Annotated in this window: 108 protein-coding genes, 1 tRNA gene, 1 pseudogene and 1 riboswitch (2 of these 111 only partly in view); of the genes and pseudogenes, 52 read left to right on the top strand and 58 right to left on the bottom strand. The window is 64.7% G+C overall.

What is annotated here, in order from left to right; all coding sequences use genetic code 11:
• The 5 genes in view from IQ24_RS06725 to IQ24_RS06705 are tightly spaced (at most 46 nt apart) and all read right to left on the bottom strand, a layout consistent with a single transcriptional unit that may run on beyond the window.
• Positions 1-493 carry the 5' portion of a thiamine pyrophosphate-dependent dehydrogenase E1 component subunit alpha gene (locus IQ24_RS06725; RefSeq protein ID WP_145397033.1) on the bottom strand. The gene continues 482 nt to the left of window position 1, outside the view, so the window shows 493 of its 975 coding nt (coding positions 1-493); it begins with the start codon at positions 491-493; its stop codon lies beyond the left edge, outside the window.
• 26 nt (positions 494-519) lie between these two features.
• A complete protein-coding gene (locus IQ24_RS06720) occupies positions 520-762 on the bottom strand; it encodes a biotin/lipoyl-containing protein (RefSeq protein WP_145397032.1) in 243 nt (80 codons plus the stop codon).
• Between the two features lie 46 nt (positions 763-808).
• The gene (locus IQ24_RS06715; protein ID WP_145397031.1) at positions 809-1,636 is read right to left on the bottom strand and encodes an ABC transporter ATP-binding protein; all 828 of its coding nucleotides are present in this window, start codon (positions 1,634-1,636) and stop codon (positions 809-811) included.
• Positions 1,617-2,573: an ABC transporter permease gene (locus tag IQ24_RS06710; protein WP_158637485.1), complete on the bottom strand. Its 957-nt coding sequence runs from the start codon at positions 2,571-2,573 to the stop codon at positions 1,617-1,619. The genes IQ24_RS06715 and IQ24_RS06710 overlap by 20 nt, the downstream gene beginning before the upstream one ends.
• Position 2,574: 1 nt before the next feature.
• Positions 2,575-3,537 (bottom strand): ABC transporter substrate-binding protein, encoded by a 963-nt coding sequence (locus IQ24_RS06705; RefSeq protein ID WP_145397029.1) that lies wholly within the window; start codon positions 3,535-3,537, stop codon positions 2,575-2,577.
• 321 nt (positions 3,538-3,858) lie between these two features.
• On the opposite strand from IQ24_RS06705, the gene IQ24_RS06700 reads away from it, so the two are divergent.
• On the top strand, positions 3,859-4,734 hold the full coding sequence (locus tag IQ24_RS06700) for an IclR family transcriptional regulator (RefSeq protein ID WP_145397028.1): 876 nt from the start codon (positions 3,859-3,861) through the stop codon (positions 4,732-4,734).
• Positions 4,735-4,944: 210 nt separating this feature from the next.
• Here IQ24_RS06700 and IQ24_RS06695 read toward each other — a convergent pair whose 3' ends face one another.
• On the bottom strand, positions 4,945-6,999 hold the full coding sequence (locus IQ24_RS06695) for a catalase (protein WP_145397027.1): 2,055 nt from the start codon (positions 6,997-6,999) through the stop codon (positions 4,945-4,947).
• 181 nt (positions 7,000-7,180) lie between these two features.
• On the opposite strand from IQ24_RS06695, the gene IQ24_RS06690 reads away from it, so the two are divergent.
• Genes IQ24_RS06690 through IQ24_RS06680 form a run of 3 tightly spaced genes read left to right on the top strand, consistent with a single transcriptional unit; the run spans position 7,181 to position 10,366 of the window.
• Positions 7,181-8,404 carry a putative DNA modification/repair radical SAM protein gene (locus IQ24_RS06690; RefSeq protein WP_145397116.1) on the top strand — a complete coding sequence of 408 codons (1,224 nt, stop codon included), beginning with the start codon at positions 7,181-7,183 and terminating at the stop codon, positions 8,402-8,404.
• Positions 8,404-9,822 carry a UdgX family uracil-DNA binding protein gene (locus IQ24_RS06685; protein ID WP_199756502.1) on the top strand — a complete coding sequence of 473 codons (1,419 nt, stop codon included), beginning with the start codon at positions 8,404-8,406 and terminating at the stop codon, positions 9,820-9,822. The genes IQ24_RS06690 and IQ24_RS06685 overlap by 1 nt, the downstream gene beginning before the upstream one ends.
• A gap of 40 nt (positions 9,823-9,862) precedes the next feature.
• Complete coding sequence (locus IQ24_RS06680) at positions 9,863-10,366, top strand: ATP-binding cassette domain-containing protein (RefSeq protein WP_338419458.1); 504 nt, start codon at positions 9,863-9,865, stop codon at positions 10,364-10,366.
• Positions 10,367-10,537: 171 nt separating this feature from the next.
• On the opposite strand, the pseudogene IQ24_RS20590 reads toward IQ24_RS06680, so the two are convergent.
• A pseudogene (locus IQ24_RS20590) lies at positions 10,538-10,813 on the bottom strand (aldehyde reductase); the annotation flags it as partial.
• Between the two features lie 3 nt (positions 10,814-10,816).
• On the opposite strand from IQ24_RS20590, the gene IQ24_RS20215 reads away from it, so the two are divergent.
• Positions 10,817-11,209 carry a hypothetical protein gene (locus IQ24_RS20215; RefSeq protein WP_199756515.1) on the top strand — a complete coding sequence of 131 codons (393 nt, stop codon included), beginning with the start codon at positions 10,817-10,819 and terminating at the stop codon, positions 11,207-11,209.
• Positions 11,210-11,326: 117 nt separating this feature from the next.
• Here the strand turns inward: IQ24_RS20215 and acmB are convergent, their stop codons facing one another.
• From acmB to IQ24_RS06645, 6 genes are all read right to left on the bottom strand, one after another.
• Positions 11,327-12,502, bottom strand: coding sequence for a methyl acetate hydrolase AcmB (gene acmB, locus IQ24_RS06670; protein ID WP_145397025.1), 1,176 nt, complete (start codon positions 12,500-12,502; stop codon positions 11,327-11,329).
• 59 nt (positions 12,503-12,561) lie between these two features.
• A complete protein-coding gene (locus IQ24_RS06665) occupies positions 12,562-14,235 on the bottom strand; it encodes a flavin-containing monooxygenase (RefSeq protein ID WP_242007961.1) in 1,674 nt (557 codons plus the stop codon).
• 165 nt (positions 14,236-14,400) lie between these two features.
• Entirely contained in the window at positions 14,401-15,288 is an 888-nt protein-coding gene (locus IQ24_RS06660; RefSeq protein ID WP_145397024.1) for a helix-turn-helix domain-containing protein, read from the bottom strand.
• 303 nt (positions 15,289-15,591) lie between these two features.
• Positions 15,592-17,223 carry an IS21 family transposase gene (gene istA / locus IQ24_RS06655; RefSeq protein ID WP_145397023.1) on the bottom strand — a complete coding sequence of 544 codons (1,632 nt, stop codon included), beginning with the start codon at positions 17,221-17,223 and terminating at the stop codon, positions 15,592-15,594.
• Between the two features lie 427 nt (positions 17,224-17,650).
• Complete coding sequence (locus tag IQ24_RS20585) at positions 17,651-18,007, bottom strand: ProQ/FINO family protein (protein ID WP_158637483.1); 357 nt, start codon at positions 18,005-18,007, stop codon at positions 17,651-17,653.
• Between the two features lie 20 nt (positions 18,008-18,027).
• Positions 18,028-18,798, bottom strand: coding sequence for an HNH endonuclease signature motif containing protein (locus IQ24_RS06645; RefSeq protein ID WP_158637482.1), 771 nt, complete (start codon positions 18,796-18,798; stop codon positions 18,028-18,030).
• Between the two features lie 59 nt (positions 18,799-18,857).
• On the opposite strand from IQ24_RS06645, the gene IQ24_RS20580 reads away from it, so the two are divergent.
• Together IQ24_RS20580 and IQ24_RS06635 are read left to right on the top strand one after the other, a co-directional pair.
• Positions 18,858-19,142, top strand: a complete 285-nt coding sequence (locus IQ24_RS20580) for a helix-turn-helix domain-containing protein (protein WP_145397020.1) — start codon at positions 18,858-18,860, stop codon at positions 19,140-19,142.
• The gene (locus IQ24_RS06635; RefSeq protein ID WP_242007959.1) at positions 19,055-20,053 is read left to right on the top strand and encodes a tyrosine-type recombinase/integrase; all 999 of its coding nucleotides are present in this window, start codon (positions 19,055-19,057) and stop codon (positions 20,051-20,053) included. The genes IQ24_RS20580 and IQ24_RS06635 overlap by 88 nt, the downstream gene beginning before the upstream one ends.
• A gap of 5 nt (positions 20,054-20,058) precedes the next feature.
• On the opposite strand, the gene IQ24_RS06630 is transcribed toward IQ24_RS06635, so the two are convergent.
• Positions 20,059-20,135, bottom strand: a tRNA-Arg gene (locus IQ24_RS06630).
• Positions 20,136-20,232: 97 nt separating this feature from the next.
• Between IQ24_RS06630 and IQ24_RS06625 the strand changes: the two genes are divergently transcribed.
• Together IQ24_RS06625 and IQ24_RS06620 are read left to right on the top strand one after the other, a co-directional pair.
• Positions 20,233-21,252 carry a LacI family DNA-binding transcriptional regulator gene (locus IQ24_RS06625; protein WP_145397018.1) on the top strand — a complete coding sequence of 340 codons (1,020 nt, stop codon included), beginning with the start codon at positions 20,233-20,235 and terminating at the stop codon, positions 21,250-21,252.
• 59 nt (positions 21,253-21,311) lie between these two features.
• Positions 21,312-21,659 (top strand): lysozyme inhibitor LprI family protein, encoded by a 348-nt coding sequence (locus IQ24_RS06620; RefSeq protein WP_145397017.1) that lies wholly within the window; start codon positions 21,312-21,314, stop codon positions 21,657-21,659.
• 20 nt (positions 21,660-21,679) lie between these two features.
• Here the strand turns inward: IQ24_RS06620 and map are convergent, their stop codons facing one another.
• The gene (map, locus tag IQ24_RS06615; RefSeq protein WP_145397016.1) at positions 21,680-22,486 is read right to left on the bottom strand and encodes a type I methionyl aminopeptidase; all 807 of its coding nucleotides are present in this window, start codon (positions 22,484-22,486) and stop codon (positions 21,680-21,682) included.
• A 118-nt stretch (positions 22,487-22,604) separates the two neighbouring features.
• Between map and IQ24_RS06610 the strand changes: the two genes are divergently transcribed.
• A complete protein-coding gene (locus IQ24_RS06610) occupies positions 22,605-23,345 on the top strand; it encodes a competence/damage-inducible protein A (protein WP_145397015.1) in 741 nt (246 codons plus the stop codon).
• Positions 23,342-24,067 (top strand): GNAT family N-acetyltransferase, encoded by a 726-nt coding sequence (locus IQ24_RS06605; protein WP_145397014.1) that lies wholly within the window; start codon positions 23,342-23,344, stop codon positions 24,065-24,067. Before IQ24_RS06610 ends, IQ24_RS06605 begins: the two co-directional genes overlap by 4 nt.
• 9 nt (positions 24,068-24,076) lie before the next feature.
• Here the strand turns inward: IQ24_RS06605 and IQ24_RS06600 are convergent, their stop codons facing one another.
• The 4 genes from IQ24_RS06600 to cls all read right to left on the bottom strand — a co-directional run bounded on the left by IQ24_RS06600 (position 24,077) and on the right by cls (position 27,303).
• Complete coding sequence (locus IQ24_RS06600; RefSeq protein ID WP_145397013.1) at positions 24,077-24,460, bottom strand: hypothetical protein; 384 nt, start codon at positions 24,458-24,460, stop codon at positions 24,077-24,079.
• Between the two features lie 15 nt (positions 24,461-24,475).
• A complete protein-coding gene (locus IQ24_RS06595; RefSeq protein ID WP_145397012.1) occupies positions 24,476-25,261 on the bottom strand; it encodes a DUF6478 family protein in 786 nt (261 codons plus the stop codon).
• A 277-nt stretch (positions 25,262-25,538) separates the two neighbouring features.
• Positions 25,539-25,865: a 4a-hydroxytetrahydrobiopterin dehydratase gene (locus IQ24_RS06590; RefSeq protein ID WP_145397011.1), complete on the bottom strand. Its 327-nt coding sequence runs from the start codon at positions 25,863-25,865 to the stop codon at positions 25,539-25,541.
• A gap of 10 nt (positions 25,866-25,875) precedes the next feature.
• The gene (gene cls / locus IQ24_RS06585) at positions 25,876-27,303 is read right to left on the bottom strand and encodes a cardiolipin synthase (protein WP_145397010.1); all 1,428 of its coding nucleotides are present in this window, start codon (positions 27,301-27,303) and stop codon (positions 25,876-25,878) included.
• 88 nt (positions 27,304-27,391) lie between these two features.
• On the opposite strand from cls, the gene accD reads away from it, so the two are divergent.
• From accD to IQ24_RS06570, 3 genes are all read left to right on the top strand, one after another.
• Positions 27,392-28,351, top strand: coding sequence for an acetyl-CoA carboxylase, carboxyltransferase subunit beta (accD, locus tag IQ24_RS06580; protein WP_242007957.1), 960 nt, complete (start codon positions 27,392-27,394; stop codon positions 28,349-28,351).
• A 15-nt stretch (positions 28,352-28,366) separates the two neighbouring features.
• Complete coding sequence (locus tag IQ24_RS06575; protein ID WP_145397009.1) at positions 28,367-29,635, top strand: bifunctional folylpolyglutamate synthase/dihydrofolate synthase; 1,269 nt, start codon at positions 28,367-28,369, stop codon at positions 29,633-29,635.
• Between the two features lie 145 nt (positions 29,636-29,780).
• On the top strand, positions 29,781-30,689 hold the full coding sequence (locus IQ24_RS06570) for a Hint domain-containing protein (RefSeq protein WP_145397008.1): 909 nt from the start codon (positions 29,781-29,783) through the stop codon (positions 30,687-30,689).
• A gap of 27 nt (positions 30,690-30,716) precedes the next feature.
• Here the strand turns inward: IQ24_RS06570 and zapE are convergent, their stop codons facing one another.
• On the bottom strand, positions 30,717-31,829 hold the full coding sequence (gene zapE, locus IQ24_RS06565; protein WP_145397007.1) for a cell division protein ZapE: 1,113 nt from the start codon (positions 31,827-31,829) through the stop codon (positions 30,717-30,719).
• 64 nt (positions 31,830-31,893) lie between these two features.
• Entirely contained in the window at positions 31,894-32,502 is a 609-nt protein-coding gene (locus tag IQ24_RS06560; protein ID WP_145397006.1) for a DUF6778 family protein, read from the bottom strand.
• Between the two features lie 189 nt (positions 32,503-32,691).
• Between IQ24_RS06560 and IQ24_RS06555 the strand changes: the two genes are divergently transcribed.
• Positions 32,692-34,107: a coniferyl aldehyde dehydrogenase gene (locus tag IQ24_RS06555; protein ID WP_242007955.1), complete on the top strand. Its 1,416-nt coding sequence runs from the start codon at positions 32,692-32,694 to the stop codon at positions 34,105-34,107.
• Here the strand turns inward: IQ24_RS06555 and IQ24_RS06550 are convergent.
• The gene (locus IQ24_RS06550; protein WP_145397005.1) at positions 34,104-35,417 is read right to left on the bottom strand and encodes an MFS transporter; all 1,314 of its coding nucleotides are present in this window, start codon (positions 35,415-35,417) and stop codon (positions 34,104-34,106) included. The two genes, IQ24_RS06555 and IQ24_RS06550, sit on opposite strands and share 4 nt — an antisense overlap.
• 172 nt (positions 35,418-35,589) lie before the next feature.
• On the bottom strand, positions 35,590-36,510 hold the full coding sequence (gene panE / locus IQ24_RS06545) for a 2-dehydropantoate 2-reductase (protein WP_145397004.1): 921 nt from the start codon (positions 36,508-36,510) through the stop codon (positions 35,590-35,592).
• A 195-nt stretch (positions 36,511-36,705) separates the two neighbouring features.
• Between panE and IQ24_RS06540 the strand changes: the two genes are divergently transcribed.
• On the top strand, positions 36,706-38,019 hold the full coding sequence (locus IQ24_RS06540; RefSeq protein ID WP_145397003.1) for an NAD(P)/FAD-dependent oxidoreductase: 1,314 nt from the start codon (positions 36,706-36,708) through the stop codon (positions 38,017-38,019).
• An 87-nt stretch (positions 38,020-38,106) separates the two neighbouring features.
• A complete protein-coding gene (locus IQ24_RS06535; protein ID WP_145397002.1) occupies positions 38,107-38,655 on the top strand; it encodes a cysteine hydrolase family protein in 549 nt (182 codons plus the stop codon).
• 42 nt (positions 38,656-38,697) lie between these two features.
• Here the strand turns inward: IQ24_RS06535 and IQ24_RS06530 are convergent, their stop codons facing one another.
• From IQ24_RS06530 to hutI, 7 genes are all read right to left on the bottom strand, one after another.
• Positions 38,698-40,311 carry an acyl-CoA dehydrogenase family protein gene (locus IQ24_RS06530; RefSeq protein WP_145397001.1) on the bottom strand — a complete coding sequence of 538 codons (1,614 nt, stop codon included), beginning with the start codon at positions 40,309-40,311 and terminating at the stop codon, positions 38,698-38,700.
• A gap of 108 nt (positions 40,312-40,419) precedes the next feature.
• A complete protein-coding gene (gene hutU / locus IQ24_RS06525) occupies positions 40,420-42,087 on the bottom strand; it encodes a urocanate hydratase (protein WP_145397000.1) in 1,668 nt (555 codons plus the stop codon).
• 12 nt (positions 42,088-42,099) lie between these two features.
• Complete coding sequence (locus IQ24_RS06520) at positions 42,100-43,263, bottom strand: acyl-CoA dehydrogenase family protein (RefSeq protein WP_145396999.1); 1,164 nt, start codon at positions 43,261-43,263, stop codon at positions 42,100-42,102.
• Positions 43,260-44,411 (bottom strand): CaiB/BaiF CoA transferase family protein, encoded by a 1,152-nt coding sequence (locus IQ24_RS06515; protein WP_145396998.1) that lies wholly within the window; start codon positions 44,409-44,411, stop codon positions 43,260-43,262. Before IQ24_RS06515 ends, IQ24_RS06520 begins: the two co-directional genes overlap by 4 nt.
• Positions 44,408-45,205 carry an N-formylglutamate deformylase gene (gene hutG, locus IQ24_RS06510; RefSeq protein ID WP_145396997.1) on the bottom strand — a complete coding sequence of 266 codons (798 nt, stop codon included), beginning with the start codon at positions 45,203-45,205 and terminating at the stop codon, positions 44,408-44,410. The genes IQ24_RS06515 and hutG overlap by 4 nt, the downstream gene beginning before the upstream one ends.
• The gene (gene hutH / locus IQ24_RS06505) at positions 45,202-46,743 is read right to left on the bottom strand and encodes a histidine ammonia-lyase (protein ID WP_145396996.1); all 1,542 of its coding nucleotides are present in this window, start codon (positions 46,741-46,743) and stop codon (positions 45,202-45,204) included. Before hutH ends, hutG begins: the two co-directional genes overlap by 4 nt.
• Positions 46,736-47,938, bottom strand: a complete 1,203-nt coding sequence (gene hutI, locus IQ24_RS06500; RefSeq protein ID WP_145396995.1) for an imidazolonepropionase — start codon at positions 47,936-47,938, stop codon at positions 46,736-46,738. Before hutI ends, hutH begins: the two co-directional genes overlap by 8 nt.
• Before the next feature lie 74 nt (positions 47,939-48,012).
• On the opposite strand from hutI, the gene IQ24_RS06495 reads away from it, so the two are divergent.
• Positions 48,013-49,377 (top strand): formimidoylglutamate deiminase, encoded by a 1,365-nt coding sequence (locus IQ24_RS06495; protein ID WP_145396994.1) that lies wholly within the window; start codon positions 48,013-48,015, stop codon positions 49,375-49,377.
• Positions 49,374-50,087 carry a GntR family transcriptional regulator gene (locus IQ24_RS06490; protein WP_242007953.1) on the top strand — a complete coding sequence of 238 codons (714 nt, stop codon included), beginning with the start codon at positions 49,374-49,376 and terminating at the stop codon, positions 50,085-50,087. The genes IQ24_RS06495 and IQ24_RS06490 overlap by 4 nt, the downstream gene beginning before the upstream one ends.
• Positions 50,088-50,150: 63 nt before the next feature.
• On the opposite strand, the gene cysN is transcribed toward IQ24_RS06490, so the two are convergent.
• On the bottom strand, positions 50,151-52,058 hold the full coding sequence (gene cysN / locus IQ24_RS06485) for a sulfate adenylyltransferase subunit CysN (protein ID WP_145396993.1): 1,908 nt from the start codon (positions 52,056-52,058) through the stop codon (positions 50,151-50,153).
• Positions 52,059-52,106: 48 nt separating this feature from the next.
• On the bottom strand, positions 52,107-53,012 hold the full coding sequence (gene cysD, locus IQ24_RS06480) for a sulfate adenylyltransferase subunit CysD (protein WP_145397112.1): 906 nt from the start codon (positions 53,010-53,012) through the stop codon (positions 52,107-52,109).
• A 301-nt stretch (positions 53,013-53,313) separates the two neighbouring features.
• On the opposite strand from cysD, the gene IQ24_RS06475 reads away from it, so the two are divergent.
• The 13 genes from IQ24_RS06475 (at position 53,314) to IQ24_RS06415 (ending at position 67,458) form a co-directional block, all read left to right on the top strand.
• Complete coding sequence (locus IQ24_RS06475) at positions 53,314-54,132, top strand: helix-turn-helix transcriptional regulator (protein ID WP_145396992.1); 819 nt, start codon at positions 53,314-53,316, stop codon at positions 54,130-54,132.
• 91 nt (positions 54,133-54,223) lie between these two features.
• A complete protein-coding gene (locus IQ24_RS06470; RefSeq protein WP_145396991.1) occupies positions 54,224-54,577 on the top strand; it encodes a copper resistance CopC family protein in 354 nt (117 codons plus the stop codon).
• A 9-nt stretch (positions 54,578-54,586) separates the two neighbouring features.
• Positions 54,587-56,269 carry a c-type cytochrome gene (locus tag IQ24_RS06465; RefSeq protein ID WP_145396990.1) on the top strand — a complete coding sequence of 561 codons (1,683 nt, stop codon included), beginning with the start codon at positions 54,587-54,589 and terminating at the stop codon, positions 56,267-56,269.
• A gap of 51 nt (positions 56,270-56,320) precedes the next feature.
• Positions 56,321-56,517, top strand: a riboswitch (cobalamin riboswitch).
• A 138-nt stretch (positions 56,518-56,655) separates the two neighbouring features.
• Positions 56,656-57,663, top strand: coding sequence for an ABC transporter substrate-binding protein (locus tag IQ24_RS06460; RefSeq protein WP_145396989.1), 1,008 nt, complete (start codon positions 56,656-56,658; stop codon positions 57,661-57,663).
• Positions 57,660-58,700, top strand: a complete 1,041-nt coding sequence (locus tag IQ24_RS06455) for a FecCD family ABC transporter permease (protein WP_145396988.1) — start codon at positions 57,660-57,662, stop codon at positions 58,698-58,700. Before IQ24_RS06460 ends, IQ24_RS06455 begins: the two co-directional genes overlap by 4 nt.
• Entirely contained in the window at positions 58,697-59,470 is a 774-nt protein-coding gene (locus tag IQ24_RS06450) for an ABC transporter ATP-binding protein (RefSeq protein ID WP_145396987.1), read from the top strand. The genes IQ24_RS06455 and IQ24_RS06450 overlap by 4 nt, the downstream gene beginning before the upstream one ends.
• Positions 59,467-59,883, top strand: a complete 417-nt coding sequence (locus IQ24_RS06445) for a pseudoazurin (RefSeq protein ID WP_145396986.1) — start codon at positions 59,467-59,469, stop codon at positions 59,881-59,883. Before IQ24_RS06450 ends, IQ24_RS06445 begins: the two co-directional genes overlap by 4 nt.
• 120 nt (positions 59,884-60,003) lie before the next feature.
• Positions 60,004-61,860: a sensor histidine kinase gene (locus IQ24_RS06440; RefSeq protein WP_145396985.1), complete on the top strand. Its 1,857-nt coding sequence runs from the start codon at positions 60,004-60,006 to the stop codon at positions 61,858-61,860.
• A 5-nt stretch (positions 61,861-61,865) separates the two neighbouring features.
• Positions 61,866-63,212, top strand: coding sequence for a sigma-54-dependent transcriptional regulator (locus IQ24_RS06435; RefSeq protein WP_145397111.1), 1,347 nt, complete (start codon positions 61,866-61,868; stop codon positions 63,210-63,212).
• A 195-nt stretch (positions 63,213-63,407) separates the two neighbouring features.
• Positions 63,408-64,382, top strand: coding sequence for a tripartite tricarboxylate transporter substrate binding protein BugD (locus IQ24_RS06430; RefSeq protein ID WP_145396984.1), 975 nt, complete (start codon positions 63,408-63,410; stop codon positions 64,380-64,382).
• Between the two features lie 63 nt (positions 64,383-64,445).
• Entirely contained in the window at positions 64,446-64,907 is a 462-nt protein-coding gene (locus IQ24_RS06425) for a tripartite tricarboxylate transporter TctB family protein (protein WP_145396983.1), read from the top strand.
• 9 nt (positions 64,908-64,916) lie between these two features.
• Positions 64,917-66,428 (top strand): tripartite tricarboxylate transporter permease, encoded by a 1,512-nt coding sequence (locus tag IQ24_RS06420; protein ID WP_145396982.1) that lies wholly within the window; start codon positions 64,917-64,919, stop codon positions 66,426-66,428.
• Between the two features lie 64 nt (positions 66,429-66,492).
• Entirely contained in the window at positions 66,493-67,458 is a 966-nt protein-coding gene (locus tag IQ24_RS06415; RefSeq protein ID WP_145396981.1) for a Bug family tripartite tricarboxylate transporter substrate binding protein, read from the top strand.
• A gap of 49 nt (positions 67,459-67,507) precedes the next feature.
• On the opposite strand, the gene IQ24_RS06410 is transcribed toward IQ24_RS06415, so the two are convergent.
• From IQ24_RS06410 to IQ24_RS06390, 5 genes are all read right to left on the bottom strand, one after another.
• The gene (locus IQ24_RS06410) at positions 67,508-67,927 is read right to left on the bottom strand and encodes a DUF1178 family protein (protein ID WP_145396980.1); all 420 of its coding nucleotides are present in this window, start codon (positions 67,925-67,927) and stop codon (positions 67,508-67,510) included.
• Between the two features lie 19 nt (positions 67,928-67,946).
• Complete coding sequence (locus tag IQ24_RS06405; RefSeq protein ID WP_145396979.1) at positions 67,947-69,170, bottom strand: 3-deoxy-D-manno-octulosonic acid transferase; 1,224 nt, start codon at positions 69,168-69,170, stop codon at positions 67,947-67,949.
• A gap of 95 nt (positions 69,171-69,265) precedes the next feature.
• Positions 69,266-69,952 carry a ribulose-phosphate 3-epimerase gene (gene rpe / locus IQ24_RS06400; protein ID WP_145396978.1) on the bottom strand — a complete coding sequence of 229 codons (687 nt, stop codon included), beginning with the start codon at positions 69,950-69,952 and terminating at the stop codon, positions 69,266-69,268.
• A 130-nt stretch (positions 69,953-70,082) separates the two neighbouring features.
• Positions 70,083-70,955, bottom strand: coding sequence for a phosphoribulokinase (locus IQ24_RS06395; protein WP_145396977.1), 873 nt, complete (start codon positions 70,953-70,955; stop codon positions 70,083-70,085).
• Between the two features lie 10 nt (positions 70,956-70,965).
• Positions 70,966-71,928, bottom strand: coding sequence for a class 1 fructose-bisphosphatase (locus IQ24_RS06390; RefSeq protein WP_145396976.1), 963 nt, complete (start codon positions 71,926-71,928; stop codon positions 70,966-70,968).
• A 94-nt stretch (positions 71,929-72,022) separates the two neighbouring features.
• Here IQ24_RS06390 and cbbR point away from each other — a divergent pair, with 94 nt between their 5' ends.
• From cbbR to IQ24_RS06355, 7 genes are all read left to right on the top strand, one after another.
• Positions 72,023-72,952: a LysR family regulator CbbR gene (cbbR, locus tag IQ24_RS06385; RefSeq protein ID WP_145396975.1), complete on the top strand. Its 930-nt coding sequence runs from the start codon at positions 72,023-72,025 to the stop codon at positions 72,950-72,952.
• Positions 72,953-73,048: 96 nt separating this feature from the next.
• Entirely contained in the window at positions 73,049-74,077 is a 1,029-nt protein-coding gene (gene hslO / locus IQ24_RS06380) for an Hsp33 family molecular chaperone HslO (protein WP_145396974.1), read from the top strand.
• 1 nt (position 74,078) lies between these two features.
• The gene (locus tag IQ24_RS06375) at positions 74,079-74,681 is read left to right on the top strand and encodes an NUDIX hydrolase (protein ID WP_145396973.1); all 603 of its coding nucleotides are present in this window, start codon (positions 74,079-74,081) and stop codon (positions 74,679-74,681) included.
• The gene (locus tag IQ24_RS06370) at positions 74,678-75,877 is read left to right on the top strand and encodes a CCA tRNA nucleotidyltransferase (protein ID WP_145396972.1); all 1,200 of its coding nucleotides are present in this window, start codon (positions 74,678-74,680) and stop codon (positions 75,875-75,877) included. The genes IQ24_RS06375 and IQ24_RS06370 overlap by 4 nt, the downstream gene beginning before the upstream one ends.
• 2 nt (positions 75,878-75,879) lie before the next feature.
• Positions 75,880-77,742, top strand: a complete 1,863-nt coding sequence (locus IQ24_RS06365; protein ID WP_145396971.1) for an ABC transporter ATP-binding protein — start codon at positions 75,880-75,882, stop codon at positions 77,740-77,742.
• Positions 77,739-78,962: a class I SAM-dependent RNA methyltransferase gene (locus IQ24_RS06360; protein WP_145396970.1), complete on the top strand. Its 1,224-nt coding sequence runs from the start codon at positions 77,739-77,741 to the stop codon at positions 78,960-78,962. Before IQ24_RS06365 ends, IQ24_RS06360 begins: the two co-directional genes overlap by 4 nt.
• A 68-nt stretch (positions 78,963-79,030) precedes the next feature.
• Positions 79,031-79,561, top strand: coding sequence for a L,D-transpeptidase family protein (locus tag IQ24_RS06355; protein ID WP_145396969.1), 531 nt, complete (start codon positions 79,031-79,033; stop codon positions 79,559-79,561).
• A 221-nt stretch (positions 79,562-79,782) separates the two neighbouring features.
• Here the strand turns inward: IQ24_RS06355 and dalA are convergent, their stop codons facing one another.
• Positions 79,783-80,304 (bottom strand): divisome-associated lipoprotein DalA, encoded by a 522-nt coding sequence (gene dalA / locus IQ24_RS06350; RefSeq protein WP_145396968.1) that lies wholly within the window; start codon positions 80,302-80,304, stop codon positions 79,783-79,785.
• Between the two features lie 231 nt (positions 80,305-80,535).
• On the opposite strand from dalA, the gene IQ24_RS06345 reads away from it, so the two are divergent.
• Complete coding sequence (locus IQ24_RS06345; RefSeq protein ID WP_145396967.1) at positions 80,536-81,195, top strand: L,D-transpeptidase; 660 nt, start codon at positions 80,536-80,538, stop codon at positions 81,193-81,195.
• A 45-nt stretch (positions 81,196-81,240) separates the two neighbouring features.
• On the opposite strand, the gene hemH is transcribed toward IQ24_RS06345, so the two are convergent.
• A complete protein-coding gene (hemH, locus tag IQ24_RS06340; protein ID WP_145396966.1) occupies positions 81,241-82,272 on the bottom strand; it encodes a ferrochelatase in 1,032 nt (343 codons plus the stop codon).
• Complete coding sequence (locus IQ24_RS06335; protein ID WP_242007942.1) at positions 82,269-83,126, bottom strand: methyltransferase domain-containing protein; 858 nt, start codon at positions 83,124-83,126, stop codon at positions 82,269-82,271. Before IQ24_RS06335 ends, hemH begins: the two co-directional genes overlap by 4 nt.
• An 18-nt stretch (positions 83,127-83,144) precedes the next feature.
• Here IQ24_RS06335 and IQ24_RS06330 point away from each other — a divergent pair, with 18 nt between their 5' ends.
• From IQ24_RS06330 to IQ24_RS06315, 4 genes are read left to right on the top strand one after another with little or no spacing between them, the layout of a single operon-like run.
• A complete protein-coding gene (locus IQ24_RS06330; RefSeq protein WP_145396965.1) occupies positions 83,145-83,861 on the top strand; it encodes a ComF family protein in 717 nt (238 codons plus the stop codon).
• A gap of 40 nt (positions 83,862-83,901) precedes the next feature.
• Entirely contained in the window at positions 83,902-84,165 is a 264-nt protein-coding gene (grxC, locus tag IQ24_RS06325; RefSeq protein ID WP_145396964.1) for a glutaredoxin 3, read from the top strand.
• Positions 84,162-85,019, top strand: a complete 858-nt coding sequence (locus IQ24_RS06320) for a carbon-nitrogen hydrolase family protein (protein WP_145396963.1) — start codon at positions 84,162-84,164, stop codon at positions 85,017-85,019. Before grxC ends, IQ24_RS06320 begins: the two co-directional genes overlap by 4 nt.
• On the top strand, positions 85,016-85,510 hold the full coding sequence (locus IQ24_RS06315) for a MarR family winged helix-turn-helix transcriptional regulator (RefSeq protein WP_145396962.1): 495 nt from the start codon (positions 85,016-85,018) through the stop codon (positions 85,508-85,510). The genes IQ24_RS06320 and IQ24_RS06315 overlap by 4 nt, the downstream gene beginning before the upstream one ends.
• Before the next feature lie 60 nt (positions 85,511-85,570).
• On the opposite strand, the gene ubiG is transcribed toward IQ24_RS06315, so the two are convergent.
• Positions 85,571-86,323, bottom strand: coding sequence for a bifunctional 2-polyprenyl-6-hydroxyphenol methylase/3-demethylubiquinol 3-O-methyltransferase UbiG (gene ubiG / locus IQ24_RS06310; RefSeq protein WP_145396961.1), 753 nt, complete (start codon positions 86,321-86,323; stop codon positions 85,571-85,573).
• A 50-nt stretch (positions 86,324-86,373) separates the two neighbouring features.
• Here ubiG and pip point away from each other — a divergent pair, with 50 nt between their 5' ends.
• The 5 genes from pip to infB all read left to right on the top strand — a co-directional run bounded on the left by pip (position 86,374) and on the right by infB (position 93,079).
• Complete coding sequence (gene pip / locus IQ24_RS06305; protein ID WP_145396960.1) at positions 86,374-87,366, top strand: prolyl aminopeptidase; 993 nt, start codon at positions 86,374-86,376, stop codon at positions 87,364-87,366.
• A gap of 176 nt (positions 87,367-87,542) precedes the next feature.
• Positions 87,543-88,136 (top strand): ribosome maturation factor RimP, encoded by a 594-nt coding sequence (gene rimP, locus IQ24_RS06300; RefSeq protein ID WP_145396959.1) that lies wholly within the window; start codon positions 87,543-87,545, stop codon positions 88,134-88,136.
• 3 nt (positions 88,137-88,139) lie between these two features.
• Positions 88,140-89,837 (top strand): transcription termination factor NusA, encoded by a 1,698-nt coding sequence (gene nusA, locus IQ24_RS06295; protein WP_145396958.1) that lies wholly within the window; start codon positions 88,140-88,142, stop codon positions 89,835-89,837.
• Positions 89,838-89,852: 15 nt separating this feature from the next.
• Complete coding sequence (locus IQ24_RS06290; RefSeq protein ID WP_145396957.1) at positions 89,853-90,470, top strand: RNA-binding protein; 618 nt, start codon at positions 89,853-89,855, stop codon at positions 90,468-90,470.
• Positions 90,471-90,478: 8 nt separating this feature from the next.
• Entirely contained in the window at positions 90,479-93,079 is a 2,601-nt protein-coding gene (gene infB, locus IQ24_RS06285; RefSeq protein WP_145396956.1) for a translation initiation factor IF-2, read from the top strand.
• A 96-nt stretch (positions 93,080-93,175) separates the two neighbouring features.
• On the opposite strand, the gene IQ24_RS20485 is transcribed toward infB, so the two are convergent.
• From IQ24_RS20485 to IQ24_RS06270, 4 genes are all read right to left on the bottom strand, one after another.
• Positions 93,176-93,307 carry a hypothetical protein gene (locus tag IQ24_RS20485; RefSeq protein ID WP_277872860.1) on the bottom strand — a complete coding sequence of 44 codons (132 nt, stop codon included), beginning with the start codon at positions 93,305-93,307 and terminating at the stop codon, positions 93,176-93,178.
• A 114-nt stretch (positions 93,308-93,421) separates the two neighbouring features.
• Positions 93,422-93,820 carry a (deoxy)nucleoside triphosphate pyrophosphohydrolase gene (locus tag IQ24_RS06280; protein ID WP_145396955.1) on the bottom strand — a complete coding sequence of 133 codons (399 nt, stop codon included), beginning with the start codon at positions 93,818-93,820 and terminating at the stop codon, positions 93,422-93,424.
• A gap of 4 nt (positions 93,821-93,824) precedes the next feature.
• A complete protein-coding gene (gene argJ / locus IQ24_RS06275) occupies positions 93,825-95,258 on the bottom strand; it encodes a bifunctional glutamate N-acetyltransferase/amino-acid acetyltransferase ArgJ (RefSeq protein ID WP_145396954.1) in 1,434 nt (477 codons plus the stop codon).
• A 2-nt stretch (positions 95,259-95,260) separates the two neighbouring features.
• Entirely contained in the window at positions 95,261-96,103 is an 843-nt protein-coding gene (locus IQ24_RS06270; protein ID WP_145396953.1) for a peptidylprolyl isomerase, read from the bottom strand.
• A gap of 206 nt (positions 96,104-96,309) precedes the next feature.
• On the opposite strand from IQ24_RS06270, the gene secA reads away from it, so the two are divergent.
• Positions 96,310-99,015: a preprotein translocase subunit SecA gene (gene secA, locus IQ24_RS06265; protein ID WP_145396952.1), complete on the top strand. Its 2,706-nt coding sequence runs from the start codon at positions 96,310-96,312 to the stop codon at positions 99,013-99,015.
• A 129-nt stretch (positions 99,016-99,144) separates the two neighbouring features.
• On the opposite strand, the gene IQ24_RS06260 is transcribed toward secA, so the two are convergent.
• Both IQ24_RS06260 and IQ24_RS06255 read right to left on the bottom strand, forming a co-directional pair.
• Positions 99,145-99,861 carry a response regulator gene (locus IQ24_RS06260; protein WP_145396951.1) on the bottom strand — a complete coding sequence of 239 codons (717 nt, stop codon included), beginning with the start codon at positions 99,859-99,861 and terminating at the stop codon, positions 99,145-99,147.
• The gene (locus tag IQ24_RS06255; protein ID WP_145396950.1) at positions 99,858-100,376 is read right to left on the bottom strand and encodes a MarR family winged helix-turn-helix transcriptional regulator; all 519 of its coding nucleotides are present in this window, start codon (positions 100,374-100,376) and stop codon (positions 99,858-99,860) included. Before IQ24_RS06255 ends, IQ24_RS06260 begins: the two co-directional genes overlap by 4 nt.
• A 166-nt stretch (positions 100,377-100,542) precedes the next feature.
• Between IQ24_RS06255 and IQ24_RS06250 the strand changes: the two genes are divergently transcribed.
• A complete protein-coding gene (locus IQ24_RS06250) occupies positions 100,543-101,415 on the top strand; it encodes a branched-chain amino acid aminotransferase (protein WP_145396949.1) in 873 nt (290 codons plus the stop codon).
• An 80-nt stretch (positions 101,416-101,495) separates the two neighbouring features.
• Here the strand turns inward: IQ24_RS06250 and IQ24_RS06245 are convergent, their stop codons facing one another.
• The 8 genes from IQ24_RS06245 to IQ24_RS06210 all read right to left on the bottom strand — a co-directional run bounded on the left by IQ24_RS06245 (position 101,496) and on the right by IQ24_RS06210 (position 106,440).
• Positions 101,496-101,690, bottom strand: coding sequence for a hypothetical protein (locus tag IQ24_RS06245; protein ID WP_145396948.1), 195 nt, complete (start codon positions 101,688-101,690; stop codon positions 101,496-101,498).
• 10 nt (positions 101,691-101,700) lie between these two features.
• The gene (locus IQ24_RS06240; RefSeq protein ID WP_145396947.1) at positions 101,701-102,165 is read right to left on the bottom strand and encodes a PTS sugar transporter subunit IIA; all 465 of its coding nucleotides are present in this window, start codon (positions 102,163-102,165) and stop codon (positions 101,701-101,703) included.
• A 76-nt stretch (positions 102,166-102,241) separates the two neighbouring features.
• Positions 102,242-102,817, bottom strand: coding sequence for a ribosome hibernation-promoting factor, HPF/YfiA family (gene hpf / locus IQ24_RS06235; RefSeq protein WP_145396946.1), 576 nt, complete (start codon positions 102,815-102,817; stop codon positions 102,242-102,244).
• 146 nt (positions 102,818-102,963) lie between these two features.
• A complete protein-coding gene (lptB, locus tag IQ24_RS06230; protein ID WP_145396945.1) occupies positions 102,964-103,734 on the bottom strand; it encodes an LPS export ABC transporter ATP-binding protein in 771 nt (256 codons plus the stop codon).
• On the bottom strand, positions 103,734-104,225 hold the full coding sequence (gene lptA / locus IQ24_RS06225) for a lipopolysaccharide transport periplasmic protein LptA (RefSeq protein ID WP_145396944.1): 492 nt from the start codon (positions 104,223-104,225) through the stop codon (positions 103,734-103,736). The genes lptB and lptA overlap by 1 nt, the downstream gene beginning before the upstream one ends.
• A gap of 64 nt (positions 104,226-104,289) precedes the next feature.
• Entirely contained in the window at positions 104,290-104,865 is a 576-nt protein-coding gene (lptC, locus tag IQ24_RS06220; RefSeq protein WP_145396943.1) for an LPS export ABC transporter periplasmic protein LptC, read from the bottom strand.
• Between the two features lie 3 nt (positions 104,866-104,868).
• A complete protein-coding gene (locus tag IQ24_RS06215; RefSeq protein WP_145396942.1) occupies positions 104,869-105,816 on the bottom strand; it encodes a KpsF/GutQ family sugar-phosphate isomerase in 948 nt (315 codons plus the stop codon).
• 9 nt (positions 105,817-105,825) lie between these two features.
• A complete protein-coding gene (locus tag IQ24_RS06210) occupies positions 105,826-106,440 on the bottom strand; it encodes a ribonuclease D (RefSeq protein ID WP_145396941.1) in 615 nt (204 codons plus the stop codon).
• A gap of 281 nt (positions 106,441-106,721) precedes the next feature.
• Between IQ24_RS06210 and IQ24_RS06205 the strand changes: the two genes are divergently transcribed.
• Positions 106,722-109,748, top strand: coding sequence for a S8 family serine peptidase (locus IQ24_RS06205; protein WP_145396940.1), 3,027 nt, complete (start codon positions 106,722-106,724; stop codon positions 109,746-109,748).
• A gap of 42 nt (positions 109,749-109,790) precedes the next feature.
• Here the strand turns inward: IQ24_RS06205 and IQ24_RS06200 are convergent, their stop codons facing one another.
• The 3 genes in view from IQ24_RS06200 to IQ24_RS06190 are tightly spaced (at most 3 nt apart) and all read right to left on the bottom strand, a layout consistent with a single transcriptional unit that may run on beyond the window.
• Positions 109,791-111,734 (bottom strand): 3-hydroxyacyl-CoA dehydrogenase NAD-binding domain-containing protein, encoded by a 1,944-nt coding sequence (locus tag IQ24_RS06200; RefSeq protein ID WP_145396939.1) that lies wholly within the window; start codon positions 111,732-111,734, stop codon positions 109,791-109,793.
• A 3-nt stretch (positions 111,735-111,737) separates the two neighbouring features.
• Positions 111,738-112,439 carry an ABC transporter ATP-binding protein gene (locus IQ24_RS06195; RefSeq protein ID WP_145396938.1) on the bottom strand — a complete coding sequence of 234 codons (702 nt, stop codon included), beginning with the start codon at positions 112,437-112,439 and terminating at the stop codon, positions 111,738-111,740.
• A protein-coding gene (locus IQ24_RS06190) for an ABC transporter ATP-binding protein (protein ID WP_145396937.1) crosses the window boundary here: on the bottom strand, positions 112,426-112,536 show its final stretch. Its footprint extends 669 nt past the window's final position; only the last 111 of its 780 coding nucleotides appear in the window; the start codon falls outside the window, past its right edge — the gene reads right to left on this strand; its stop codon occupies positions 112,426-112,428. Before IQ24_RS06190 ends, IQ24_RS06195 begins: the two co-directional genes overlap by 14 nt.

Below are 112,536 nucleotides of genomic sequence, written 5' to 3'. Positions count from 1 at the left end.
CATAGACGATCGGCAGCGACAGACAGGCGGCGAGGTTCAGCGCCTCGTGAAAGCCGCCGATATTGCTCGTGCCCTCGCCGAAACTGGTGACGACCGCCGTGCCGTCGCCACGCTGTTTCGAGGCCAGAGCCATGCCGGTCGCAATATTCATCGGATTGCCGAGCACGCCCGAGAACATACCAAGCGTGCGGAACTGGAAGGGCAGGCAGATGTCGCCGCGCACCCGACCACGGGTATAGGAGGTGGCCTTGCCCATCACGCTGGCAATCAGCCGGTGCAGATCGGCGCCGCGCATATGCGCCGCCGTCAATGCGCCGCGATAATGCGGGGCGCAATATTCACCATCCTTGAGGCCGAAGAAGGCGCCGACGACGACGGCCTCTTCGCCCACGCCGGCATGGAAACCGGCCAGTTTGGTCATCTGCTCTTCCAGCTCGCGGGCTTTCACGAGGTTCTGGTAGAGCGCGACCTTCAGGTTCTCATCTGGCTTCACGAGCGGGACTCCTGACAGCTGGGGGTTCAGTCGGCGATCTCGATCCGGGCGACGATGACGCCGGGCGAGACATCGGCATCGATATCGGCAAGGATCTCGACCAGTTTGCCGTCATAGGGGCTGACGACCTCGACATTGATCTTTTCGGTCATCACTTCCAGCATCAGCTCATCCTTGCTGATCTGGTCGCCGGGGGCCTTCATCCAGCCGGTCACGGTTGCCGAGGAAACCTGCTCACCCAGTTCGGGCAGGGGGAAATCTACGATCATCTTCTAAGTCCTTGTTGGGTCGTCGCGCGGTGGCGCGGGAAGGGCCTCAGGCCAGAACGGCGCTGTCAGGCAGGGATTCTCCGGTCAGTTCCTCGAACCGGCGCAGCAGGGTCGGAACCGTCAGCCCCGCCTTTTCCTCGGCGCCAAGGTCCATGGTGATCTGGCCGCGATGCATCAGGATCAGCCGATCCGAATGTTTGATCGCATGGCTCATGTCATGGGTGACCATCAGCGTGGCGACGCGGCGGGCGCGCACGATCTCTTCGGTCTTTTCCATCACCACCCGCGCGCGGGTCGGATCGAGCGCCGAGACATGTTCGTCCAGAAGCAAGAGCCCCGGATCGCGGCAGGTCGCCATCGCGACCGAGACCGCCTGACGCTGACCGCCCGAGAGGTTGCCCGCCAGATTGTCGATCCGGTCCTCAAGCCCCATCGAGAATTGCGCCAGTGCCGCGCGCGCCATATCCTTGATCCGCGGCGTGACCGCGCCTTTGAGGTTGAAGCGTTTCGACTTGCCCGCATCGGCCAGCGCGAAATTCTCGGCGATGGTCAAAGCGGAAAAGACGTTATGTTCGGGGTTCTGGCGCACCAGAGCGACAAGGCCGGTGCGCTGCCAGGACGGCATATCGGTGACGGCAACGCCCGCGACCCGGATCTCGCCCTGATCGGGACGCTGGCTGCCCGCGATCATCGACAAAAGCGTCGATTTCCCCGATCCGTTCGAGCCGACCATGGCCACGATCTGGCCCGGCGCGATCGTGAGATTCACGCGGTTGACGGCGGTGAAAAGCTCGCTGCGTCCGGCCTGTTTGAACTGTTTGAGGACATTGACAACCTCGAGCGCGGGACGGGTCTCAGGTGATGTTGACGACACGATCGTTCTCCAGATAGTCGAGATGTTCGCGGGCGGCCTTGCGGGCCCGCTCGGTGCCGGGGATCGCGATGAAGCCAAAACCGTGGCTGCGGATCGCGACGATGGCAAAGACCACGACGGCGGTCGCAAGCTTGATGAAATAGGGCGGCAGACCCAGTTTCAGCGCCAATGTGACGACGACGCGGTAGATGAAGATGCCAAGGATGACGCCGATGATCGAGGGCACAATGCGCGGGGTCTTGAAGATGCTCATGCCGATCATCAGCGCGGCAAGGCCGATCACGATGACGCCGGTCTGGATCGACACATCCATGAAGCCCTGACTTTGCACCACAAGCCCGCCGGTCATCGCGGCTAGGCCATTGGCGATGACAAGGCCGACGATCTGGCGCGTCTCGGTGCGGATGCCAAGGCCGCGCGCGGTCTGGATATTGAGCCCCGCCGCACGCAGCGACATGCCGTAATTGGTCTGCAACAGCCAGATCAGCCCCAGCGCCACGACCAGCGAAAAGCCCGAGCCGACGAGGATCTGCGACCATTGCGCATTGAGGCCAAAGCCCTTGCCGACCCAGTCAAACAGCGTCGCCTGCGAGAGCAGCGAGATATTCCCCGCCCCCATGATCGCCAGGCTGATCGACCATGCCGCCGTCGTCATCAGAATGCCGGCGAGAAGCACGTTCATATGCAGATAGACATGGAGACAGGCGGTCAGGAAGCCCATGACCATGCCGCTGGCCATCCCGCCTGCAAGCGCGGTGGCCGGGTCACACCCTTTCAGCAGCAGGACCGCCGTGGTCGCGCCCCCGACCCCGAAAGAGCCTTCAAGCGTCAGGTCCGGCAGGCTCATGACGTTCAGCGCGAAATAGATGCCAAGGGCAAGCGGGCCATAGATCAGCCCGACCTGCGCCCCGATCAGAAGAATGCTGGTGATATCCATGTCAGTAAGTCCGGCTTGCGCGTTTCTGGACATGCTCGGGGATGTCGAGGCCAAGCGCCTTGGCTTTGGTCAGGTTCAGCTCAAACCCGGTCGCTTTCGGGATGACGACGGGGATCGTGGCCGGGTCCTCCCCGGCAAGGACGCGCCTGACCAGATCAGCGGCCTCATAGCCCACGACCTCATAGCTATAGGACGCCGAGAGCAGCCCGCCCTGCGAGACCGCCTCTTGCAGCCCGCCAAAGACCGGAAGTTTCGCATCATCGGCGACCTTCAGGATCGCGGCCATGGCGCTGATCGTGGTGGAATCGCCCGGCACTTCGATCACATCGACGCGGCCGACCAGAGATTGCGCCGATTGCATCGCCTCGCCCGCATTGGCGATGGTCGCCTCGATCGGGGTCAGCCCCTGCGCGGTCAGATAGGCGGCGGCGCGTTTGGCGAGGAAGTCACCCGCCGGATCGCCCGCCTTATAGATCAGCCCGACGGTTTTCATGCCGGGCAGAACCTCGCGCATCGACTCGATATCGGCCTCGATCGGCGCGGGATCGGCGACGCCGGTGAAATTGCCGCCCGGTGCTTCGAAGGATTGAACCAGCCCCGCCTCGACCGGCGTCGATGAGCCGATGAAGACGACCGGGATCGAATCGGTGGCGCGTTTGAAAGCCTGCGCGCCCGGCGTGCTGATCGCCACGATCACATCGCAGCCATCGCTGACAAAGCTTTGCGCCAGCGTCTGCTGGGTCGCGGCATCGGCCTCGGGGTTCTGGACGACCATATTCTCCTGCGAGATACCCGCATCCGTCAGCCCTGCGGCAAGGCCCTTCATGATCTCATCGATGACGGTGGCCGAAACATAGCGGTTCACGCAGATCTTCGGCGCATCTGCGGCCTGAACCGGCCCCGCAGCAAGCACAAGACATGCAAGTCCGGTTGAGCCCAGAAGGCCCAGCAACCTGTTTCCCATCTTTTCCTCCCTGCGCCAGCCACGGGCGGTGGCGCCGTTTATGACGATCCCGCCGTTTTGGCTCTGGCCCTCACTCTCGCCATGAGTCTCACTGACTGGAATATATTCCCATTAAACGGAAACGACACAAATATGTCAATTCATAAATGCGCGCGATGGGAAGGTTCGCAGTGCTGCTGCCAGATCAAGGCAGTATATCATGCACACTCAATGTTGTAGTGGGGTCTGATCGGTTCCCCACCGGAATGGCTGCGAAGCCCGAAAGCAGAGGATCGCAGAAAACCGTTTCATTCGTTTCACTCATTGGTTATCTATCCCAGTATGAGTAAAGATAGCGCCTCCACCGAATCCGACCGTTTGCAAAGTATGCAGAGCCTTGACCGGGCGATGCTCGTCTTGCGTGTCGTCGCCTCAAAGCGCAGCGAAGGCGCCAAACTGGCCGAGGTTGCCGATGAAACCGGGCTCAGCCGCTCGACCGCGCATCGGTTTCTGGGGGCGCTGGTGCAGGCGGGTCTGCTGGAACAGGTGCCGGCCGGTGGCAGCTATTTCCTGGGCCTTGAGCTTTGCGAGATCGGCGCGATTGCCGCGAACCGTTTCGGGCTGCGCGATGCCGCCCATGCTTCGATGACGCGGCTGACCGAGACCACGCAAGACACCGTCTATATGTCGATCCGCCACAATTACGAATCGATCTGCATCGAGCGTTATGAGGGCGACTATCCGATTAAGACCCTGACGCTAGACATTGGCGACCGCCGCCCGCTGGGCGTCGGCGCGGGCAGCCTCGCGCTGCTGGCCTTCCAGCCCGATGATTTCGTGTCGCGCGCCATTGCCCTCAATGCGGCCGAGGCCGAGCGGAAATGGAACCTGACCGCAACGCAGCTTTTCGATTTCGTCGCCGAGACCCGCGACAAGGGCTACGCGCTGAACCCCGGCCGGGTCGCGCCGGGCATGACCGCAATTGGCGTGCCGATTTTCGGCGCCTCGGGCGAGGCCGTCGCCGCCATCGGTGTGGGCGCAATCACCTCGCGGATGGAGGAAGCCGGGCGCTGCGACGGGATCATTGCCGCGATGCAAAGCGAGGCGCGCGTGATTGAGGAGCTGCTTCAGCGACGCCTTGGCCCGCTGAACGCACAGGTCGTCAGCCGCGCCTATCGCAGCAGCCTGCGCCGCTCGACCCGTGGGGCCGAGCACTAGCCGCGGGGCGCATTCTGTTCGGTCCCAGTCAGTCCGCAACAGGGATAGCTTGCCGCCTCGCCCCCTTCCAGCTGCGGCATGATCGACAGGCGCAGACGCGGCTCGTCGAAGAGGAGGACCGAGGTCCGCCCCCCCTCCTCCCTGATCGCCTATTCCACTTGGCACCGCTAAGGGCGCTGGCATCCTTCGCCCAGAACGCCGCACAATTTGTCAGGCCAGATCGCGGATCTTCTCTTCCCGGTCCCAATAACGCGCCGTCGCGGCCTTCGGCAGACCGGCCAGATCCGTGACGCCCTTGTCAGGGGCGACCCCTGCGCGATCAAGCAAAGCCTGCGCGCCTTTGTTCGCCCCGATGGCCTTTAGATGCGCATAGGCATCGGAGACAAACCCGACAGCAGCCGCATCTCGCGACAGGCGCGTCGCGGCCTCTTCAGTCAGCACCAAGGCCACGGCGTCGAACAGAACCGAGGGCGAACCGGCAAGCTGGCCATCGGCCTTCATCACACCCTTCTTCATGGCAATGCCGCCCACCTTGGGGGCGATGGTGAAGACCGTGCCGCCCTTGGTGGTGACGGCCTTTTGCAGCGCCTCTATCTCGGATGGATCCGAGCCTTCGTCAAACAACACTGCAACCTGCCGTCCTTGCAACGTCGCATGCCAGTTCTTCTGGATCGACAAGGCATCCGAGACCGGCAGATCAAGCGGCTTCCTGAAGGGCTTCGCGGCTGCGGGCAGGTCCATCCCCAGACCCGCCGCCACCCGCTTGGCCAGATCTTCGTGCAACACGCGCAGCTGCGACAGCATCCTGACGCGGATATGCTCAAGCGAGACCTTCGACAACTCAAACACCATGGCCGAGGCGATATGCGCCTGCTCACTCTCGGTCATCGAGTTCCAGTAAAGCCGGGGCTGGCTGTAGAAATCGCCGAAGCTTTCGCTGCGCACGCGCAGCTTGCGGCCCTCAACCTCTTGCGGCGCGGTGGCAAAGCCCGTGCTGACGGGGCGCGGGCCGGGGTCTTCGCCCGCCTCATCCAGGCTGTTCGGCTCGTAGTTCGCGCGGCCCTTGAAGATATGGGTCTGCATCATGCCGTCGCGCTGCATATTGGCGTAGGGGCATTTCGGCGCATTCACCGGGATCTGATGGAAATTCGTCGTCCCCAGCCGCGACTTCTGCGTGTCGAGATAGGAAAACAGCCTCCCCTGCAACAGCGGGTCATCGGTGAAGTCGATCCCCGGCACGATGTTCGAGGGCAAGAACGCGGACTGCTCGGTCTCGGCAAAGAAGTTGTCGGGATTGCGGTCCAGCACCATGCGCCCGATCACGCGCAGGGGCACGATCTCCTCGGGGATGATCTTGGTCGCATCCAAAATGTCATAGGGCAGCGAGTCAGCCTGCTTCTGATCAAAGATCTGCAGGCCGAATTCCCACTCAGGGAAATCGCTGCGCGCGATCGCCTCCCAGAGGTCGCGGCGGTGATAGTCGTTATCCGCCCCCTGCAGCTTGGCGGATTCGTCCCAGATCAGCGATTGCACCCCAAGCTTCGGGCGCCAGTGGAACTTGACGAAGCTTTCCTTCCCGTCGCCGTTCACCAGCTTGAACGTATGCACCCCGAACCCGTCCATCATCCGCAGGCTGCGCGGAATGCCCCGGTCAGACATCGCCCAGATCAGGGTGTGGAAGGTCTCGGGCATCAGCGAGACGAAATCCCAGAAGGTATCATGGGCGCTGGCGGCTTGCGGGAATGCGCGGTCGGCCTCCATCTTCACCGAATGGATCAGGTCGGGAAACTTGATCGCGTCCTGAATGAAGAACACCGGGATATTGTTGCCGACCAGATCCCAGTTGCCTTCGTCGGTATAGAATTTCACCGCAAATCCGCGCACATCGCGCGGCGTGTCGACCGAGCCTGCGCCGCCCGCGACCGTCGAGAAACGGGCAAAGACGGGCGTCTTCTTTCCCTTCTTGGAAAACAGGCTGGCGCGGCTGATCTCGGGGATCGGATCCGTGCATACGAAATAGCCATGCGCGGCCGAGCCACGGGCATGGACGATCCGCTCGGGGATGCGCTCATGATCGAAGTGGAAGATCTTCTCGCGCAGGATGAAGTCTTCCAGCAGGGTCGGGCCACGCTCGCCCGCCTTGAGGCTGTTTTCGTTATCCGACAGCGGCAGGCCAAAATTCGTCGTCAGCGCCGTGCCGTCCTTGTCGGCCAGTTGCTGTGTCTCTCCGCCTTTGCCGATGTCCGTGCGATAGCCTTTGCCCATCTCGATTCCTCCTTGCGGTGGGTCGAATGCGGCGCGACGCGCGTGCCGCTATGCAGTGCTAACGAGTTCGCGATGCGAGAGTTCCGGAAGTCCCCGCGATTGAACGCCATGAACGCATAAACGGGATTTTGACGGATATTGACGCGAACAAATAGGGAACTTAAGGTGCAGCATGGCCCAGATGACCCTTCAGCGCAAACTCGCGATCCTGTCCGATGCGGCGAAATATGACGCCTCCTGCGCCTCAAGCGGGACCACGCGTCGCGACTCGTCGCAGGGCGGCATCGGCTCGGCCGGGGGCACCGGCATCTGTCACGCCTATGCCCCCGACGGGCGCTGCATCAGCCTGCTGAAGATCCTGATGACCAACTTCTGCATCTATGACTGCGCCTATTGCGTGAACCGCGTCAGCAGCAATGTCGAGCGGGCGCGTTTTTCCCCGGAGGAAGTGGTCACGCTGACGCTGGAATTCTATCGCCGGAACATGATCGAGGGGCTTTTCCTGTCCTCGGGGATCATTCGCGGTCCCGATCAGACGATGCAGGATATGGTCCGCATCGCCCGGATGCTGCGCATCGATCATGGCTTCAAAGGCTATATCCACCTGAAAACCATCCCCGACGCCGCGCCCGAACTGGTGGCCGAGGCCGGGCTTCTGGCCGACCGGCTTTCGGTGAATGTCGAGCTGCCGCAGGATCGCAGCCTGCGTACACTCGCCCCCGAAAAGCGCCCCGAGACCATTCGCGCCACCATGGCAGGCGTCCGGCTGGAGCGTGAGGCCGCGACGGATCGCAGCTTCACCGGCAAGCGCCCACCGCGTTTCGTCCCGGCCGGGCAATCGACGCAGATGATCGTGGGCGCCGACGACACCAGCGACCGCGAGATCCTGCGCACCTCTGCAAACCTCTATTCCGGCTATGATCTAAGGCGGGTCTATTATTCGGCCTTCAGCCCCATCCCCGACGCCTCGCGTGCCCTGCCGCTGGTCAAGCCGCCTCTGGTGCGCGAGCACAGGCTCTATCAGGCGGACTGGCTCATGCGGTTTTACGGCTTCGAGGCGGAAGAGATCGGCGGCGCGAGTCCCGACGGCAACCTCGATCTGGAGATCGACCCGAAGCTTGCTTGGGCTTTGGCCAATCGCGCCGCCTTCCCGCTTGTGGTGGCGCGCGCCAGCAAAGAGCAGCTTCTGCGCGTGCCGGGCTTTGGCACAAAGACGGTCAGCCGAATTCTGGCGGCGCGCCGTCATGCGACCCTGCGCTATGCTGACCTTCTGCGCATGGGCGCGGTGATGTCGAAGGCGCGGGCCTTCGTCGTGCTGCCCGACTGGCGCCCGGGGCAGCTGACCGACAGCGCGGGACTTCGCGCCCGGTTCACCCCACCCGCGGAACAGCTGTCACTTTTCTGATGATCCGGGTCGAGCTGCCGCATTTCGACCGCTTCGACGCTTGGCGCGCCAGCGCCCGGCAACTCGCCACCGCCGCTGTTCCGCCCGACCATATCCAGTGGGTGACGAAGGGCGATGCCGCAGACCTGTTCGGGGGTGAGCCCATGCCGCCCCCCGGCAACCAGCCCCTGCGTGTCAGCAAGGATTTTTTGACGCTCGCAAGGACCGTCAGTTTTCACTCGGACCCTGAAAGATGGGCGCTGCTCTATTTGGCGCTCGTCGGGATGCAGGCAGAGCGCGATTTGTGCCAGAATCCCGCCGATCCGCTGATGATCCGCCTTGGCGCTTTGGCGAAATCCGTTCGCCGCGACATCCACAAGATGCACGCTTTCTTGCGCTTTCACGAAATGCCCTCGCAGGGCCCGCGCCGCTCTTTCGCCGCCTGGTTCGAGCCCGAGCATCCGATCCTGGAAGCCGCGGTCCCGTTCTTCGCCAAGCGCTTTGCCGATATGGACTGGCTGATCGCCACCCCCGAGGGCACGGCGCATTTCGACGGCTCTGTCAGCCTCTCGCCACCGGGACCCCGCCCCGATCTGCCTCCCGACGCAGGCCATGAACTGTGGCAGACTTATTTCGCCAATATTTTTAATCCGGCGCGCGTGAAGATCAATGCCATGCGCTCTGAGATGCCGTTGAAATACTGGAAGAACCTGCCCGAAACGCGGCTTATCCCCGAGATGCTGGCGGACGCTCCCCGTCGCGTCCGCGCGATGGCCGAGGCAGGCGCGACCGAGGGGCCGGGGTTCGCGGCAAAGGTGACGGCGCGGGTCAGGATACCGCAACGAACCACCCAGCCAACGACCCTTGCCGAGGCGGGCCAGCAGGCCGCCATCTGCACACGATGCGACCTCTGCCATGCCGCAACACAGACCGTCTGGGGCGAAGGAAACCCCGGCGCTTCCCTGATGATCGTGGGGGAAGCGCCAGGCGATCAGGAAGATTTGCTGGGACGCCCTTTCGTCGGGCCCGCCGGACAGCTTCTGCGCGAAATCATGGCCGAGGTCGGGCTTGATCCGGAACAGGCCTGGCTGACCAATGCCGTCAAGCATTTCAAATACACCCCGCGCGGCAGGCAACGTCTTCATCAAAACCCCAACCGGGGTGAGATCCAGCATTGTCGCTGGTGGCTTGATCTCGAACGGCGCTTTGTCCGCCCGAGGCTAACCGTGGCTCTGGGCGCGAGCGCAGCGTTTTCGCTGACCGGCAACCCCGCGCCTCTGACCGCCCGTCGCGGCAAAATCGAGGCGGCGCGATACGGCGGGCCCACGCTGATCTCCTGGCACCCCAGCCTGATCTTGCGCCTGCCCGTGGCGGAGGCACGATCCGCGAGGCAGGAACTGGTAGGCGATCTGGCCAAAGCCGCAGCCCTGATCGGCTGAACCGATCATTCTGACAGTACAGAGTCGGTGGGTTTTCGTCGTGATCTGGCAGCGCTTCGCCCGCCACGAAGTGACCGACGACGAGTTGATCGCCGCCGCCTGCTCGGCGCAGATCCATGACCTGATCGCATCGCTGCCCGAGGGCTATCAGACCACGGTGGGCGAGCGCGGCTATCGCTTCTCGGGCGTGGAAAAGCAGCAGCTGTCACTGGCCCGCACCATCCTGCGCAATCCTCCCGTGCTGCTGCTCGATGAGGCGACAAGCGCGCTAGACAACACCACCGAACGCGCGATGTCTCAGGCGTTGGCGCAAATGGCGACCAGCCGCACTGTCATTTCGATCGCCCACCGCCTGTCGACGGTGCGCCACGCCGACCGGATCTTCGTCCTTGACGCGCCGGAAAGCTGGTCGAACAGGGCACACATGAGGAATTATCCCAAGCGGGCGGTGTCTATGTCCGTCTGCTCCGCACCGGGGAACCCACACGACACCGCACACCATTCCCGCCGCCATCACAGTCTTCGAAGACGGCGACCCGAATGAAAACCCTTGGGTGAAGGGCAAGCCCGCGCCCGAACAGATCGAGGTCTGCGCGCCTATGATCCGCACTGGCCGCAGATTTTCGCCGCAGCCAGTGCCGCAATTCAGCACGCCCTTGGCCCCGAAGGCAGACGTCAGCACAACCCGCTGCACTCCTGAGTCGCGTGCAGCGCGTAAGACTCGCAAATTGCCGTTGACGGCCGGCTCTATCCAATCTTCCTCGCTGATTTGATCGCCAGACGGTGTGGGTGATGCACCGTGCAAGACAAATGTGCAGCCCGCCGCTGCTTCATTCCAACCGGCGTCGCTTCCGAGTTCCGCCAAAACAAAGGATAGGCGTTCGCCAGCATTAACACCTCCCACCTGAAGATGTTCGCGAACTTCCGCCTCACGTGCCAGCGAACGCACCGTTGTCCGAACCCGGTAGCCAGCGTTGAGGAGCGCGATCATGCAATGCTGCGCGATGAAGCCCGTTCCACCTGTCACGAGCACAAGGTCTTTGTTCATATCGATTCCCTTCGAGCCGGGCCGATTTATTGTCTAACCTTGGCAGCGAAGAAAAGTTCACATTCGCCGGCCTTTGAACAACGAACAGTCGCCGCCACCATTCATGCGGCGGGGCGAGGGGCTCGTGTTGATCTGAAGGCGACATGGCGCTGTTTTGAGGCCGATGCCGCTGCGTCAGGTCGGGCGGCTACCGGCCCTTACCTGTCGGTCTACCTTCAGGTGCCGCTATGCCGCATTCCCGAAAGCGGCCGCTCAGGTTTGACGCCCTCCGAATGCGGCGCGAAGGTCTGCTATGTAGGAAACCTGCCGTTTGCAGGTGCAGGAGGGAAGCCTGCCTGAACCATCCCGTGATCGTCCAGTTGAGCGTATGCGGCCTATAGAGCAGGCCGCGTCACGAAAGCCAGCGCTGCCGAGGGCAGGAATGAGTCGGCATTTACGCCGACCCACAAGCGCTTTCTATTCGAGTAAAGACGAATATGCCTTTTCTTCAAAACTAAGATAGCCTCCAAACGATGCTGGATCACCGAAGGGCAGGATCTGCGTCGCCCAAAAGCCGCCGAGGCCGTTCTTCCGGTCGATCCAGTAAAAGAGGTTCGCCAGCCCCGCCCAGCCAAGCGCGCCTGCTGGTCGCCCGGTCGGGGCCTCCTCGTCATTCACCATGAAGCCATAGGACCAGGATTTCGACTGGCCGGGGAAGAACTCGGCATCGTTCGAGAGCGTCGGAATGACGCCGGGCAGCATGGTCACCTTCAGATCGCCAAGGTGGTTCTGCTCGGCCATGGCCATCGTTTCAGGGCGCAGCACCTGACCATGCTCGCCGCGGCCATCGTTCAGCCACATGCGGATAAAGCGCATGTAATCGCCAACCGTGCCATAAAGGCCGTGCCCGCCCATATGGACTTCGGGATCGCCGGGTAGCTCGAAATCAATCGCCTCAAGCACGCCGTCCTCCCCGCGCTGATGCATCCCTGCCAGACGCGCGCGCATGGCATCAGTCAGTTCAAACCCCGTCTCGGTCATGCCCAAAGGCGCGAAGATGCGCTTCTGAAAGACCTCGCCAAGGCGTTCGCCGGAGATCCCCTCAATCACCTGACCCAGCCAGTCGATATTCGAGCCATATTCCCATTTCTCACCCGGATCGAACAGAAGCGGGGACATCAGCGCGGCTTTTGAGGCAGTGATGATGCTGGGCTGGTCTTTCTCTTGGGCGAGGCGCTTGTAGGTCTCGTTGAAGAAATCATAGCCGAAACCGGCGCGATGAAGCAGCAGATCCTTGGCCGTGATCTGGCGCTTCGGGGCGCGCAGGCGCGGTTCGCCATTCGGCTCGAACCCGTCGATCACCTGCAACTGGCCGATCTCGGGCGCATATTGGGCGGCGGGTGCGTCGAGGTCCAGTTTGCCCTCTTCGACAAGCTGAAGGGCCGCTGTGCTCGTGATGGCCTTGGTGGTCGAGAACAGCGCGAAGACGCTGTCCGTGGTCATTGGCTCCGGGCGATCAAGGCGACGCAGACCCGCCGCTCCCTCATAGAGATTGCCGTTTCGGTCGGTCAACATCGCGACAACCCCCGGCACACCCGGCGCGGCAGAAACGCTCTGGCTCAGGACATCGTCGGTATTGAAAATCTTGTTCATCTTGGGCTCCTGAAGTCGGGATGATCGCTCCGCCGTATGAGCTGGCGGAGCGATGATTGTCAGCTGGTTTGCTCGGCATTGCTGCGGCCAAGGGCGAAGCCAGCATAGCCGTTCGCGGCGGCCTCGCTGCATTTCGCGCGATAGGTGCCGACGCCGCCGGTATAGGACAGGACCCGGCGCGGCTTTCCGGGGACGTTGGACCCAGTATACCATGAGTTCGTGCGCGAAATCAGGTTGGCATTGGCGATTTCGTCATGATGCTCGACCCAGGCATTCTCGCCCTCGAGCGTCGGCTCGATCACGCCTTGATCGCTGCTTTCCAGATGCCGGATGCAGTCGCTGATCCATTCGGTCTGCTGCTGCAGACAGGTCGTCATATTGCAAAGCGCCGCCGATGGGGCCAGTGGTGCGCCGGTCATGAAGAGGTTCGGAAAGCCGTATTTCATCATCCCGAAAGTGGTGCGGATGTCCTTCCCCCATTCCTCGCGCAGAGAGATGCCGTCGCGACCGCGAATGTCGATCCGGCTGAGCGCGCCCGAGCCTGCATCGAAACCCACCGCCATGATGATGACGTCGAGCGGATAGATCGTGCCGTCCTCGAGCCTGATCCCCTCGGGGACGATCTCGGCAATGCCATTTTCGCGCAGGCTGACGGCGGTGACATTCTCGCGGTGATAGACCTCGAGATAGTTGGTTTCCAGCGGAACGCGATGGGTGCCGAACCCGTAATCGCCGGGCTTCGGGACCAGAATGTCGATCAGTTCCGGGTCTTTCAGCCGGTCCCGCATCTTCTGGCGCACGAACTCCGAGATTTCCTCGCTGACATCCTCTTCAAAGAACATCTCGGCGAAGGAGGAAAGCCACAGTTTCAGCGAACCATCGGCATGGATTTCCTCCAGCACCGCAAGCCGCTCTGCAGGCGTCAGATCATGCCATTTATGTTCGAAATCATATTCGAAACCGGTGAAGGTGTGGGGCAGGTTCTGGCGCAGCTCGTCCAGTCGCGCCTTATACCATGCCGCCTCATCCGGCCCGTATTTCGGGTTCTTCATCGGCAGGACATATTGCGGCGTGCGGACGAAAACATGGAGCGAGCCGACCTCGGGGGCGATGGTCTGAATCACCTGAATCCCGGTCGCGCCGGTGCCGATCACGCCCACGCGCTTCCCCGCAAGGTCGAGCCCGCCGCGCGGATAGCGCGCCGTATGCAGGATCTTGCCCTTGAAGCTCGCCTGCCCAGGAAAACGATCCTCAAGCGGTGCGGACAGCATGCCGGTGCAGCCGATCAGGAAGCGCGTCTCGATCAACTCACCCTGATTGGTGGTGACGCGCCAGATCTGGCGGGTTTCATCGAATTTCGCGGCGGTGACAGTGGTCGAAAAGCTGATATCGCGGCGCAGGTCCAGCTTGTCGGCGATGTAATGCATCCAGCGCTCGATCTCGGGTTGGGCCGGGAAACGCTCGCTCCAAGTCCAGCCTTTGTAGAGATCCTCGTCAAAGAGATATTGATAGATATAGGATTCGCTGTCGAATTTGGCGCCCGGATAGCGGTTCCAATACCAGGTGCCGCCCACATCGCTGGCCGTGTCGCAGGCATGAGCCTTCAGCCCCTGAGCGCGCAATTGGTAAAGCTGATAGAGCCCGGCGACACCGGCGCCGATCACCAGCGCGTCCAGCGTTTCGGGAATGGGGTTTCGGTCCGCCACCGGGGCGGGTTGACGTGAGTCCAGCATGAGATCCTCCTAGATGACCGCTCCTTGCGGTCGAAGTCGGGCATTTGCGCGGGACCTCCCAATCCCGATGCGCATTGCCCATGACCACCAGCCTAGCGAACTGCCCGGTTCGGTCTTGAATATCTGAGAGCGATTTTTTGAATGATCCGCAGGACCGATCTGCGGTCAGGAGGCGGATTTGCGCAGCTGCGCGGGCGTCGTGCCAAGCGCCTTGCGCAGCACCCGCGTCATATGGGCCTGATCCGAAAAGCCGCAGGCCGCCGCGATCGCCTTGATCGGCATCTCGCTTTTGCAGAGCAGATCTGAGGCCTGCGCCACCCGCTTTTCCTGCACATAGGCATAGGGCGATTTCCCGATCGTCCGTCGCAGCCGCAGGTTCAGCGCCCAGACCCCAAGGCCAAGGCTTTCGGCAAGCCGTTCCAGCGTCAGCCCGGCGGCTAGCTCGGCGTCGATGAATTCATCAAGCCGCTTCATTTCGCTTTGCGAAAAGCCGTGTCTACGTTCGCAAGGTTTCTGGGTGATCGAGGCATAGTGGCGCAGCAGATGAACCGCCATCTGGATGCTCAGCGCCTCGGCATAAAGCGCGCCCGCCGCGCCGCTTTGCGCGGCTTCCAGCGTCAACTGATCCGCGATATGGCCGATCACCGGATCATTGCCCTGAAGCACATCGTGGAGGCAAATCACCCCGATCTCACCGTCGCAGATGTCACGGGCAACCCGCGCCATCAGGTCATTGCTGAGGTAGATATGCGCGACATGCAAACCCTCGGTCCAGCTCCAATGGGATTGCATCGCGCGCGACAGCAGCGAGAAATCCCCCGGCCCACATTGCGTCCGGGTCCAGCGCCCGTCGAATTCGCGGTCCATCGGCGTCAGCCCCTGCCGATATTGAACGATCATGAAATCATCCATCGGCGGGATCAGCACGTCCTGACCTTTATACAGGAAGCTGCGCTGCGAGACGCCCGACCAACCCAATCCACGGCTTTCCACAAGCGTTTCGCCCGGTACCCAGACCGGCAGCTCATCAGCATGGATCAGATGGTCAGACACAGATTCCCTCCGGCTCAAGAAGACTTAAAACCAAGGTCAACGCTGGCGTTCGTCGTTCAACGAAGGATGCCATGGGAGCACGAATGACCAAACGATTCTAGTGCCAGACAAAATAACATCAATCGGACTTTCGTGCTGATCGTTTGAGTTTCAGACCCTTTGAACTGCTGTTGCGCGTAGAATATGGGGCCGTTTGTTTCTGCCCGGTCGCTTATCAGATTTGGCAAGCCCGTCTGCGCAGCGCTGTATTTTTTGCTGCGAGAGCGAGGAGGCCTGCTTCGCTGCGGTTTGCCCAGATGTCTCTTAAGGGCTCGGAATGACCAAACGGCCATGGATGATCAGGTCGTTTCGATGCGTTGGCCAAACGTCCGGTTCGGCATTTCGCCGGGGTTTCCAAGCCGACTTGCCAACGACCGCTCTCCGCCTTTCCGACGCTTTCATCAGGATTCTCTGTCGACCTCTTGAACCACAACCTTTAGTTCCGTGAGTGCCCGGAGAAATCATCCCGAATTGCTGCAATTCCGAATCCAGAACATTCAGGAAGCCTTGAATCTCAGAGAAATTACCGGACAGGCTCTCAATGGTGCTGTCGACGGCAGAAACGGCCTCAATGAATTGGAGCCGAGATATCCTATCCAGAAGCGCCTGGCTTTGCGCCATCGCCGACCCGAAACGCTGCATTCGGTCTGCCGCACTCGCGCTGGCATCCTCCTGCGCCGAATTATATGCGCGGACGGCTTTCTCGAGCGCTTCGACATTGTCCTTTAGGTCTTTGGCCGCGTCGCCCACATCTAAGAAACGTCCAGCCAGCGGGATCGCGATGGCCGAAACCAAGCCCAAAGCCGCGCCGAAGGCCCCGAAGCCGCCGAGCAACTGCGGCATCTGTTGACCAAGCGCCTGAAACGCGCTGGTGCCACCGGAGATCTGCACCACAACGTCTTGGAACTGATAGCTGACGTTCTGAAGCTGGCCGCGAACTTGATTCGACAGGCGGCGAAGTTTGGATTTTTCTTCTGCCTCAAAGATCTGCCGCCGTGAGCGTCCGCCCATCCCTCTCATGGGGCGATTATTCAGACGCTCGAGAAGGGGGCGAATGGCCGCGTTGAGTTCTCCCAGTGAGGTATAAACTTGGCTGCGTAGAGGCAGGACGATCCAGCGCTTAGCCAGCTTTACACCAGCCTCGACGCTGCCCTTGTCCGTCGGTTTTCTTGGCCGCGCAGGCAGAATCAGAAAATGGTAATGGTCGCTCAGGCTGGCGTAAGAAGAGTTCGGCTTGAAGCCCTTCCTGTTGCCACGCGGAAGGGTTACCCCAGCCTTGAGGTTGTCAGGGACTATATACTTGGGCACACCGCCCCAGTACCTGAACATGTCAACGTGGGCACGGAGCCAGCTTGAGGTCGTTTGGTCTTTTACGGCACATACGAAGGTCAAGCGACTGTGTCCTAGCGTTGCGACGAACAACTCGACTTTGACTTTCTTACCTGTGTCTGGATCGACGATGAAGGGTGGTTTCCCCGCGAAATCAACGAACCCCTCCTCCCCTGGAACACGAGGAATGCGCATAATCGGGCCGCGTTGCTTCAGTTCGGCGCTGATACGCCGTCGGAAGGTAGCGTATGAAAGCGGAGAGCTTTCTGTTGCGGAATATTCGTTATAAAGATCAGTAGCGTATATCTCGGGCTCGGACAGGCGAGCGGCGAGTGACGTCCAGTCCGGTTCCACCTTTCGACGCGTCGAGACAAATTCTGACCGGACCATGACATCGTAAAGTTTTTTCTTGGATAGTTGATCGAGCTTCTCGGCGTCGAGCCCTGATGATGTTAACCGTACACGATACTTAGCGGCTGTGGCGCGATGCAGATTCGCCGCTCGGGCGGCTTCTTGGATGCTGAGGCCGCTGTCGAGCATGATGCGCGCAATGTGAAACAGGTCCATTTCTATCCTCCAAGACAGCGCGCCGCTCTCCCCGAAAGAAACTCAGGGTGTAAGCCTTGACGCGGCCCCTTCCTTGATGGAAATTTGCCCCACGGGGATACAATCCGTAGGAATGACAAAGAGGCGCGCGTGTCAGCCACACGGCGCCTTTTTACTTTCAATCCGTCATTTTGGACCCTCCCGTGTCTCCATCGGTGAAAGATGCTTAAGCAAAGCACAAGCGACACGGGCGGATGTGCGCTCGCCTTTGGCTACATGAACGACGATCGTGTGTGATACGCCCAATTCTCGGGAGATGGCCCGCAGAGAAGAACCGGAGGCCTTTAGTTTGCGCTTGATCTCGTCGTAGTCTGGCATATCGATACCGCTCCTCGAGCAATGTCGGCACGTCGGAGGCGGCGAGTCAACTTATTGTTTAAAAACGATATTACAAGATCGTTCGCGATCTTGTAAGATTGTCGAATTTCACAAACTTCGATCCCGGATCGTCGAAACCTTTGAGCTTTGTCGCCAGCTGCGATTTCTTCATTCTACTCAAATGCTTCATGGCCCAACGTCGGTCACAGGCTGTCACCAGCCCCACCGGCTGTAGATTAAGGTCAAATCGTGTCACACCCTGAATGATCGACTGCTGATACTGGAACGAACGAAAATACCTGCTCAAAGCGATCCGCAACTTTTTCCGGAAGATGTGTCTCCCAAGGCCCTCATAGCGTTCCATCAGCTCGCCGCGCAGGCCGATTCTTGCGGGAACCAAAGCCTCTTGCAGGAAGTAAGTCGGCAAACGCAGGGTGAGCGGTCAGATCATGCCGCTGACCGATTCTGAAGGTTTTGGAGGTCCGCTGTACTTGAAAGGACCATTCCCTCGTACCGCGTGTAGTCCGGATCGGTCACGCGCGCATCAAGCGTAACTTTTCCATCTAGACCGAGGTGAAGCAGATCGGCGTCGAACAGGTTATGCAGGTCTTTGCGAAGGATGATCCCGTTGCTTGGGTCGCTGGAGCCGTTGTCGGCATGGCCGTGCAGGTGGGCGGCATCCAGGACCTCAGGGATACCGCAGCCCGAGATGGCGCATTTGAGACCATCGCGATCTATGATGCCTTGCCGAAACTTCCGTTGATCGGGGCGGGCTGCGCGCTGCACCCATTTCCGCTCGCGCTCTTCCCGCTCGTCGGAAGTTGAAGCACCCAAGATACGGGTGCCATCCGGCTTCTCGATATGAAGCAGAAAATCATGCGTTCCGAGCTGCTCAAACAGAACAACGTCACCGATCTCGGCGACTGAAAGGAGATCATTGTTCAATTCCCCTCGGTGCCGCAGAAAACCTCGAAGTCTTTCCCGATTGCCCTTCTCGGTCGGAATATCGGTCTGAACTTCGAAGCCCTTCCACCGCAGCGTGAGGAGCTTGTCGCCAAGTTCGTCATCGGTCGAGCCGCCGATAGCATCTTTCGGCAGTTCGCGGATGAATGGCGTGACAGTGATCCGTTTCGCTCGGAAGTTCGCTGGCGTCAGGGGGAGCGATGGAGAAAATGACCGCTCCGCCATGTGTGACGGCAAGCCGATCATCAAGGACATGCGCAAGGCTGGCCCCGGTGGCTGAGAGGTCATCGGGGCGCTTTTCAGGAGAGGGATGAATGACGAAGCCATGGACACCGGATAGTCTGGCAGCTCATTGGGAATGCAGCGCAGAAACCGTCCGCGCCATGATCCGGGACGGTAAATTGCCAGCCTTCCGCGTCGGCGGGAATGGCTGGAGGATCAGGGCAGAAACCGTGGAGGCTTACGAATGCGGGACTATCGGGTCGGAACTCTCAAAGGACGATTCGTCGTCATGTGGAACGACGACGACGGCAAGCGCCGCCGTTATCGCCTTGCGGCACACACGGCCAAAGAGGCAGAGCGTGAAGCCCGCGACGTAATCCTCAAGATCGAAGCCCCGGAGGCTGGCATGTCCGTCGCTCAGGTCTGGTCAGCGTATCAGGCCGAGGTTGCGGGGCGTCGGCAGGAGGCGAAGCTTAAGCAGACAGGCCGCAATGTGCTGCCGGTGTTTGGCCATCTTGCGGCTGAGCATGTTGCGGTCGCGGATTGCCGGAGGTACATCGCCCGCCGTCGAGAGCAGGGCCGCAAGGACGCCACGATCCGTACGGAAATGGGCTGCCTGCGTACGGCGCTGTCGTGGGCGTACAAGTCCCGTCTGATCGCCAGCCTGCCACGGATTGAACTTCCTCCGACACCCGCACCGCGCGAGAGATATCTTTCCGGATCAGAGGTTTCCGCCCTTCTGAAAGCCGCCGTCAATCACCATATCAAGCTGGCGATGTTGCTCATGCTGACCACCGCTGGGCGTTCCGGCGCGCTGTTTGAGCTGACCTGGGATCGCGTCGATATGGAGAACCGCATCATCAAGCTGTCCAAGAGCGATATCGGCCCGAGAAAGGGTCGCGCCACCGTACCGATCAACGACACGTTGATGGCCGCCTTGCAGACAGCCAGATCCGTCGCCCTGTCCCGCTATGTCATCGAATGGGGCGGCGACCGGGTCACATCGATCAAGACCGGATTCAATGCTGCAGTGAAGCGCGCGGGAATCGGTCACTGCACACCGCACGATCTGCGCCGCACTGCAGGGCGGTTCATGGCCGAGGCGGGCGTGCCCATGGAAGAAGTCGCACAGTATCTCGGGCACTCGAATCCCAACGTGACCCGATCCACCTACGCCCGATTCTCGCCCGGCCACCTCCGAAAAGCTGCTGACGCGCTGGAGTTCGGACGGCTCGAATCGGTTCAGCGGCCCAAAGTGAAAACCCCTAATGGAGGCTTAAGTGACTGATATTATGGTGACCCCGGCAGGATTCGAACCTGCAACCTGCCCCTTAGGAGGGGGCTGCTCTATCCAGTTGAGCCACGGGACCGCCAGACTTCTTTTGCCTCGCGCACTGGACGATGGCAAGGTTGCTCAGCCGAATGTCATGCGGTAACGGTAGTGAAAGCACCTCCCCGGAAAAAGCCATGACCCCAAATCGCCCCCGCCGCCCGTTGACATTACGCGATGTCTCCGAGGCCTCGGGCGTCTCTGAAATGACCGTCAGCAGGGTTCTGCGCAATCGCGGCGATGTCTCGGCCGCGACGCGCGAGAAGGTGCTGACCGCCGCGCGCGCGCTGGGCTATGTCCCGAACAAGATCGCGGGGGGGCTCGCCAGCCAGCAAGTCAATCTGGTCTCGGTCGTGATCCCGTCGCTCTCGAACATGGTCTTTCCCGATGTGCTGGGCGGCATCTCGGCCGAGCTTGACGACACCGGGTTGCAGCCGGTGATCGGGGTGACGAATTACTCGCCCTCGCGCGAGGATCAGGTGCTGTACGACATGCTGTCCTGGCGTCCCTCGGGCGTGATTCTGGCGGGGCTTGAGCATAGCAAGGCTGCCCGTGCCATGCTGGACAATGCGGGCATTCCGGTGGTCGAGATCATGGATGTCGACGGCGAGGCGATTGATACGGCAGTCGGCATCTCGCACCGCCGCGCGGGCGCTGAAATGGCCGAGCATATCCTTGCGGCGGGCTATCGCCGCATCGGCTTCATCGGCACGCACATGCCCGAGGACCATCGTGCCCGCAAACGCCTGACCGGCTTTGAGGAGCGGCTGGCCGAGGCGGGGATCACGCTGCAGGCACGCGAATATTATCAGGGCGGCTCCTCCCTGCCCAAGGGGCGCGAGCTGACCGAGCGTATCCTGACGCGCGAGCCCGATCTGGATTTCCTCTATTTCTCGAATGACATGATCGGCGCGGGCGGGCTGCTCTGGTGCATCGAGAAGGGTTTCGACATCCCCGGCAAGCTGGGGCTGGCGGGGTTCAACGGCGTTGACCTGCTGGCCGGTCTGCCGCTGCGGCTGGCGACGACCGATGCGCGCCGCATCGACATTGGCCGCCGCGCCGCGCGCATCGTCGCCGGAAAAGAGCCGCGCCCGGAGGACGGCATCATTGCGCTGGCCCCGACCTTCATCCCCGGCGACACGATCCGGCAGGGCTGATCGCGCAACCCAAGGCCGACCTGCCGCGTTCCCTCCCCGCAACAGTGAACGGAGGAACCATGGCTTTCGCACATTCCGCACCCCTCGCCGCCGCGCTGGTGCTGGCTTCGACGCTGGCCGGGCATGCGGCCAGTTTCGATTGCGACAAAGAGGAGTTGGCACCGGATGAGCAGGCCATCTGCGACGATCGCGCGCTGAACGACGCCGATGTGCGGATGGTGACCACCTTCGACCTGCTGACCGGGCTTCTGGCGATGGGCGGGCGCGACAGCATGCGTGACGACCAGACGAAATGGCTGGCCGAGCGCACCGCCTGCGAGGCCGACGTGGACTGCATCCGCGACGCCTATGACCGCAGACAGAAGCAGTTGGAGCAGGCGTATCAGTCGATCAACCGTCCGCTGTGACGGCTGGGTGACGGCTGGCCTCAGGCGGTCATGTCGGGAAAGAACAGCCCGCCGGGGGACAGCGTGAAGATCTCGCAGCCGTCGGCGGTCACGCCGATCGAATGCTCGAACTGCGCGGAAAGCGATTTGTCGCGGGTCACGGCGGTCCATTCATCGGCCAGAACCTTGGTCTCGGGGCGGCCGAGGTTCACCATCGGCTCGATGGTGAAGAACATGCCCTCTTCCAGAACCGGGCCTTTGCCGGGGCGGCCGAAATGCAGCACGTTCGGCGGGGCGTGGAAGGTCTGGCCCAGACCGTGGCCGCAGAAATCGCGCACGACCGACATGCGCTGGCTTTCGACATAGGACTGGATCGCCCAGCCGATGTCGCCGAAGGTCGCGCCGGGGCGGACCACTTCCAGCGATTTCATCAGGCTGTCATGGGTCACCTGGATCAGACGGCGCGATTTCACGCTGGCCTTGCCCGCCACATACATGCGCGAGCTGTCACCAAACCAGCCGTCAACGATGACGGTGATGTCGATGTTCAGGATATCGCCCTCGACCAGCAGCTTGTCACCCGGGATGCCGTGGCAGACCACATGGTTCACGCTGATGCAGGAGGCGTGCTGATAGCCGCGATAGCCGATGGTCGCGCTGACCACGCCGAGTTCCTTGATGCGGTCGTCGATATAGCGGTCCAGCTCTCCGGTGGTGGCGCCGGGCTTCACCAGGGGACCGACCTCATCCAGAAGCTGCGCCGCGACCTGACCTGCGGCACGCATGCCGGCGAAATCCGCCGGGCTATGAATGCGGATACCTTCGCGGGTGGTTCTAACGTCGTTCATCACAGCCTCTTCGTCCAATCCAAGACACAGATAGACCTCGACGGCCTCTTGTTCCAGCCCTGCAGACAGACCTATACCTTTTCGGGTGACGGACAGTTGACCGCAGGGGGACGCCAAGATGCAATCCGACAACCCGACCGCCGCCATTCTGGTCATCGGGGACGAGATCCTTTCGGGCCGCACCCGCGAAGGCAATGCGCATTACCTGTCGCAGGTCCTCAACAGCATCGGCATCGACCTGCGCGAGGTGCGCATCGTGGCCGATGATCATGACCAGATCGTCGCGGCGATCCGCGCGCTCGACAAATCGCTGGGCGGGGCGTGGGACATGCTGTTCACCTCGGGCGGGATAGGGCCGACGCATGACGACATCACCGCCGATGCCGTCGCCGACGCCTTCGGCACCGGGATCGAGATCAATGACGAAGCCCGCCGCGTGATGACCGAACGCTGGGAGGCCGTGGGCGTCGAGATCACCGAAAACCGCCTGCGCATGGCCCGCATCCCCATTGGTGCGCGGCTGATCAAGAATGCCGTTTCAGCCGCGCCGGGCTTCAGCATCGGCAACACGCATGTGATGGCAGGCGTGCCCGAGGTCTTCCGCTCGATGGTCGAGGCGTTGCAGCCCGAACTGAAGCGCGGACGCCCCGAGGTCAGCCAGGCCTTGGAGGTGCTGCGCCCGGAATCCGACGTGGCCAGCGGCTTGCGCGAGGTCGCGGCGGCATTTCCGCAGCTGTCGCTGGGCTCCTATCCCTTCAAGCGCGGCGATCAATACGGCACCTCGCTGGTGATCCGGGGGCTTGACGGCAATGAGGTCAACGCGGCGATGAACGCCCTACGCGAAAGGCTGGGCCTGTGACCCCCGACAGCGCGCTGGCCCGCGCCTTTGAAAGCACCTGGCCCCCGGCGGAGACCGCCGAGGCGGGCGGCCTCAGCGTCGGGCGTGGCATGGGCGGCGGTGGCCGCGTCAGCTCGGCCCATGCGACCGGCACGGGCTGGAGCGCCGAGGATCTGGCAAACGCCGAGGCCATCCAGCAGGACTGGGGGCAAGAGCCGCTGTTTCGCGTCGCCGCAAACGACACCGCCCTGCAGCAGGCACTGACGCAGCGCGGCTACGAGACCTTCAACCCGACCGCCATCATGGAGGTCGACTGCACCGCGCTGACCGTTGAGGCGATCCCCCGGCTGACGGCCTTCACCGTCTGGCAGCCGCTGGCGATCCAGCGCGACATCTGGGCCGCCGGCAATATCGGAGAGGCGCGGCAAGCGGTGATGGACCGCGTCACCCTGCCCCGCAGCTCGGTTCTGGGTCGCCTGACCGACCGCGCCGCAGGGGCCGCCTTCGTTGCGGCGGATGGCCCGGTGGCAATGATCCACGCCATCGAGGTGCTGCCGCAGTTCCGCCGCATGGGTCTGGCCGGGTGGATGATCCGCGCCGCTGCCGAATGGGCGCAGGCTCAGGGTGCGTCCCGGTTGGCGTTGGCCGTCAGCCGCCCCAATACCGGGGCCATCGCGCTTTATGAACGCATGGGCTTCCAGCCCAGCGGCGATTACGCCTATTGGCAGAAGCGCCGGGGCTGACGCACCCCGTCAGTCCCGAGAGGCCAGCCTGCGCAATTCCTTCTTGAGCAGGTCGACCTCGCTGCGCAGAAGCGTCAGCTCATTCAGCAGGTCGTATTCCAGCGCCTCGCCCGCAGCCAGCGTCAGGCTGGCCAGATGCAGCGCGCCGGGCTGCGGTGGGTCGACATCCTTGCCGTCATCCTCCAGCAGCAGGAAGCTTTGCACGCCATCCGACAGCCGGTCCGAGGGGATGCCGACCGCCACCCGCCAGCTGGTCTTATCGATGGGCGAAAGCTGCGCCTCGGCCACGCGGTCGCCGAAATGCACAAGGATCAGCCGCCCCGGAGGCGTGTCGCTGCGCAGGATGCCGTGCCAGGTGCCGCCGTTCAGTTCCAGCGATTCGAATTCAGCCATGTCTCTCTCCTCGCCCTAGAACTCGGCCCGCAGGTGGCGCGACAGGAACAATTCGCGGATCTGCGCCGCATTCATCGCAGGCCCTTCGAAGATCAGGTCCAGCCAGATCTTCTCAAGGCGCTTTTCGTTCATCTCGGTATCGGCCAGATCGAACTCCAGCACCTGTTCCGAGGGGAAGCCAGGGCGCATCTGGTCCAGCTCCAGCGTGATCTCTTCGGTGTTGGGGCCGTGACCGATGTTCAGGCGCGCAAAGACGCGCATCGGACGCTCGATCATCACGGTCGTTTCCATGCGGATCACATGGCTGGCCGTCAGCCCGTCCAGCGCGTCAATCGGCAGGTCGATCGCCAGCGACAGAAAGCTGCCGGTGAAGCCAAAGACCTCCAGCAGCAGCACATAGGGCGAAAGGTCCGTCGCGCGCGGGTTCGGCAGCTGCTGCAGCATCAGCGCGCGTTCGCCGCAATCATGCCAGACCGCCGCCGCATCACTCAGCCGCGTGCCGCTGTTGGGCGAGGCAATCCCGCGCGGCGAGATCGGCCCCGCCAGCAGGTCCGGCCGCCAGCGCCAGTCGGTGCCACCGGGCAGCCGCACCAGATCCAGCGCCGCCCGCGAGCGCGCCGCGCGACGGTCCGAGCGCATGAGGAACCGGTCCAGCCGCGTCCGCAGCTCCTGCGCCTCGCCCTGCAGGGTGCGCAGCGTGGTCGGGCGCATCTCTTCGAGATCCTCCGCCAGCACGGCCCATTGCCGGCTTGCCCCTTCGCGGGTGCGTCGTTCGAACCATCGTTCTGGACGGAACGCCATGTCGGAAACCCTGTTCAGTCTAGTTAATCATAGGCTGCAAACCGCAGCGGAAGGATGGAAACTCTGGCCGATGCCCCGGCCGGACACCATCAAAAATCTGTAAACGAATGACCGGCGGGACTGCGATGACATGTCGTTTCGGCATCTGGTCACGGGCAGCAGCTCCCCTCGAGACTGAATGGATAGGGCGAGGCATGACACTCGGCAAGCCCTCCGGTCAAGGGAAGTCGCGCGGGTTGCCGATCCGCACTAGCGGGCCACCTGCCCTGTCTGCGTGTCAGGCGGTCAGCGCATCAAGGCGCGCGGCCATGATGACGTCATTCATCGTGACCCCGCCCGCCGAATGGGTGGTGAAAGTGACCGTCACATAGCCCCAGCCGAATTGCAGATCCGGGTGGTGATTGGCGTTTTCGGCCAGCCAGACCACAAGGTTCGCAAGCTGCGCGGCGCGGGCGAAATTCTTGACCTTCCAGCCGCGCGAGATCGCCTTGCCATCCGGCGAAAGCTCCCAGCCGGGCACGCCTTCCAGCGCGGCGGAAAGTTCGGTCTGCGTCAGCGCCGGAGCGCCTTGCACGATGTCTTGTTCGGATGGGTTCGTTGCCATGATGCTCCGATCACAGGATGGGCGCGGCCAGCGCCAGAAGATTGGTCCGCAGGCGGCGCAACAGCGACCAGCCCATGATTTCCTCACGCGTCAGCGGGCGGGCGCGTTCCAGATAACTTTGCTGGCGTTCGTCCAGCGCCTGCGTCACCTCGCCGCCATAGACCAGCAGGTTCATCTCATAGTTCAGTTCGAAACTGCGCCTGTCCATATTTGCGCTGCCGATCATCGCCATGCGACCGTCCACGGTGATGATCTTGGCATGAATCAGCCCCGGCTGGAACAGCATCAGGCGCACACCGGCCGAAGTGAGCCCATAGAAGAAGCCCTCGCTGGTCGCGCCGACGACAATCGAATCGTTGCGTTCGGGGACGATCATGGTGACCTCGACCCCGCGCCGGGCGGCGGTGCGGATCGCGGCATCCAGCGCGCCGTCGGGGACGTAATAGGGCGTGGTGATGGTCAGCTTTTCGCGGGCCGCATGGATCATCGTCACCATGCAATCCGAAATCGAGCCCTGCCGCCGGTCAGGGCCCGTGGCCACAACCTGCGCGACCTCTCCGGGCGCGCTGACGGGCCCGACCATCTGCAGCATGTCGCCAAGGTTTTCGCCCGTATAGCTCATCCAGTCCTGCAGAAAGACGGCCTGCATCTGGCGCAGCACCGGCCCCTCGACCCGCAGGAAGACATCGACCCAGGGGGCAAAGCGCGGCTTCACCGCAAAGGCCTTGTCCGAGCAGTTGCGGCTGCCGGTGAAGCCCTGCACGTTGTCGATCACCACGACCTTGCGGTGGTTGCGCAGGTCCATGCGCTGGAACAGAAGGCCGATCAGCGGCAGGCCCAGCGGGAAAGCCTCGACGCATTCGACGCCCGCCGCCCGCATCCCCGCCCAGCTGGCCGAGCGGGAAAAGGCGCGCGAACCCAGGGCGTCGATGATCGCCCGCACCTTGACGCCACGCCCGGCGGCGCGGATCACCGCATCGGCCACGCTGCGGCCCGAGGGATCGTCGAGCCAGATATAGAACATGATATGCACATGTTCGCGGGCCGCATCGATGGCGCGGACCAGTTCGGCAATCGCCTCATCTTCCTCGGAAAGCAGCGTCACCCGGTTCCCGGCCACCGCGTGAAAGCCCCCGACGGCCAGGTTCGAGGCAACGACGGGCGCGGCAAAATCGGGCGGGTGGCGGACGGTCTCGGGGCTTTGCTGCCAGAGGTCGGTCAGCTCCTCGCGAACGTCGGCCATGCGCTGGACCTCCGCCCCACGCATCCGGATTTCGCCAAACAGGATATAGGCAAGGATGCCGACCAGCGGCACCAGTTCGATGATGAGGATCCAGGACAGCCGGACCGCAGGCTCAAGCCGGGGCCGCAGCAGCACGCGGATCGCCAGAAGCAGCGCGATGACGTAATGAAGAATGACAAAGGCCTGCGTCCACATGCCGACATCAAAGCCCGGCCCAGTCGGAATTGCAATTCCGCGATTATCGGCCTATCTCACGCCCTGACCGCAGCGAAAAGGCCCTCTGATGAACTGGATTACCAACTACGTCCGTCCGCGCATCAATTCGCTGTTCTCGCGCCGCGAAGTGCCCGAGAACCTTTGGACCAAGTGCCCGGAATGCGGCACGATGCTGTTTCACCGCGAGCTGGCGGACAATCTGAACGTCTGCTCGAACTGCGACCACCATCTGGCAATGTCGCCCCGGGCGCGGTTCGCCGCGCTGTTTGACGGCGGCGTCTTTGTCGAGGTGAAGGTGCCCGAGCCCATCGTTGACCCGCTGGGCTTTCGCGATCAGAAGAAATACCCCGAGCGTATGAAGGCCGCGCAGCGCGCGACCGGCGAAAAAGAGGCGATGCTGGTGGCCGAAGGCGAAATGGGCCGCACGCCCATCGTCGCGGCGGCGCAGGACTTCTCGTTCATGGCAGGCTCTATGGGCATGTATGTCGGCAATGCGATCATCGCGGCCGCCGAACGTGCGGTGAAGCTGAAGCGGCCGCTGGTGCTGTTCTCGGCAGCAGGCGGCGCGCGCATGCAAGAGGGTATCCTGTCGCTGATGCAGATGCCGCGCGCCACCGTCGCAGTCCAGATGCTGAAGGAAGCCGGTCTGCCCTATGTGGTCGTGCTGACCCATCCGACCACCGGCGGCGTGACGGCCTCCTACGCGATGCTGGGCGATGTCCAGATCGCCGAGCCGAACGCGCTGATCTGTTTCGCAGGCCCCCGCGTCATCCAGCAGACCATCCGCGAAAAGCTGCCCGAGGGCTTCCAGCGCTCGGAATACCTGCTCGAGCACGGGATGCTGGACCGCGTCACCCATCGCCGCGACATGCGCACCGAGCTGATCACCATCCTGCGGATGCTGACCGGCCTGCCGCCTGCGGTCATGGCCGATCTGCCCTCGCCGGGCAGCATCATGCCCCATCCGGGCGAGCATGAGCACGCCCAGCCCGCCCCACCCCAGCCGGAACCCGCCAAGGCAAAATAAGGTCAGCCCCGCATCATGTCCGCTTCAGATATCATTCTCCAGCGGCTGATGTCGCTGCACCCCAAGGTCATCGACTTGTCGCTGGACCGGATGCACCGCATCCTTTCGGCGCTTGGCGATCCGCAACTGCGCATCCCGCCCGTGATCCATGTGGCGGGAACCAATGGCAAGGGCTCGACCCAGGCGATGATCCGCGCCGGGCTTGAGGCGGCGGACCTGAAGGTCCACGCCTATACCTCGCCGCATCTGGCCTATTTCCACGAACGCATCCGCCTTGCGGGCGAGCTGATCTCGGAAGAGGAACTGGCCGCCGCGCTGGAGGAATGCGAGGCTGCCAATGACGGCCAGCCGATCACCTTCTTCGAAATCACCACGGCGGCGGCTTTCCTCGCCTTCTCGCGCACGCCTGCGGATTACACGCTGCTGGAGGTCGGGCTGGGCGGACGCCTGGACGCAACGAACGTCGTTCCCGCGCCGCGCCTGACCGTGATTACCCCGATCTCGGTCGATCACACGCAATATCTGGGCGACACGATCGAAGCGATTGCCGGGGAAAAGGCTGGGATCATCAAGCAGGGCGTGCCCTGTATCGTCTCGGTCCAGCCGCCCGAGGTGCGTGCCGTGATCGAGGCAAAGGCCGAGCCGCTGGGCGCCCCCCTGCGCATCGCGCGGCAGGATTGGGACGCTTACCGCGAAGGCGATGCGCTGATCTATCAGGACGAACGCGGGCTGATGGACCTGCCCCTGCCCGTGCTGCCGGGACCCCATCAGATCGGCAATGCGGGCACCGCCATCGCCGCGCTGCGCGAGCTGGGCTTTGGCCGCGCCGAGGCTCGCGCCGCGCTGCTGGAGGTCGAATGGCCCGCCCGCATGCAGCGCCTGACGCGCGGCCCGCTGATCGACGCCGCCGCGGGCTGCGAGCTGTGGCTGGACGGTGGCCACAACCCCGCCGGAGGAGAGGCGGTCGCCGCCACCCTCGCCGCCCTGCCGCCGCGCCCGACCTGGCTGGTCTGCGGCATGCTGAACACCAAGGATGTGCTGGGCTATATGCAGCCTCTGGCCGCCCATGCCGCCGGTCTGGTCGCGGTCGAGATCCCGGGTGAGCCGAACACTCTGCCCGCCGCGGAAACCGCAGCGATTGCCGCCAAGGCGGGCATTGCGACCTCGGTCGCCGATGACACGCTGGCGGCCGTCACCCGCATCGCCGCCGAACATCCCGGCGCGCGCATCCTGATCTGCGGCTCGCTCTATCTGGCCGGACGGATTCTGCGCGAAAACGGCTGAATCACAACCGGAGATTGCGGCGGCGCAATCTCCGGCCAACTTTATTAAAATTCTTTTGACCGTTAAGGGAATCGGTCCTACTGACTCGGATCAAGCCATGTTTCGGCTTTCCAGAGTAAAAACTGTGTACGAGTAGGATGTAACGATGCCCCTCATAACCATTACCCTTTATGAAACTGTTGTCGTAAACGGCATTGCCACTGGCGATTCGCGCGTTGTCGAGCTTCAGATCAACGACGTCGACGGCAATGGCGCGATCAACCGCACAGAATGGCTGCAATATGTCGGCGGCACGGCGCAGGGTCACGTGGCAGGGAACACCTCACCGCCCGCGCTGTTCAAAGGCCCGACCGGCGACGTGATGAACGGCACGCTTTACACGCCTGTCGCCTATTCCCGGAATGACAACCTGCGCACGCTTTTGCAGGACCTCAGCAAATCGAAATACGAACCCTCGGTCGATGCGCTGAACATCTGCTTCCTCGCAGGCACGCTGATCGCCACGCCGAACGGCGACGTTCCGGTCGAGACACTGCGCGCGGGTGATGTGGTGCTGACGCGCGACCACGGTCCGCAGGTGCTGGTCTGGACCGACAGCAGCCTCATCACCTCGAAGGACCTTGACCGGGCCCCCAACCGCCGCGCCGTCCGCATCGAGGCGGGCGCGCTTGGCGACGGCCTGCCGAACCGCGACCTGCTGGTCTCGGCGCAACACCGGCTGCTGGTGAAGGGCGCGGACGGGCAGGAATATCTGGTCGCCGCGCGGCAGTTGATCATGGCCGGTTATCCGGGCGTCAGCGTGGCTCGCGACCTGACCGAGTTCGAGTTGGTCCATATCGCCTTCGCGACGCATGAAATCGTCAGCGCCGAGGGTGCCCCGGCCGAGTCTTTCTATACCGGAGAGATGGCGCTGCACGGCCTTTCGGCCCTGCAACGGATCGCGCTGACCAAGGTCTTCCCGGCGCTGCTGCAAGGGCAGAATCCGATGGTCCCGGCGCGTCCCTTCGCAACGCATCGCGAGCTTGCGGCACTGGGCCAGACCGCCAGCGCCTGAACCGGCACCCGCCTTGTCAGGGCCGCGTCACGGATCGGTGCGGCCCCAACCGGCATCGCGCATCTCGCGCAGGCGGCTGGCGGTGCGCTCAAACTCGAACGCGCCCTCACCCTCGGCATAAAGCCGTTCCGGCTCATCTGCGGCGCTGGCGTAAAGGCGCACCTTCGCCTCGTATAGCGCATCGACCAGAGTCACGAAGCGCCGCGCCTCGTTATAGTTCGACATGCTCAGACGCGGGATCGCGTCGATGAAGATCACGTCCAGCGCCTTCGCGACCTCAAGGTAATCCGCAGGCCCGCGCGCCTGCCCGCACAGATCCCAGAAGCTGGCCCGTCCGATCCGCCCGACATGCTGCGGAATGGTGACGCGCCGCCCCATGACGCTCAGCTCCAGCGGGCTGGCGCTGGCCCCGCCGGTTTCCTCGGCCCAGATGGCGTCCAGCGCGGCATGCGCGGCGTTGTCGGCGGGCGTGAACCAGATCTGCCCGCCCTCGGCCCGGCCCTGCCGGTGGTCCTGCGGGCTGTCAAGCTCGATGACATCCATCCGCTCGCGGATCAGACCGATGAAGGGCAGGAAAAGCTGGCGGTTGAGCCCGTTCTTGTACAGATCCTCGGGCACCCGGTTCGAGGTGGTGACGACGACCACGCCCTGATCGAACAGGATCTGGAACAGCCGCCCCACGATCATCGCATCGGCAATGTCGGTGATCTGCATCTCATCGAAACAGAACAGCCGGACCTTGCGCGCGACCTCCATCGCCACCGGGCGCAGCGTATCGGCCTGCCCGGATTTGCGCGATTCGTTCAGCGCGATCTGAATTTCCTGCATGAATTCGTGGAAATGGACGCGGCGCTTTTCGGCAATCGGCGCGGCCTCCATGATCAGGTCCATCAGCATCGACTTGCCGCGACCGACCCCGCCCCAGAGGTAAAGCCCCTTCGGCCCGTCCGCCACAGGCGCAGCCTTGCGCCCGCCGGTCAGCCGCGAGAGCCAGCCCCCACCCTCACGCGGCGGGGGGGCAAGGTCGGGCAAGGCCGCGACCAGCGCGTCCAGCGCCGGAAGGACCGCCTGCTGCGCCGGGTCGGGGCGAATCTCGCCCGTTTTCAGCCCCGCGTCATAAAGTTCGGATACAGTCACCATGACTGTCCCCCTGCCAAAGAATAGACCGGCCCGCAAGGGCCGGACCATCCTAGCAGCGCTTTGTTCAGCGTCCCCGTCGGCTGAAGGTCGTACGCGGGTCGCCCCCGTTGCCCAGCCAGTTCTGCGTGACCGCCGCGATATGGTTCACCACCTGCACATGCTGGGTCAGCCCCTGCGCGTCAGCCTCATCCCCGGCCCGCCCGACCAGGGCGGGAAGATCGGCCTTGATCAGCTGGCTTTCGGTCAGGGGCTGGCCCGTCCGCAGGTCGAAGACCTGGATCTGATACTGGATGTTGTGCACGCCCGAGGATTGCAGGTTCTGCCGCACGATGGGCGTGATGCCATGGAACTGCACCAGCGTGGCGACGATGCGCACCCGCTCGCGCCCGCGCAGGCCCTGGGCGCCCCGGGTGATCCCCTCGCGCAGGATGCTGGCCGCCTGTTCGCGCCGGTCGCCTGCGGGATCGCCGTGCCAGACGATGTCGAAATTCGGCACGTAGGAGTTTTCCTCGCTGGTGGTCAGCGTCTCGGGGACGTTCACATCCACCTCGGCCACGCGCCAGTTGCGCGTCTCGGCCGGGCTCAGCTGGTCATAAGAGGTCTCCCACTGGGTGGGGGCGCAGGCGGCAGTGCCCAGCACCAGGGCAAGCGTCATGAGGGCTGGTTTCAGCATCTCGGAGCATCCTTGAAACTCGTCCTGCGCCGGTCGCGGGCGTGCAGCCCGCCCGGGACGGTCGCAGGAGTGACGTGAACATTTCGGGAAAAACGGTGAACTGATTTGAAATGACAAGCTTACCGCCGATATCTAAACAGATTCCTGACTTGTCAAACCTCGTGCAACAATTTTCTGACGGTGGTTGCGATGGACCTGAACGATCCCGCCCGTTCGGCGGATCTGCGCGCAAGATTCGAGCTGCTGCAACAGGCGGCACAACGCGAGAATTGTCCCGGCTGGAGCCTTCGCGCGGAAAGGTTGCGGGCGCTTCAGGCGCTGGTCACGGCAAACCGCCGCCGATTCGGGCAGGCGATCGCGCAGGACTTCGGCCAAAGACCGCAGGCCGAGACCGACCTGGCCGAGGTCTTCCCGTCGCTGCAAAGCATCCGCCACGCCTTGAAGCACGGCAAGGGCTGGATGCGCCGCCGCAGGGTCGGCACGCCGCTGTGGTTTCGCCCCGCGCGGTCGTGGCTGCAGCCGCAGCCGCTGGGTATCGTCGGCATCGTCGCGCCCTGGAACTATCCGCTGTATTTGTCGGTGGCCCCGCTGGCCTCGGCCTTCGTGGCGGGCAATCGGGCGATGCTGAAACTCTCGGAACATGCGCCCGCCTTCGCCGAATGCTTTGCCGAGGCCGCCGCAAAGCAGTTTGCTCCGGAGGTGCTGACGGTCATCACCGGTGGTCCGCAGACGGCGGCCGAGTTCTGCGCCCTGCCCTTCGATCATCTGCTGTTCACCGGATCGACCCAGACCGGGCGGCATGTCATGCGGGCGGCGGCCGACAATCTGTTGCCGGTGACGCTGGAGCTGGGCGGGAAAAGCCCGGCTCTGCTGGCGCCCGATGCGCGGCTGGACCATGCGGTCGCGCGGATCATGACCGGCAAGCTGCTGAACGCCGGGCAGACCTGCGTCGCGCCGGATTATGTGCTGCTGCCGCGCGGGACCGAGGCGCAGTTCATCTCGCTCGCGCGCGACTGGGTGGCGAAGCATTACCCGAAACTGGATGCGAACCCCGACTACAGCCACATCATCAATGACCGGCAGTATCAGCGACTGGCCGAGGGGCTGGCGGCGGCGCAGGCGACAGGCGCAGTCCTGCATCCGCTGAGCGAGGCCCGCCCCGATGCCGCGCGCCGTCTGATGCCGCCGATGATCGTCACCGAAGCGCAAGGGCCGCTGGCCGAGGCCGAGATCTTTGGCCCGATCCTGCCGCTGATCGCCTATGACCGGTTGCGCGACGCAGTCCGCCACATTCAGGAACGCCCGCGCCCGCTGGCCTTCTATCCCTTCACCGACAGCGCCGAGACGCGGGACCTGCTGCTAAGCTCGGTCGTGGCAGGGGGCGTGACGGTCAATGACACGCTGCTGCATGTCGCCTCGGGCGCGCTGCCCTTTGGCGGGGTCGGCGCCAGCGGCATGGGGGCCTATCACGGGCAGGCGGGGTTTGACCGGCTATCGCATCTGATGCCGGTGATGGCACAGGCGCGGGGGAATGCGGCGGGGCTGCTGGCCCCGCCCTATCGCGCCCGGTTTCGTACGCTCATCGGCTGGATGATGCGCTTCTAGGCGATGGTGGCGTTGCGCGTCTCGGTCTCGATCATCAGGGCGGCGATGGCGCCCATCACCAGAAACGCCGCGAAGACACCGATGGCGACGCCGAAGCCCTGCGCCACGACATAGCCCATCAGCGAGGGCGCAAGCAGCCCGCCCAGACGCGCCACCGCGCCCGCAGCCCCCATGCCCGTGCCGCGCAGGCTGGTCGGGTAAAGCTCGGGCGTATAGGCGTAAAGCGCGCCCCATGTGCCCAGCAGCGCGAAGCTCATCAGAAGCAGCGAGAAGGCGACCACGATGTCGCTGGGGGCCAACGTAAACAGCAGGCATCCCCCGGCGCTGAGGATCAGGAACAGGATCAGCGTGGGCTTGCGGCCCCACCGCTCGACCCCATGCGCGGCCAGCGCATAGCCCGGCACCTGCGCCAGCGCCAGAAGCACGAGGAAGCCATAGCCGCGCACAAAGCCGAAGCCGTTCTTGACCAGTTCCGAGGGCAGCCAGACGAAGACGCCGTAATAGGACAGCGAGACCAGAAACCACACCGCCAGGATCGAGATGGTGCGGCGGCGCAGATCCTCGCCCATGATGCCGCCCTTGGGCTGCGAGACGGCGGGCAGGACCAGCCGGACATCCTCGGCCAGCGGGCGCGCGCCATTCACCGTGAGGATGCGGTTCACCACGTCCCGCGCCTCGGCCTCGCGGCCCTTGCGAAGCAGATACATGGGCGATTCCGGCACCCAGAAGCGCAGCCCGATGCCGATCATCGCCGGAAGCGCGGCGATCAGGAAGATCCAGCGCCAGGGCTCCAGCGAGCCCATCGAGGTCGCGATCCAGACGGTCAGTGCGATGATGATGGTGCCGATGGCCCAGAAACCCTCCAGCCAGACCAGCCAGCGGCCGCGATTTCGCGCGGGCAGGAACTCGGCCATCATGGCGTAATCGACGGGCAGCGTGCCGCCCACGGCCATGCCGGTCAGCAGGCGCAGGCCCAGTAGCAGGGTGAAATCATTGGCGAAAACCGACCAGAGGCCGAAAATCGCGTCGCAGGTCACCGTCAGCAGCAGCACATTGCGCCGCCCGACCCGGTCCGCGATCCGGCCAAACAGAGAGGCGCCGATGAACATGCCCAGAAAGAACAGCGTCCCCGCCTGCAGCGCCTGCGGCACGCTCAGCCCGAAGGTCGCTGCCAGCGAGGGCGCGGCAAAGCCGATGGCGATGACCTGCATCGCATCCGCCGCCCAGACAAGGCCGAATATCCCCAGCAGCTTGCGCTGGAACCGGCCCGCCCCGCCCTGATCCAGAGCTTCGTCGATTGTCACGTTCATGCCTGCCTCCATCGCGTGGCTGCGATCATGCGCGCATGATTTGCGGCCTTGCCGCTGCATGTCCACCACTCATTCATGCGCGCCCGCCGATTGACGGCCTACGTGACACAACTGTCGCGCAGGCCCATCGGATCCAGTCCTTTGAATGCGTTATGCCGAAAAATTCACCCGCTCAGGACGGGCGCGCCGCCGCATAGATCGCCAGATTCGCATGCGCCGCCGCCAGCAGGGGCGCGGCCACGCCCGCCGCCTTCCCGCGCGCGACCAGATCGCCCAGAATCTCGTCGGCCTCGACCGGCAGCCCGGCCTGAAGATCGCGGAACATCGACGCTGCCAGCGGCGAGCCCGCCTCGGTCAGCTGATCCTTGGCCGCCGCCACCGCCTTGGGGCTGGGCGCGATGCCCACCGCCGAGGTGATCGCCAGCACCTCATCGACAATCTGGCGGGCGACCTCGGCCCCGTATTCGGTCGCCGCGACCTGCCCCACGCTGCCGCGCATCAGGCAGGTGATCGCCGCCAGCGAGGCAAGGAAGAACCACTTCCCCCACATCTCGCGCGCGATGTCATTCGAAAGCCGCGCCTCGAACCCCACACCCTGCATCAGGGCATCAAGCTCGGCCATGCGCGGTGAGGGCTGGCCGTCCAGCTCTCCATAAGAGATCTGCTGGATCTTGTTGAGGTGAATGATCCGGCCCGCCTCATCCAGCGTGGTCGAGCATTTGCACAGCCCACCCGCCACCGCCTGCGCGCCGAAGCGCTCGCGCAGCCGGTCGACATGGCGCATGCCGTTCAGGATCGGCACGATGACGGTATCCGGCCCCAGGGCGGGGGCGAAATCGTCAAGGCTCGCCTCCAGCGCATAGCCTTTGACCGTCAGCAGGATCGCGTCATAGGGCGCGGCGATCTGCCCCGCCTGCACCAGCTGCGGGGTCAGCGTGACATCGCCCATCGGACTGACGATCTGCAGCCCGTTCGCGCGCAACTGCTCGGCCCGTTTCGGGCGGACAAGGAAGGTGACGTCGCGGCCTGCCTCGGCCAGACGTCCGCCGAAATAACCTCCGGTCGATCCTGCTCCGACAACAAGAAGTTTCATGGCCGTCTCCTTTTCCCGAGTCCCTGCGGCCCAGATAAACGACATTATTCGCGTCCCCTGCAACAGTGGGCAAAACGGATGACGCAGCCCGCACCCCCGGGCACTCGTCATGCTTCCTGCGTATTGGCGCGATTTTTTGCTTTCCTTCCGGGCCGCCAGCGGGGAACCCTGACATCAGGTCAAGGAGGCTCTCTGATGGATGACGCGCAAACCGCCCCTGCCACGGCCCATGGCACATCGCAGCAAACCCCGAAACATCTGGTCATCGTGGGGGCAGGCTTTGCCGGGCTTTCGCTGGCGAAGGCGCTGAAGGACCCGAACCTGCGCATCACGATCGTCGACCAGCGCAATCACCACCTGTTCCAGCCGCTGCTATATCAGGTGGCGACGACGATCCTGCCGACCTCGGACGTGGCCTGGCCGATCCGTCACCTGTTCAAGAACCGCCGCGACGTGACGACGCTGCTGGCGCAGGTCACCGGCATCGACACCGTCGCACGCCGGGTCGATCTGAAGAACGCCGCCCCCCTGCATTACGACCTGCTGGCGCTGGCGACCGGCGCGCGCCATTCCTACTTCGGCCATGACGAATGGGAGGCCGCCGCGCCGGGCCTGAAATCGCTGGAGGACGCGACCACCATCCGCCGCCGCGTGCTGTCCGCCTTCGAACAGGCCGAGCTTTCGACCGACCCGGCCGAGCGTGCGGCGCTTCTGACCTTCGTCGTGGTCGGCGCAGGCCCCACCGGCGTCGAGCTGGCCGGGATCATCGCCGAACTGGCGCAAGAGATCCTGCCCAAGGAGTTCCGCCATATCGACACCCATCAGGCCAGGGTGATCCTGGTCGAGGCCGGGCCGCGCGTCCTGCCCGCCTTCCCGCCCGACATGTCGGACTATGTCCAGACGGCGCTGACCAAGCTGGGGGTGACGGTGATGACCGGCACCTCGGTCTCTGACGTGTCGGATCAGGGGGTGGCGGTCGGCACCGAGCAGATCCCCGCCCGCACCACCATCTGGGCGGCAGGCGTCACCGCCTCGCCTGCGGCGCAATGGCTGCATGTGCCCGCCGACCGCGCCGGGCGTGTGCTGGTCAACCCGGATCTGAGCGTGCCGGGGCACCCAGACATCTATGTCATCGGCGACACCGCCAGCGTGAAGCAGGCCAATGGCCAGCAGGTGCCGGGCCTTGCCCCCGCCGCCAAGCAGCAGGGCGCGTTCGTGGCCAAGGTCATCAAGGCGCGGCTGGACGGCAAGACGCCCCCGCCCGCTTTCCTCTATCGTCATGCCGGGAACCTCGCGACCGTCGGCAAGCGCGCCGCCGTCGCCGATTTCGGGCGGGTGAAGCTGAAAGGGCCGCTGGCGTGGTGGCTGTGGGGGATCGCGCATATCTATTTCTTGATCGGCACGCGCAGCCGCCTTGCTGTCGCGCTCAGCTGGCTCTGGTCCTATGTCACCGGCCGCAACAGCGCGCGGCTGATCACCCAGCGGGACGTCTACAGCAACAAGCGCTAGGCCCGCCCGCGTCTTGGCCGAAAGGACCATTGTTTCGGCCCGGACCCTCTGGGTAGGCTTGCGCCAACCAATCGGAGGTGAACCACCATGAGCAATCGCGCCATCATCGTCGTCGATATCCAGAACGACTATTTCCCGGGGGGCAAATACACCCTCGACAAGATCCAGCAGGCGGCCGAGAACGCCCGCGACGTGATCGACGCCGCCCGCAGCAAGGGCGACAGCGTGATCCATGTCCAGCACATCTTCCCCGATCCCTCGGCCCCCTTCTTCATCGCCGATACCGAAGGGGCAGAGATCAACCCCATCGTCGCCCCCCAGCCGGGCGAGACGGTCGTGGTCAAGAACCACCCGAACCCCTTCCTCAACACCGACCTGAAGTCGCGTCTGGACGGCGCTGGCATCGAGGAAGTCGTGATCGTCGGCGCGATGAGCCATATGTGCATCGACGCCACCGCCCGCGCGGCCAGTGATTTCGGTTACAAGACCAGCGTCGTGCAGGACGCCTGCGCCACCCGCGATCTGGAGCATGGCGGGATCACCATTCCGGCAGCACAGGTCCATGCCGCGATGATGTCCTCGCTGGGCTTTGCCTATGCCGCGATCATCGACGCGCAGGATTACATCAAGGGCTGAGGCCCGGCGCGGCCTGCCCCTGCGGGTGGGCCGCATTCCCGCCTATCCGGCGAAACTTGCGCCGATGACCTGATCCGCCGCCGCATCGGCCAGCGCGCCGCTGAACCGGCCCCGCGCGCCCGTCAGCCGCGTCCGCGCGAAGACCTCAGCGACCGTGTGCCCCTGCCGCAGCAGGGCTGAGGCCGACAGCAGAAGCGCCGTATTTTCGACAAACCAGCGTGCTTCGGCCTCAGGGATCTCGCCCGACCAGCGATCTCGATACTGGTTGAGGTTTGCGTCGTAATCAGTTGAAAAGCCGCGCGCCGCATCGAGCTCCTCTGCCAGAACCTCGGCAGCCAGCGGCTCTCGCCTCAAGCTGCGCAGCGCATCAAGGCAGATCACATTGCCCGAGCCTTCCCAGATGCCATTCAGCGGTGCTTCGCGATACAGCATCGGCATCATCGTATCCTCGACATAGCCCATGCCGCCCAGCATCTCCATCGCCTCGCAGGTGACCAGCGGACACAGCTTGTTGGCGTGATATTTGGCAATCGCCACGGCAAGGCGCGCATAGGCCCGATCCTCGGGTGTGGCTCGGTCGAAGCGTCCCGCGACATGCAGCCCCAGAGCCAGCGCGCCGATCCAGTCCAGCGCCAGATCGGCAAAGACCGCGCGCATCAGCGGCTGGTCGATCAGCCGTTTCTGGAAGCTCGTGCGATGGGCGATCCAGTGATGCGCCTCGCGCAGGGCCGCGCGCATCAGGCCGCATGGGGCCAGCGCGGTGTCCAGACGGGTATGGTGGACCATCTCGACAATGGTGCGGATGCCGTCGCCCGGCGCGCCAATCGGGATCGCGCGCGCACCGGCATATTCGATCTCGGCCGAGGCGTTCGCGCGGTTCCCCAGCTTGTCCTTCAGCCGCTGGATGTTGATCGCATTGCGCCCCTCGGGCAGCCAGCGCGGGACCAGAAAACAGCCCAGCCCCTGCCCGGTCTGCGCCAGCGTCAGGAAGCCATCGGACATGGGGGCCGAGCAGAACCATTTATGCCCCGTCAGCCGCCACATCTCACCATCCGGGCGGGCCTCGGTCAGGTTCGTGCGGATGTCCGAGCCACCCTGCTTTTCCGTCATGGCCATGCCAATGGTCAGCCCGGCCTTCTGGCCCATGGGCTGCACGGACGGGTCATAGTCACGTGACAGAATGCGGCCCGCCCAATCCCCCAGCCCCGCCCGGCGCAGCACCGGGACCGAGGCATAGGTCATGGTCAGCGGGCAGCAATGCCCCGGCTCGACCTGGCTGGCCAGATAGACCTGACAGGCATGGGTCGCATGGCCTGCAGGCGCGGGCTCCCATGCGACGGCGTGATACCCGGCCGCCGTCGAGGCCTGCATGAAGGCGTGATAGGCAGGGTGAAAGCGGACCTCATCCAGCCGCCGCCCGGCAAGGTCAAACTGCTGCAATTCCGGCGGATGGCGGTTCGCGTCACGCGCCAGATCGCGCATGCGGCGCGTCCCCATCAGCGCGCCATAGCCCGCGACCGGGTCAGCGTTGACGCCCACCCCGCCCGCAAGCTGGCGCAGCACCGGATCGTCCTGCCAGAGGTCGCGGTCGCCTGCGGCCTCGGGCTGATTGGTCACCACATGGGTGCCCAGATCGCTGCGCGGTGGCATGGTCATGGCGGCCCTCCCAGTATTCACCAGATGAGCCGATCATAGCCCGGCTTTTTCCGCCGCGCGCGGGCCTTCTTCGGGCAAAGGAAGGGGGCGCTTTGCGCCCCCCGCCGCTTACAGGATGCCCGGCAGGTTCAGGCCATGTTCACGCGCACAATCCAGCGCAATGTCATAGCCTGCGTCGGCATGGCGCATGACGCCCGTCGCCGGGTCGTTCCAGAGGACGCGGGCCAGACGCGCATCGGCGTCTTCGCTGCCGTCACAGCAGATGACCATGCCCGAATGCTGCGAGAAGCCCATGCCCACGCCGCCGCCGTGATGCAGCGACACCCAGGTCGCGCCCGATGCGGTGTTGAGAAGCGCGTTCAGCAGCGGCCAGTCGGACACCGCGTCCGAACCGTCCTGCATCGCCTCGGTTTCCCGGTTGGGCGAGGCGACCGAACCCGAATCCAGGTGGTCGCGGCCGATGACGACCGGAGCCTTCAGCTCGCCATTGCGGACCATCTCGTTGATGGCAAGGCCCGCACGGTGGCGATCCCCCAGACCGATCCACATGATGCGCGCCGGCAGGCCCTGGAACGCGATGCGCTCTTGCGCCATGTCCAGCCAGTTGTGCAGATGCGGGTTGTCGGGGAACAGTTCCTTCATCTTGGCGTCGGTCTTGTAGATATCCTCCGGATCGCCCGAGAGCGCGGCCCAACGGAAGGGACCGATGCCCCGGCAGAAGAGCGGGCGGATATAGGCGGGCACGAAACCGGGGAAGGCAAAGGCGCGGTCAAAGCCTTCTTCCAGCGCCATCTGGCGGATGTTGTTGCCATAATCGACGGTCGGAATGCCCATATCGTGAAAGGCGACCATCGCCTCAACCTGCTTGCGCATCGAGGCGCGGGCGGCTTTCTCGACACCTTTCGGGTCGCTTTCCTGACGCGCACGCCATTCGGCGACGGTCCAGCCAATCGGCAGATAGCCGTGAACGGGGTCGTGGGCCGAGGTCTGGTCGGTGACGATATCGGGACGCACGCCGCGCTTCACCAGTTCCGGGAAGATCTCGGCGGCGTTCCCGATCAGCGCGACCGATTTCGCCTCACCCGCTTTGGTCCAGCGGTCGATCATCTCCAACGCCTCATCAAGGCTATGGGTCTTTTCATCGACGTAACGGGTGCGCAGACGGAAATCGGCGCGGGTTTCGTCGCATTCGACGGCCAGACAGCAAGCGCCCGCCATGACAGCGGCCAGCGGCTGCGCGCCGCCCATACCGCCAAGACCGCCGGTCAGAACCCATTTGCCCTTGAGGTCGCCGTTATAGTGCTGGCGGCCCGCCTCGACAAAGGTTTCATAGGTGCCCTGAACGATGCCCTGCGTGCCGATATAGATCCACGAGCCCGCCGTCATCTGGCCATACATCGCCAGACCCTTCTTATCGAGCTCGTTGAAATGGTCCCAATTCGCCCAATGCGGCACGAGGTTCGAGTTCGCGATCAGGACGCGCGGCGCATCCTTGTGGGTCTTGAAGACACCGACCGGCTTGCCGGACTGGACCAGCAGCGTCTCGTCGAGTTCCAGCTTCTTCAGGCTATCGACGATCAGGTCGAAGTCCTTCCAGGTCCGCGCAGCGCGGCCGATGCCGCCGTAAACCACCAGCTCATGCGGGTTTTCGGCGACGTCGGGGTGCAGGTTGTTCATCAACATCCGCATCGGCGCTTCGGTCAGCCAGCTTTTCGCGGTGATCTCGGTGCCGGTCGCGGGGTAGATGTCGCGGGTATTGTGACGGGGATTGTCCATGTTCGTCTCCGTTCAGGCCAGCATATTGCCGGAAATGATAATGCGTTGAATTTCCGATGAACCTTCGTAGATGCGCATGATCCGAAGGTCCCGATTGATCCGTTCGATGGGGAAGTCGCGGGTATAGCCATAGCCGCCATGCAGCTGCAGCGCGGTGTCAGCAATCTTGCCCGCAGCCTCTGATGCCGCGAGTTTCGCCATGCTCGCGGCAAGCGAGAAACGCCCGCCTTTGCCGTGATGGACCGCATCGCGCTGACGCGCAGCGTCTTGGCTCAGCAGCAAGGCCGAGCGGTAGGCCACGCCCATATCGGCGATCATCCAGCGGATGCCTTGACGATCCGACAAAGCCTCGCCGCCGATCACCCGATCCTTGGCGTAAGCAATCGCCGCTTTCATCGCGGCCTCAGCAAGACCAAGGCACTGCGCCGCAACCTCGATCCGGCCATTGTCCAAGACCTGCATCGCGGTGCGGAAGCCCTTGCCCTCTTCGCCAAGAAGGGCGTCTTCGGGCAAGGTGATGTCGATATTCAGCGTAAAGACATGACCGCCTTTCAGCCCCATGGTCTTTTCCGCAGGCCCCGCTTCAAGCCCCGGCGTGCCTTTCGGAACGATGAAGGCGGAAATGCCGCGATGGGCTTTTTCGGGGTCGGTCACCGCATAGAGCACGATGAAATCAGCGACACCACCGTTCGAGATGAAGCATTTCGTGCCCTTGATCTGCCAACCGCCATCAACGCGGCGGGCGCGGGTCTTCATATCGGCGGGGTCGGACCCGGCAGTCGGCTCGGTGAGGGCGAAAGCGCCAAGCGCCTCGCCCGACGCGGCTTTCGGCAGCCAATGCTGCTTCTGCGCCTCGGTCCCGCCGATCAGGATCGAGTCGGTCGCGAGATAATGCGCCGTCAGCGCGGACGCCGTCGACCCGCAAGCCCCCGCAACCAAAGCGACTGCCCGCAGCAGCGCCGGGGCCGAAATGGCCGAACCGTCATATTCTTCGGGCAGGTTCGCGCCCATCATGCCCGCCTCGCCAAGGGTGCGAAGCTGGTCGTGGACGAAGGCCGAGGTCTCATCGGTCTGATGGGCCAGCGGCGCGATCTTCTCAGTGCAGATGCGTTCCAGAACGTCGCAGAACATGCGTTCTTCATCGTTCAGCATGTGCCATTCGTCTTGCGCGCTCATTCCGTCTTCTCCAGCCCAAACTCTTTAAGCACCGCATCGAGATCGCCGCCCAAGCGGGGGGCGGAGGTCGCGGCAATCGGCTTTGCGCCGTCAAAACGCACGGGCTGACCGATGACGGGTGCCGAGCCAAGCACCGGATGCGGCAGATCCGTCACCAGCCCACGCGTCACCGCATGGTCATTGGACGCGGCCTGCGCGATGTCCCAGATGGGCGCGCTTGGCAGACCGACATCAGACAGCGCCTTCACCGCCTCGTCGGTCGAAAGGCCCGACGACCATGCCTCAACCAGAGCCTTCACCGCAGGTTCATGCTCGGTCCGGGATTCGTCGGTGGCAAAACGCGGGTCGTCCGCAGCCTCCGGCGCGCCGATCAGATCGGACAGCGCCTTGAATTGCTTCGGGTTCAGCACGCAAACAGCCACCTGCCCGTCCTTCGTCGCATAGCAGCCGAAGGGCGTCGACAGCGGGTGGCGGTTGCCGACGCGCTTCGGCAGCGCGCCCGCGTAAAGATGCAGCGCGTGGCTGGTGGTGAGCATGGAAAAGAGCGCGTCATACATCGCGACATCCAGCGTCGCGCCCTGCCCCGTCTTGTCGCGCTGCACCAGCGCCGCCATGATCGACCAGCTTGCAAACAGCCCCGCGATCAGGTCGGCCACGCTTTCCCCGGTCTTCAAGGGCGCGCCGCCTTCCTCGCCCGTCCCGGCCATCAGCCCGGACATCGCCTGCACGACCAGATCATAGGCGGGCAGATCCTTGAACGGCCCCTCCTGCCCAAAGCCCGAGATCGAGCAGTAGATGAGCTTCGGATTGCGCGCCCGCAGCCCCTCGGCCCCAAGGCCAAGCCGGTCGGCGACACCGGGGCGGAAGTTTTCGACCACGATATCGACGTGATCCGCCATGTCCTGCGCGAGCTTCAGATGCGCGGGGTTCTTCAGGTCCAGAACGACGCTTTTCTTGCCGCGATTGTTCAGCGTGAACAGCGCGCTTTCGCCGTCCTTGAAGGGGCCGATATGGCGGTAATCATCGCCATGCGGGGGTTCGAGCTTGATGACCTCCGCCCCCAAATCAGCGAGCAGCGCGGTGCAATACGGCCCCGCCAGCACACGGCTGAGGTCCAGAACCTTGATGCCCGAAAGCGGCCCGCTCATTTCGCGCCTGCGAGCTTTGGGGCAAGCGCCTCCAACGCCTCAAGGATCGCGCGAAGGGGTGCACGCATCGCTTCGGCCTTCGCCTCATCATAGGCAAAGGGGGCCGCTTCCGTGGTCAGGTGGCTCGATTGCGCAAGCTCCATCTGGATCGCGTGGACGCCCTGACCCGGCTGGCCGTAATGGCGCGTCGTCCAGCCGCCCTTGAAGCGACCGTTCAGGACATGGGTGCGCCCCGTGGCGGCGGCGATGTCGAACACCGCCTTTTCAATCGCCGCATCGCAGGTCGCGCCAAGGTTGGTCCCAATGTTGAAATCGGGCAGCGTGCCTTCGAACAGGAACGGGATATGGCTGCGGATCGAATGGCAATCATAAAGGATCGCCACACCGTGCTTTGCCTTCACGCGCTCAATCTCCGCCGCAAGTGCCGCGTGGTAAGGCGCGTGATAGGTTGCCTTCCGCTCAGCAATCTCGGCCTCACTCGGCTCTTCCAGCCAGATCGGCGCGCCGTCGAAATCGGTCGTGGGCACGAGGCCGGTGGTATTCTGCCCCGGATAAAGGCTCGCATCATCCGGGCCACGGTTCGCGTCGATCACATAGCGATGAAAGAGCGCGCGGACCTTGGTCGCGCCGGGCAAAAGCCCATCATAGAGCTTTTCGATATGCCAATCGGTATCCGCAAGCTCCTGCCCGCGCGGGTTCAGCTTCGCGCGGATGGCATCCGGGACAAACGTCCCGGTATGCGGCAGGCCGAGGATGACCGGGCTATCGCCTTGGAAAACCTCATGCGTTTTCACGGGGCGACCTCCTCGATATGCGCTTCGGGGATGACGTCGAGCAGCGCGCCAGAAGCGACGAGGGTCGCGCAGGTTGCAAGATCGGGGGCCATGTAACGGTCCTGATCGAGCGCCGAGACGTCCTTGCGCAGCCGCGCAATCACGTCCTGCAGCGGTTTCGAGGTCTTGAGCGGCGCGCGGAACTCAACGCCAGCCGCCGCACAAAGCACCTCGATCCCGATGATATGGGCGAGGTTCTGGTTCATCCGCTTCAGCCGACGCGCACCGTGGGCGGCCATCGACACGTGATCCTCCTGGTTCGCCGAAGTGGGCGTCGAGTCGGTCGAACAGGGGTTCGCGAGATGCTTGTTTTCACTCATCAGCGCGGCGCTGGTCACTTCGGCAATCATCAGACCCGAGTTCAGGCCGGGATCGGGGGTCAGGAAGGGCGGCAGGTCATGCGACAGCGCCGGGTCCACCATCAGCGCGATGCGGCGCTGCGAGATCGCGCCGATCTCGGCAATCGCCAGCGCGATCATGTCGGCGGCGAAGGCCACAGGCTCGGCATGGAAGTTCCCGCCCGACACGATCTGATCGACATCGGTCAGGACCAGCGGGTTGTCGGTCGCGGCATTCGCCTCAATCTCCAGCGTGCGGGCGGCTTGGGTCAGCACGTCGATGGCCGCCCCCGTCACCTGCGGCTGGCAGCGGATGCAGTAAGGGTCCTGCACGCGCGTATCGCCTTCGCGGTGGCTTTCGCGAATCTCGGACCCGTCCATCAGGTCGCGGATGACGCGGGCGGCGAGGATCTGGCCGCGATGGCCGCGAAGCTGGTGGATTTCGTCAAAGAAGGGCGCGGTCGAGCCCATGATCGCGTCGGTTGAAAGCGAGGAAGACACCAGCGCATTCCGCGCCATGCGGAACGCGGTAAACAGACCCGCCAGCGCGAAAGCGGTCGAAACCTGCGTGCCGTTGATGAGCGCAAGGCCCTCTTTCGCGGCCAGAACGATGGGCTTCAAACCGGCAGCGGCCAGCGCCTCGGCGCCCGAATATTCCTTACCCTTATAAGTCGCGCGCGCCTCGCCCAGCATCACGGCGGCCATGTGGGCCAGCGGCGCGAGGTCGCCCGATGCGCCCACCGAACCCTGCGACGGGATCACCGGCAGGACGCCCTTGGCGAGCATGTCTTCGATCAGGCGCACAACCTCGGGACGGACGCCCGAAGCACCACGGCCAAGGGACAGAAGCTTCAGGGTCAGGATCAGGCGGACCGTTTCTTCCTCGACCGGTTCGCCGACGCCGCAGCAATGCGACAGGATCAGGTTGCGCTGAAGGGTCGCGGTGTCTTCCGGCTTGATCTTGATCGATGCGAGTTTGCCAAAGCCCGTGTTCACCCCGTAAACCGGGACGGTCCCATTCGCGGCCTTCGCGATCCGGGCGGCGGCGGCGTCAATGCCCGGCCATGCGCTATCGGCGAGGCGAACCGACAGGCCTTCGCGCCAGACGCGCTCTAGCTGGTCGAGAGTGGTTTCGCCGGGGGTGAGGATGATCTCAGACAAGTTTGCCTCCGAAAACGCGGGCGTGGATGGGATTGAAACCGATGCGATAGGTCAGCTCGGCCGGGTGTTGGACGTCCCAGATGGCCAGATCGGCGCGTTGACCGGCGGCGAGGGTACCGCGATCAGTTAGGCCAAGCGCCTTCGCCGCATTGCGGGTCACGGCGGTCAGGCATTCAGCGGGCGTCAGACGGAAGATCGTCGCGCCCATGTTCATGGTCAGCAGAAGCGAGGTCAGCGGCGAGGTGCCGGGGTTCGCGTCGGTCGCAAGCGCAATCGGCACGCCTGCATCACGCAGCGCCTGCACCGGCGGATAAACGGTTTCGCGCAAAGTATAGAACGCGCCCGGCAACAGCACCGCAACAGTCCCGGATTTCGCCATCGCGTCAACGCCGTCCTGCCCGAGCCATTCGAGGTGATCGGCGGACAGCGCGCCCCGCTCGGCGGCCAGCTTCGCGCCGTGAAGGTCGGAAAGCTGTTCGGCATGGAGCTTGATCGGCAGGCCAAGCTTTGCGGCATGGTCAAAGACCAGCGCCATTTCGTCGGGGCTGAAGGCGATGCCTTCGCAGAAACCGTCGACCTGATCGATCAGATCCTCGGCATGGGCGCGGTCCATGCCCGCAATCACCACATCGCGGATATAGCCCGCACGGTCGTCCTTATATTCCGGCGGCAGCGCATGGGCCGCCAGCCAGGTCGTCACGACATGCACCGGGCGCTGTTCGCCGATCAGACGGGCGACGCGCAGCATCTTCATTTCGCTGTCGATGCTGAGGCCATAGCCCGACTTGATCTCGAGGGTGGTGACGCCCTCGGCCAGCAGGTGATCGACGCGCTTCAGGGCGGTTTTCAGCAGCGACGCCTCATCGGCTTCGCGGGTGTTCTTGACCGAGGAGACGATGCCGCCCCCTGCCCGCGCGATCTCTTCGTAACCCGCGCCTTCCAGCCGCATCTCGAATTCGCGGGCGCGGTCGCCGCCGTAAACGATGTGGGTGTGGCAATCGACCAGACCGGGGGTGACCAAGCGCCCCCCAAGATCAGTCGCTGGGGCCGAGGCATAGTCGGCGGGAAGCGATTTCGTCTCACCGACCCAGACGATTCGGTCACCGTCGATCACGACGGCCGCATCTTCGATCAGGCCGTAACCATCTGAGTTCGCGTCAATAGTTGCGACTGAGGCATGGGTGAAAACTTGCATCTTTCCTGCCTTGGATTGTTTTTCGTTCAGTGATATGTCTAAACTTAATGATCGCGCCGGGCAAGGAGATTATGGTGACGAAACTCTGGGCACAGCGGGCCTTGCTGCCCGACGGATGGGCGGAAGATGTGGCGGTCACGCTGGGCGGCGATGGCCGCATCACGGCGGTCGATGCGAATGCCGCACCTGAGGGTGAGCGGGTCGAGCTGCTGCTTCCCTCGGTCGCGAACCTGCATTCCCACGCCTTCCAGCGCGCCATGGCGGGCCTATCCGAGGCCAAGGGCAGCGAACCGAAGGACACGTTCTGGACCTGGCGCCAGATCATGTACCGCTTCCTTGACGTGCTGACGCCCGAGGATGTCGAGGCCATTGCCGCACTGGTGCAGATGGAGATGCTCGAGGCCGGGTACGCCACGAATGTCGAGTTTCACTATCTGCATCACCAGCCCGACGGCACGCATTACGCCAATCTGGGCGAGATGTCCGAGCGCATCGCCGCCGCCGCCAGCCGCACCGGGATCGGGCTGACGCTGCTGCCCGTGCATTACCAGTTCGGCGGCATCGATGGCCGCGCGCTTGGTTCGGGGCAGCGCCGCTTTGGCACCACGCCCGACGAATTCCTGCGCCTCGCCGACAGCGCCGAGGCCGCGCTGCGCCACCTGCCCGCCGATGCGGGGCTGGGCATCGCCCCGCACTCGCTGCGCGCGGTCAGCAAGGAAGGCCTGCGGATGACCGCCGCGATGCGCCCGGGCCGCCCCATGCACATGCATCTGGCCGAGCAGATCCCCGAGGTCGAAGAGATCCGCGCCGGTTACGGCCTGCGCCCGGTCGAATGGGTGCTGGAGAATTGCCCGGTGGATGATCGCTGGACCTTCATCCACCTGACCCACATGACCGACGACGAAACCACGCGGCTGGCGCAGACCGGCGCGGTCGCGGGCCTCTGCCCGATCACCGAATCGAGCCTTGGCGACGGCATTTTCAACGGCACCGTCTGGAAGGATGCGGGCGGGCGCATGGGCTTCGGCTCGGACAGCAATATCCGCATCTCGCTGACCGAAGAGATGCGGACGATGGAATACAGCCAGCGCCTGCGCGACACCGCCCGCGCCATCATGGCCGAGCCCAAGCGCTCAACGGGCCGGGTGCTTTACGAGGTCGCGCTGGCGGGCGGCGCTTCGGCAGCCGGGCGCGACAGCGGCGCGATCCGGGCGGGGAACTGGGGCGATCTGGTCGCGGTCTCGTTGACGAACCCGGTGATGGCGGGGCGACAGGCTGACACGATGCTGGACAGCCTGATCTTTGCGGGCAGCGACGCGCTGGTGCGTGACGTCTGGTCAGCGGGCCGACATGTCGTCAAGAATGGCCAACACCGCGAACATGACGCTATCATCGCGGATTATCTGGCAACCATCTCTCGGCTTCAGGAACGAATGTGACCCTCAAAAGCGGCCCGCCCGGCAATTCGAAGGCTCAGATGATCGTGGAGGACGTCCGTCGCCGCATCGTCGATCGCGAATGGCAACAGGGCGACCGCATCCCGGACGAGGCCGAACTTGCCGTCGAGTTCGGCGTCGCCCGCGCCACGGTGAACAAGGCGCTGCAGATTCTGGCCGAAGAGGGGCTTCTGGACCGCAAGCGCCGCGCCGGGACGCATGTGACGGTGAACCCGGCGCGCAAGGCCACCTTCACCATCCCCATCGTGCGCGAGCAGGTGGAATCGGCGGGCATGGCCTATAGCCACCGCGTCGTCGCCCAGAAGCGCAGCCCCGCCCCGCCCGAGATCGCCAGCCGCATGCGCCTGCCCGAGGGCGCGCCCCTGATCCATCTGCGCACCGTCCATATGGGCGACGACCAGCCCTTTCAGGTCGAGGATCGCTGGATCAACCCCGCCGCCGTCCCCGAGGTCGAAAGCGTCGATTTCCGGCAGGTGAACGCCAATGAATGGCTGGTCCGTCATGCCCCCTATCTGCGCGCCGACCTGACATTCTCGGCCGAGAACGCCAATGCCCGCGACGCGCGGCTTCTGGACACGCGGCAGGGGCATGCGCTGCTGATCATGCAGCGGACGACATGGAACGATCTGGGGGCGATCACCTCGGTCCGGCTGTCCTTCTATCCGGGCCATATGGTGACGACGGATCACTGACCGGGCCAAAGAAAAATGGCGCCCGATAGGGCGCCATTCTTGTTTCATTTCGCGCATCCCGCCTTAGGGGATCAGGCGGGCGATGATCAGATCGGCAGCCTCTTCGGCGCTGATCTGCGTCGTATCGATGCGGATTTCGGCAGCATCCGGCGCTTCATAGGGCGAATCGATGCCGGTGAAGTTCTTCAGCTGGCCCGAGCGCGCCTTGGCATAAAGCCCCTTCACGTCCCGGCCTTCCGCCACCTCCAGCGGGGTGTCGACGAAGACCTCGATGAACTCGCCCGGCTGCATCATGCCGCGCACCATGTCGCGTTCCGACCGGAAGGGCGAGATGAAGGCCGTCACCACGATCAGACCGGCATCGGTCATCAGCTTGGCAACCTCGCCCACGCGGCGGATGTTTTCGACGCGGTCGGCCTCGGTGAAGCCCAGATCCTTGTTCAACCCGTGGCGCACGTTGTCGCCATCCAGCAGGAAGGTGTGGCGGTTCATCCGCGCCAGCTTCTTCTCGATGATATTGGCGATGGTCGATTTGCCCGAGCCCGACAGACCCGTCAGCCACAGCACCGCCGGTTTCTGGTGCTTCATATTGGCATGGTGGTCGCGGCCGATGTCGGTCGCCTGCCAGTGGATGTTCTGGGCGCGGCGCAGGGCGAAATGGATCATCCCGGCGGCCACCGTGCGGTTGGTCATCTTGTCGATCAGGATGAAGCCGCCCAGATCGCGGTTCTCGGCATAGGGCGCGAAGGGGATCTCGCGGTCGGTGGTCACGTTCGCCACGCCAATCGCGTTCAGATCCAGCGTCTTGGTTGCCAGATGCTCCTGCGTGTTGACGTTCACCTCGTATTTCGGGGCGTGGATGGTGGCCGAGACGGTCTGCGTGCCGATCTTCAGCCAATAGGCGCGGCCGGGGACCATTTCCGCCTCGTCCATCCAGACGATGGTGCTTTCGAACTGGTCGGCAACCTCCAGCGGGGCCTGAGCCGCAACGATCACCTGCCCGCGCGAGCAGTCGATTTCATCGGCCAGCGTCAGCGTGACGGATTCGCCCGCCACCGCCAGATCGCGGTCGCCCTCAAGGCTGACGATGCGCGCGATGGTCGAGGTCTTGCCCGAGGGCAGCACGCGGATCTGGTCACCCGGGCGCACCGTGCCGCTGGCGATCAGCCCCGAGAAGCCGCGGAAATCCAGGTTCGGGCGGTTGACCCATTGCACCGACATGCGGAAGGGCTGGGACTGCTCGACCGTGGCGTCGACCTCGACCGTTTCCAGATGCGGCAGCAGCGCGGTGCCCGTGTACCAGGGCATGTTGTCGCTGAGGCCGGTGATGTTGTCGCCCTTGAAGCCGGAAATCGGGATCGCGGTGAAGCTTTCGATGCCGATGCTTTGGGCGAAACTGGTGTATTCGGCGACGATCCGGTCAAAGGTGGCCTGATCGTAGTCGACCAGATCCATCTTGTTCACCGCCAGCACGATGTGGCGGATGCCCAGAAGCTTGACTAGATAGCTGTGGCGGCGGGTCTGCGTCAGCATGCCCTTGCGCGCGTCGATCAGAATGACCGCCAGATCGGCAGTCGAGGCGCCGGTCACCATGTTGCGGGTGTATTGTTCGTGGCCGGGGGTGTCGGCGACGATGAACTTGCGCTTTTCGGTCGCGAAGAAGCGGTAAGCCACGTCGATGGTGATGCCCTGCTCACGCTCGGCGGCAAGGCCGTCGACCAGCAGCGCAAAGTCGATCTCCTGCCCCTGCGTGCCGACGCGCTTGCTGTCGGCCTCGAGCGTCGCCAGCTGGTCCTCGAAGATCATCTTGCTGTCGTAAAGCAGCCGTCCGATCAGCGTCGACTTGCCATCATCGACCGAGCCGCAGGTGATGAAGCGCAGCATGGTCTTGTGCTGGTGGGTTTCCAGATAGGCGTCGATGTTTTCGGCAATCAGCGCGTCGGTTTTGTAAATCGGGTCGTTCACGGTCATTTGGGTCACCTGAGTTCGGTGGAATGTCTTGGGGGCGAAGAACGGGGCTTAGAAGTAGCCTTCCTGCTTCTTCTTCTCCATCGAGGCGGCCTGATCGTGGTCGATCGCGCGGCCCTGGCGTTCCGAGGTCGTGGTCAGCAGCATTTCCTGAATGACCTCGGGCAGCGTCGTCGCATGGCTTTCGACCGCGCCGGTCAGCGGATAGCAGCCCAGCGTCCGGAACCGGACCGAGCGCATCACCGGCTCTTCGCCCGCGTTCAGGCGGAAGCGCTCGTCATCGACCATCAGGATCAGCCCGTCACGCTCGACCGTGGGGCGCGGGGCCGAGAAATACAGCGGCACGATCTCGATGCCTTCCAGATGGATGTATTGCCAGATATCCAGCTCGGTCCAGTTCGAGATCGGGAAGACGCGCACGCTTTCGCCCTTGGCCTTGCGCGCATTGTAAAGCCGCCACAATTCCGGGCGCTGGTTCTTCGGGTCCCAGCGGTGATTGGCCGAGCGGAACGAGAAGACGCGTTCCTTGGCGCGCGACTTTTCCTCATCCCGGCGGGCGCCGCCGAAGGCCACGTCAAAGCCGTATTTGTCCAGCGCCTGCTTCAGCCCCTCGGTCTTCCACATATCGGTGTGAAGCGAGCCGTGGTCGAAGGGGTTGATGCCCTTTTCCACCGCCTCGGGGTTTTGATAGACCAGCAGCTCCATGCCCGCATCTTTGGCCGCCTTGTCGCGCAGCGCATACATGTCGCGGAACTTCCAGGTCGTGTCGACATGAAGCAGCGGGAAGGGCGGCGGTGCCGGATAGAACGCCTTCTTCGCCAGATGCAGCATGACCGCGCTGTCCTTGCCGACGCTATACAGCATCACTGGATTTTCGGCTTCGGCCACCACCTCGCGCATGATGTGGATGCTTTCGGCTTCCAGCCGCTGCAGGTGGGTCAGGGATTTCAGGCTCATGGTCAACATCTCGGTCAGAAAAGAGTTGACGGTCATGTAGCGGCGTGCCTTTGTCATTTTACCCCCCATATGGGGGGAAATTTCTGAATGTGACGGAATTCCGCCCATCGCTGCCGAAGCCGATATCCTGAAGGCACTTTATGCCGCCGCCTCCGGCCTGCCCGACACCCCGGCCGAGGCGGATGCCGGCTGGCCGGGGTTTCTGGCGCTGATCGCCGCGCATACCGGCGCGGAACGGGCGTTTTTGCAGATCAGCGCGGCGGGGCGGCCTGCGCAGTCATGGCAATCAGGCCACGACCTCTTGCCGCAGATCGACCCCGATCAGATGCGCGCGAACCGGCTTTATTCGCAGGTCGATCTGCCGGGCCTCATGCCGCGCGACCAGCCGCTGCGGGCGCTGAAGGCATCCTTTGACGCGGGGGGTCATGCGGTGCTGCTGCTGGCCCGCTCTGACCGCGATTTTCGCGCCATCGAGGGGATGCAGCTCGCGAACCTCGCGCCCTTTCTGCCGCAGGCGCTGGTGATCTGGCGCGGGCTTCAGGATGAACGCATGCGGGCGCGGCTGGAGCGGCAGATCTCAAGCGATCTGGGCGTGGGCTGGATGCTGTTCGGCCCGGCGGGCAATGTCACCAGCCTGTCCGGGAAGGCGCGCGATCTGCTGCAAGCCGTGCCCGGCCTGCGCAACCGCCCAATGGGTTGGCTGGAACTTCCGGGCGAAGATATGGCGCAGGCCCTGCACCGCGCGCTGACCGAGGCGCAGGCCACGGGCCAATCCTCCTCCCCCGTCGATCTGTCGCCCGATCTGCAACTGACGCTTCTGCAGGCCGAGCCGGGGCTGGTCGGCATCCTGCGCGCCGCGCCGCGCGGGCGCAGCCTGCCGCTGGAGCGGGTCACCGCCGCCCATGGCCTCAGCCGCAGCGAGGCGCGGCTGGCGCTGCTGCTTTGCGACGGCGCCAGTCTGGCCGAGGCCGCCGAGGAACTGGGCTGGACGGTCGAGACCGCGCGCAGCTGCTCGAAGCAGGTCTTCGCGCGCATGGGCGTGAAGGGCCAGGCCGCCGTCATCCGCCGCCTGCTGAACGGCACACTGTGGCTGGGGCAGGATTGGCCGCGCCCCTCCTGACCTGCCCCTGACCATAGCCGCAATCCCCGCCGCCGCATCTTGACGCGCCCCCGCAAGCGGCCTTGACTGCGCGCCAAGAAGGAGACGACGCATGAAATACCTTATCGCAACCCTCGCCACCGCGCTGAGCCTCTCGGCCGCCCCCGCCATCGCGCATGGCATGCTGTCGGGGTCCGAGCCCACCGATGGCGAGGTGCTGACCGAGGCCCCGGAAGCCGTGCTTCTGGAATTCAGCGAGGATCTGGAGCCTGCACTCAGCAAGGTGACCGTCACCGACAGCACCGGCGCGCCGGTCGAAACCGCTGCCCCTGTCACGGACGAGGGCGCGAATACCCTGCGCCTTGACCTGCCCGAGATCGCGCCCGGCACCTATAAGGTCGACTGGTCGGTGACCTCGGTCGACACGCACAGCACCAGCGGCAGCTACAGCTTCACCCTGAACTGACCCGCACCGGTGCCGGTTTTCGAGCTGATCGCAGCGGGATTGCGCGGCCTGCATCTGGCCGCGCTGGCGCTTTGCGCGGGGCTTCTGATCGTCGGCTTGCTGCGCGGCGCGGCCTATCCGCAAACCCGCCTCGCGCTGCTGGCGGCCCTCGCCAGCGGGGTTTTGTGGTTTGCGGCGCTGGCCCAGATCACCGTCGCGAAGCCCTTCCCGCAGGCGCAATGGATCATGCTGACCCAGACCGGCTTCGGCCTCGTCATGGCGCTGCGGCTGGGGTTTCTGACGCTGGCGCTGATCCTGCCCCGCTGGAGGCTTGGGCCGGTCGTCGTGGCGATCCTGCTGCAACCCCTGCTGGGCCATGGCGCGGCGCTGCCCGAGCCTGTTCAGCAGGCGGGCGCGCTGCATGTTCTGGCGGGGCTCGCTTGGGCCGGGGCGCTGCCGGTGCTTCTGCTCCTGCTCCGCGATGATCCGCAGGCGGGACTGCGGGCCGCACGGCGCTTCAGCCCGCTGGGCGTCCTTCTGGTTCTGGCGCTGTCGCTGGGCGTCTACGGTCAATGGGGACTGGTCGGGGGCCTCTACGGGTTGCTCGGCACGGCCTATGGCAAGCTGCTGCTGCTGAAATCGCTGGGCCTTCTGCTGATGCTGACCTGTGCTGCGCTGAACGGGCTGCGCTTTGCGCGGCGCGGCCAGATCCTTGCCCTGCGCCGCAGCCTGAGGGTCGAGGCCATCGCCGGGATGCTGGTCATCCTGCTGGCCGGGCTCATGGCCACGCAGCAACCCGGCGCGCATGCGGTGGTGGTCTGGCCCCTGCCCTGGCGCCCGGTCGCCTGGCTGATGGGCGATCCGGTGCTGCGCGCGCGCTTTGTCGCGATGCTGCCGCCGCTGGCGCTGGCCGGGGCGCTGATCCTTGCCGCGCTGGCGCTGCTGATCTGGTCGCGGATCGGCGCGCTGGTCCTGATGCTGGCTGCGGGTTTCGTGATCTGGGCCACGCCGCGCGTGCCGCTGGCCGAGCTTCTCAGCCCCGCCTATCCGACCTCGTTCCAGCATTGGGACCAGCGGCGCACGGCGACCTCGCTAACGGCGGGACGCGCGCTTTACATGCGCGATTGCGCGGGCTGCCATGGCGCGGATGCGACGGGGGGCAAGGGCGTGCCGGACCTCAGCTCTTCCAGCTTCGTGCTGGCCTTTGACGGCGACTGGTTCTGGCAGATTCGCCACGGCATCCGGAAGGACGGCCAGCCCATGATGCCCGCCCAGCCACAGCTGACCGATGCCGAGATCTGGCAGGTGATCGACCATCTGCGCGCCAATGCCAGCGCGCTCAACATCGATGCCGAGGGGCGCTGGCTGATGCCCGCCAAAGCCCCGGTCCTGCGCCTGCGCTGCACCAACGACGAGCGCGGCCGCGCCACCGACCTGTCGCGCCCGCCCTTGGGCCAGATGATCTATTGGGGTCTGGGCACGACGCCCGCACCCGTCCTGCATCTGCCGCCCGAAAATTGCGCCCCGCCCGACGCGGCCGCTCTGGCGGCGCTGAAGGGGCTGGGGACGGCCTCGCCCCTGACAGGCCTCTTGGTCGACGGGCAGGGCTATCTGCGCCAGTCTTGGGACCATCCGCCTACGCCAGAGGAGCTGGAGGATGCCGTTTTCTTCGCCACGGCCATGCCCGCCCGGCCCTTTGGCCACCAGCACTAAGCCTGTCGTCGGGCCGGGGCAGATCGGCCCTTGCAGAACCCGCAATCCCCCGCTACCCATTTTCCCGTCGGTTTCCGTAAGGAATTGAAAGGGAATCCGTCACGAGGCCCCGGCCCCGTGAACCGGAACTGCCCCCGCAACTGTAGGCGGTGAGGCCACTGCATCAGCCACTGTGACCTTGGGTCATGGGAAGGCGCAGCGGCCCGCGACCCGTCAGTCAGGAGACCTGCCGACGCGTGCAACTTTAGCGACCCGGGCGGGGTGTCCGGGAAGGTGTCGGATGAAACGTCTTCTGAATTGCCCTTGGGCAAATCTTCCGCAAGCGGGTCTGGACCCGCGCATGCCTTCCTGCCGGTCTTCGGTCGCGCATCTGACCGGAGGTCTTCATGCTATATAAATCACTGGCCGTCCTGATGGCAGGATCGGCCCTGGCCGCCCCTGCGCTGGCCGAAACCACCTATCCCCTTCAGCTGCAGAACTGCGGCGTCGAGGTCAGCTTCCCCAAGGCCCCCGCCTCGACCGTCACGGTCGGGCAGGCCGCGACCGAGATCCTTTATTCGCTGGGACTGGCCGAGAAGGTCACCGGAACCTCGGTCTGGTTCACCGAGGTCCTGCCCGAATACAAGTCCGCGAACGACCAGATCGAGCGGCTGGCCGACAATGACCCGAGCTTCGAAAGCGTGGTCGCCAAACGCCCCGAGCTGATCTCGATCCAGTATGAATGGCATGTCGGCCCGCAGGGCATCGTCGCCACGCGCGAACAATTCGCCGATGTCGGCATCCCGACCTATATCCTGCCCGCCGATTGCACGGGCAAGGACAACACCGTCGGCTCGGACGGCACGCGCAGCGCGATGTTCACCATGGACGGGATCTATCAGGGCGTGACCGAACTGGCCGCGATCTTCGACGTGGCTGATCGGGGCGAGGCACTGGTCACCGACCTGAAATCGCGCGAGACCGCCGCCATCGACAGCGCGAAAGCGCTTGGGCTCACCGATGCCTCGGCGGTCTTCTGGTTCTCTTCGGCGGAAATGGACATCGACCCCTATGTCGCCGGCAGGAAGGGCCCGCCCGCCTATATGATGAACGCGCTTGGGCTGAAGAACATCATCGAAAGCGATGAGGAATGGCCGGTCGTCAGCTGGGAAACCATCGCCCGCGCCAATCCCTCGGTCATCGTGATCGCCAAGATGGACCGCCGCAGGTTCGAGGCCGATGATTATGAAAAGAAGATCGAATTCCTGAAATCCGACCCGGTCACCAAGGAAATGGATGCGGTCAAGAACGACCGGATCGTGGTGATCGACGGGCATTCGATGGACCCCTCGATCCGCAACATCGCAGCGCTTGAAGTGCTGGCCGATGCGCTGCCGAAGTTCGACCTGAAATGAAAGGTCCGGCCAGCCCGAAGGGTCTTGCCCTGACCGTCACGCTTTGCGTGGCGGGCGGGCTGGCCATGCTGCTTCTGGCCGTGCTGGCCGGAACCGTGATCGGGGAGGCACCGCTGCCCCTGACCACCGTGGGTGAGGTGCTGGCCGTGCGCCTGTTCGGCGCCGCGCATGCGCTGGACCCGATCGATGCCGGGATCATCTGGAACTACCGCCTGCCCCGCACTCTGGTCGCGGCCGCCTGCGGCGCGGCGCTGGCGCTGTCGGGGCTGGTCCTGCAATCGCTGGTGCGGAACGCGCTGGCCGATCCCTATCTGCTGGGCGTCTCGGCCGGGGCCTCGACCGGGGCGGTCGCGGTCACCATCTTGGGCGTCGGGGGCGGTGTCATCGGCATCTCATCTGGCGCGTTCATCGGCGCGGCGTTGGCCTTCGCACTGGTCGCGGCGCTGGCACGCGCGGCGGGCGGCGGCTCGGCGCAGATGGTGCTGGCGGGCATCGCGGGCTCGCAGCTCTTCAACGCCCTCACCTCATTCTTCATCGCAAAATCCGCCAATGCCGAGCAGGCGCGCGGCATCATGTTCTGGCTGCTGGGCAATCTGTCGGGCGTGCGCTGGCCGGATGTCTCGCTGGCCGTGCCGGTCGCGGTCGCGGGCTTTCTGGCCTGCCTGATCCATGCCCGCGCGCTCGACGCCTTCTCATTCGGGCGCGAATCTGCAGCGGCCCTTGGCGTGCCGGTGCGCCGCGTCCAGCTGCTGCTGATCGGCGCCGTTACTCTGATGACGGCGGTGATGGTCAGCCTTGTGGGCGCCATCGGCTTTGTCGGGCTGGTCATCCCCCATGCCGTGCGCTTCGTCACCGGCCCGCGCCATTTCCGCCTGATCCCCGCATCCGCCCTGACCGGAGCGGTCTTCCTGATCGCCGCCGATATCGTCTCGCGCATGCTGATCGCGGGTCAGGTCGTGCCCATCGGCGTCGTCACCGCGCTGGTGGGCGCCCCCGCCTTCGCCCTGATCCTGATCCGCAACCGGGTGCAGGCATGAGGGTCGAGGCGCAGGGCATCGGCTGGCACGCCTCGGGGCGCGGCATTGTCGAGGGCGTCGATCTGGTGCTGGAACCCGGCGAGACCTTTGGCCTGATCGGGCCGAATGGCTCGGGCAAATCGACGCTGCTGCGGCTGATCGCGGGGCTTTTGCCGCGCGCCGAGGGGCAAGTGCTGCTGGACGGCCGCCCCATCCACCGCATGCCGCGACGCGAGATTGCCCAGCGGATCGCGCTGGTCGCGCAGCATGCCGACACCACCGATACGCTCAGCGTGCGCGATGCGGTCGAACTGGGCCGCACGCCCTGGCTCTCGGCCTTCGCGCCCTTCGGCCCCGAGGATCGCCAGATCGTCGACGAGGCGCTGGCCGCCGTCGAAATCGCGCATCTGGCGGGTCAGCGCTGGCACTCCCTTTCAGGCGGAGAGCGCCAGCGCGTGCAGATCGCCAAGGCGCTGGCGCAGAAGCCGCGCCTGCTGATGCTGGATGAGCCGACGAACCATCTGGACATCCACCACCAGCTGTCGCTCTTGCGGCTGGTCGGCGGGCTGGGGATGACCGTGGTGATGGCGCTTCATGACCTCAATCAGGCGATGGGCTGCGACCGGGTTGGCGTCATGCAGGCAGGCCGCATGATCGCCTGTGGCCCGCCTGCCGAGGTGATCTCGCCGGGGTTGCTGTCGGAAACCTTCCGGGTCGGGGCCTCCTGCCTGACCGATCCGCGTGACCAGAGCCTTCTCTATCGCTTCCACATTCTGGAGAATGACCGATGAAACATGCCGCCCTTGCCCTGTTCCTGATGGCCTCCCCTGCTTTGGCCGAGGTGCACGAGGTCAAGATGCTGAACCGCAACGATCAGGGCTCGATGATCTATGAACCGCAGTTCCTGCGCATCGCGCCCGGCGACAGCGTCCGGTTCCTGCCGACCCAGCCCGGCCATAACGCCGCCACCGTCGAAGGCATGCTGCCCGAAGGGGCCGAGCCGTTTCGCAGCAAGATCAATCAGGAATTCGAGGTCACCTTCGACGTCCCCGGCACCTATGGCATCAAATGCTCGCCGCATTTCGCCATGGGCATGGTGATGCTGGTGCAGGTGGGCGACGGCGCGATCTCCCCGATCCCCGAGGGCCTGCCCAAGCGGGCCTCGGAACGCTTCGTCGAGATTGCCGCCGCCGCGAAGGACTAGGCCCCGGCCGCGCCTGCCCGCACGTCCATCTTGCGCCACGCTGGGCAAGCTGCCAGTTTTCGTCGCAGGATGGATGGATCACGAAATCTGGCAGCCAGGCTGCGACGCGGCGCGGGGTGGATGGCCCCGGCAGGCCCCGGCCGGGGTCTGCGCTGGTCGTTGCAGACCGCCTTGGCGCTGGTCGCGGTGGGCGTGACGGTCTTTCTGGCCCATCATTTCGCCTATCGCCATTATCTGACCGCCGGTTATGGCCGGGCCGAGACGGTGTTGCGGCTGACCGTCAACGCGCTGGAGGCCGATCTGGCGCGCCATCAGGTCGTGCCCGAACTGATCGGTGATTTCGACCTGATCCGCGAACTGGCCGCCGACCCGGACAACGCCGCCCTGCGCGATCAGGCCAATCAATGGCTGGCCGAGCAGAATGACGATGTGCAGGCCTCGGACATCTATCTGATCCTGCCGGATGGCGAGACGATCGCCGCCTCGAACTATCTCAACGATCTCAGCTTCGTCGGGCAGAATTTCAGCTATCGGCCCTATTTCATCGAGGCGATGGCGGGGCATCCCTCGCGCTTCTACGGGGTCGGGACGACCTCGGGCGTGCGGGGCTATTTCTTCTCGGCCCCGGTGCGGGATGATGCGGGGCGGGTGATCGCGGTGGTCGCCGTCAAGATCGGCGTCGACCGGATCGAGGAAGGCTGGCGCGGCGGCGAATACCGGGTGCTGGTCACCGACCCCGAGGGGCTGACGTTCCTGTCGTCAGAACCCGGCTGGCGCTATCGCAGCCTTGGCCCGCTGACCGCCGAGCGGCTGACCCGCAGCGAAACCGTGCGCCGCTATGCCGAGACGGACCTCTCGGAATTCCCGCTGGAGCATCTGGTCCAGCACGGCATGAACATCCTGCGCATGCCCGACGACCCCGCCCAGCCCGACCGCAACCGCCGCGACTATATCCAGGCCTCGCAGCCGATGGAGGAGGCGGGCTGGACCGTCCATGTCCTCTTGGATGACGCCGCCCTGCGGTCCGAGGCGCAACTGGTGGTCTTCAGCGTGGTGCTGGTGATCTTCGCGGCCTTCATCGGCGCGCTGCTGTGGCATCAGCGCCGGACGCAGGCGGCCGAGCGGCTGGCCCTGCAGGAATATGCCACCGCCGAGCTGGAACGCCGCGTGACCGAGCGCACCGCCGATCTGGCCCGCGTCAACAGCCAGCTGGAGCAGGAAATCAGCGAACGCCGCGCCACCGAAATTGAACTGCGCAATGCGCAGGCCAATCTGGTGCAGGCGGGCAGGCTGGCGGCGCTTGGCCAGATGTCGGCCTCGCTCTCGCATGAGATGAACCAGCCACTGGCGGCGGCCCGCAACTATGCCGACAGCGCCGCCATCCTGATCGAGCGCGGCGAATTCGCCGAGGCGCGCGACAATATTGCCCAGATCCTTGCGCTGGTCGACCGCATGGCCGCCATCGGCAAGCATCTTCGCCAAGCCGCGCGCAAACCCGATGAGCAGCGCGCGACGACCGATCTGGCCGTGCTGCTGTCTGAAACCCGCATCATCGTCGAGGCGCGGCTGGCCGCGGCGCGCGCCACGCTGGAGGCTGATCTGCCCGCCGATCTGCCGCCTCTGGGCGTCGGTCCGACACGGCTTCAGCAGGTGCTGGTGAACCTGATCACCAATGCCGCCGATGCGGTCGAGGGGGTCACGGACCGGCGCATCCGCCTGACCGCACGGGTCGAGGGCGATGAGGTCGTGATCCGCCTGCGCGACCACGGCCACGGCATTCCCGAAACCGCGATGGCGCGCATCTTCGATCCGTTCTTCACCACCAAGCCCATGGGCGCGGGCATGGGGCTGGGCCTCTCGATCAGCGCCGGGCTGATCAGCGACATGGGCGGCCGGATCGCCTGTCGCAACCTGCATCCGGGTGTCGAATTCACCCTGCATCTGCCCGCCGCCCGGCAAAAAGGGGTCGCGGCATGAGTGCGATGGCGACGGCCCGCGTCCTCTTGGTCGATGATGACGACGCCATGCGCGTCTCGACCGCGCAGGCGCTGCGGCTGGCAGGGTTTCAGGTCGATCCCGTCTCCAGTGCCGAGGAGGCATTGGCCCTGACCGGCCCCGCCTTCACCGGCGCGGTGGTCAGCGACATCCGCATGCCCGGCATGGACGGCATGACCCTGCTGGGCCGCCTGCACGAGATTGACGCCGAGATCCCGGTGATCCTTGTCACCGGCCATGCCGAGGTGCCCCTCGCGGTCGAGGCGATGCGCAGCGGGGCCTATGATTTCATCGAAAAGCCCTTCGTGGTGCAGGATCTGGCCAATGTACTGCGCCGCGCGCTGGAGACCCGGGCGCTGGTCGTCGACAACCGCCGCCTGCGCGCTGTCGCGGGCAAGCGCGACGATATCGAGGCCCGCCTGCCCGGCCGCACGCAGGTCATGGTCGATCTGCGCTATCGGCTGCGCGCCATCGGGGCCTCTGACGCCGATACGCTGATCATCGGCCCGACCGGCGCGGGCAAGGATGTGGCGGCGCGGGCGCTGCATGACCTCTCGGGGCGTGCGGGCAAGCCATTCGTCACCATCAACTGCGCCGCCCTGCCCGAGGCGCTGATCGAAAGCGAGCTGTTCGGCCATGAGGTCGGCGCCTTCCCCGGCGCGCTGCGCCCGCGCTATGGCAAGTTCGAACATGCGCGCGGCGGCACGGTGCTGCTGGACGAAATCGGCTCGATGCCCTTGGAATTGCAGGCGAAGCTTCTGCATGTGCTGCATGACCGGGTGATCACGCGGCTGGGCTCGAACGATCCGGTGGCGCTGGATGTGCGCTTCATCGCGACCTCGAAAACCGATCTGGCCGAGGCCGTGGCGGCAGGCCGCTTCCGCGAAGATCTGTATTGGCGGCTGAACGTCGCCGCCGTCCATGTGCCACCGCTGTCGGCCCGGCGCGAGGATATTCCGCTGCTGTTCCTGCATCTGCTGCGCGAATCCGCCGCGCGCCATGGCGTGGCAGAGCGTGCCATCCCCCCCGCCTATCTGACCGCACTGGCCGGGCGCGACTGGCCGGGCAATATGCGCGAACTTCGCAACCTGACGGAACGCGTCGTGCTGGGTCTGGAATCGGCGGATCTCGCGGCGGACGGTGATGCGCGGCTGGCCGAGCGCATGGCCGCCTATGAGCGCAGCCTGATCTCGGGCGCGATTGCGGCGCATGGCGGGCGGCTGAAACCGGTCTATGAGATGCTGGGGATTTCGCGCAAGACGCTCTACGACAAGATGCAGAAACACGGCATCGACCGCCATCTGATCGGCGACAGTCCCGAGGATCAGGACTAACCCGAGGCCCCTTTGGGTGAAGACTCACCCATGCGTGACGGGGCAATGTGTGAATATCTACCCATTCCGGCCCGACGCCGCGATTTTTCCCCGTGCTCACGGCACGCAGCATTTGCCCCGACCGACCCTGATCGCGACGATTTATCTGCCGCGCGACAAAAAGGCGCGTGCTGACAAGAAATCCGGGGAGGAACCATGTCACTGTCGAAAACCATCGGCGCGCTCAGCGCCGCGCTTCTGCTGTCGGCGCCCGCCTTTGCCGAGGGCTATCCCGAGCGCCAGATCACCATGGTCGTGCCCTTTGCCGCCGGCGGCCCGACCGATACGGTCGCGCGTCTGGTCGCTGAAAAGATGTCGGGCGATCTGGGCCAGCAGATCATCGTCGAAAACGTCGGCGGCGCGGGCGGTAGCCTTGGCGCGGGTCAGGTCGCGAAGGCCGATCCCGATGGCTACACCGTGCTTTTGCATCACATCGGCATGGCCACCGCCGCGACGCTTTACCGCAAGCTCGCCTATGACACGCTGAACGCCTTCGAATATGTGGGCCTGGTGACCGAAGTGCCGATGGTCATGGTCGCCCGCAAGGATTTCGAGCCCGCCGATTTCCCCGCCTTCATCGAATATGTCAAAGGCAATGCCGACAAGATCACCATGGCCAATGCCGGGATCGGCGCGGCCTCGCATCTGTGCGGCATGCTGTTCCAGTCGGCCATCGACACGCAGCTGGTGACCGTCCCCTACAAGGGCACCGGCCCCGCGATGACCGATCTTCTGGGCGGTCAGGTCGACATCATGTGCGACCAGACCACCAACACCACCCAGCAGATCAAGGGCGGCACGATCAAGGCCTATGCCACCACCACGCCCGAACGTCTGGCGATCTTCCCCGACCTGCCCACCGCCGAGGAAGCGGGCCTGCCGGGCTTCGAGGTCTCGATCTGGCACGGCATCTATGCGCCGAAGGGCACCCCCGCCGAGGTGACCGAGCGTCTGTCGAAGGCGCTGCAGGTGGCGCTGGCCGATGAGGGCGTCGCGAAAGCCATGGCCGATCTTGGCACCGCGCCCTCGCCTGCCGAGGATGCGACCCCGGCCGCGCTGAAGGAAAAGCTGGAAACCGAGATCGCGCGCTGGAAGCCCGTGATCGAAGCCGCCGGCGTCTACGCCGACTGATCCGTGAACCCCGGCCCCGGGCGCGTCCACGCGCGGCCCGGGGCACATCCATCCGGAGGGATCATGTCCAACCAAAATACCGATACGACCGAGGTCGCCGCCGGGGTCATGCTGATCCTGATTGCGGTCTTCTTCGGCTGGCAGACGCTGGATCTGGAGGTCGGCACCTCGCTGCGCATGGGTCCGGGTTATTTCCCGATGATCCTGTCGGGCCTTTTGCTGATCCTTGGCATCATCGTGCTGCTGAGCGCCTTTCGCCAGAAGGGTGAGCCCTTTGGCCGGGTCGCCTGGCGCGGCCTTTTGTTCATCCTGCCCGCGCCGGTGTTCTTCGGCCTGACCGTGCGCGGTCTGGGCTTCGTGCCGTCGCTGTTCATCACCACGCTGATCGCGGCGCAGGCCTCGGTCAAGATGCGCCCGCTGCCCGCGCTGATCCTTGCGGTCGCGGTCACCGTGTTTTCGACCTTCGTTTTCAGCTATGCCCTTGGCCTGCCCTTCCGGCGCTTCGGCCCCTGGCTGCCGCTGTAGGGGGGCATCATGGAACTTCTGTCAAATCTGGGCTTGGGCTTTTCGGTCGCGGGCTCATTCGCGAACCTCGCCTTCTGCCTGATCGGCGCAATCCTTGGCACGCTGATCGGCGTGCTGCCGGGCATCGGCGCGACCGCCACCATCGCCATGCTGCTGCCGATCACCTTCCAGCTGGAGCCGGTCAGCTCGCTCATCATGCTGGCGGGCATCTATTACGGCGCGCAATACGGCGGCTCGACCACCGCGATCCTGATCAACATGCCGGGCGAAAGCTCGTCCGCCGTCACCGCCATCGACGGCTACCAGATGGCCCGCAAGGGCCGTGCGGGTGCGGCGCTGGCGATCTGCGCAATCGGGTCGTTCTTCGCAGGCACGGTCTCGACCTTCCTTGTCGCGATCTTCGCGCCATGGCTGACCGAACAGGCGCTGAAATTCGGCGCGGCTGAATATTTCAGCCTGATGGTGCTGGGCCTCGTCATGTCGGTGGTGCTGGCCCATGGCTCGATCGTCAAGGCGCTGGCCATGGTCGTCCTGGGCCTGCTCTTGGGCGTGGTGGGGACCGATATCTATACCGGCACCCCGCGCTTCACCATGGGCATCACCGAATATGCCGACGGGCTGAACTTCGTCGCGCTGGCGGTGGGCGTCTTCGGCATTGCCGAGATCCTGCGCAACCTTGAAGACGAATCCGAGACGCGCGAGGTGATGACCGCAAGCGTCCGTAACCTCTGGCCCACGCGTGAAGATTTCCGGGCCATGGTCGGCCCGGTGCTGCGCGGTACCGGCATCGGCTCACTTCTGGGCATCCTGCCGGGCGGGGGCGCGATCCTTGCCTCCTTCGCCTCTTACACGATGGAAAAGAAGATCTCGAAGAACCCGCAAGAGTTCGGCAAGGGTGCCATCGCGGGTGTGGCGGGGCCGGAAAGCGCCAATAATGCGGGCGCGCAGACCAGCTTCATTCCACTCCTGACTTTGGGCATTCCGGCGAACCCGGTGATGGCGCTGATGATCGGGGCGATGATCATTCAGGGCATCGTCCCCGGACCCAGCGTGGTGACCGACCAGCCGGAACTGTTCTGGGGCATCATCGCCTCGATGTGGATCGGCAACCTGATGCTGGTGGTGCTGAACCTGCCCTTGATCGGGCTTTGGGTGAAGCTGCTGACCGTGCCCTATTACATCCTGTTCCCGATCATCATGGCCATGTGCTCGATCGGGGTCTATTCGGTCGCGTCGAACACCTTCGACCTCTATGCCGTCGCCTTCTTCGGGCTGCTTGGCTATCTGATGTCGAAGCTGCGGTTCGAGCCTGCGCCGCTGCTGCTGGGCTTTGTGCTTGGCCCGCTGCTGGAGGAAAACCTGCGCCGCGCCATGATCCTGTCGCGCGGCGATGCCACCACCTTCGTCACCCGCCCGATCAGCCTGACGCTGCTTCTGATGTCGCTGGGCGTGCTGGTGCTGGTGCTGCTGCCCGCGATCCGCAAAGGCCGCGATGAGGTCTTTGTCGAAAGCGAAGGTTGAGACCGGAAAGGGGCGCCGCAGGGTGCCCCTTTTTGACACTGCAACGATAACGGGAGGACTACCCATGACGATCAAACTGACCCGCCGTCTGCTTCTGGGCGCGACGCTGGCGCTTGGCTTTGCCGGTGCGGCGCTGGCCGAATTCCCCGACCGCCCGGTGACGCTGGTCATTCCCTTCGCCGCCGGAGGCTCGACCGATGTGGTCGGCCGCATCGTCGCCGACAAGATGAGCGCGGCCCTTGGCCAGCAGGTCATCGTCCAGAACGTCGGCGGCGCGGGCGGCAGCCTGGGGGCCGGTCAGGTCGCCAAGGCCGATCCCGATGGCTATACGATCCTGATGGGCACGGTCGCGACCCATGCGCTGAACCCGCTGATCCTGAAGCAGAAACCCTATGATCCGGTGGCCGATTTCGCGCCCGTCTCGCTTCTGGTGCTGGTGCCGAACGTGCTGGCGGTGAACCCGGAACTGCCCGTCAACAATGTGCAGGAGCTGATCGATCTGGCGAAGAAGGAACCGCTGTCCTATGCCTCGTCGGGCAATGGCACGCCGCTGCATCTGTCCGGCGCGCTCTTCAATTCGATGGCCGGGATTGAGATCACCCATATCCCCTACAAGGGCTCGGGTCCGGCGCTGACCGACGTGCTGGGCAATCAGGTGCCGATCATCTTCGACAACCTGCCCTCGACCTCGGGGCATCTGAAATCGGGCAAGCTGAAGGCGCTTGGGGTGACGACCGCCGAACGCGCGCCCTCGTTCCCCGATATCCCGGCCATCGCCGAGACCCTGCCCGGCTATGAGACCTACAGCTGGAACGCCCTTTTTGCGCCCGCAGGCACCCCGCCCGAGGTGGTGACGAAGCTGAATGAGGCCGCCAAGACCGCCATGGCCGACCCTGACGTCATCAAGCAGATGGACGGTTTCTCGACCACCATCGTCGCCTCCTCGCCCGAGGAACTGGCCGAGCATGTGAAGGCCGAGATGGCGAAATGGGAACCGGTCGTGCGTGAGGCGAATGTCTCGCTGGACTGAGGCTTCCGCGAACTGACAGGATGCGGGCCCCGATCGGGGCCCGTTTCACCTAATTCGTCCGGTGGCGGTTGCGGAAGGGCAAGGGCATGACCGGAACCCCGTCCTCGATCAGCTTGCGGGCGTCATCCGGGCGCGCCTCTCCGTGAATGGCACGCTCGGGCGTGAGGCCCTCGTGCATGGCCCGGGCCTCGGCGGCGAAGGACATGCCGACGTAATCGGAATTCGCCTCGATCTCGCGCCGCATCTTCTCGATCTCCTGCTCGCGCGGGTCGGTGGGCGTGTGCAGGTCCGGGCGCGCGTCGCGCGAGGTCGCAACATTGGGCGCCATCAGCACTTTCTCGATCTCGGTCGATCCGCAGATGCTGCAGGTCACCTGCCCCGCCGCCCTCTGGCTGTCATAGCCCTCGGATGAGCGGAACCAGCCCTCGAACTGATGGCTCTGGTTGCAGCGAAGTGAATAGCGGATCATCTGAGCGATCTCCTTTTCACTAAGTAATATCGGGGTTTGCAGCCTTGGTTACAAGTTTCCCGCGCGCCAGTTCGACGATTGTCGCGACCAGCGGACGCGGGTCGCCCGCGCGCTCCAGCAGCACCCGGCGCGCGACCTCGCCCATCTGGCGCTGGCGGGTGGGATCAAGAAGACCCGTCACCCCCGCCGCCAGGGTTTCAGGCGTGCAGCCCAGACTGCCACCGGCGCTGTCGAGCCCGGCATAGTCCTCGGCGAAATTCGCGACATCGGGGCCGTGCAGGATGGCGCAGCGATGCGCCGCAGGCTCCCATGGCGTATGGCCGCCGCGATCGGTGAACGAGCCTCCGGTGATGCAGATCCCCGCCGCATCATACCAGCGCCCCATTTCGTTCAGCGTATCGGCCAGCAGCACCGGCGCATCCTCGGGCCCCGCCCCTTGCGAGCGGCGCGCATGTTGAAGCCCCCGTTCGGCCAGAAGCGCCGCCACCGCATCGCCGCGCGCCGGATGGCGGGGCGCAAGGATGAAGCTCAGGTCCGGGCAAGCCATCCGCGCCGCCAGATAGGCGTCGATCATCAGCCCATCCTCGCCCTCGTGGGTCGAGGCGGCCAGCAGCACCCGTTCGCGTCCCGGTTCGGGTTGCGGGCGAAGCTGCGCCGGGCCCAGCAGCTTCAGGTTCAGCCGCCCCAGAAGCGCCTCGGGCGGAAGGCCCAGCGCAATGAGCCGCATCTCGGTCGCGCCGTCCTGCGCCGACAGCGCGTCGATGCGCGCGAGCATCGGCCGGATCAGCCCCGAAAGCCGCCCCCAGCGGGCCGCCGAGCGTGCCGACATGCGCGCCCCCACGACGACATTGGCGATGCCATAGCTTGCCAGCAGGCGCGAGCGGTTGGGCCACAGCTCATTTTCGACGGTGACCGCGACCGAGGGCTGCACCTCATCCAGAAAGCGCCGGATTGCGCCCGGCACGTCCAGCGGCGCAAGCCGTGCGGGAAAGCCCAGCGATTCCGCCAATGCGCGCCCGGTCACGCTGTTCGTGGTCACGGTGACGGGCAGATGCCGGGCCAGCGCCTCGGCCAGCGCGCGGGCCGAGTTCAACTCTCCGACGCTGGCGGCATGCAGCCAGACGCCGCCGCTGGTGACCTGCGGCGGGTCCAGCGCCAGCCGCTGCCGGAAGCCCGGCGTCCCGACCACTCCCGCCGCCCGCAGCAGCACGCTCGCGATTTCGGTCAGGCCGCGATAGATCACGGCGCGGGTCCGAATGTCGGGTCGGGGCAGGTCAGCGGCAATCCTCCGGAAACTCCTTCACCCGAAGGATAGCCGCGCTTGCGGTCGGGTACAATTCAGAGGGCCGCCTGCGCCGCCTGCCGGATGGCGCGGATGTTTTCGCCGTAAGGCTCGGCGTTCGAGACCGAGCCGCCCTTGAACACGGCCGAGCCCGCGACCAGCACATCCGCCCCAGCTGCCGCGACCAGAGGCGCGGTGACCGGATCGACGCCGCCGTCGATCTCGATATGCACGGGGCGGTCGCCGATCATCTGGCGCAGCTTGCGGATCTTGCCGGTCATGTCGATGAACTTCTGCCCGCCGAAACCGGGGTTCACGGTCATCACGCAGACCAGATCGGCCAGATCCAGCACATGCTCGACCGCCTCCGCCGGCGTGCCGGGGTTCAGCGCCACACCCGCCTTCTTGCCGGTCGCGCGGATCGCCTGCAGGGTGCGGTGGATATGGGGCCCCGCCTCGACATGCGCGGTGATCAGGTCCGCGCCCGCCTCGGCATAGGCTTCGATGAAGGGATCGACGGGCGCGATCATCAGATGCACGTCCATGAAGGTGTTGACGTGCTTGCGGAAGGCCTTCACCGCGGGCGGGCCGAAGGTCAGATTCGGCACGAAATGCCCGTCCATGACATCGACATGCACCCAATCGGCGCCCTGATCCTCGACCGCGCGGATCTCGCGCCCGAAATCGGCGAAATCGGCGGAAAGGATCGACGGGGCAATCTTGATGCTGCGGTCAAACGTCATGGCTGGGTCCTTTTCCTGCAAAGCCGTCGGCACTTGCCTGTTCGGGCCGGATGGCGCGGGCAGGCGGATCTCTGCCCCCGATATGGTTGATTGCGGCGTGGCGTCAACCACCTGCGGGCACTCGCAGGCGTCAGGCGCGGCGCGAAGCCCCGACCAGCCGCGCCACCAGCGGCGTCAGGATCAGCTGCATGGCCAGATCCATCTTGGGTCCGGGGATGACGATGGAATTGGCCCGCGTCATCCACGACCCCTGAATCATCTGCGTGAGGTAAGGGAAGTCGATGCCGCGCGGGTTCTTGAAGCGGATCACCACCAGACTTTCATCCGGCGTCGGAATCCAGCGGGCCACGAACGGGTTCGAGGTGTCGACCACCGGCACGCGCTGGAAGTTGATGTCGGTCTCGGTGAATTGCGGGCAGATCACATGCACATAGTCATGCATGCGGCGCAGGATGGTGTCCGTCACGGCCTCGGTCGAATAGCCCCGGCTGGAGCGGTCGCGGTGGATCTTCTGGATCCATTCCAGATTGATGACCGGCACGACGCCGATCTTCAGATCGGCATAGCCCGCGATGTCGATATCCTCGGTGCGCACCGCGCCATGCAGCCCCTCATAGAACAGAAGGTCCGATCCGGGTTCCAGATCGACCCAATCGGTGAAGGTGCCGGGCTCAACGCCCAGGGCCTGCGCCTCTTGGTCGCTGTGGATATAGCGGCGCTTCTTGCCGGTGCCGGTGCGGCCATAGGTGCGGAAGGTCTCTTCCAGCTTCTTCAGCTCATTCGCGTCAATCGAGAAATGGCTGAAAGTGTGGTCGCCCATCTCGGCCCGGCGCGCCAGTTCGGCCTTCATCTCGGCCCGTTCGAAACGGTGGAAGGCGTCCCCCTCCAGCGAGGCGGCCACCACCCCTTCGCGCCGGAAGATCTGGTCGAAGGTGTTCTTGATCGTCGTGGTCCCCGCCCCCGACGATCCGGTGACCGAGATGATGGGATATTTCTTGCTCATGCGTCGTCCTTCAGGCCCTGAACAGGCCGCGCTTGCCGAAGAGGGCCGAAACTTCCGCCTCGGGCAGGTCGTGATAGGCGGCCACGCGCGCCACCTTGTCGGCCGAGCCGAAGACGATGGGGCTGCGTTGGTCAAAGGCGCTTGCGCTGGCCGACAGGATCGGCTCGCTTCCGTCGGTCGCTAGGCCGCCCGCCTGCTCCATCAGCATGGCGATGGGGGCGCATTCGTAAAGCATGCGCAGCCTGCCCCGCTCATACCCTTTCCGGGCGTCCTCGGGGTAAAGATAGACGCCGCCCTGATGCAGGATGCGATGCGCCTCGGCCACCAGAGACGAGGTCCAGCGCATGTTGAAGTTTTCCTCGCTGGGGCCTTCGGCTCCGGCAAGGCAATCGTCGATGAAAGCGCGGATCGGCTGCGGCCAATGGCGATAGTTCGAGGAATTGATAGCAAACTCGGGCGAGCATTCGACCACGCGCACCTCGGGTTGCGCCAGCCGGAAAGCGCCGCTGTCGGGGTCCAGCGCATAGGCCTGAACGCCGTCACCGCAGCTGAGCATCATCGTGCAGCGCGGCCCATAGATCACGAACCCCGCCGCGATCTGGTCCCGCAGAAGGCGCAGGAAACTGTCCTCGGCCGTGGCAGCGGCAGGATAAACCGAAAAGAGCGTGCCGATGGGCAGGTTCGTGTCGATGCGCGACGCCCCGTCCAGCGGGTTGATCGCAATGGCGATCTGCCCCTTGCGGTCCAGTTCGGTCACCTGATGACCATTGGCCGAGGCCAGCCAGCGCACGCCGCAGCCAGCCAGCGCCTGCCGGAACATGGCATCCGCCGCGCCGCCCAGCGTCTTCGGCCCGGCCTCGGCGAAGGGGCCGCGCCTGATCAGCTCGGCCAGCTTTGCCGAGGCGCCAGCCAGCGCCTGAAGTGCCATTTGCAGGCGGTCGGGGATCCGGCCGTCATCGATGATTGCGCTCATCCACTCCTCGGCATTCGTAAAATTTCGCGGACGTTGACATGCCAGTATTTTCAGTAACATTTAAAAAAATCTAATTCAAATTCAGGAAATCAGAATGTCGCGATTTGACGCACTGACTTTGCGGCATCTTCGCGCACTGCGAGCGGTAACAGAGCATGGCTCGCTGACCGCTGCGGCCACCTACCTTGGTCTGAGCCCGCCTGCCGTCCACGCCCAGTTGCGCGCGCTGGAGGATCTGATCGGCGCGCCTCTGGTTCTGCGGGCCGAGCATGGCGCATTCATCCCCACGCAGGAAGGTCGGGCCGTGCTGGAGGCGCAGACCCAGATCGCCGTCGCGCTGGACAGCTGCGAGCGGCGGGTGGCGGCGCTTCAGGCCGGGCATGCGGGCAGCGTCGTGCTGGGCGTGGTCACCACCGGCATCTATTTCGCCGCACAGCTGGTCGCGCTGCTGGGCCGGGCCTTCCCCGACATCGACGTCACCCTGCGGGTCGAGGGGCGCGAGGCGATGGTCGCCGCGCTTTCCTCGCATGAGGTCGATCTGGCCATCATGGGCCGCCCGCCGCGCAGGCCCGCCGTCGAGGCCGCGCCCATCGGCCCGCATCCGCATGTGCTGATCGCGCCGCCCGATCACCCGCTGGCGCAGGCCGATCCGGTCATGCCCGCCGATCTGCTGGCGCAGACCTTCCTTGCGCGCGAAACCGGCTCGGGCACGCGGATCCTGATGACGCGCTATCTGGACCGCATCGGCGAGGGCACACCCTGGCGGATGATCGAGATGGGCTCGAACGAGACGATCAAGCAGGCGGTCATCGCGGGTCTGGGGATCGCGCTGATCTCGCAGCACACGGTTGCCCAAGAGCTGCGCAGCGGCCAGCTGGTCATGCTGAAAAGCATCGGCCTGCCGATCCTGCGCAGCTGGTTCCTGATCCGCCCGCAGGACGCGGCCATCTCGGCGGCGGTGCAGCGCATCCACGACCATGTGCTGGCGCTGAACGGCAGTTTCCTGCCCGCGCCGCCCTGCTGAGAGCCCCTTGGGCTTTCCCGCCAAGCTCCTATATAATGTGACCAAAGCGCGCCCGATCCTTGTCGGCGCGCGCATTTCATTTCCGAAGGACTGACGATGACCGAAGCCAAGACCGTCGTGTGGGACGATGTCGTCCTGCCGTTTCAGCTTGATCGCTCGGGCGTTCGGGGGCGCGTTGCGCGCCTTGGGCCCGTGCTTGAACATATCCTGTCGCGCCATGACTATCCGGTGGCGGTCAGCGCCATGGTGGCCGAACTGACCACGCTGGCGGCGCTGATCGGCCCGATGGTCAAGCTGCGCTGGAAACTGAGCCTGCAGGTGCGCGGCAATGGTGCGATCCGCACCGTGGCCACAGATTTCTACGCCCCCGAGACCGAGGGCGGCCCTGCCCGCATGCGCTCTTGGGCGAGCTTAGATGCCGACCGTCTGGCAGACGACATCCCCGCCTTCCGCCAGCTGGGCGAGGGCTATTTCGCCGTGCTGATCGATCAGGGCGAGGGCATGGCCCCCTATCAGGGCATGACGCCGCTGACCGGGGATTCGCTTTCCGCCTGCGCCGAGACCTATTTCGAGCAGTCCGAGCAGCTTCCGACCCGCTTCCAGCTGACCATCGGCCAGACCCGCCTGCCGGGCAGCCCCGAGGAGAAATGGCGCGCGGGCGGCGTGATGCTACAGACCCTGCCCGCCAAGCCCCATGTGCCCACCGTCGAAACCGACGTGCCGCTGGAGACCGCCGACATCCTGCAGGGTGCGGAATCCGAGGATTGGAACCGCGCGAACATGCTGCTCTCGACCGTCGAGGACATCGAGGTCGTGGACGCCGCCCTGCCGCTGCCGAACCTGCTGATCCGCCTGTTCCACGAGGAAGAGCCGCGCGTCTTCGACGCCCAGCCCATCGTCTTCGGCTGCAGCTGCGACGCCGACCGGGTGCGCGGGACGCTGGCGATCTATTCGGCCAAGGACATCACGCATATGACAACGCCCGAGGGCATCGTCACCGCCGATTGCCAGTTCTGCGGCGCGCATTACGAGTTCGACCCGCGCAGCCTCGGGTTCGAGGCGACCATCGACGCGGACGGCAACCCTCTGCCCGAACGCGCCCAGAAAGGTGCGGCGGCGCACTGACATGACAGATGCTCAGGCGACCCATATCCGAGACCGCCTGACCGCGGCCCTGTCTGGTAAGACGGGGCCGTCTTCTGACTTTGACCTAGACCCCAACCCGCCCATGCTGGACGGCGAGTTGCGCCCCGCAGGCGTGCTGGCGGGCTTTGACGCGCGGGACGGGAAACTGATCCTGACCAAGCGCTCCAGCAGCCTGCGCCATCATCCGGGCCAGATCTCGCTGCCCGGTGGCCGGGTCGATCCGGGTGATGCCGATGTCACCGCCGCCGCCCTGCGCGAGGCGCATGAGGAAATCAGCCTGCCCTCGGATCAGGTCGAGGTGCTGGGGCAATTGCCCGCGCATCACACCGTCACGGGCTTTGCCATGACCCCGGTCATCGCGCTGATCCACGGCCCCTTCACCCCCATCCCCGAACCGGGCGAGGTCGAGGAGGTCTTCACCGTCCCCTTCGCCCATATCACCGACCTTGCCAGCTTCCGCATCGAGCGGCGGCAATGGCGCGGCACCTGGCGCTCCTATTATGTCGCGCCATGGGGGCCCTATTACATCTGGGGTGCCACCGCGCGGGTGCTGCATGCGCTGGCCCGCAGGATGGCTGAATGACGCAGATTCTGGCCGATTTCCTGTCGGACGCCTCGGCCCAGCGGGTGCTGGGCCTGCTGACGCAAGCGGGCCATCAGGCGCTGGTCGTGGGCGGCGCGGTGCGCAATGCGCTGCTGCAGATGCCCGCCACGGATGTCGACATCGCCACCGCCGCCCGCCCCCCGCAGGTGATCGCGCTGGCCGAGGCCGCCGGGCTGAAAGCCGTCCCCACGGGCATCGAGCATGGCACCGTCACCATCATCGCCGAGGGCCGCCCCTTCGAGATCACCACCTTCCGCCGCGATGTCGAGACCGACGGGCGGCGGGCGGTCGTCGCCTTCTCGGACCGGATCGAGGATGACGCGCTGCGCCGCGACTTCACCATGAACGCGCTTTACGCCACACCCGGGGGCGAGGTCATCGACCTTGTGGGCGGGCTTCAGGACATCGCCGCCCGCAGGCTGCGCTTCGTGGGCACGCCCGCCGCCCGCATCCGCGAGGATTACCTGCGCATCCTGCGCTTCTTCCGCTTCCACGCCTGGTACGGCCAGCCCGGACTTGCCGATCCCGAGGCGCTGGACGCTTGCGCCGCGCTGGCGGGGGGGCTTGGCCAGATCTCGAAAGAGCGGATCGGGCATGAGATGCAGAAGCTTCTGGCCGCGCCCGATCCGACCGATGCCCTGCGGCTGATGCAGGACAGCGGCGTGCTGGCGCAGATCCTGCCCGGTGCCGATGCTTCCGCGATCCCGGCGCTGATCCGCGCCGAGGCAGACGCCGGGACCCGGCCCGATGGCGATGGCGGCTGGCTGCGGCGGCTGGCGCTGCTGGGTGCCGCGCATCCGCTCGAGGACCTGCGGCTGGGCAAGTCGCAGGACCGCTACCTTCAAGATCTGCACAAGGCCGCAGACTGGTCCCCCGACCGCGCCGCCTACCGGCTTGGCGCATCTGCCGCGCGCGACGCGGCGCTTTTGGGCCTTGCTTCCGGCAAGACCCCTTCACCCGATTGGCCCGCCGCAATCGCGCGCGCGGCCGGATCGTCATTTCCGCTGAAGTCAGCAGATCTCATGCCAGAGCTTGAAGGCGCCGCCCTTGGTCGCGCGCTTCGAGCCGCCGAGGATCACTGGATCGACAGCGGCTTCACCGCCCCGAAATCCGAGCTGATCCGCCTTGCGCGTGGCCTTTCGGAACCAAATCCCGGGCGGTCAGTTCAAGGCTAAGCATGCATAATTTTTTCTCCAGACTCATTGACGCGTTCCGGCCAGCCGATGGCCCCCCTCCGCGGACGCTTCTTGCCTTCTTCCGCTGGTGCCTGTCGGGTGCCTGGGGCGGGCTTACGATCGCGGCCATCGCATCGGCGCTGGCGGGGATCGCCGACATCATCTCGGCGGTGATGCTGGGCAAGGTGATCGACGCCGTCGTCAGCACCTCGCCCGAGGCCATCCTGTCGGAAAAGGGCGCGCTGATCGCCGGGTTCGTGATCTTCTTCCTGATCATCCGACCGGCGATCTTCGGGCTCTCGACCGCCTCCTCCAGCGTCATCATCGGGCCGAACCTGTTCCCGCTGGTGCTCTCGCGCCTGCACCGCTGGACGATGGGGCATTCGGTCACCTTCTTCGACAATGATTTCGCGGGCCGCATCGCCCAGAAACAGACCCAGACCGCGCGCGCCGTCACCGATGTCGCAACCGAATTCGTGAACGTGGTGGCCTTCGCGCTGGCCTCGATCCTGGGTTCGGCGGCCTTCCTGGTCTCGGTCGATGGCTGGGGCGCGGTCGCGATGATCGTCTGGCTGCTCAGCTATTTCGTGCTGATCCGCTTCTTCCTGCCGAAGATCCGCTCACGCTCGAAGCAGCGTGCCTCGGCGCGCGCGATGGTCACGGGTCAGGTCGTCGACACGATCACCAACATCAAGACCGTGAAGCTTTTCGCCCATGCCGAGCATGAGGACCGCGCCGCGCTTGGTGCCATGGCGGGCTTTCGCGAACGCGCGCTGGACTTTGGCCGCGTCAGCACCTGGTTCCGCTTTTCGCTGATGTTCGTCGCAGGCGCGCTGCCGGTCGTGCTGATCGGCGGCACGCTGCTTTTGTGGCGCGACGGTCTGGCGACGGCGGGTGACATCGCGGCGGCCGGTGCAATCTCGATGCGTCTGAGCCAGATGACGGGCTGGGTCAGCATGGCGCTGATGGGCGTCTGGGGCTCGGTCGGCGAGGTCGAGGATGGCATGCAGACCCTCTCGCCCCCGCATGCCCTGACCGATGCGCCCGATGCGCTGGTGCTGGGCCGGGTCGAGGGGCGCGTTGATTTTGACCATGTTGATTTCGCCTATGGCCGCGACGAAGGCGGCATCCGCGATCTGGGCCTGCATGTCCATGCGGGTGAGAAAATCGGTATCGTCGGCGCGTCCGGCGCGGGCAAGTCGACGATGGTCGCGCTGCTTTTGCGCCTTTATGACGTCGAAAAAGGTGCGGTGCGGATCGATGGCCATGACGTGCGGCAGGTCACGCAGGAAAGCCTGCGCCGCAACATCGCCATGGTCACGCAGGAAACCGCGATGTTCAACCGCTCGGCACGGGACAATATCCTTTACGGTCGCCCCGATGCCACGGATGAGGATATTTTCGCCGCCGCCCGCGCGGCCGAGGCGCATGACTTCATCCTGACCCTGCGCGACCACATGGGCCGGACCGGCTATGACGCGCATCTGGGCGAACGTGGCGTCAAGCTGTCGGGCGGCCAGCGCCAGCGCATCGCGCTGGCCCGCGCGCTGCTGAAGGACGCCCCGATCCTGGTGCTGGACGAGGCCACCAGTGCGCTTGACAGCGAGGTCGAGGCGCAGGTGCAAGAGGCGCTGCATCGCGCCATGCGTGGCAAGACGGTGCTGGCGATTGCCCATCGCCTGTCCACCATCGCCGAGCTGGACCGGATCATCGTGCTGGAGGGTGGGCGCATCGTCGAAGAGGGCAGCCATGCCCAGCTTCTGGCCCGCGACGGCACCTATGCGCGCTACTGGAACCGCCAGTCGGGCGGCTTCCTGGGGGTCGAGGACGACGAGGACAGCGCGAAGACCGAGGCGGCCGAGTGACGCTCTGGTCGGTCGAACGTCTGGGGCGGCGCGGCGACGGCGTGGCGCTGGATGCGCAGGGCAACCGCGCGCTGGCCGCGCTGACCCTGCCGGGCGAGGAAATCGAGGGCGAGGCGGTCGATGGCCGCATTGCTGCGCCGCGCATCCTGACCCCATCACCCACGCGCATCCGCCCGCCCTGCCCGCATTACCGCGCCTGCGGCGGCTGCTCGCTGATGCATGGGACCGAGGATTTCGTGACCGCCTGGAAGGTCGGCGTCGTGACCGAGGCGCTGCGCGCGCAGGGTCTGTCGGCCCCGGTGTCCGAGGTTCATGTCTCGCCCCCACGTTCGCGCAGGCGGGCGGTCCTGTCGGGCAAGCGGACCAAGAAGGGCGCGCTGCTGGGCTTTCACGCCCGCGCCTCCGAGATCATCGCCGATCTGAGCGATTGCATGGTCCTGCGTCCGGCGATCGTCGCGGCCTTCCCGCTGCTGCGTCGGATCGTCGTTGCAGGCGCCTCGCGTCAGGCGGAACTGACGCTGACGGTGACCGAAACCCCGGCAGGGCTTGATCTGGCCGTGCGCGGCGGCAAGCCGATGTCGCCGGAGCTTCTTCAGACATTGGCGGCGCTGGCTGATGAGGGCGATCTGGCGCGGCTGGACTGGGACGGAGAGGCGATCACCCGCCGCCCGCCCGCGCTGCCCATGGGCCGCGCGCAGGTGGTCCCGCCGCCCGCCGCCTTCCTGCAGGCCACAGCCGAGGGCGAGGCTGCGCTGGTCCGTGCCGTGCGCCAGTTCGTCGGCGATGCGCCCCGCGTGCTGGACCTCTTCTCGGGCATCGGCACCTTCACCCTGCCGCTTGCCGAAACGGCCGAGGTGCATGCCGTCGAAGGGCTGGCCGCGCCGCTGAAAGCACTCGATTCGGCCTGGCGGCATACGGCGGGCCTGCACCGAATCTCGACCGAGGTTCGCGACCTTGCGCGCCGCCCCTTGCAGCCGGACGAGCTGACCTATCACGCCATTGTGATCGACCCGCCGCGCACTGGTGCCGAGGCGCAGGCCGCCCAGATCGCGCAGTCGAAGGTTCCAGTGCTGGCCTGGGTCAGCTGCGATCCCGTGACTTTCGCCCGAGATGCGCGGATTCTGGCCGACAACGGCTATGAAATTGCAGAGCTAATCGTGATCGATCAGTTCCGCTGGTCGCCCCATGTCGAAACAATAGCAAAAATCCGCCGACGCTAGCGAAATTTTAACCTCTGTGCTATTTCTTGGGGAAAGCAGAAACGCAAACGCGTGGGCAGAGGGCAGTCATGATAAGGGCATTTCGCGCATTGATCGCGGTGGTTGGTGTTGCCGTAGTGGCAAGCTGCGGCAGCGGCGACAGCGGCATGAACCAACCGGTCAACAAGTTCCGCAGCTATGACGGCCCGCCGGTAACGCAGATCGTCGTGAAGAAATCGGATCGCAAGCTGTATCTGATCAGCGACAAGTCGGTGCTGAAGACCTATCAGATCAACCTCGGCAACCAACCCGTTGGAACCAAACGGTTCGAAGGCGATGGCAAGACACCCGAGGGGATGTTCTTCATCGACCGCTTCAACCCGCAAAGCCGTTATCACCTGTCGGTCGGGATCTCTTACCCCCGGGCGGAAGACGTGGCCTTCGCGGCGGCCTCGGGCCGTCGTCCGGGTGGTGATATCTTCATCCACGGCCTCGGCCCCGAGGGGCGCGCGATCAACCGTGCCGACTGGACCGCCGGTTGCATCGCCGTCAACGACCAGGAAATCGAAGAGATTTTCGCCATGGTCCGTCCGGGCGTACCGATTTTCATCTATCCGTGACGGCAGGCGGCACAAGGCCGCACGCCTGACAGATAAAGGAAGGCGGGCCGCGAGCCCGCCTTTTCTTTTCCGCGCCGCCTCGATTTAGCCGAACAATGCGAAATATTTAGATGCGCTTTCGAAACCGGATTACCCCAATCGTCCCGCAGATTATTGGCCAGAAATAAAAAAGACGGCCGCAGCACCTGCCGCGACCGCCCTGAATTGCGCAAAACCTCAGATCAGGCGCTGAAGTTTCCGCCGGTCAGCAGAACCCACCAGACTTTCCCCGACGGCTCCTGATACCAGCCGATGGCGAATTCGGTCGCGCGCGGGTCCATGATGATGTCGCGGGTATCGCGGGTCTGCATCCAGGCGTTCAGCGTCACCATCTCATTCTCATAGGTCTCGCTGATGTTCTCGCCGATCAGATGGCCCATGTAGCCCTGACGCCGGATCCGGTCGAGCGGCGAGGACGCGTCCGAGCCGAAATGCCAGGCCCGGTTCTGCGCCGACATGTCGCGCGCATGCGCCACGGCAGCGGCCTTCAGCTGCTGGCTTTCGGCCACCGGCGCCAGCCCGGCATTGGCGCGCAGCATGTTGATCTGTCCCATGACGCGGGCCGGAATCTCGGCCTCATCGCGCGGGGTGATCTTGTAGGCGACCGGAATCGGCTGCCCGTCAGGACCCAATTGCGGACCACGCGACTGGCAAGCGGCAAGCGCCAGCACAGAGAGAATGGCCAAAGTGCTCAGTTTCAGCATGATTTCCTGTCCCGGATGATATTTTGGTGACACGCATATCGAAGCGCCGGTTCCCAATCAAACCCAAGATTGCGTGAAGGTCACAAGCATCAACCCTGTTGCCTCAATAGCGCTGGTTTTATTTGCATAGACTCGCGCACGGGCGTAAATGCGCAGAATTGAGGAAGGCACATACTTACCCATCGCGCACAGACCGCGCCAAGCGGCTATGGCACCTATCAGGAGCATGAGATGACCACCCAGAAAAAACCGGACCTGTCGCGCCGGACATTTCTGACCACTTCGGCCGCGATTGGCGCAGCCGGTCTGGCCAGCCCCGCGCTTGCTCAGGCGATCGACCCCTATACCGGCCAGGCTCTGGTGGGTGCAGGCGGCGGCGCAACCCCGGATGCCGGGGTCGTGCAATATGATTCGCAGCAGGATTCGCGGCGCAACATCTCCAGCTTCCGCATGCAGGACTGGCAGCCCTATTTCACCAATCTGACGAATGGTGCGGTGCTGGTCGACCTGACCTCGCGCGCGCTGCATTACTGGGGGGAAGACGGGCAGACCTACCGCCTGTTCCCGACCTCGGTCCCGGTCAGCCCCGAGCTGACCCGCACCGGCCGCACCGAGATCATCAAGAAGGTCGAGGGTCCGACCTGGGCGCCGACGCCCTCGATGAAGAAGGCGAACCCGGAATGGCCGGATTTCGTCCCTGCGGGCGACCCGCTGAACCCGATGGGCACGCATGCGCTGTGGCTCAGCTGGCAGTATTACCGCATCCACGGCACGCATGACACGCGCAAGATCGGTCGGAAATCGTCGAACGGCTGCATCGGCCTTTACAACGAACATATTCAGGAACTCTTCGCGCTCACCAATGTGGGCACGCAGGTTCTGCTGCTGTAACCGCAGCCCGGAACGACGGAAACGGCCCCCTTTCGGGGGCCTTTTTCATATCCAGCCCGACAGGTTTTCGCCGATAAGGTTCGCCAGCATCGCGATATGGTCGGGGTTGTCGTTGAGACAGGGGATATAGGTGAAATCCTTGCCGCCGGCATGCTCATAGGCCTCGCGGATCTCGCCCTGGATTTCCTCCAGCGTCTCGATGCAATCCGCCGCGAAGGCCGGAGAGATCACGGCGATATCCGTCACCCCCTGCTTCGCCAGCTCGGCCACATGCTGGACGGTGTAGGGGCGCAGCCATTCCTCGGTCCCGAAGACCGACTGGAAGGTCGTGTCGATCACCCCATCGGGCCAGCCCAGACGGGCCTGCAGCAGGCGCGAGGTCTTCTGGCACTGGCAGTGATAGGGGTCGCCCTCCATCAGATAGCGCTTGGGCATGCCGTGATAGCTGGCGACCAGCCGCTGCGGAATGCGCCCGCCCAAGGCCTGCGTGACGGAATTCGCCAGCGCGTCGATATAGTCCTCGCGGTCGAAATAGGCGGGAACGGTCCGCGCGGCAGGCTGCCATTTCTGCGTCATCAGGGCGCGGAAGAACTGGTCATTCGCCGTAGCCGTCGTCGCGCCGGCATATTGCGGATAAAGCGGCAGGAAGACGATGCGCTGGCAGCCCGCCTTCACCATCCGTTCGACCACATCCGGCGTCGAGGGGTTGCCATAGCGCATGCAGAAATCGACCATGACCTGATCGCCCCAGCGCCGCTGTGCCTCGGCCGAAAGCGCCGCGACCTGGCGCTTGGTGATGGTCATCATCGGGCTTTCATTCGCCTCATTGTTCCAGATCAGGCGATAGTTTGCGCCCGAGGTGAAGGGGCGTTTCGACAGGATGATCCCCTGCAGAAGAGGCTGCCATTTCCACGCCGGATAGTCGATCACCCGCTTGTCCGACAGGAATTCGCTCAGATAGCGGCGCATCGACCAGTAATCCGTGGCATCCGGCGTGCCCAGGTTCGCAATCAGCACCCCGATGCGCGGGGTCGCGATCTGGGGATGGTCCGAGGGGGCGCGGTCTGGGCGGCTCATGGCGTCGTCTTCCTTGTCGCTGCAAGCGCATCCGCCAGGGCCGTGCGGGCCGTCCCTGGGCGAAGCGGTTTCTGTTGAGAGGGATCGGGCGCCCAGCCGGTCAGAAAGACCAGATCGAAAGTGGCGCGGATCCGGGTCGGATCAGCCGGATCGGCATAGCGTCCGGCATAGATTTCGGCGGCTTTGCGCATCACGCCGGGGGCGGTCGCGCGGCGCAGACGTTGGGCAAGCGCGTTCCCCTCGCCCATGCCGCGCAGATCCTGCGCCAGATGTGCAAGGTTGCGATAGCTGGCGCGCTGCGTCAGCAGATCGGCCACCGGCAAGGCCAGCCCTGCCCGCCCGATCAGCCCACCCAGATCACGGATCTCTCCCATCGGCAGGACGCGAGGCGAGAGGCCGCCCGTGAGCTGCGTCTCGGCCTGCATCAGGCTGTCGCGCAATTCGGTCAGGGTCTGGCCGCCGGGACAGACGGCGATCAGCAGCCCGTCGGGGCGCAGCGCGCGCGCCGATTGTACCAGCTGGCCCACGGGGTCATCGGCCCAATGCAGCGCCATCGCGTGGATCACCAGATCGAACGAGGCCAGCGGCAGGTCCAGCACCGGCGTGTCGGGCACGATCCGGGCACCGGGGCGGAAGTCCTGCCAGAGCTCGGGGTGGCCGGTGACAATCGCCACGTCGTTAAACGATCTGTTAATCTCGGAGAGCCTATCCTCGATCTCATCGGCGGCGATTCGATGCAGGAAATCGACCGTCCCCAGTTTACGGGACCGGACGCGGTTCCGCTCAAGTGCGGGGCGATCTGTCAGCTTCGGGCTCTGAGAGGATGGGACGGTCTGCATGTTGGAGGGGAACATAGGGTGGTTCAGGCCCTGATGAAAGGCGCATTGCGGTTGTTCTTTCCGCCGCAATGCCTTGGCTGCGCCGAGCCGGTGGTCGAGGAAGGGGCGCTGTGTGGCACCTGCTGGCAAGACACGGAATTCATCAACGCGCATTCCTGCGCGCAATGCGGCGTGCCCCTGCCTCCGGGTGAGGATGCGGGTCCAGTGCATTGCGACGATTGCCTGGCAATCCCCCGACCCTGGCAGGACGGGCGGGCGGTGCTGGTCTATCGCGGCACGGGGCGCAAGCTTGCGATGATGCTGAAGCATGGCGACCGGCTGGATCTGGTCCCGGCGCTTGGGGTCTGGCTGGCGCGGGTGGGGGAGTCGCTCATCAAGCCGGGAATGGTGGTGACGCCGGTGCCGATCCATCCGCGTCGTCTGATGATGCGCAAGTTCAATCAGGCGGCGATGCTGTCGCGGCGCGTCGCTTTGACGCATGGGCTGGTGCATGCGCCCGATCTTTTGCGCCGCGCCCGCTATACTCCATCGCAGGGTCAGGCTGATTTCGCGGCGCGGGCGCTGAACCAGCAGGGCTCGATCACCCTGCGCGCGGGCGCGCTGCAGGCAATTGCGGGAAAGCCCGTGCTGCTGGTCGATGACGTCATGGCCTCGGGCGCGACGCTGGCTGTGGCGACCGAGGCGCTGGTGGCCGCAGGTGCGGGGCAGGTCTCGGTGCTGGTGCTGGCGCGCGCGGTCAAGGACACCTAGATAAGGGGAAACATATATCCACCCACGGAGCCGAACGATCATGGCCAAGGTCGAAATCTATACCACACGCACCTGCCCCTATTGCCTTGCGGCGAAGGCCCTGCTGACCCGCAAGGGCGTCGCCTTCGAGGAAACCGATGTCGGTGCCGATCCGTCCCTGCGCATTGCCATGATGGAACGCGCGGGCGGGCGACGCTCGGTGCCGCAGATCTTCATCGACGGGCAACATGTGGGCGGCAGTGACGATCTGCATGCGCTGGAGCGCGAGGGCAAGCTCGACGGTCTGCTGGGGCTTGCGGCATGAGCGACTGGCAGCCCGTCAAGGCCGGGCTGGTCCAGCTGAACGTCTCGGACGATCCGGCGGCGAACCTGCCGGTGACGCGCGCGCTGATCCGTGAGGCCGCAGCGGCGGGCGCAGGCTTCGTGCTGACGCCCGAGGCCACGAACCTTCTGGGCGCGAACCGCGCAACGCAGGCCCGCGTCCTGCGCACCGAGGCCGAGGACCCGACCCTTGCCGCCCTGCGCGCCGATGCGGCCGAGTTGGGGATCTGGCTGCTGATCGGCTCGCTTTCGCTGAAAAGCGAGGCTGAGGATGAGGCCCGCCATGTCAACCGCAGCTTCCTGATCTCGCCCAAGGGCGAGATCGTCGCGCGCTATGACAAGCTGCATATGTTCGACGTGGTGATTTCGGAGACCGAGAGCTATCGCGAGTCGGCCGCGTTCCGCCCGGGTGAGCGGGCGGTGCTGGCCGAGGGCCCCGCGCCTTTGGGCATGACCATCTGTTACGATGTGCGCTTTCCCGCCCTCTACCGTGCGCTGGCGCAGGCCGGGGCCGAGGTGCTGACCGTGCCCGCCGCCTTCAACGACACCACCGGCGCGGCCCATTGGGAGGTGCTGCTGCGCGCCCGCGCCATCGAGAATGGCAGCTATGTGCTGGCCCCCGCCCAATGCGGGACCCATCCGCGCCGGCTGTCCAAGGGCGGCAGGCCGCGGCGCAGCCATGGCCATTCCCTGGCCGTTGACCCCTGGGGCAAAGTGCTGGTCGACGCAGGGGAAGAGCCCGGCATCGCCATCGTCGAGCTTGACCCCAGGGCCGTCCTTGAGGCACGGTCCCGCATCCCATCCCTGACGCATGATCGCGATTTTCTAGGCCCATGACTGAAAAGCAGATTTCCAGTCCGCCCCCGCAGGCGGATGAGCCGGCCGATGCGCTGGCGGCCAGCCTGATCTCGGAGGTGTTCATCTCGGAGCAGCTGGCGCGTGACCTGATCGGGAAATCGCTGCCGAAGGGGATGCAGATTTCGCATTTCTCGGTCCTGAACCTGCTGGCGCATCTGAATGTCGAGCGCAGCCCCGCCGAACTGGCCGAGGCGTTCCATGTGACGCGTGGCGCGATGACCAACACGCTATCGCGGCTGGAATGGGCCGGGCATGTCCATATCCGCCCCGACTGGGACGACGCGCGGCGCAAGTTCGTGGCGATCAGCCCGGCGGGCCGCGCGGCGCGGGATGCGGCGCTGGCCTCATTCATGCCGCGAATCGCCGATGTGGTGCGGGATGTGGGCGCGGACCGGGTGCGCGCCGCCCTGCCCGTGCTGCGGATGCTGCGCAAGCAGCTGGAAGAGACGCTGCGCCAGACGCCGCGCTGAGGCGTCGGCGTCGGGCTGGCGTCTTTTTGGGTATTTGGGCAACAGAGAAGTTTGCGAGCCTCAGGCGTCGCGCAGGGCGGTGATGAGGTAGTTTACCGAGAGGTCGCGGTGTGAGAGCGACCAGCTCCAGCCCAGCGGGTTGAAGACCATGCCGCAGCTGTCGACGGGCTGGAGGCCAGTGGCGCTTATCATTTGCGAGAGTTCGGCGGGCGTGATGAAACGCTGCCAGTCATGTGTGCCCTTCGGCAGCCAGCGCATGATCCATTCGGCGCCGACAATGGCGGCTGCGAAGCTGCGGGCGGTGCGGTTCAGGGTCGAGGCGATCAGCATGCCTCCGGGTCGCGTCAATGCCTGGCAGGTGGCGATGAATTCGGCCGGGACCGCAACATGCTCGACAATTTCGAGGGCGAGGACGACGTCGTAACCGGCCCCTTCCGCCAGAAGCGTTTCGGCGGTGGTGGCGCGGTAGTCGATGTCGAGCCCCTGTTCGGCGGCATGAAGGCTTGCAACCGAAATGTTGAGTTCGGCCGCATCCGCGCCGGTGACCTTTGCCCCAAGTCGGGCCATCGGTTCAGCCATGAGGCCGCCGCCGCAGCCGATGTCGAGGAGGCTCAGCCCCTCGAACGGGCGGGGCTGTTTCAGGTCGCGACCGAAACGCGCGGCGATCTGGGCGGTGACATAGTCCAGCCGCGTCGGGTTCAGCATGTGGAGCGGCTTGAATTTGCCGTTCGGGTCCCACCATTCCCGGGCCATTGCCTGAAACTTGGCGACCTCGGCGGGATCGATGCTGCTTTGTGCTGTCGTTTCGGTCATGTGCCGTCCTTCATGTGGCGGGCGCGTGCGCGGCGCTGTATAGTGATGTCATGGACAGATTGGCAGGGCAAATCGGCGGGGGTCCGTCGCAGGGCAAACTTCATCCGATGGTCGAGCCTTTCGACCAGCGCATGATCGATGTGGGCGATGGTCACCAGATCTATCTGGAGCAGAGCGGCAATCCCCTGGGCACTCCCGTCATCGTCCTGCATGGCGGCCCGGGCGGCGGGTGCAGCCCCTATATGCGCCGCTTTTTCGACCCTTCGGCCTATCGCGTCGTGCTGTTTGACCAGCGCGGCTGCGGGCGGTCGCGGCCGCATGCCTCGATCGAGGCGAATACCACCCAGCATTTGCTGGACGACATCGCCCTGATCCGGCGCGAGCTGGGGATCGAGCGCTCGATCCTGTTCGGCGGCAGCTGGGGGGCGACGCTGGCGATTGCGGCGGCCGAGGCCGCGCCGGATGCGGTGACCGCGCTGGTGCTGCGCGGCGTCTTTCTGGCACGCAAGCGCGAGCTGGACTGGTTCTATGGCGGCGGCGTGGCCCGCTTCTTCCCCGACCGCTGGGCCGAGTTCACTCGCCTGATCCCCGAGGATGAGCGCGGCGATCTGATCGGCGCCTATCACCGGCGGCTGTTCAGCGGCGACCGTTCGGAAGAGGTGCGCTTCTCGCTGCCCTGGCTCAGCTGGGAAAACTCGCTGGCGGGGCTCGAGATTGCCGGGGGCAGCAATGCCCCGCCCGATTACGCCCGCGCCTTCGCCCGGCTGGAGAACCATTACTTCGTCAACAACTGCTTCCTTGAGGAAGGGCAGTTGCTGCGCGACCGCCATATGATCGAGCATATTCCGGCGGTGATCGTGCAGGGGCGCTATGACATGGTCTGCCCGCCGCAGACCGCATGGGAGCTGGCCGAGGGTTGGCAACGGGCGCAGCTGCGCATGGTCGCAGCCTCGGGTCATGCGCTCAGCGAGCCGCGAATCGCGCTGGAACTGGTGCGTGTGATGGACGGGATGCGCGACGATGATGCAGGCGTCCTGCGCTAGGCATCGCCGCCCCCGACCGGTGACCCGGCAAGGCGATTCCGACCGCATGCGGCTTTTCCTTGCATTCGCGCAGATTCGCCCCTATATGCCACTCAACAGCGGCGCAGGCTTCCACAACCTGCCCACCGGTAAGTCGCACGGGCCGCAAGGGCCCGTTTTTTGTATTTGGAGTCACCATGACCGAACTCATTGCCAAGACCGCCATCGACCGGCGTCTGGCCGAGATCATCGGCCCGGTCATCGAAGACCTTGGGTTCGAACTGGTGCGCGTGCGCCTGCAGGGCGGCAAGACCGCCACGCTGCAGATCATGGCCGACCGTCCCGAGGGCGGGATCAATGTCGATGATTGTGCCGATATCTCGACCGCCGTTTCGGCCGTTCTGGATGTCGAAGACCCGATCGAGGACAATTATCATCTTGAGGTCTCCAGCCCCGGCATCGACCGGCCGCTGACGCGCCTCAAGGACTTCGAGACCTTCGAGGGCTATGAGGTCCGTCTGGAAACCAACCAGCCCATCGACGGGCGCAAGCGCTTCAAGGGCGTTCTGGCCGGTGTCGAGGGTGAGGAAGTGCTGCTGAACATCGAAGAAGGCACCATCGGGCTGAACTTCGACCTGCTCTCGGATGCGAAGCTTGTCCTGACCGATGAGCTGATCGCCGAGATGCTGAAGCAGAAGAAGGATTCGGGCGTCCAGATCGACAATCTGGATGAAACCATCTTTGACGAAATCGAAACCGAAGACGGCGACGCCGCCGACCTGAAGGAGTGACCAATGGCCATCACCTCTGCCAACCAGCTTGAGCTGCTGCAGACCGCCGAAGCTGTCGCACGCGAGAAGATGATCGATCCCGATCTGGTGATCGAGGCCATGGAAGACAGCCTCGCGCGCGCTGCGAAGTCGCGCTATGGCTCGGAAATGGACATTCGCGTCCAGATCGACCGCAAGAATGGCAACGCCACCTTCACCCGCGTCCGCACCGTCGTCGCCGATGAAGAGGTCGAGAACTATCAGGCGCAGCTGACCATCGATCAGGCGAAGCCCTATTTCGAAGCCAGCAAGAAATCCGACAGCTACTGGACCCGCGACGGCGCGAAGGTCGAAAGCTTCGTGGGCGGCCCGCAGATCGGCGACGTCTTCCAGGAGCAGGTGCCCCCGGTCGAGCTGGGCCGCATCGCCGCGCAATCGGCCAAGCAGGTCATCCTGCAGCGCGTCCGCGAGGCCGAGCGTGACCGCCAGTATGAAGAATTCAAGGACCGCGCCGGTACCATCATCAACGGCGTCGTCAAGCGCGAGGAATATGGCAACATCATCGTCGATGTGGGCCGTGGCGAAGCCATCCTGCGCCGCAATGAAAAGATCGGCCGCGAGAGCTATCGCCCGAACGACCGCATCCGCGCCTATGTGAAGGACGTCCGCCGCGAGACCCGTGGCCCGCAGATCTTCCTGTCGCGCACCGATCCGCAGTTCATGGCCGAGCTCTTCAAGATGGAAGTGCCGGAGATCTATGACGGCGTCATCGAGATCAAGGCCTGCGCCCGCGATCCGGGGTCGCGCGCCAAGATCGCGGTCATCAGCTATGACAACTCGATCGACCCGGTCGGCGCCTGCGTCGGTATGCGCGGCTCGCGCGTGCAGGCGGTCGTGGGTGAGCTTCAGGGCGAAAAGATCGACATCATTCCGTGGTCGGACGATCAGGCGACGTTCCTGGTGAACGCGCTGCAGCCTGCCGAGGTCGCCAAGGTCGTCTTCGACGAAGAGGCCAACAAGATCGAGGTCGTGGTGCCCGACGAACAGCTGTCGCTGGCCATTGGCCGTCGCGGCCAGAACGTGCGCCTTGCCTCGCAGCTGACCGGCCTTGATATCGACATCCTGACCGAGGAAGAGGAATCGAAGCGTCGTCAGGTTGAATTCAACGCGCGGACAAAACTCTTTGTCGACGCTCTTGATCTGGACGAGTTCTTTGCCCAACTTCTGGTGGCAGAAGGCTTTACCAACCTTGAAGAAGTCGCCTACGTCGATCTGGACGAACTGCTGTCCATCGAAGGCGTCGATGAAGGCACTGCCGAAGAACTGCAGACCCGTGCACGCGAGCATCTGGAGGCGGTCAATCGTGCCGCTCTGGAAAACGCCCGTGCCCTTGGTGCGGAAGACAGCCTGATCGAATTCGAAGGGCTGACCCCGCAGATGGTCGAGGCTTTGGCCAAGGACGGCGTGAAGACGCTGGAAGATTTCGCGACCTGCGCCGACTGGGAACTGGCCGGCGGCTGGACCACCGAAAACGGTCAGCGCAAGAAGGACGAAGGGCTGCTTGAGCCTTACTCTGTCAGCCTGGAAGACGCCCAGACCATGATCATGACCGCACGCGTCATGCTGGGCTGGGTCGACCCGAGCGAGCTGGAGAAGGCTGCCGAGGAAGATGCCGATGGCGAAGCCGGTGACGAGGACGAAGGTCAGGAGGCCGGGGTGTAACGCCCCGGGAGAAGCATGACACGCGGGGGACTGACCAAGGACCGCGAGACGTCTGAACGGCGCTGCATCGTCACGGGTGAGGTCCAGCCAAGGGCTGGGCTGATCCGTTTCGTGGCCAGCCCCGAAGGCGAGGTCGTCCCCGACCTTGCCGAAAAGCTGCCTGGTCGCGGCTTTTGGGTGATCTCGGACCGTGCTGCGCTGGACAAGGCGGCGGGCAAGGGACTTTTCTCGCGCGGGGCCAAGGCTCAGGTCAAGGCCCCGCCCGAGTTGCTGGCGATGATAGAAGCAGGGCTTGCGCGACGTGTCACCGACACATTATCGCTGGCCCGGAAGGCCGGGCTTGCGGTGGCAGGCTTCGAGAAGGTCAAGGACTGGCTGGCCAACGGAAAGGCCAAAGTCCTGTTGCAGGCGAGCGATGGCTCGGAACGCGGAAAAGGCAAGCTGTGGACGCCGCCCGGTGGGCGGTGGTTCGGTTGTCTGACCGCATCAGAATTGGGTTTGTCCTTTGGGCGCGATCATGTCATACACAGCGCGCTTGCGCCGGGGGGCCTGACTGACAAACTGATCAGGGACGCGAGCAGACTGAATGGTCTGCGCGGGCATGACGGCGATGTTTCCGCCGGGAAGGAATGAAGATCGGAATGAGCGATAACGACGGTAAGAAACCCTTGGGTCTTGGTGGCGGCTCTGGCCGTTCGGGCAGTGTGAAGCAAAGCTTCAGCCACGGCCGGACCCATAATGTGGTCGTCGAGACCAAGCGCAAGCGCGTCGTCGTGCCGGGCAAGACCGGTGCGGGCGGCGGCCGTTCGGGGTCACCCTCGGCGGTTTCCGGCGATCCTTCCAAACGCCCGGCTGGCATCTCGGACGCCGAGATGGAACGCCGTATGGCCGCCCTGCGCGCCGCCAAGGCCCGCGAGGCCGATGAGGCCGCACAGCGCGAGGCCGACGAAAAGGCACGCGAGGAAGAACGCGAACGCCGCCGGGCCGAGCTTGAGGCCCGCGAGCGCGAAGAGCGTGAGCGTGAAGAGGCCCTTCGCCTAAAGGCCGAAGAAGAAGAGCGTCGCGTCCGTGAAGCGGCCGAGGCTCAGCAGCGCGCCCGCGAAAGCGAACAGCGCGCCGCCGCCCAGCCTGCCGCACGCGCCAAGACCGATGCACGCGCGAAGCCCGCGGCTCCGGGCGAAAAGCCCGCTGTTCCGGACCGCGCCGCTGTCGAGGCTGCTGCCGCTCGCGCCGAGACCAAGGGCGTCAGCACCGCAGCTCCGCGCAAGACCGAGCGTGACCGCGACGGTCGTGGCGCCGGCGATGACCGCGACAGCCGTAACAAGGCACGTGACGACAACCGCCGCACGACCGGCAAGCTGTCGATCAACCAGGCGCTTGGCGACGGCGAAGGCGGCCGCCAGCGCTCGATCGCGGCGATGAAGCGCAAGCAGGAAAAAGCCCGTCAAAAGGCGATGGGCGGCAATATGCGCGCCGAAAAACAGGCCCGCGACGTCCAGTTGCCCGAATCCATCGTGGTCTCGGAACTGGCCAACCGCATGGCCGAGCGTACGCCTGACGTCATCAAGTCGCTGATGCGCATGGGCATGATGGTCACGGCGAACCAGGCAATCGACGCCGACACCGCCGAACTGGTGATCGAGGAATTCGGCCACAAGACGATCCGCGTGTCGGATTCGGACGTGGAACAGGTCATCGACACCGTCGTCGACAAGCCCGAGGATCTGCAGTCGCGGCCTCCGGTCGTGACCATCATGGGCCACGTCGACCACGGCAAGACCTCGCTTCTGGATGCGATCCGCAACGCGAACGTCGTTTCCGGCGAAGCGGGCGGGATCACCCAGCACATCGGTGCCTATCAGGTGAAGGCGAAGAACGGCTCGCTGCTGACCTTCCTCGACACCCCCGGCCACGCCGCGTTCACCTCGATGCGTGCCCGTGGTGCGCAGGTGACCGATATCGTCGTGCTGGTGGTTGCGGCCGATGACGCCGTGATGCCGCAGACGGTCGAGGCGATCAATCACGCCAAGGCGGCCAAGGTTCCGATGATCGTCGCGATCAACAAGATCGACAAGCCGACCGCGAACCCGCAGAAAGTCCGCACGGACCTGCTGCAGCACGAAGTCGTCGTCGAGGCGATGTCGGGCGATGTGCAGGACGTCGAGATCTCGGCCAAGACCGGTCAGGGTCTGGATCAACTGCTGGAAGCCATCGCGCTGCAGTCGGAAATCCTTGAACTGACCGCGAACCCCGAACGCCCGGCTCAGGGCGCGGTGATCGAGGCACAGCTTGACGTGGGCCGTGGCCCCGTGGCGACGGTTCTGGTGCAGAACGGCACGCTGAAGCGCGGCGACATCTTCGTCGTCGGCGAACAGTGGGGCAAGGTCCGCGCGCTGATCAACGACAAGGGCGACCGCGTCGACGAAGCGGGTCCCTCGGTCCCGGTCGAGGTTCTGGGCCTGAACGGCACGCCCGAAGCGGGTGACGTGCTGAACGTGGTCGAGACCGAAGCGCAGGCGCGCGAGATTGCGGATTACCGCATCAACGCCGCCAAGGACAAACGTGCCGCAGCCGGTGCCGCGATCACACTGGACCAGATGCTGGCCAAGGCGAAAGCCGACCAGTCGGTCGCCGAACTGCCGGTGGTGGTGAAGGCGGACGTGCAGGGCTCGGCCGAAGCGATCGTTCAGGCGCTGGAAAAAGTCGGCAACGACGAGGTCCGCGTGCGCGTGCTGCACTATGGCGTCGGCGCGATCACCGAATCCGATATCGGTCTGGCCGAAGCCAGCCAGGCCCCGGTCATCGGCTTCAACGTCCGTGCCAATGCCCCGGCGCGCGCCAGCGCGAACCAGAAGGGTGTCGAGATCCGCTATTACTCGATCATCTATGATCTGGTGGATGACATCAAAGCCGCTGCGTCGGGCCTGCTGTCGGCCGAAGTCAAGGAACACTTCATCGGCTATGCCGAGATCCGCGAAGTCTTCCGTGTCTCGGGCGTGGGCAACGTCGCAGGCTGTCTGGTCACCGAAGGCGTCGCTCGCCGCTCGGCTGGCGTCCGTCTGCTACGCGACAACGTGGTGATCCATGAGGGCACGCTGAAGACGCTCAAGCGCTTCAAGGACGAGGTCAAGGAAGTCCAGTCCGGTCAGGAATGCGGCATGGCCTTCGAGAATTACGACGACATCCGCAAGGGCGATGTCATCGAGATCTTCGAGCGCGAGGAAGTGCAGCGCCAGCTTTAAGCTGGTGCCACCTCCCCATCCCACCCAAAAAGAACGGGGCTCCGAAAGGAGCCTCGTAATCTTTTGTGGTGTATGGTCTGTCTGTTCCGGCTTGGCTTAGTGCAGCCCGACCGGCTTGCCTTCATAGGTCTTGTTGCCGACGCGCACGATAATGTTGCCGTTGGAAACCTGACGCTCAAAGACACCCTGGACAGAAATACAGCTACCGATCGTGATCGTGCGAATCATGCCCAATTCTCCTCCTGTGCAGATTAAGAATTACACAAATGTGTAATCTGTTAACCAGATATTTCTCTTGAGGGGCAGACTATTGCATGATTGCAACCCTGGGGCCTCGGCCGGTCACAGCCAGTCCCGCAGGATCGGCACCAGCGGCAGGTCGGCGGGCGGCATCGGATAGTTGCCGAAATCGCGCGGATGCGCCCAGGCCAGCACCTGCCCCTCGCGCGGGTGGGGGATGCCCTCCCACTTGCGGCAGGCGAAAAGCGGCATCAGCAGATGGAAATCATCATAGCTGTGGCTGGCGAAGGTCAGGGGCGCGAGGCATGAGGACCAGGTGTTGATCCCCAGCTCCTCATGCAATTCGCGGATCAGCGCGGCCTCGGGCGTCTCTCCGGGCTCGACCTTGCCGCCGGGAAACTCCCACAGGCCCGCGAGGGACTTGCCCTCGGGGCGCTGCGCCAGAAGGACGCGGCCGTCCTTGTCGATCAGGGCGACCGCTGCAACAAGCAGAACCTTCACCGGATCAGGACCGGTAATCGGCGTTGATGTCGATATAGCGATGCGTCAGGTCGCAGGTCCAGACGGTCCGCTTGCCCTTGCCGAGCCCCAGATCGACGCCGATGACCAGATTGTCGCGCTTCATATAGGCGCTGGTCGCGGCCTCGCTGTAGCTGGGGGCGCGCCAGCCGTTCTCGGCCACAGTGATGTCGCCGAAGCGGATGGTCAGCTTATCGCGGTCGGCATTGGCGCCGGATTTGCCGACGGCCATCACCACCCTGCCCCAGTTCGCGTCTTCGCCTGCGATGGCCGTCTTGACCAGCGGCGAATTCGCAATCGCCATGGCCACGCGCGAGGCATCGCCCGCCGTCGCGGCACCGGTGACCTGAATCTCGACGAATTTGGTCGCGCCTTCGCCGTCCTTGACGACCTGCTGCGCCAGATCCAGCATCACCTCTTTCAGCGCCTTGCTGAAGGCGCGCGCGGTGCGCGAGCGCAAATCGGTGATGGGCTGCGCCTCGGATTTGCCGGTCGCCGCCAGGATCAGCGCGTCCGAGGTCGAGGTGTCGCTGTCGACGGTGATCGCGTTAAAGGTCGCGTCCATATGCGAGGACAGGATCTTCTGCAGCATCTCGGGCGAGATCTTCGCGTCGGTGAAGATATAGACCAGCATCGTCGCCATATCGGGCGCGATCATGCCCGAACCCTTGGCGATCCCGGCGATGCGGATGGTGCCGCCTTCGGCCTCGATCTCGGCTGCCGCCCCTTTCGGGAAGGTGTCGGTGGTCATGATGGCCTTTGCGGCCTCGGCCGCCCCACCAACGCTAAGCTTGCCGACCAGCCCGCCGATGGCCGCGACGATGCGGTCGGCAGGCAGCGGCTCGCCAATCACGCCGGTCGAGGAAGAGAAGACCCGCTCACGCGGCACGCCAAGGCTTTTCGCCACCGCGCCGGTCACCGCGTCGACAGCCTCTTGCCCCTTGGCGCCGGTGAAGGCGTTGGCGTTGCCCGAGTTCACGATGATCGCCGCGCCCTTGGTCTGGTCGGGTTTGCCCGCAAGCTTGGCCTGACAGTCCAGCACGCAGGCCGCCCGGGTCGAGGACCGGGTGAAGGCCCCCGCCACCGCCGTGCCGGGCGCCAGACGGGCCAGCATCACATCGGTGCGGTTCTGATACTTCACGCCAGCCGCGCCAGCGGCAAATTCAACGCCGGCAATATCGGGCAGTCGCGGGAAAGACGCCGGTGCCAGAGGCGAGACCTGCTTGCCCGACACCTTGGCCGAGACCGCCGCAACGGCAGCGGCAGGCGTCTCGATCACCGCCTCGACGGCGGTGCTGGCGGCGGTTTCAACGGCCGCCTTCAGCTTCTTCACCTTCTTGCGCAGCGCCTTCAGCTTGTCGCCCTTGCCCTTGTCGGCAGCTTTGGCCTTCTCGGCAGCCTTGCTTTTGTCCTTGGCCATGTTCATTCCCCAAAGATCTTGGTGTCGTTCAGCAGATCGGGGTTCAGCCCCTCGGTCTTTTCAATCTTGGCCGCTTCGACCTGCTTGTCGATCTCGGCCTGTACTTTCTCACGACGCAGTTGAAGCGCAATCTGTTCTTTCACTTCGTCAAAGCCCGGAGCCTGCACGTCACGGCTGTCGATCAGCTTGATGACATGCCAGCCGAACTGCGTCTCGACCGGGGCCGAGATCTCGTCCTTCTTCAGCGTCTTTACCGCCTCGGCGAAGGGCGGGACCATCTGTTCGGCCTGGAACCAGCCCAGATCGCCCTTGTTGGGGCCCGAGTTGTCGGTCGATTTCTCGGTCGCCAGAGTGCCGAAATCAGCGCCCTCTTTCAGCTGCTTGGCGATCTCATCAGCCTCTTCCTTGGTTTTCACAAGGATATGGGCGGCATTATATTCGGTCTTGGGTCCGGCCTCGCCGTTGAAGGTCTTGTCGTAAAGCGCGCGCATTTCCTCTTCGGTCGGATCGGCGGCGGCGACCCGCTCCAGCGCGACACCGGCCAGGAAGCCACGGCGTTCGTTTTCAAGGGCGGCGGCATCGCGCGGCTTCAGATCGTCCTTGACCACCTGCGACACGGCGGTCTGGCGGATCATCTGGTCCAGCATCAGATCCCACAGCGCGCTGGCGGGCAGATTGGCGGCGGCGTCATGGCCCATCGCCTCTTTCATCGCGATCATCTGACCCAAAGTGATGGTATCGCCGTTGACGGTTGCGACCACGGTATCGGCATCCTGCGCCATCACGGCCCAGGGGGTCAGCCCGCCAGCCAGAATGGCCGATGCGGCAAGAAGCGGTTTCAGCATAGGTTATCCCCCGTTGATACGCACGGTCCACGCATCGGTGAACGGGCGCAAGCGTTGACAGCGCAGCATACGGGGCATACATCCGGCACAACCGAAAATGCGCGCCCGTCGCCGTTTTTCTGGCCCGTTGATAGGGCAAGGCGAATGGTTCCGGCAAGTGGGCCTATACCCGGCGCATCACCAGATACGCGATTTTGAAGGTTCACATGCTCGGCATCGGAAATTTGGCTAAACTGGTCTTTGGCACGCCCAATGACCGTAAAGTGAAAGCGGCTCGTCCCATCGTTGCGCAGGTCAATGCGCTTGAGCCGAAGTTCAAGGACATGTCCGACGCCGATCTGATTGGCAAGACGCGCGAGCTGCAGGGCCGCGCCCAGTCCGGCGAGAACCTGGACACGCTTCTGCCCGAAGCCTTCGCCAACTGCCGCGAGGCTGCGCGCCGCGCCCTTGGCCTGCGCGCCTTCGACACCCAGCTACTGGGCGGCATCTTCCTGCATCAGGGCAATATTGCCGAAATGAAGACCGGTGAGGGCAAGACCCTTGTCGCGACCTTCCCGGCCTATCTGAACGCGCTGGCGGGCAAGGGCGTCCATGTCGTCACCGTCAACGACTATCTGGCCAAGCGCGACGCGCATTGGATGGGCAAGGTCTTTGCGCAGCTGGGCATGACCACGGGCGTCGTCTATCCGTTCCAGGATGATGCCGAAAAGCACGCCGCCTATCGGGCCGACGTCACCTATGCGACCAACAACGAGCTGGGCTTCGACTATCTGCGCGACAATATGAAAGGCTCGATCGACCAGATGGTCCAGCGCGGGCATTTCTTTGCCATCGTGGACGAGGTCGACAGTATCCTCATCGACGAGGCGCGGACGCCGCTGATCATCTCGGGCCCCTCGCAGGACCGGTCCGAGCTTTACAAGGCACTGGATCACTATATCCCGCAGCTGTCGGAAGAGCATTACAAGCTGGACGAAAAGTCCCGCAACGCCACCTTCACCGAGGATGGCAACGAATTCCTTGAACAGATCCTGCAGAAGGCGGGCGTGCTGCCGGAAGGCCAGACGCTTTATGACCCGGAATCGACGACCATCGTCCACCATGTCAACCAGGCGCTGCGGGCGCACAAGCTGTTCCAGCGCGACCAGCATTACATCGTGCGCGATGACGAGATCGTCCTGATCGACGAATTTACCGGCCGGATGATGGCTGGGCGCCGCCTGTCGGACGGTCTGCATCAGGCCATCGAGGCCAAGGAAGGCGTGAAGATCCAGCCCGAGAACGTGACGCTGGCCTCGGTCACCTTCCAGAACTATTTCCGCCTTTACGCGAAACTGTCGGGCATGACCGGCACCGCCGCGACCGAGGCCGAGGAATTCGCCGAAATCTACAAGCTGGGCGTGGTCGAGGTTCCGACCAACCGCCCCGTGCAGCGGATCGACGAACACGACCGCGTCTATCGCACCGCCGCCGAGAAATACACCGCCGTCATCGAGGCGATCAAAGAGGCGCAGGAGCGCGGCCAGCCGCTGCTGGTCGGCACCACCTCGATCGAGAAATCCGAGATGCTGTCGCAGATGCTGAAGCAGGCGGGCATCCCCCATAACGTGCTGAACGCGCGCGAGCATGAGCGGGAAGCCCAGATCGTCGCCGATGCGGGCAAGATGGGCGCGGTGACGATTGCGACCAACATGGCCGGTCGCGGCACCGACATTCAGCTGGGCGGCAACGTCGAGATGAAGGTGATGGAGGAACTCGCCAAGAACCCCGAGGCGCATCCCGACGAGGTGCGCGCCCAGGTCGAGGCCGAGGTCGAAGCCGCCAAGAAAAAAGTTCAGGCGGCGGGTGGCCTCTTCGTTCTGGCCACCGAGCGTCACGAAAGCCGCCGCATCGACAACCAGCTGCGCGGCCGCTCGGGCCGTCAGGGCGACCCCGGCCGCTCGCTGTTCTTCCTGTCGCTGGAAGACGACCTGATGCGCATCTTCGGCTCGGAACGTCTCGACAAGGTCCTGTCGACGCTGGGCATGAAGGAAGGCGAGGCCATTGTTCACCCCTGGGTCAACAAGTCGCTGGAGCGCGCGCAGGCGAAGGTCGAGGGCCGCAACTTCGACATCCGCAAGCAACTGCTGAAATTCGATGACGTGATGAACGACCAGCGCAAGGCGATCTTCAGCCAGCGCCTTGAGATCATGCAGACCGAGGAAGTGGGCGAGATCACCCGCGACATGCGCGATCAGGTGATCGAGGATCTGATCGACGAGCATCTGCCGCCGCGCAGCTATGCGGAGCAGTGGAACACTGCGGGCCTGAAGGCGCAGCTGATCGAGAAGCTGAACATGGACCTGCCCGTCGCCGACTGGGCGGCAGAGGACGGCGTCGACCACGAGACGATGAAAGAGCGCATCGAACAGGCCGTCGACGCCTATATGGACCAGAAGGCCGAGCAATTCGGCCCGGAAAACATGCGTCAGATCGAAAAGCAGATCCTGCTGCAGCAGATCGACGGCAAATGGCGCGAGCATCTGGTGACGCTGGAGCATCTGCGCAGCGTCGTGGGCTTCCGTGGCTATGCGCAACGCGACCCGCTGTCGGAATACAAGACCGAGGGCTTCCAGCTGTTCGAGAACATGCTGGACGGTCTGCGCGTCGACGTGACCCAGCAGCTGGCTCGCATCCGTCCGCTGACCGATGAAGAGCGCGAGCAGATGATCCGCGACTATCAGGCGCAGCAGGCCCAGACCGAGCGCGCCATGCAGCCCGAGCATGAGGAAGCCGATGGCGGCGAGGCGACCTCGCGCGCGCCGGGCTTTGACGAGAACGATCCCTCGACCTGGGGCAACCCGTCGCGCAACGACCCCTGCCCCTGCGGCTCGGGCGAGAAGTTCAAGCACTGCCATGGGCGACTGGCCTGAGCTTCGGTTCTGAATGGGTTTGAATCAGGGGGCTGCGGCCCCCTTTTTCGTGCCTGACGGGCGGGGGTTGCGACTCGCCGCGCTGTTTTATGGGTATTTGGGCAACGGAGAAATTGCCGGGGGCAGGTCCTAGTCGGGGACCAGCTTGTAGCCGGTGCCGCGCACGGTTTGCAGGTAGCGGGGTTCGCGCGGATCGGGCTCGATCTTGCGGCGCAGGCGCGTGATCTGGACGTCGATGGCGCGTTCGGAGTTTTCGCCGCCGTCCTCGGCGGGCGAGCGGCCCAGATCCTCGATCAGCTCGGTGCGGCTGACGGGTTGGCCGGCGGAATCGGCCAGGCGTTTGATCAGCGCCTGCTCGGTCCCGGTCAGGCGGATCTGGTTTTCGCCCTGCCAAAGCTCGCTTTTGCCCGCGTCATAGCGCATCGGGCCGAAGGTCAGGATCTTGGTCGCGCGCGCTTCGGCACTTGGCATGCGGCGCAGGATCGCGGCGATCCGGAGCAGGAGTTCACGCGGCTCGAAGGGTTTGGCAAGGTAGTCGTCGGCCCCGCTTTCAAGGCCGCTGATGCGATCCTCGATTTCGCCCTTGGCGGTCAGCAGCAGGATCGGCGTCGTCATCTGGCCGCGCAGGTCCCGGGTCAGCGAGATGCCGTCTTCGCCCGGCATCATGATGTCGAGGACGATCAGGTCAAAGTCGAGCCCACCCAGCAGGCGGCGGGCATGCGCGGCGTCGCGCGCGGTGGTCACCAGATAGTCGTTGCGCATGAGGAAGCGGCGCAGCAGGCTGCGGATGCGTTCGTCATCATCCACGACAAGGATATGGGCGGCGGGCTGGCTGTTGGCGCTCATGGTGTGTCGGGCAGGTCGCGGAAGGCGCGGTACTGGCGCAGCATGTCACGGTCCATCATCGCCTCCAGCACCTGCCGGAAGCCTGCGACCGCCTGCGGCCCGGCGGTGCGGAAGGCGGTCCTGAGGCGGGCGCGCTGAGTCTCGGAGAGCTTGCGCTCAAGCGCGGTACCGCTGTCGGTCAGGTAGAGCTGCCGCTCGCGCCGGTCGCGGCGGCCGACGCGGCTGTCGACCAGCCCGTCCTCGATCAGGGTGCGCAGCACGCGGTTGAGCGACTGTTTCGTCACCCCCAGCACATCCAGCAGCGCCGTGACCGTCAGCCCCGGATCGCGGTGGATGAAATGCAGCGCGCGGTGATGCGCCCGGCCATAATCCATTTCGGCCAGAATCAGATCGGGGTCCGAGGTGAAGGCCCGATAGGCGAAATACATCGCCTCGATCCCGCGACGGATCTGGTCGTCGGTGAGAAACAGAAGCGCCTCGCCGCCGGGGGCCGTCATTGCAATCTTGTCCTGCATGCCTGACCACTCATGCCTTTCTTCTATTGCATAGGACTTATTACGTCAGGTGTGTTGACTTTCCAATCATCAAAAGATAGCGCTGACCCCAAGTTGCGCAACTTTCTATTCGATACTTGTCAGGACGGCGCAACTTTATGAAATTCGGGACCGGCTGGAGGGAATGATGGCAGGCTCATACGACGATCGTGACGGCAAGATCTGGATGGATGGCGAGCTGCTGGACTGGCGCGACGCCAAGGTACACATTCTGACGCATGCCCTGCATTACGCCAGCTCGGTCTTTGAAGGCGAGCGCTGCTATAGCGGCAAGATCTTCAAGGGCCATGAGCATTCGCTGCGCCTGATCGAGTCGGCGCGCCTGCTGGACATGAAATCGCCCTATACCGCCGAGCAGATCGACGAGGCGAAGCGCCAGGTTCTGGACGCGAACGGCTTCAAGGACGCCTATGTCCGCGCGGTGATGTGGCGCGGCTCGGGCGATGACATGGGCGTTTCGGCCCGCAAGAACCCGGTCCGCATGGCCGTCGCCGCCTGGGAATGGGGCAGCTATTACGGCGATGCCAAATGGCAGGGCGCGAAGCTGGATATCGCGAAATGGAAGCGTCCCAGCCCCGAGACCATTCCCGTCGCCGCCAAGGCTGCCGGTCTTTACATGATCTGCACCATGTCCAAGCATGCGGCCGAGGAAAAGGGTTGCTCGGATGCGCTGTTCATGGATTATCGCGGCTATGTCGCCGAGGCGACCGGCGCGAACGTCTTCTTCATCAAGGATGGCGAAGTCCACACGCCGCTGGCCGACGCCTTCCTGAACGGCATCACCCGCCAGACGATCATCCAGCTTCTGAAGGATCAGGGCACGGTCGTGCATGAGCGTCACATCATGCCGGAAGAGGTCTCGGGCTTCCAGGAATGCTTCCTGACCGGCACGGCGGCCGAGGTGACCCCGGTCGCGCAGATCGGTGACGACTGGCATTTCCAGGTCGGTCCGGTCACGCGCCAGATCGCCGAAGTCTATGAAAAGCTGGTCCGCGAATAAGCGGCCCAGTCTATCGCCAACGAAAAGGCCGCGCAGATTGCGCGGCCTTTTTAGCGGTCAGGTTCCGCCTTAGCGGAGGATCAGGCGCGGTGGCCACGCTCGATCCGTGTGTATTCGGCGACGCGGCGGTCAGCCTCGGGCGTGGTCTTCGTGCTGCGGGCGTGCAGCGCGGCGATCGCCGGGTGAATGTCGCCGGATTCGCGTTCATGTTGCAGGAAGTGGCGCAGGCGACCGGCAGCGGTCGTGCGCGGTTTGTCCGAAAGATGTCTGGTCATCGCGACCTCCCTAGGCAGCCTTGATTCCCGGCGACGCCGCCAGCATCGCATGCAGGGCCGCCGGATCGTCATTGGCGCGAAGCTTGCTGCGCAGATCCTGATCGCGCAGCGTCCGCGACACCAGCGCCAAGGCCTTGAGGTGATCGACCCCCGAGTTCTTGGGCGCCAGCAAAGCAAAGATCAGGTCAACAGGTTGCCGGTCGACGGCATCGAAGTCCAGCGGTTTTTCCAGCCGCAGAAACAGCCCCACGACCTTGTCGAGCCCGTGAAGCCGCGCATGCGGCAGCGCCACGCCATGCCCCACGCCCGTCGGACCAAGGCTTTCCCGCTCTTGCAGGGCGTCCAGCGTCTGGGCGGCATCGACGCCATAGATCTGCCGGGCCTGCTCGGCGATGTCCTGGAACAATCGCTTCTTGCTGGTCGTCTGCGCCACGGTTCTCACTGCGGCGGGAGAAAGAATATCGCTGATCTGCATATCTTCTGAATTGTCCTTGTCCCGGCCGCGGGGCGACCGGGACTTTCAAGAGCATGGCCTTAAAGGTTGGCCGGGCCTAGTTCAAATTGCGCGGATCGATCCAGCCTACATTGCCGTCCTCGCGGCGATAGACCACGTTCACGCCCCCATGCTTTTCATTGCGGAACACCAGCATCGGGCTGCCGGCCAGTTCCATCTGCATCACCGCCTCACCGACCGATACGGTGGGCACTCGTGTCTCCATTTCGGCGATGATCATGGGCTGCGGACCGTTGGCCTGCGTTTCCCACTCATCCTCATCTGCGGCCAGCACATACATGTCGGCTTGCTCGAACGCAACAGGTTCGGCCCGGTCCTTGTAATGGTCTTTCAGGCGGCGCTTGTAGCGGCGCAGCTGTTTGTCCATCCGCTCGCGGCACTGTTCGAACGCGGCATAGATCTCGGTCGAGGCCCCCTTGGCCTGCACGGTCAGCCCGGTCGAAAGATGCACCACCGAGTCACAGATGAATTCATGCGCATTGCGGGAAAAAATCACCGTCGCGTCGGTCGGGCGCTGAGAGTACTTTTCCACTGTCTCGCCAAGATGGTCTTTGACATGCGTGGAAAGAGCGTCACCGACGTCGATCTGTTTTCCACTGATCTGATAGCGCATGTTGAACCGTCCTTTCGGTTGTCCGGTCTCGTCGCGCCATTCCGGCCGCAACGTCCGGTTCATTCCAGCGGCATAACGAACCGCCATACCCCAATTTGGTGACAGCCGGACGCTTCTGTCAACGGGGGCGAAGGCCCTGCGGCCAATCAGTTCATGCGGAAACCTTCGCCCAGATACACCTGCCGGACCTGCGGGTCGGCAACGATATCGGCGGTCGAGCCGGACTTGAGCACGCGGCCATCGTGCAAAATATAGGCGCGGTCCACGATTTCCAGCGTTTCCCGTACGTTATGGTCGGTGATGAGGACACCGATGCCGCGTGATTTGAGGTCATGGACAAGGCCGCGAATTTCGTTGACGGCGATGGGATCGACACCCGCGAAAGGTTCGTCCAGCAGAAGATAGGACGGATTTGACGCAAGGCAGCGGGCGATTTCGGCCCGGCGCCGCTCACCGCCCGACAGCGCCATGGCCGAGGCGTGCCGAATATGCCCGATCGAGAAATCGCCCAGCAGTTCTTCCAGCCGTTCGCGCCGGTGATGGCTGTCACGGCAGACCAGTTCCAGCACAGCCATGATGTTCTGTTCGACCGTCAGGCCGCGAAAGATCGACATCTCTTGCGGCAGATAGCCGATGCCCATGCGGGCGCGCTGAAACATCGGCAACGAGGTCGCGTCCTGCCCGTCGATCGACACCAGACCCGCATCCGCGTTCACCAGGCCCGCGATGCAGTAAAAACAGGTGGTTTTGCCCGAACCGTTCGGCCCCAGCAGCGCCACGACCTCTCCCCGGCCCAGATCGACCGAGACGTCGTGGATGATCGGGCGGTTGCGATAGGATTTGCGCAGGCCCCGGACGCGCAGCCCCCCGGTCTCGGCCGGGCTGGCGCTTTCCGGCTGCTCCAACGGGCCGTCCATCATTGGCCCCCGGGCTGCAGGACGCTGCGCACCCGGCCCGAGACATTGGCCGTCCCGGTCGCAAGGTTCACCTCGACGCGTTCGCCGGACATGACATTCTGCCCCTGGGTCAGCAGCACATTGCCGGTCAGGACCACATTTCCGGACGCAACGTCATAATCGGCTTTCTCGGCCTCGGCCGCGTCATCGCCTGCGGCAAGCGTCACATTGCCCGTGGCCTCCAGCGCGGTGATCCGGCGCGCATCCGCGCCGCCATAGACGACAGCAACCTTGTCGGCCGCCAGACGCATCGTCCCCTGCCCCACCAGCACCTTGCCCGAGAAAATGGCCTTCCCCGTCGCCTGATCAACCGACAGGTTGTCGGCGGTCACCTCGACCGGCAGTTTCACGTCCTGAGCATTGCCGAAGCCCCGTTCCTGCGCATGGGCAAGGCCCGCCGCAAGAAACGCGACCAGAAGACCCGTCGAACACAACCGTTCAATGCGTTTCATCGTGACTCCTGTACAGCGGCGACGGCCCCGGCAACGCCGGCGGATGGGGCGATTGGGGTGGGCATCATGGGCGATATATCAGACGAACTCCGCCATTCAAATCAAGAACGTGATTGCCGCCTTCGGTCGGGCGCAGATCCATGCGACCGGCGGTCAGCTCGCCAAAGGGGGCGGTCACGTTCACTTCCTGATCGGCGGAAAGGGTGCCTTCGCGCAGCCCGGCCAGAAATTCGGGCGCGGTGACGGTCCAGCCATCCTCGGTGGTCAGGCGGACATCGCCGGTCAGGCGGACGTCATCGCCCTGCATCTGCGCCTTTCCGGCATCCAGATTGGCCTTGCGGCCTTCAGGGCTGGTCAGCGTCATCCGCACCGCATCGATGCTTTCCAGCGCGCCGGAGGCGTTCGGCTTGGCGCGTTCGGCCGTCAGCGTCACCTCGGACCCGTTCGGCGTCACCCCGGCGTAATTCGGCGCGGTCACGGCCGAGTTCTGCGCCAGTTCCTGCGGATCGACATCGGCATAGGGGATGGTGCTGCCCGGCTCGGGCTTGCGGCCCAGCAGGAACAGGACCGACAGAAGCACCAGCGCCGCAAGCGGCATCACCACGCGCAACCAGGCCACGATGCGCGAGCGTGTCACCATGGCTTAGACCATACCTGCGCGAAGGCAGTCGTGGATATGGATGATGCCCACCGGACGCGCGTTCTTGTCGACGGCAAAGAGGCTGGTGATCTTGCTGCCCTGCATCTGCTCCAGCGCGGCCTCGGCCAGTGCATCGGGCGAGATGGTGCGCGGCGCGCGCGTCATCACCGAGGCCGCGTCCAGATCCAGCAGCCCCTGCATGTGACGCCGCAGGTCGCCGTCGGTGATGATCCCGCTCAGATGGCCGCGCGGATCCAGGACGCCGGTGACGCCAAAGCCCTTCTGGCTGATCGTCAGAAGCGCGTCGGTCATCGGCGTCGCCTCGCTGACCAGCGGCATGTCGGCATGCATCAGATCGCCGACCCGCGACAGTTTCGCGCCCAGCTTGCCGCCGGGGTGGAAGGTGCGGAAATGTTCGGGCGTGAACTGGCGGTGCTCCATCAGCGCAATCGCCAGCGCATCGCCAAGCGCCATGGTCATGGTGGTCGAGGTGGTGGGCACGATGCCATTGCCGCAGGCCTCGGCGGCGGCGGGCAGCACCAGCGCCACGTCCGACTGGCGCAGCAGGGTCGACTCGGCGCGGCTCGCCACGCCGATCAGCGGGATGGCGAAGCGGCGCGTGTGGGCCACGATATCGGCGATCTCGGGCGTCTCACCCGAGTTCGACAGCACCAGCACCGCATCGCTTTTCGTCACCATGCCCAGATCGCCATGGCTGGCCTCTGCGGGGTGGACGAATTGCGCGGGCGTCCCGGTCGAGGCGAGTGTCGCCGCAATCTTGCGCCCCACATGGCCCGACTTGCCCATGCCCGAGACGATCACCCGGCCCTTCACGGCCAGCATGATCTCGACCGCACGGTCGAAATTCTCTCCCAGAGAGCCTGCAAGCTGTTGCAGACCCGCCATCTCGGTCTCGATCACGCGGCGCGCGGTGTTCAGATATTCGCTCATGTCGGGTATCTAGTGCCTGAAGATATCGTTTTCATCCCCCCAGCCCATCAGGTCCAGATGGGCGCGGGCGGGCAGGAAGTCAAAGCAGGCCTGCGCAAGGCCCATGCGGCCCTCGCGCTGCAGACGCTCCTCAAGCTGGGCCTTCAGCGCATGCAGGTGCAAAACGTCCGAGGCGGCATATTCCAGCTGCGCATCCGACAGGACCGGGGTGCCCCAGTCGCTGGTCTGCTGCTGTTTCGAGATATCGACGCCAACCAGTTCCGAGAGCAGATATTTCAGCCCATGCCGGTCGGTGAAGGTGCGCACCATCTTCGAGGCGATCTTGGTGCACCAGACCGGCGCCGTGACCACGCCAAAGGCCGATTCCAGCGCCGCAATGTCAAAGCGGCCAAAGTGGAAGAGCTTCAGCACCGCCGGATCGGTCAGCATGCGCGTCAGATTGGGCGCGCTGCGCTGGTCCTTGGCGATCTGGACCAGATGCGCCGAGCCATCGCCCGAGGACAGCTGCACCAGGCACAGCCGGTCGCGGCGCGGGTCAAGGCCCATGGTTTCGGTGTCGATGGCGACGACGGGGCCCAGATCCAGATCGTCGGGCAGGTCATTTTGGTAAAGATGGATGCTCATCTGCGGGCTCCGATCCTGATTTCAGGCTTGTGTTGTCAATCCTCTAAACCGTTTTGGCAATCTGCCGCCAGCCCCCGTGCAAGGACCGCCGCCGCAACCGGCGGATTGCCGGTCACGCGCGTGCGGCCGCCCGCCCTGCGATCGCCCTACCGGCAAGGCTTCGCCTAACGCGCCCGGCCCCCGTGTCGCATCGGCCTGCGCCGGGGTATTCAGGTAGCGCCGCCCCCGGGAAGGCAGGCGGTGTGTGATTTCGTTATCGATCATCAAACGAGTTTCTTGCCATGCCCTATACTCCCCGAGATACATATTTCCGTTTCCAGACCTATCTTTCGGGTCGCTATGACCTTGGCCCCCACAGCCCCAACGGCATGACGCCCTGGCTGAACGTGCAGGATGTCTGGGATGATTACCGGGGGCGCGGCGTCAATGTCGCCGTCTTCGGCTATCCCGATGCCGATCACTGGGACCTGCGCGCGAATTACAACTTCGCCGGTCGCCCGACGCTGAACCCGCCGAATGCGCATCTGTCGTCAAACGGCCTTGCGACCGCTCTGGCGGGCACCATCGCCGCCGATGACAATGGCCGCGGTCTGGTGGGCGTCGCCCCCGATTCCCGCGTCGCGGGCTATGGCCAGTTCATGGGGAACGGCATCCGGCTCTTGGATGCCGATGTGGTCGTCGCGCGCACCGACACTGTGCGCTTCGGTGCGACGCATCTGGACGCGGCGGCCGTGACCGCCGGACGCGACGGCAAGGGCAGCGTCGTGGTGCTGGAGAACGCGCCCGGCAACAGCATCTCGATCAACCTTGACGGCAGCCAGTTCGGCAACGCGGGCTCGCGCCATGCGGTGGTGGTGAACGCGCTCTCGGTCGAGGGGGTGATCGGCTATGGCAGCATGGAAAACGAGATGACGCTGACCTCGGTGCTGGCCGATACGGCCAGCTATATCCATGGCTCGACCGGGGTGATCACCGATCCGTGGGATCCGAACAAATGGCAATTCGACCCCTCGATCTGGTCGAATGCGAATGACGCCATCGCGACGCTGGTGCTGGACGATCTGGGCGCCATCGGGCGGGTCGGGGCGAACAGCGGATCTTTCGGGCTGCTTCCGCCGCTGATCAACCGGCTTTACGGCACGCCCATCACCGATCTGAACAGCGGGGCGATGACCACCACCTTCAACAGCGGTCAGGAATCGGCCATCGTCGCGGGCGTCGTGGCCCTGATGCTTGAGGCGAACCCGAACCTTGGCTGGCGCGATGTGCAGACGATCCTGTCGCATGCCTCGGTCTGGCACAAGGGACGCGGCATCGCGCCCGACCTGACCGGCGCGCTGGACTATATCGAGCGGCAGTCGGTCAACAACGCCACCACCCATAACGGCGGCGGCTTCGCCTTCTCGCGCGATCTGGGCTTTGGCACGCTGGACGCCTTCCAGGCCGTGCGTCTGGCCGAGACCTGGCGCGGCACCCAGAGCAGCCAGAACGAGGTCAACCTCAGCGTCGGCGGCGGGACCAATATCGGCCGCCGCATTCAGGTGCATGACAATGGCGCGCTGACCGGACCCGAGCCGGTGGTGGCGCGGCTGAACCTCAACATCGCCCGCGACATCGACATCGAGTCGCTGGACCTGCGGCTGGACCTGCATGTCCTGCAGCGCGTCGAAGAGGTCTGGGGCACCTTCTGGGGCGGGCTGGCTGCCGCCATCGACGTCACGCTGATTTCTCCCGACGGGACGCGCTGGCATGTGCGGCAGGGCGGCGGCTCGGACGCGACCGACATCGTCCATGGCACGCCCCCCGGTCCGAATGCCACACAGGCGCAGCTCAACGCCTATTGGGGCGATTTCGACGGTAGCTGGTCGACCCGCCGCTTTGCCGGGGAAAGCGCGCAGGGTCAGTGGCAGATCGAGCTGCGCAGCCGCGCCGAACAGCCGGGCCTGATGGATATTCTGGTGCAGGCGCTGCGCCTGACCGTCCATGGCGCGGGCGAGACCTCGGCCGACACCTATGTCTTCAACGACGATTTCCGCCGCACCAATCGCGGCGCAGACGGCACCATCAATCTGGGCAATGACCGGGTGATCCGCGACTGGCAGGGCGACAATATCGTCAACGCCTCGGCCATGGGGGATGAGACGCTGGTCCTGCATGCGCGGGGTGGCTCGACCTCGACGGCGGACGGCGCGCGGCTTTATTCGCTGGGGGCGGCGACGCGCATCAGCACGCTGATCGCCAGCGACGGGCATGACCGCCTGCACTCGGCCGGGACGCATGGCACGAGGATGGAGGGCGGGCGCGGCAATGACACCTATTACGTCAGCCATTCCATGGATCAGGTGATCGAGCGTGCGGGCCATGGCCGTGACGCGGTCTTCATCGGCACGAACTTCTCGCTGGGTCGCATTCAGGGCCCGGTCGAGATCGTCAAGATGGTGGGCGCGGGCAACTGGGCGCTTTACGGCACCGCCCGCAGCGAGGTGCTGGAGGGCAATGCCGGCAACAACGCCCTGCACGGCGGCGCGGGCCATGACACGCTGATCGGGCGTGCGGGCCGCGACACCATGGTGGGCGGCCTCGGCAATGACATCTATATCACCGATGGCCGCGACCTGATCGTCGAGAAGGTCGGGGAAGGCATCGACACCGTGCAAAGCTGGGCCAGCCTCAACCTGCCCCGCAACATCGAAAACATCGTGCTGCTGGGCACCGCCAATATCAGCGCCACCGGCAATGCGATGGACAACCGCATCACCGGGAACGCGGGCAACAACTGGCTGACCGGAGGCGGCGGGCGCGACACGATGATCGGCGGGCGCGGCAATGACACCTATCTGACCGACGGCAATGACATCATCATCGAGGGCGCAGGCGGCGGCTTCGACACGGTGCGCAGCTCGGGCAGCTTCCGCCTGCCTGCGCATGTCGAGAACCTGATCCTGACCGGGGCCGCAAACACCACAGCCACCGGCAATGCGATGAGCAATTTCATCGCCGGGAACTCGGGGAACAACTGGCTGAACGGTCTGGGGGGAAATGACACGCTGCGGGGCGGCGCGGGGGCCGATCACTTCGTCTTCGGCGCGGGGCGTACGCTGGTCGCGGATTTCCAGAACAACATCGACACGCTGCACATCAACAATGACCTGTGGGGCGGTCGCGCGCTGACCCCGCAGCAGGTTCTGGCGCAGTTCGGAGAGATCCAGAATGGTCGCGCCGTGCTGGATTTCGGCCATGGCAATGTGCTGACCGTCAACGGCGTCAACAGCCTGAACATACTGATCGACGATCTGGTCGTCTTCTGATGCGGTGAAGGGCGCAGCGCCGCGAAGGCGCTGCGCTGGCCGTCAGCCCTTGCGGCTGGCGATGAACATCGGGCCGCCGCGCCAGCGCGGGAAGCCATAGCCGTGGATCTCGACCAGATCGATGTCCGAAGGCTGATGCGCGATGCCCTCGTCCAGAATGGCCTGCCCCTCGGCGGCCATCTGCGCGACCAGATGATCGGCGATCTCCTCCAGCGACATGGCGGCGCCCGTGCCGATGCGCTCGCCCAAGAGGCCCGTCACCGTGGCAGAGGGGCGCGGCTTGCGGTCGCCCTCGGCATAGTCATACCAGCCGCCGCCGGTCTTCTGGCCCTTGCGGCCTGCGGTGACCAGTACATCGCCCAGCGTCTCGGGGACGTCCTGCCCTGCGGCACGCGCGCCTTCGCGCTGCAGCCAAGCGATGTCGAGCCCGCCCAGATCCTGCGCCTCGAACGGGCCCATCGCCATGCCGAAGCCGCGCATCGCCGCGTCCACATCGGCAATCGCCACACCCTTGCGGACCAGATCCTCGGCCGCCGCGCGATAGCGCTTGAGGATGCGGTTGCCGATGAATCCTTCGCAGATGCCCGCCTGCACCGGGATCTTGCCCAGCGTCTTGGCCAGCGCGAAACCGGTCGCCAGCGTTTGGGCCGAGGTCTCCGGCACCGGCACGATTTCCAGAAGCTTCATCACATTGGCCGGACTGAAGAAATGCAGCCCGATGAAACGCCCGGGGTTCGAGACGCCCTCCGCAATGTCGCGCGGGTCCAGATACGAGGTGTTCGTCGCCAGAATCGCATCGGCGCGGCAATGGCGGTCCAGCGCGGCAAAGACCTCGCGCTTGACGCCAATCTCTTCGAAGACGGCCTCGATCACCATGTCCACATCGGCCAGCGCCGCGTAATCGGTGGTGCCGGTCACGCCTTGCATGCGGGCCTCGGCCTGCGCCTCGGTCAGCTTGCCGCGCTTGACGCCGCCGTCGACGATCTTGCGCAGGTTCGCAAGACCGCGCGCCACGGCCTCATCATCGCGTTCGATCAGGGTGACGGGCAGGCCCGCGTCGCGCAGCGCGGCGATGATGCCCGCGCCCATGGTGCCGCCGCCAATGACGGCGACCGATTTCAGCGCCGCAGCCTTGGCATCGCCCAGATGAGCGGGACGCGGCGCGCCGCGTTCGGCAAAGAACACCGCACGCAGCGCCGCCGCCTGATCGGTGCCGCGCAGGTCAAGGAAGGTCTGCCGCTCGTAGGCCATCGCCTCGGCGAAGGGCGCGGTGGCGGCCTTGCGGACCGAGGCCAGCGCGCGCAGGGGCGCGGCTGCGCCCTTCGCGGCCTTGCCAACCGCGGCCTCTTGCGCGGTCCAGAAGTCGTCGCCCGGATCGGCCACCGGGCGCTGCGAGACTGGCAGGGGCAGCGGCTCGCCGAGTGACGCGCGCGCGAATTCGACCGCGCCCGCCAGCAGATCGCCCGCGATCACATCGTCGATCAGCCCCATCTCCAGTGCCTTTTTCGCGCGCACAGGACGACCCGAGGTCACAAGCTCCACCGCCGCAGCCACGCCCGCGACGCGCGGCGTGCGCACGGTGCCGCTGGCACCGGGGATGATGCCAAGGCTGACCTCGGGCAGGCCGACGCTGGCGCTTTCCAGCGCCACGCGGAAGCGACAGCCCAGCGCCACCTCGAACCCGCCGCCAAGGGCCGAGCCATGGATGGCCGCGACCCAGGGTTTCTGCGCGCCCTCGATCCGGTCGACCAGATCGGGCAGATGCGGCGGCTCGGGCGGCTTGCCGAATTCGCGCACATCCGCGCCCGCGATGAAGGTCCGGCCCGCGCAGATCAGCACGACTGCGCGGACCTCGGGGTCCGCATCCAGCGTCGCCACCGCATCCCACAGCGCCTGCCTCAGATCCCGCCCCAGCGCATTGACCGGAGGGTTGTCGACGGTGACGACGGCAATGTCGCCCTGCTTGGAAATGGTGGTGACGCTCATGTCTCAGATCCCCAGATAGGCTTCGCGGATGCGCGGATCGGCGATCAGATCGGCCGCCGTTCCTTCCATGGTGATGCGGCCAGTCTCCATGACATAGCCGCGGTCGGCAATCTTCAGGGCGCCGAAGGCGTTCTGCTCGACCAGCAGAACGGTGACGTTCAGCGCCTTGAGGTTCTTGACCACATCGAAGATCTGCTGGACCAGAATGGGCGCAAGGCCCATCGAGGGTTCATCCAGCAGCAGGCACGAGGGCCGCCCCATCAGCGCGCGTGCGATGGCCAGCATCTGCTGCTGCCCGCCCGACAGGCCGCCCGCCGCCAGATTGCGCTTTTCGCGCAGGATCGGGAACATCTGGAAGGCATCGTCCATGTCCTTCTGGACGCGGTCGTCACTGTAAAGGAACGCGCCCAGACGCAGGTTTTCCTCGACCGTCAGATTGGTGAAGATCTGCCGCCCCTCGGGCGATTGCGACAGGCCCCGCGACAGCCGCCGGAAGGCCGGGACCGTCGTCAGCGGCTCGCCCCTGAAGGTGATCGTCCCGGCCGAGACCGGCTGCACGCCCGACAGGCAGCGCAAGAGCGTGGTCTTGCCCGCACCATTGGCCCCGACGACCGTCACGATCTCGCCCGAGTCGACCGTCAGGTCGATGCCGTGCAGCACCTCGATGCGGCCATAGCGCGACCGCAAGCCCTCAACCGTCAGCATGGGCAGCCTCCGTTCCCAGATAGGCGGCGATGACCGCCGAATTGCGGCTGACCGTGGCCGGGTCGCCCTGCGCGATTTTCTCGCCGTGATCCAGCAC

Source organism: Paracoccus sulfuroxidans (genome assembly GCF_007830335.1).
GTDB lineage: Bacteria > Pseudomonadota > Alphaproteobacteria > Rhodobacterales > Rhodobacteraceae > Paracoccus > Paracoccus sulfuroxidans.
The sequence above is the reverse complement of the archived record's forward strand: the minus strand, read 5'-3'. Positions and strand labels throughout refer to the sequence as shown.

Excerpts from the sequence above, each read along its gene's own strand:
- IQ24_RS06720 (WP_145397032.1), bottom strand. The coding sequence starts at position 762 with ATGATCGTAGATTTCCCCCTGCCCGAACTGGGTGAGCAGGTTTCCTCG.
- IQ24_RS06710 (WP_158637485.1), bottom strand. The coding sequence starts at position 2,573 with ATGGATATCACCAGCATTCTTCTGATCGGGGCGCAGGTCGGGCTGATC.
- IQ24_RS06705 (WP_145397029.1), bottom strand. The coding sequence starts at position 3,537 with ATGGGAAACAGGTTGCTGGGCCTTCTGGGCTCAACCGGACTTGCATGT.
- IQ24_RS06700 (WP_145397028.1), top strand. The coding sequence starts at position 3,859 with ATGAGTAAAGATAGCGCCTCCACCGAATCCGACCGTTTGCAAAGTATG.
- IQ24_RS06695 (WP_145397027.1), bottom strand. The coding sequence starts at position 6,999 with ATGGGCAAAGGCTATCGCACGGACATCGGCAAAGGCGGAGAGACACAG.
- IQ24_RS06690 (WP_145397116.1), top strand. The coding sequence starts at position 7,181 with ATGACCCTTCAGCGCAAACTCGCGATCCTGTCCGATGCGGCGAAATAT.
- IQ24_RS06685 (WP_199756502.1), top strand. The coding sequence starts at position 8,404 with ATGATCCGGGTCGAGCTGCCGCATTTCGACCGCTTCGACGCTTGGCGC.
- IQ24_RS20215 (WP_199756515.1), top strand. The coding sequence starts at position 10,817 with ATGCTGCGCGATGAAGCCCGTTCCACCTGTCACGAGCACAAGGTCTTT.
- acmB (WP_145397025.1), bottom strand. The coding sequence starts at position 12,502 with ATGAACAAGATTTTCAATACCGACGATGTCCTGAGCCAGAGCGTTTCT.
- IQ24_RS06665 (WP_242007961.1), bottom strand. The coding sequence starts at position 14,235 with ATGCTGGACTCACGTCAACCCGCCCCGGTGGCGGACCGAAACCCCATT.
- istA (WP_145397023.1), bottom strand. The coding sequence starts at position 17,223 with ATGGACCTGTTTCACATTGCGCGCATCATGCTCGACAGCGGCCTCAGC.
- IQ24_RS06645 (WP_158637482.1), bottom strand. The coding sequence starts at position 18,798 with ATGTCCTTGATGATCGGCTTGCCGTCACACATGGCGGAGCGGTCATTT.
- IQ24_RS20580 (WP_145397020.1), top strand. The coding sequence starts at position 18,858 with ATGACGAAGCCATGGACACCGGATAGTCTGGCAGCTCATTGGGAATGC.
- IQ24_RS06635 (WP_242007959.1), top strand. The coding sequence starts at position 19,055 with ATGTGGAACGACGACGACGGCAAGCGCCGCCGTTATCGCCTTGCGGCA.
- IQ24_RS06625 (WP_145397018.1), top strand. The coding sequence starts at position 20,233 with ATGACCCCAAATCGCCCCCGCCGCCCGTTGACATTACGCGATGTCTCC.
- IQ24_RS06620 (WP_145397017.1), top strand. The coding sequence starts at position 21,312 with ATGGCTTTCGCACATTCCGCACCCCTCGCCGCCGCGCTGGTGCTGGCT.
- map (WP_145397016.1), bottom strand. The coding sequence starts at position 22,486 with ATGAACGACGTTAGAACCACCCGCGAAGGTATCCGCATTCATAGCCCG.
- IQ24_RS06610 (WP_145397015.1), top strand. The coding sequence starts at position 22,605 with ATGCAATCCGACAACCCGACCGCCGCCATTCTGGTCATCGGGGACGAG.
- IQ24_RS06600 (WP_145397013.1), bottom strand. The coding sequence starts at position 24,460 with ATGGCTGAATTCGAATCGCTGGAACTGAACGGCGGCACCTGGCACGGC.
- IQ24_RS06595 (WP_145397012.1), bottom strand. The coding sequence starts at position 25,261 with ATGGCGTTCCGTCCAGAACGATGGTTCGAACGACGCACCCGCGAAGGG.
- IQ24_RS06590 (WP_145397011.1), bottom strand. The coding sequence starts at position 25,865 with ATGGCAACGAACCCATCCGAACAAGACATCGTGCAAGGCGCTCCGGCG.
- cls (WP_145397010.1), bottom strand. The coding sequence starts at position 27,303 with ATGTGGACGCAGGCCTTTGTCATTCTTCATTACGTCATCGCGCTGCTT.
- accD (WP_242007957.1), top strand. The coding sequence starts at position 27,392 with ATGAACTGGATTACCAACTACGTCCGTCCGCGCATCAATTCGCTGTTC.
- IQ24_RS06575 (WP_145397009.1), top strand. The coding sequence starts at position 28,367 with ATGTCCGCTTCAGATATCATTCTCCAGCGGCTGATGTCGCTGCACCCC.
- IQ24_RS06570 (WP_145397008.1), top strand. The coding sequence starts at position 29,781 with ATGCCCCTCATAACCATTACCCTTTATGAAACTGTTGTCGTAAACGGC.
- zapE (WP_145397007.1), bottom strand. The coding sequence starts at position 31,829 with ATGGTGACTGTATCCGAACTTTATGACGCGGGGCTGAAAACGGGCGAG.
- IQ24_RS06560 (WP_145397006.1), bottom strand. The coding sequence starts at position 32,502 with ATGCTGAAACCAGCCCTCATGACGCTTGCCCTGGTGCTGGGCACTGCC.
- IQ24_RS06555 (WP_242007955.1), top strand. The coding sequence starts at position 32,692 with ATGGACCTGAACGATCCCGCCCGTTCGGCGGATCTGCGCGCAAGATTC.
- IQ24_RS06550 (WP_145397005.1), bottom strand. The coding sequence starts at position 35,417 with ATGAACGTGACAATCGACGAAGCTCTGGATCAGGGCGGGGCGGGCCGG.
- panE (WP_145397004.1), bottom strand. The coding sequence starts at position 36,510 with ATGAAACTTCTTGTTGTCGGAGCAGGATCGACCGGAGGTTATTTCGGC.
- IQ24_RS06540 (WP_145397003.1), top strand. The coding sequence starts at position 36,706 with ATGGATGACGCGCAAACCGCCCCTGCCACGGCCCATGGCACATCGCAG.
- IQ24_RS06535 (WP_145397002.1), top strand. The coding sequence starts at position 38,107 with ATGAGCAATCGCGCCATCATCGTCGTCGATATCCAGAACGACTATTTC.
- IQ24_RS06530 (WP_145397001.1), bottom strand. The coding sequence starts at position 40,311 with ATGACCATGCCACCGCGCAGCGATCTGGGCACCCATGTGGTGACCAAT.
- hutU (WP_145397000.1), bottom strand. The coding sequence starts at position 42,087 with ATGGACAATCCCCGTCACAATACCCGCGACATCTACCCCGCGACCGGC.
- IQ24_RS06520 (WP_145396999.1), bottom strand. The coding sequence starts at position 43,263 with ATGAGCGCGCAAGACGAATGGCACATGCTGAACGATGAAGAACGCATG.
- IQ24_RS06515 (WP_145396998.1), bottom strand. The coding sequence starts at position 44,411 with ATGAGCGGGCCGCTTTCGGGCATCAAGGTTCTGGACCTCAGCCGTGTG.
- hutI (WP_145396995.1), bottom strand. The coding sequence starts at position 47,938 with ATGCAAGTTTTCACCCATGCCTCAGTCGCAACTATTGACGCGAACTCA.
- cysN (WP_145396993.1), bottom strand. The coding sequence starts at position 52,058 with ATGACCGTGAACGACCCGATTTACAAAACCGACGCGCTGATTGCCGAA.
- cysD (WP_145397112.1), bottom strand. The coding sequence starts at position 53,012 with ATGAGCCTGAAATCCCTGACCCACCTGCAGCGGCTGGAAGCCGAAAGC.
- IQ24_RS06470 (WP_145396991.1), top strand. The coding sequence starts at position 54,224 with ATGAAATACCTTATCGCAACCCTCGCCACCGCGCTGAGCCTCTCGGCC.
- IQ24_RS06460 (WP_145396989.1), top strand. The coding sequence starts at position 56,656 with ATGCTATATAAATCACTGGCCGTCCTGATGGCAGGATCGGCCCTGGCC.
- IQ24_RS06455 (WP_145396988.1), top strand. The coding sequence starts at position 57,660 with ATGAAAGGTCCGGCCAGCCCGAAGGGTCTTGCCCTGACCGTCACGCTT.
- IQ24_RS06450 (WP_145396987.1), top strand. The coding sequence starts at position 58,697 with ATGAGGGTCGAGGCGCAGGGCATCGGCTGGCACGCCTCGGGGCGCGGC.
- IQ24_RS06445 (WP_145396986.1), top strand. The coding sequence starts at position 59,467 with ATGAAACATGCCGCCCTTGCCCTGTTCCTGATGGCCTCCCCTGCTTTG.
- IQ24_RS06440 (WP_145396985.1), top strand. The coding sequence starts at position 60,004 with ATGGCCCCGGCAGGCCCCGGCCGGGGTCTGCGCTGGTCGTTGCAGACC.
- IQ24_RS06435 (WP_145397111.1), top strand. The coding sequence starts at position 61,866 with ATGGCGACGGCCCGCGTCCTCTTGGTCGATGATGACGACGCCATGCGC.
- IQ24_RS06430 (WP_145396984.1), top strand. The coding sequence starts at position 63,408 with ATGTCACTGTCGAAAACCATCGGCGCGCTCAGCGCCGCGCTTCTGCTG.
- IQ24_RS06425 (WP_145396983.1), top strand. The coding sequence starts at position 64,446 with ATGTCCAACCAAAATACCGATACGACCGAGGTCGCCGCCGGGGTCATG.
- IQ24_RS06420 (WP_145396982.1), top strand. The coding sequence starts at position 64,917 with ATGGAACTTCTGTCAAATCTGGGCTTGGGCTTTTCGGTCGCGGGCTCA.
- IQ24_RS06415 (WP_145396981.1), top strand. The coding sequence starts at position 66,493 with ATGACGATCAAACTGACCCGCCGTCTGCTTCTGGGCGCGACGCTGGCG.
- IQ24_RS06410 (WP_145396980.1), bottom strand. The coding sequence starts at position 67,927 with ATGATCCGCTATTCACTTCGCTGCAACCAGAGCCATCAGTTCGAGGGC.
- rpe (WP_145396978.1), bottom strand. The coding sequence starts at position 69,952 with ATGACGTTTGACCGCAGCATCAAGATTGCCCCGTCGATCCTTTCCGCC.
- IQ24_RS06395 (WP_145396977.1), bottom strand. The coding sequence starts at position 70,955 with ATGAGCAAGAAATATCCCATCATCTCGGTCACCGGATCGTCGGGGGCG.
- IQ24_RS06390 (WP_145396976.1), bottom strand. The coding sequence starts at position 71,928 with ATGAGCGCAATCATCGATGACGGCCGGATCCCCGACCGCCTGCAAATG.
- cbbR (WP_145396975.1), top strand. The coding sequence starts at position 72,023 with ATGTCGCGATTTGACGCACTGACTTTGCGGCATCTTCGCGCACTGCGA.
- hslO (WP_145396974.1), top strand. The coding sequence starts at position 73,049 with ATGACCGAAGCCAAGACCGTCGTGTGGGACGATGTCGTCCTGCCGTTT.
- IQ24_RS06375 (WP_145396973.1), top strand. The coding sequence starts at position 74,079 with ATGACAGATGCTCAGGCGACCCATATCCGAGACCGCCTGACCGCGGCC.
- IQ24_RS06370 (WP_145396972.1), top strand. The coding sequence starts at position 74,678 with ATGACGCAGATTCTGGCCGATTTCCTGTCGGACGCCTCGGCCCAGCGG.
- IQ24_RS06365 (WP_145396971.1), top strand. The coding sequence starts at position 75,880 with ATGCATAATTTTTTCTCCAGACTCATTGACGCGTTCCGGCCAGCCGAT.
- IQ24_RS06355 (WP_145396969.1), top strand. The coding sequence starts at position 79,031 with ATGATAAGGGCATTTCGCGCATTGATCGCGGTGGTTGGTGTTGCCGTA.
- dalA (WP_145396968.1), bottom strand. The coding sequence starts at position 80,304 with ATGCTGAAACTGAGCACTTTGGCCATTCTCTCTGTGCTGGCGCTTGCC.
- IQ24_RS06345 (WP_145396967.1), top strand. The coding sequence starts at position 80,536 with ATGACCACCCAGAAAAAACCGGACCTGTCGCGCCGGACATTTCTGACC.
- hemH (WP_145396966.1), bottom strand. The coding sequence starts at position 82,272 with ATGAGCCGCCCAGACCGCGCCCCCTCGGACCATCCCCAGATCGCGACC.
- IQ24_RS06335 (WP_242007942.1), bottom strand. The coding sequence starts at position 83,126 with ATGTTCCCCTCCAACATGCAGACCGTCCCATCCTCTCAGAGCCCGAAG.
- IQ24_RS06330 (WP_145396965.1), top strand. The coding sequence starts at position 83,145 with ATGAAAGGCGCATTGCGGTTGTTCTTTCCGCCGCAATGCCTTGGCTGC.
- grxC (WP_145396964.1), top strand. The coding sequence starts at position 83,902 with ATGGCCAAGGTCGAAATCTATACCACACGCACCTGCCCCTATTGCCTT.
- IQ24_RS06320 (WP_145396963.1), top strand. The coding sequence starts at position 84,162 with ATGAGCGACTGGCAGCCCGTCAAGGCCGGGCTGGTCCAGCTGAACGTC.
- IQ24_RS06315 (WP_145396962.1), top strand. The coding sequence starts at position 85,016 with ATGACTGAAAAGCAGATTTCCAGTCCGCCCCCGCAGGCGGATGAGCCG.
- ubiG (WP_145396961.1), bottom strand. The coding sequence starts at position 86,323 with ATGACCGAAACGACAGCACAAAGCAGCATCGATCCCGCCGAGGTCGCC.
- pip (WP_145396960.1), top strand. The coding sequence starts at position 86,374 with ATGGACAGATTGGCAGGGCAAATCGGCGGGGGTCCGTCGCAGGGCAAA.
- rimP (WP_145396959.1), top strand. The coding sequence starts at position 87,543 with ATGACCGAACTCATTGCCAAGACCGCCATCGACCGGCGTCTGGCCGAG.
- nusA (WP_145396958.1), top strand. The coding sequence starts at position 88,140 with ATGGCCATCACCTCTGCCAACCAGCTTGAGCTGCTGCAGACCGCCGAA.
- IQ24_RS06290 (WP_145396957.1), top strand. The coding sequence starts at position 89,853 with ATGACACGCGGGGGACTGACCAAGGACCGCGAGACGTCTGAACGGCGC.
- infB (WP_145396956.1), top strand. The coding sequence starts at position 90,479 with ATGAGCGATAACGACGGTAAGAAACCCTTGGGTCTTGGTGGCGGCTCT.
- IQ24_RS20485 (WP_277872860.1), bottom strand. The coding sequence starts at position 93,307 with ATGATTCGCACGATCACGATCGGTAGCTGTATTTCTGTCCAGGGTGTC.
- argJ (WP_145396954.1), bottom strand. The coding sequence starts at position 95,258 with ATGGCCAAGGACAAAAGCAAGGCTGCCGAGAAGGCCAAAGCTGCCGAC.
- IQ24_RS06270 (WP_145396953.1), bottom strand. The coding sequence starts at position 96,103 with ATGCTGAAACCGCTTCTTGCCGCATCGGCCATTCTGGCTGGCGGGCTG.
- secA (WP_145396952.1), top strand. The coding sequence starts at position 96,310 with ATGCTCGGCATCGGAAATTTGGCTAAACTGGTCTTTGGCACGCCCAAT.
- IQ24_RS06260 (WP_145396951.1), bottom strand. The coding sequence starts at position 99,861 with ATGAGCGCCAACAGCCAGCCCGCCGCCCATATCCTTGTCGTGGATGAT.
- IQ24_RS06255 (WP_145396950.1), bottom strand. The coding sequence starts at position 100,376 with ATGCAGGACAAGATTGCAATGACGGCCCCCGGCGGCGAGGCGCTTCTG.
- IQ24_RS06250 (WP_145396949.1), top strand. The coding sequence starts at position 100,543 with ATGGCAGGCTCATACGACGATCGTGACGGCAAGATCTGGATGGATGGC.
- IQ24_RS06245 (WP_145396948.1), bottom strand. The coding sequence starts at position 101,690 with ATGACCAGACATCTTTCGGACAAACCGCGCACGACCGCTGCCGGTCGC.
- IQ24_RS06240 (WP_145396947.1), bottom strand. The coding sequence starts at position 102,165 with ATGCAGATCAGCGATATTCTTTCTCCCGCCGCAGTGAGAACCGTGGCG.
- hpf (WP_145396946.1), bottom strand. The coding sequence starts at position 102,817 with ATGCGCTATCAGATCAGTGGAAAACAGATCGACGTCGGTGACGCTCTT.
- lptB (WP_145396945.1), bottom strand. The coding sequence starts at position 103,734 with ATGGACGGCCCGTTGGAGCAGCCGGAAAGCGCCAGCCCGGCCGAGACC.
- lptA (WP_145396944.1), bottom strand. The coding sequence starts at position 104,225 with ATGAAACGCATTGAACGGTTGTGTTCGACGGGTCTTCTGGTCGCGTTT.
- lptC (WP_145396943.1), bottom strand. The coding sequence starts at position 104,865 with ATGGTGACACGCTCGCGCATCGTGGCCTGGTTGCGCGTGGTGATGCCG.
- IQ24_RS06215 (WP_145396942.1), bottom strand. The coding sequence starts at position 105,816 with ATGAGCGAATATCTGAACACCGCGCGCCGCGTGATCGAGACCGAGATG.
- IQ24_RS06210 (WP_145396941.1), bottom strand. The coding sequence starts at position 106,440 with ATGAGCATCCATCTTTACCAAAATGACCTGCCCGACGATCTGGATCTG.
- IQ24_RS06205 (WP_145396940.1), top strand. The coding sequence starts at position 106,722 with ATGCCCTATACTCCCCGAGATACATATTTCCGTTTCCAGACCTATCTT.
- IQ24_RS06200 (WP_145396939.1), bottom strand. The coding sequence starts at position 111,734 with ATGAGCGTCACCACCATTTCCAAGCAGGGCGACATTGCCGTCGTCACC.
- IQ24_RS06195 (WP_145396938.1), bottom strand. The coding sequence starts at position 112,439 with ATGCTGACGGTTGAGGGCTTGCGGTCGCGCTATGGCCGCATCGAGGTG.